This is a genomic window from Spirochaetota bacterium, assembly GCA_026414805.1.
Classification (GTDB): Bacteria; Spirochaetota; UBA4802; order UBA4802; family UB4802; genus UBA4802.
This window is the reverse complement of the sequence record JAOAIH010000004.1, coordinates 1-85,854: the sequence shown is the minus strand read 5'-3', so window position 1 is coordinate 85,854 and position 85,854 is coordinate 1. Positions and strand designations below refer to the sequence as shown.

At 36.1% G+C, this 85,854-nt stretch carries 79 protein-coding genes and 1 pseudogene; 26 read left to right on the top strand and 54 right to left on the bottom strand.

Annotated elements, in window-relative coordinates; translation table 11 throughout:
* From N3F66_01905 to N3F66_01895, 3 genes are all read left to right on the top strand, one after another.
* On the top strand, positions 1–795 hold a 795-nt coding region (locus N3F66_01905; GenBank protein MCX8122903.1), incomplete at its 5' end, for a sodium:proton antiporter.
* A 75-nt stretch (positions 796–870) separates the two neighbouring features.
* Positions 871–1,455 (top strand): hypothetical protein, encoded by a 585-nt coding sequence (locus N3F66_01900; protein ID MCX8122902.1) that lies wholly within the window; start codon positions 871–873, stop codon positions 1,453–1,455.
* Between the two features lie 98 nt (positions 1,456–1,553).
* Positions 1,554–2,510: a hypothetical protein gene (locus N3F66_01895; protein MCX8122901.1), complete on the top strand. Its 957-nt coding sequence runs from the start codon at positions 1,554–1,556 to the stop codon at positions 2,508–2,510.
* Positions 2,511–2,541: 31 nt separating this feature from the next.
* On the opposite strand, the gene N3F66_01890 is transcribed toward N3F66_01895, so the two are convergent.
* Positions 2,542–3,096, bottom strand: a complete 555-nt coding sequence (locus N3F66_01890; GenBank protein MCX8122900.1) for a class I SAM-dependent methyltransferase — start codon at positions 3,094–3,096, stop codon at positions 2,542–2,544.
* Between the two features lie 228 nt (positions 3,097–3,324).
* On the opposite strand from N3F66_01890, the gene N3F66_01885 reads away from it, so the two are divergent.
* From N3F66_01885 to N3F66_01870, 4 genes are all read left to right on the top strand, one after another.
* Positions 3,325–4,059 (top strand): RluA family pseudouridine synthase, encoded by a 735-nt coding sequence (locus tag N3F66_01885; protein ID MCX8122899.1) that lies wholly within the window; start codon positions 3,325–3,327, stop codon positions 4,057–4,059.
* A 21-nt stretch (positions 4,060–4,080) separates the two neighbouring features.
* Entirely contained in the window at positions 4,081–4,902 is an 822-nt protein-coding gene (locus N3F66_01880; protein MCX8122898.1) for a DUF1848 domain-containing protein, read from the top strand.
* Between the two features lie 61 nt (positions 4,903–4,963).
* Positions 4,964–5,902 carry an aminodeoxychorismate synthase component I gene (locus N3F66_01875; GenBank protein ID MCX8122897.1) on the top strand — a complete coding sequence of 313 codons (939 nt, stop codon included), beginning with the start codon at positions 4,964–4,966 and terminating at the stop codon, positions 5,900–5,902.
* Positions 5,886–6,503 carry an aminotransferase class IV gene (locus N3F66_01870; protein ID MCX8122896.1) on the top strand — a complete coding sequence of 206 codons (618 nt, stop codon included), beginning with the start codon at positions 5,886–5,888 and terminating at the stop codon, positions 6,501–6,503. Before N3F66_01875 ends, N3F66_01870 begins: the two co-directional genes overlap by 17 nt.
* Before the next feature lie 13 nt (positions 6,504–6,516).
* Here the strand turns inward: N3F66_01870 and N3F66_01865 are convergent, their stop codons facing one another.
* From N3F66_01865 to N3F66_01850, 4 genes are all read right to left on the bottom strand, one after another.
* On the bottom strand, positions 6,517–7,047 hold the full coding sequence (locus N3F66_01865; protein MCX8122895.1) for a DcrB-related protein: 531 nt from the start codon (positions 7,045–7,047) through the stop codon (positions 6,517–6,519).
* Between the two features lie 87 nt (positions 7,048–7,134).
* Positions 7,135–8,502, bottom strand: coding sequence for a glycoside-pentoside-hexuronide (GPH):cation symporter (locus tag N3F66_01860; protein ID MCX8122894.1), 1,368 nt, complete (start codon positions 8,500–8,502; stop codon positions 7,135–7,137).
* A gap of 89 nt (positions 8,503–8,591) precedes the next feature.
* Entirely contained in the window at positions 8,592–9,383 is a 792-nt protein-coding gene (gene arsM, locus N3F66_01855; GenBank protein ID MCX8122893.1) for an arsenite methyltransferase, read from the bottom strand.
* 278 nt (positions 9,384–9,661) lie between these two features.
* Entirely contained in the window at positions 9,662–9,913 is a 252-nt protein-coding gene (locus N3F66_01850) for an HgcAB-associated protein (GenBank protein ID MCX8122892.1), read from the bottom strand.
* A 175-nt stretch (positions 9,914–10,088) separates the two neighbouring features.
* Here N3F66_01850 and N3F66_01845 point away from each other — a divergent pair, with 175 nt between their 5' ends.
* The 6 genes from N3F66_01845 (at position 10,089) to N3F66_01820 (ending at position 18,146) form a co-directional block, all read left to right on the top strand.
* Positions 10,089–11,414 carry an outer membrane protein transport protein gene (locus N3F66_01845; protein MCX8122891.1) on the top strand — a complete coding sequence of 442 codons (1,326 nt, stop codon included), beginning with the start codon at positions 10,089–10,091 and terminating at the stop codon, positions 11,412–11,414.
* 69 nt (positions 11,415–11,483) lie between these two features.
* Positions 11,484–11,801, top strand: a complete 318-nt coding sequence (locus N3F66_01840) for a hypothetical protein (GenBank protein MCX8122890.1) — start codon at positions 11,484–11,486, stop codon at positions 11,799–11,801.
* Between the two features lie 13 nt (positions 11,802–11,814).
* Positions 11,815–13,902 carry a ribonuclease R gene (rnr, locus tag N3F66_01835; protein MCX8122889.1) on the top strand — a complete coding sequence of 696 codons (2,088 nt, stop codon included), beginning with the start codon at positions 11,815–11,817 and terminating at the stop codon, positions 13,900–13,902.
* Positions 13,903–13,914: 12 nt separating this feature from the next.
* On the top strand, positions 13,915–15,378 hold the full coding sequence (locus N3F66_01830) for a leucyl aminopeptidase (GenBank protein MCX8122888.1): 1,464 nt from the start codon (positions 13,915–13,917) through the stop codon (positions 15,376–15,378).
* An 18-nt stretch (positions 15,379–15,396) separates the two neighbouring features.
* Positions 15,397–15,870, top strand: coding sequence for a ferritin family protein (locus N3F66_01825; GenBank protein ID MCX8122887.1), 474 nt, complete (start codon positions 15,397–15,399; stop codon positions 15,868–15,870).
* Positions 15,871–16,253: 383 nt separating this feature from the next.
* Complete coding sequence (locus tag N3F66_01820) at positions 16,254–18,146, top strand: propionyl-CoA synthetase (GenBank protein MCX8122886.1); 1,893 nt, start codon at positions 16,254–16,256, stop codon at positions 18,144–18,146.
* Positions 18,147–18,200: 54 nt separating this feature from the next.
* On the opposite strand, the gene N3F66_01815 is transcribed toward N3F66_01820, so the two are convergent.
* The 7 genes from N3F66_01815 to serC form a co-directional block, all read right to left on the bottom strand.
* On the bottom strand, positions 18,201–19,547 hold the full coding sequence (locus N3F66_01815; protein MCX8122885.1) for a butyryl-CoA:acetate CoA-transferase: 1,347 nt from the start codon (positions 19,545–19,547) through the stop codon (positions 18,201–18,203).
* A 347-nt stretch (positions 19,548–19,894) separates the two neighbouring features.
* On the bottom strand, positions 19,895–20,851 hold the full coding sequence (locus N3F66_01810; GenBank protein MCX8122884.1) for a DUF4340 domain-containing protein: 957 nt from the start codon (positions 20,849–20,851) through the stop codon (positions 19,895–19,897).
* A gap of 27 nt (positions 20,852–20,878) precedes the next feature.
* The gene (locus N3F66_01805) at positions 20,879–23,026 is read right to left on the bottom strand and encodes a GldG family protein (GenBank protein MCX8122883.1); all 2,148 of its coding nucleotides are present in this window, start codon (positions 23,024–23,026) and stop codon (positions 20,879–20,881) included.
* A 2-nt stretch (positions 23,027–23,028) separates the two neighbouring features.
* Entirely contained in the window at positions 23,029–23,754 is a 726-nt protein-coding gene (locus N3F66_01800) for an ABC transporter permease subunit (protein MCX8122882.1), read from the bottom strand.
* A gap of 20 nt (positions 23,755–23,774) precedes the next feature.
* Positions 23,775–24,701 carry an ATP-binding cassette domain-containing protein gene (locus N3F66_01795; GenBank protein ID MCX8122881.1) on the bottom strand — a complete coding sequence of 309 codons (927 nt, stop codon included), beginning with the start codon at positions 24,699–24,701 and terminating at the stop codon, positions 23,775–23,777.
* 304 nt (positions 24,702–25,005) lie between these two features.
* Entirely contained in the window at positions 25,006–25,368 is a 363-nt protein-coding gene (locus tag N3F66_01790) for a phosphomannose isomerase type II C-terminal cupin domain (GenBank protein ID MCX8122880.1), read from the bottom strand.
* A gap of 5 nt (positions 25,369–25,373) precedes the next feature.
* Positions 25,374–26,459, bottom strand: coding sequence for a 3-phosphoserine/phosphohydroxythreonine transaminase (serC, locus tag N3F66_01785; protein MCX8122879.1), 1,086 nt, complete (start codon positions 26,457–26,459; stop codon positions 25,374–25,376).
* 105 nt (positions 26,460–26,564) lie between these two features.
* Here serC and rsmI point away from each other — a divergent pair, with 105 nt between their 5' ends.
* From rsmI to larC, 6 genes are all read left to right on the top strand, one after another.
* Positions 26,565–27,245, top strand: a complete 681-nt coding sequence (gene rsmI / locus N3F66_01780) for a 16S rRNA (cytidine(1402)-2'-O)-methyltransferase (protein ID MCX8122878.1) — start codon at positions 26,565–26,567, stop codon at positions 27,243–27,245.
* A gap of 59 nt (positions 27,246–27,304) precedes the next feature.
* A complete protein-coding gene (locus N3F66_01775) occupies positions 27,305–28,513 on the top strand; it encodes an ATP-binding protein (GenBank protein MCX8122877.1) in 1,209 nt (402 codons plus the stop codon).
* Between the two features lie 263 nt (positions 28,514–28,776).
* Positions 28,777–29,070 (top strand): flagellar biosynthesis anti-sigma factor FlgM, encoded by a 294-nt coding sequence (gene flgM, locus N3F66_01770; protein MCX8122876.1) that lies wholly within the window; start codon positions 28,777–28,779, stop codon positions 29,068–29,070.
* Positions 29,071–29,094: 24 nt separating this feature from the next.
* Positions 29,095–30,321 (top strand): iron-containing alcohol dehydrogenase, encoded by a 1,227-nt coding sequence (locus N3F66_01765; GenBank protein ID MCX8122875.1) that lies wholly within the window; start codon positions 29,095–29,097, stop codon positions 30,319–30,321.
* A gap of 3 nt (positions 30,322–30,324) precedes the next feature.
* Positions 30,325–31,074: a nickel pincer cofactor biosynthesis protein LarB gene (gene larB, locus N3F66_01760; GenBank protein ID MCX8122874.1), complete on the top strand. Its 750-nt coding sequence runs from the start codon at positions 30,325–30,327 to the stop codon at positions 31,072–31,074.
* A 9-nt stretch (positions 31,075–31,083) separates the two neighbouring features.
* Complete coding sequence (larC, locus tag N3F66_01755; protein MCX8122873.1) at positions 31,084–32,247, top strand: nickel pincer cofactor biosynthesis protein LarC; 1,164 nt, start codon at positions 31,084–31,086, stop codon at positions 32,245–32,247.
* Here the strand turns inward: larC and N3F66_01750 are convergent.
* The 4 genes from N3F66_01750 to N3F66_01735 all read right to left on the bottom strand — a co-directional run bounded on the left by N3F66_01750 (position 32,242) and on the right by N3F66_01735 (position 33,875).
* Complete coding sequence (locus N3F66_01750) at positions 32,242–32,706, bottom strand: chemotaxis protein CheW (GenBank protein MCX8122872.1); 465 nt, start codon at positions 32,704–32,706, stop codon at positions 32,242–32,244. The genes larC and N3F66_01750 overlap by 6 nt on opposite strands.
* 139 nt (positions 32,707–32,845) lie before the next feature.
* Positions 32,846–33,082: a hypothetical protein gene (locus N3F66_01745; protein ID MCX8122871.1), complete on the bottom strand. Its 237-nt coding sequence runs from the start codon at positions 33,080–33,082 to the stop codon at positions 32,846–32,848.
* An 11-nt stretch (positions 33,083–33,093) separates the two neighbouring features.
* Positions 33,094–33,306 (bottom strand): LapA family protein, encoded by a 213-nt coding sequence (locus tag N3F66_01740; GenBank protein MCX8122870.1) that lies wholly within the window; start codon positions 33,304–33,306, stop codon positions 33,094–33,096.
* A 92-nt stretch (positions 33,307–33,398) separates the two neighbouring features.
* Positions 33,399–33,875, bottom strand: coding sequence for a hypothetical protein (locus N3F66_01735; GenBank protein MCX8122869.1), 477 nt, complete (start codon positions 33,873–33,875; stop codon positions 33,399–33,401).
* 168 nt (positions 33,876–34,043) lie between these two features.
* On the opposite strand from N3F66_01735, the gene N3F66_01730 reads away from it, so the two are divergent.
* Together N3F66_01730 and N3F66_01725 are read left to right on the top strand one after the other, a co-directional pair.
* The gene (locus N3F66_01730; GenBank protein ID MCX8122868.1) at positions 34,044–36,698 is read left to right on the top strand and encodes a glycosyltransferase; all 2,655 of its coding nucleotides are present in this window, start codon (positions 34,044–34,046) and stop codon (positions 36,696–36,698) included.
* Complete coding sequence (locus tag N3F66_01725; GenBank protein ID MCX8122867.1) at positions 36,676–38,304, top strand: alpha-glucosidase; 1,629 nt, start codon at positions 36,676–36,678, stop codon at positions 38,302–38,304. Before N3F66_01730 ends, N3F66_01725 begins: the two co-directional genes overlap by 23 nt.
* A gap of 1 nt (position 38,305) precedes the next feature.
* On the opposite strand, the gene N3F66_01720 is transcribed toward N3F66_01725, so the two are convergent.
* Positions 38,306–39,076, bottom strand: coding sequence for an MBL fold metallo-hydrolase (locus N3F66_01720; protein MCX8122866.1), 771 nt, complete (start codon positions 39,074–39,076; stop codon positions 38,306–38,308).
* Between the two features lie 222 nt (positions 39,077–39,298).
* Here N3F66_01720 and N3F66_01715 point away from each other — a divergent pair, with 222 nt between their 5' ends.
* A complete protein-coding gene (locus N3F66_01715; GenBank protein ID MCX8122865.1) occupies positions 39,299–40,654 on the top strand; it encodes an adenylate/guanylate cyclase domain-containing protein in 1,356 nt (451 codons plus the stop codon).
* A gap of 4 nt (positions 40,655–40,658) precedes the next feature.
* On the opposite strand, the gene N3F66_01710 is transcribed toward N3F66_01715, so the two are convergent.
* Positions 40,659–41,843 carry a SpoIIE family protein phosphatase gene (locus N3F66_01710; protein MCX8122864.1) on the bottom strand — a complete coding sequence of 395 codons (1,185 nt, stop codon included), beginning with the start codon at positions 41,841–41,843 and terminating at the stop codon, positions 40,659–40,661.
* 390 nt (positions 41,844–42,233) lie between these two features.
* Here N3F66_01710 and N3F66_01705 point away from each other — a divergent pair, with 390 nt between their 5' ends.
* Positions 42,234–42,713 carry a hypothetical protein gene (locus N3F66_01705; GenBank protein ID MCX8122863.1) on the top strand — a complete coding sequence of 160 codons (480 nt, stop codon included), beginning with the start codon at positions 42,234–42,236 and terminating at the stop codon, positions 42,711–42,713.
* Here the strand turns inward: N3F66_01705 and N3F66_01700 are convergent.
* The 6 genes from N3F66_01700 to N3F66_01675 all read right to left on the bottom strand — a co-directional run bounded on the left by N3F66_01700 (position 42,708) and on the right by N3F66_01675 (position 56,668).
* Positions 42,708–42,872, bottom strand: coding sequence for a hypothetical protein (locus N3F66_01700; protein ID MCX8122862.1), 165 nt, complete (start codon positions 42,870–42,872; stop codon positions 42,708–42,710). The two genes, N3F66_01705 and N3F66_01700, sit on opposite strands and share 6 nt — an antisense overlap.
* 54 nt (positions 42,873–42,926) lie before the next feature.
* Positions 42,927–49,649: a PAS domain S-box protein gene (locus N3F66_01695; GenBank protein MCX8122861.1), complete on the bottom strand. Its 6,723-nt coding sequence runs from the start codon at positions 49,647–49,649 to the stop codon at positions 42,927–42,929.
* An 80-nt stretch (positions 49,650–49,729) separates the two neighbouring features.
* Positions 49,730–51,409: a metallophosphoesterase gene (locus N3F66_01690; GenBank protein ID MCX8122860.1), complete on the bottom strand. Its 1,680-nt coding sequence runs from the start codon at positions 51,407–51,409 to the stop codon at positions 49,730–49,732.
* The gene (gene lnt, locus N3F66_01685; protein ID MCX8122859.1) at positions 51,409–53,004 is read right to left on the bottom strand and encodes an apolipoprotein N-acyltransferase; all 1,596 of its coding nucleotides are present in this window, start codon (positions 53,002–53,004) and stop codon (positions 51,409–51,411) included. Before lnt ends, N3F66_01690 begins: the two co-directional genes overlap by 1 nt.
* Positions 53,004–54,995 carry an NAD-dependent DNA ligase LigA gene (gene ligA, locus N3F66_01680; protein MCX8122858.1) on the bottom strand — a complete coding sequence of 664 codons (1,992 nt, stop codon included), beginning with the start codon at positions 54,993–54,995 and terminating at the stop codon, positions 53,004–53,006. The genes lnt and ligA overlap by 1 nt, the downstream gene beginning before the upstream one ends.
* 221 nt (positions 54,996–55,216) lie before the next feature.
* Positions 55,217–56,668 carry a WG repeat-containing protein gene (locus N3F66_01675; protein ID MCX8122857.1) on the bottom strand — a complete coding sequence of 484 codons (1,452 nt, stop codon included), beginning with the start codon at positions 56,666–56,668 and terminating at the stop codon, positions 55,217–55,219.
* Positions 56,669–57,105: 437 nt separating this feature from the next.
* On the opposite strand from N3F66_01675, the gene N3F66_01670 reads away from it, so the two are divergent.
* The 3 genes from N3F66_01670 to N3F66_01660 all read left to right on the top strand — a co-directional run bounded on the left by N3F66_01670 (position 57,106) and on the right by N3F66_01660 (position 59,211).
* On the top strand, positions 57,106–57,408 hold the full coding sequence (locus tag N3F66_01670; GenBank protein ID MCX8122856.1) for a hypothetical protein: 303 nt from the start codon (positions 57,106–57,108) through the stop codon (positions 57,406–57,408).
* Between the two features lie 67 nt (positions 57,409–57,475).
* Positions 57,476–58,096, top strand: coding sequence for a hypothetical protein (locus N3F66_01665; protein ID MCX8122855.1), 621 nt, complete (start codon positions 57,476–57,478; stop codon positions 58,094–58,096).
* Between the two features lie 155 nt (positions 58,097–58,251).
* A complete protein-coding gene (locus N3F66_01660; GenBank protein ID MCX8122854.1) occupies positions 58,252–59,211 on the top strand; it encodes a phosphatase PAP2 family protein in 960 nt (319 codons plus the stop codon).
* A gap of 5 nt (positions 59,212–59,216) precedes the next feature.
* On the opposite strand, the gene N3F66_01655 is transcribed toward N3F66_01660, so the two are convergent.
* The 30 genes and pseudogenes from N3F66_01655 to N3F66_01510 all read right to left on the bottom strand — a co-directional run.
* Complete coding sequence (locus N3F66_01655; protein ID MCX8122853.1) at positions 59,217–59,945, bottom strand: hypothetical protein; 729 nt, start codon at positions 59,943–59,945, stop codon at positions 59,217–59,219.
* A 265-nt stretch (positions 59,946–60,210) separates the two neighbouring features.
* Entirely contained in the window at positions 60,211–61,095 is an 885-nt protein-coding gene (locus N3F66_01650; protein ID MCX8122852.1) for an SPFH domain-containing protein, read from the bottom strand.
* A 3-nt stretch (positions 61,096–61,098) separates the two neighbouring features.
* Positions 61,099–61,329 carry an RNA chaperone Hfq gene (gene hfq / locus N3F66_01645; protein ID MCX8122851.1) on the bottom strand — a complete coding sequence of 77 codons (231 nt, stop codon included), beginning with the start codon at positions 61,327–61,329 and terminating at the stop codon, positions 61,099–61,101.
* Between the two features lie 184 nt (positions 61,330–61,513).
* Positions 61,514–62,422, bottom strand: a complete 909-nt coding sequence (gene miaA, locus N3F66_01640; protein ID MCX8122850.1) for a tRNA (adenosine(37)-N6)-dimethylallyltransferase MiaA — start codon at positions 62,420–62,422, stop codon at positions 61,514–61,516.
* A 97-nt stretch (positions 62,423–62,519) separates the two neighbouring features.
* On the bottom strand, positions 62,520–62,723 hold the full coding sequence (locus tag N3F66_01635; protein MCX8122849.1) for a hypothetical protein: 204 nt from the start codon (positions 62,721–62,723) through the stop codon (positions 62,520–62,522).
* Complete coding sequence (gmk, locus tag N3F66_01630) at positions 62,704–63,321, bottom strand: guanylate kinase (protein ID MCX8122848.1); 618 nt, start codon at positions 63,319–63,321, stop codon at positions 62,704–62,706. Before gmk ends, N3F66_01635 begins: the two co-directional genes overlap by 20 nt.
* Positions 63,322–63,323: 2 nt before the next feature.
* Positions 63,324–63,575, bottom strand: a complete 252-nt coding sequence (locus tag N3F66_01625; protein MCX8122847.1) for a DUF370 domain-containing protein — start codon at positions 63,573–63,575, stop codon at positions 63,324–63,326.
* Between the two features lie 21 nt (positions 63,576–63,596).
* On the bottom strand, positions 63,597–64,463 hold the full coding sequence (locus N3F66_01620; protein MCX8122846.1) for a YicC family protein: 867 nt from the start codon (positions 64,461–64,463) through the stop codon (positions 63,597–63,599).
* Positions 64,464–64,477: 14 nt separating this feature from the next.
* Complete coding sequence (locus tag N3F66_01615) at positions 64,478–64,957, bottom strand: chemotaxis protein CheD (GenBank protein ID MCX8122845.1); 480 nt, start codon at positions 64,955–64,957, stop codon at positions 64,478–64,480.
* On the bottom strand, positions 64,947–65,807 hold the full coding sequence (locus N3F66_01610) for a protein-glutamate O-methyltransferase CheR (GenBank protein MCX8122844.1): 861 nt from the start codon (positions 65,805–65,807) through the stop codon (positions 64,947–64,949). The genes N3F66_01615 and N3F66_01610 overlap by 11 nt, the downstream gene beginning before the upstream one ends.
* A 37-nt stretch (positions 65,808–65,844) precedes the next feature.
* Entirely contained in the window at positions 65,845–66,687 is an 843-nt protein-coding gene (locus tag N3F66_01605; protein ID MCX8122843.1) for a hypothetical protein, read from the bottom strand.
* A 17-nt stretch (positions 66,688–66,704) separates the two neighbouring features.
* Entirely contained in the window at positions 66,705–67,016 is a 312-nt protein-coding gene (locus N3F66_01600) for a hypothetical protein (protein MCX8122842.1), read from the bottom strand.
* A gap of 24 nt (positions 67,017–67,040) precedes the next feature.
* Positions 67,041–69,017 carry a FapA family protein gene (locus tag N3F66_01595; GenBank protein ID MCX8122841.1) on the bottom strand — a complete coding sequence of 659 codons (1,977 nt, stop codon included), beginning with the start codon at positions 69,015–69,017 and terminating at the stop codon, positions 67,041–67,043.
* Positions 69,018–69,075: 58 nt separating this feature from the next.
* Positions 69,076–69,876: an RNA polymerase sigma factor WhiG gene (whiG, locus tag N3F66_01590; protein MCX8122840.1), complete on the bottom strand. Its 801-nt coding sequence runs from the start codon at positions 69,874–69,876 to the stop codon at positions 69,076–69,078.
* A gap of 18 nt (positions 69,877–69,894) precedes the next feature.
* The gene (locus N3F66_01585) at positions 69,895–70,443 is read right to left on the bottom strand and encodes a hypothetical protein (GenBank protein ID MCX8122839.1); all 549 of its coding nucleotides are present in this window, start codon (positions 70,441–70,443) and stop codon (positions 69,895–69,897) included.
* Between the two features lie 112 nt (positions 70,444–70,555).
* Complete coding sequence (locus tag N3F66_01580) at positions 70,556–71,434, bottom strand: MinD/ParA family protein (protein ID MCX8122838.1); 879 nt, start codon at positions 71,432–71,434, stop codon at positions 70,556–70,558.
* Between the two features lie 11 nt (positions 71,435–71,445).
* On the bottom strand, positions 71,446–72,753 hold the full coding sequence (gene flhF, locus N3F66_01575; GenBank protein MCX8122837.1) for a flagellar biosynthesis protein FlhF: 1,308 nt from the start codon (positions 72,751–72,753) through the stop codon (positions 71,446–71,448).
* A gap of 27 nt (positions 72,754–72,780) precedes the next feature.
* Positions 72,781–74,863, bottom strand: a pseudogene (gene flhA, locus N3F66_01570) (flagellar biosynthesis protein FlhA).
* A gap of 17 nt (positions 74,864–74,880) precedes the next feature.
* Positions 74,881–76,038 (bottom strand): flagellar biosynthesis protein FlhB, encoded by a 1,158-nt coding sequence (flhB, locus tag N3F66_01565; GenBank protein ID MCX8122836.1) that lies wholly within the window; start codon positions 76,036–76,038, stop codon positions 74,881–74,883.
* Positions 76,035–76,814: a flagellar biosynthetic protein FliR gene (gene fliR, locus N3F66_01560; GenBank protein MCX8122835.1), complete on the bottom strand. Its 780-nt coding sequence runs from the start codon at positions 76,812–76,814 to the stop codon at positions 76,035–76,037. The genes flhB and fliR overlap by 4 nt, the downstream gene beginning before the upstream one ends.
* Positions 76,814–77,086: a flagellar biosynthesis protein FliQ gene (fliQ, locus tag N3F66_01555; protein ID MCX8122834.1), complete on the bottom strand. Its 273-nt coding sequence runs from the start codon at positions 77,084–77,086 to the stop codon at positions 76,814–76,816. The genes fliR and fliQ overlap by 1 nt, the downstream gene beginning before the upstream one ends.
* 9 nt (positions 77,087–77,095) lie before the next feature.
* On the bottom strand, positions 77,096–77,890 hold the full coding sequence (gene fliP / locus N3F66_01550) for a flagellar type III secretion system pore protein FliP (GenBank protein MCX8122833.1): 795 nt from the start codon (positions 77,888–77,890) through the stop codon (positions 77,096–77,098).
* A 6-nt stretch (positions 77,891–77,896) separates the two neighbouring features.
* Complete coding sequence (locus N3F66_01545; protein MCX8122832.1) at positions 77,897–78,652, bottom strand: flagellar biosynthetic protein FliO; 756 nt, start codon at positions 78,650–78,652, stop codon at positions 77,897–77,899.
* 74 nt (positions 78,653–78,726) lie between these two features.
* Positions 78,727–79,779, bottom strand: a complete 1,053-nt coding sequence (gene fliN, locus N3F66_01540) for a flagellar motor switch protein FliN (GenBank protein MCX8122831.1) — start codon at positions 79,777–79,779, stop codon at positions 78,727–78,729.
* 81 nt (positions 79,780–79,860) lie between these two features.
* Positions 79,861–80,397 carry a flagellar basal body-associated FliL family protein gene (locus tag N3F66_01535; GenBank protein MCX8122830.1) on the bottom strand — a complete coding sequence of 179 codons (537 nt, stop codon included), beginning with the start codon at positions 80,395–80,397 and terminating at the stop codon, positions 79,861–79,863.
* A 209-nt stretch (positions 80,398–80,606) separates the two neighbouring features.
* Complete coding sequence (locus N3F66_01530) at positions 80,607–81,386, bottom strand: OmpA family protein (GenBank protein ID MCX8122829.1); 780 nt, start codon at positions 81,384–81,386, stop codon at positions 80,607–80,609.
* A complete protein-coding gene (locus N3F66_01525; protein MCX8122828.1) occupies positions 81,386–82,165 on the bottom strand; it encodes a motility protein A in 780 nt (259 codons plus the stop codon). The genes N3F66_01530 and N3F66_01525 overlap by 1 nt, the downstream gene beginning before the upstream one ends.
* A gap of 87 nt (positions 82,166–82,252) precedes the next feature.
* Positions 82,253–82,441 carry a flagellar FlbD family protein gene (locus N3F66_01520; GenBank protein ID MCX8122827.1) on the bottom strand — a complete coding sequence of 63 codons (189 nt, stop codon included), beginning with the start codon at positions 82,439–82,441 and terminating at the stop codon, positions 82,253–82,255.
* Positions 82,438–83,349, bottom strand: a complete 912-nt coding sequence (locus N3F66_01515) for a DUF115 domain-containing protein (protein MCX8122826.1) — start codon at positions 83,347–83,349, stop codon at positions 82,438–82,440. The genes N3F66_01520 and N3F66_01515 overlap by 4 nt, the downstream gene beginning before the upstream one ends.
* A 64-nt stretch (positions 83,350–83,413) precedes the next feature.
* The coding region (locus N3F66_01510) for a hypothetical protein (protein ID MCX8122825.1) at positions 83,414–85,854 on the bottom strand (2,441 nt) is incomplete at its 5' end.

Below are 85,854 nucleotides of genomic sequence, written 5' to 3'. Positions count from 1 at the left end.
GTATGGGGTTTTGCAGTATCAATGCTTTTAGTACTTTACTTAGCCTTAGATACTTATTTCTACAGGAAAGAAGATAAATCCAAAGAAGAGTATGGCGAAAAACAGGCTCTTAAGATTGAAGGATGGCATAATTTTATCTTCTTAGCTGGTGTAGTTGGCGGCGTTTTATTCAGCGGCCTGGTGAAGATGGGTGAAGTAAATATTTTGGGGGTACATCAGTCAATAGAAAACCTCATCAGGGATGCCGTACTTGTTATTATGGGTCTATTGTCACTCAAAACCACCACTCAGCAAATACGAAAAGACAACGAATTTTCATGGTTTCCTATTCAGGAGGTTGCATACCTGTTTGCAGGCATTTTTATGACCATCATACCTGCTCTTGCAATTTTAAAAGCTGGTGAACATGGTGCATTAGCATTTTTAATTAATGCAGTCAAACAACCAGCTCATTATTTCTGGGCCACAGGTTCTCTATCAAGCTTTCTTGATAATGCTCCTACCTATTTAACCTTCTTTAATACGGCTTTGGGAAGCTTTTATGCAGGTATGCCTGAGATTGAAGCTGTCCACAGACTAATTGCCGAAAATAACATCTATCTTGAAGCAATTGCAGCAGGTGCAGTGTTCATGGGCGCAAACACCTATATTGGCAATGCTCCTAACTTCATGGTAAAATCCATTGCTGAAGAAGCAGGTGTAAAAATGCCAAGCTTTTTTGGCTACATGTTTAAATATTCAATTCCCATACTTGTTCCAATTTTTATACTTGTAACATACATATTTTTTGTGTAACATACTATCAGAGGATAAGGGCAGCCACTCTTGCCCTTATCCCCTCCTAATATTTTAATAAAAGGAGGTGATAGTATGGCCAAAACATTTTACGAGGTGGTATTGGAAGGTAATTATAACTTTGTGTATGGCATGCTTGAAGGATATAAACTTGCTACGGGCAAAAGTTTTATTTACTATCTGAGCAAAAAGGTAAACGTAAAAGCAATTACATTTACTGAAGTAATAAAAGAATTGCTAACCTTAACAACAAGGTTGCAGCATATTATCATTGAATCTAAATCATGGAAAAAATTTGAAGCTGCCGTGAAAAAGCAGCAAGAAGGATCAATCATCAATAAAAGGTACATCAAATCGGTTAAAAAAATAGAGAGCGCATCGTTTGAATTTACCTTTGAATGCTATGCCAAAAAGTATGGCGATGAGATTAAGAATTTATTAAAATCGTTACCTAAAACAGTTACTCTTGTTGACTATATACCCAAAGAAGAAGTACACAAAGATGTGAAGGGCACTGTAATGTATGCACCTGATCATGAATATATATTCAAAGGCAAAGGGAGACTTGTTGGTGATATTGAAACAATCATTGCACTCAACAAAACATTTGATGAACATCCACTGATAGATGTATCACCAATATACTTACAGCTGAAATAGCATTCTAAACTGTATTTAGTATTGGTTCCTTACACACCGATATTAAATACAGTTATACTCAATAATATTTTACATTCTTAATGGACTGAAAAAAAACTATGAAAAAACCAATAGTAATTGTTGTAATGTGTATATTATGTTTTGCTTCTGTTGTTATGTATTCAAAATATAGGATTTCTTCATTTGAGCCACAGTATATAGGTTTTCTTACTGTTGAAAACAGTACCATTATTAAACAATTGGAAGTAATTCTGCAAAAAACAAATATAGCGGGCATACGAGGGGATAAGGAATTACCTAAATGCCTTGAAGAACAGGTAAAATCCCTTCAGCAATTATCATTTATTGCTATTGCAGATAATGAATTCAGGGTTCTTATTGCAGCAAAAAAAGACAAAGTTATCAATCAAAAAGTTTTTGATGCTATAATTACTGATATTTCCCAAAAGAAGTTATTGCCAACTACAACTTTTCCGCAAATTACACGGTATTATAACAATACAAAATACTATTTTTTTGTGTATACTTCTTCACCGTATACGATCTTTACAGCATATAGTTATATATTACCAAAAAATCTCATAATTAAGTTAGCACTTGAAAATCTTCTGATAGTTATAGTATTTATCATACTTTCAGTTGCAATAATAATCACTCAACAAAAGAAAGCCACCGAACCTATTACTCAAAAAACAGAAAAAACGGTAGCAAAACCACAAATGCAAAATCCTATTGAAAGTTTATGTCAGCAATATGCAATTATTTCAGTAACTATCGCACAGCAAAATAAAAAGGGTTTAATAAATACTATTTATAGCTATCCTGATAAAAAACAAAAACTTTATCTGCAGCAGGAAATTATCAACGAGCTTGCCGGTGGAGCACATATTCTTGTAGAAAAAAATACTGTTCTGCTTTTTTATAATGACACCACTCAGTTATTTTTTAGACTTGTAAGAAAAGATGCCTTCAAAGGGAAAATTATAAAGGATATTATTGCATTTATTGACACTAATGCACAATTATTCCAAAAATTCCTTAAACTAAAGAAATAGGCTCTTTAATAATTTTTTGATATAAAGGCAATTATTTCATCTTTGCTACAACGGCGTAGTGATATTGTCCGGCAGGAAAAATATTTATAATTTTAAATCCACACTGGTATAGTGTTGCTGTAGTCTGATCAACGGATAATTTGACATCCATGGATGGACCGGGGATACCTTCGCGTTTATAAAAATCAATAATTACCAAAAATCCATCTTTTTGCAAAGATTTTACTATGTTATGCATTGTAATATCAATTTCATGATTATATACCAGACCATGCAATACATTTACCATAATGATTGCATCAGTCTTGAAAGGAATATCTTTTGTAATATCACCAACTACTGGTTTTAGATTGTTGTAATTATTATCCCTGGCAAAATCAGATAATGTAGTGATTGATTCCTCATTATAATCTAGAGCATATATTGTTGAATCAGGAAACTGTTTTGAAAGAGCAACTGAAAAATAACCATCACCACATCCAGCATCAAGAATATGCATCCCATTTACAAGCGGTAGCTTTGCAATGACTTCTTCTGCATTGATATATGCACTGCTTGATTTTCCTTTATGTTCATGTTTTTGCATTAAGTGTTCCTTATTTATAATAGTATTTAATTATGTCGTTGTGAAGAAAAGAATTGACTAAAAGAATATTAGATATATAAAATTTAGATTCTTCGCTACGCTCAGAATGACATTGGTAACTATTTTCATTAGTTTTGAGCAGACGCATCCAGCCATTAAAAATATTGCATTTCAATAGTTAGTGCTACTATAGTGTGTAAATCATACTTTTAATATATCACCATTATCATGAAAATCTATAGAAATATACCTATAATATACGAAGACAATCATATTATTGTGGTTGAAAAACCTTATGGGCTATTATGTCAAAAGGATTACACTAATTCTGAATCATTGCTGGAAATTATTAAGGAATACATCAAAATAACATATAATAAACCGGGTAATGTTTTTTTAGGTCTAGTTCACAGGCTTGATAAGCAGGTTGCAGGGCTTATTGTTTATGCAAAAACATCAAAGGCTGCTTCACGTGTATCAGCTCAATTCAGGAGCCATGATGTAATCAAGTTATATTGTGCTGCAGTCAAAACTCCTACTTCCACTGATAACAATTGGCACACAGTGTATGACAGGCTTATTAGAGTACACGATAAAACGCTTGTTAATAACAATGAAAACAGTGGTATGCATGCTTCGTTAAAATATAAGCGTATTCATACCCAACAAGAATATTCGCTTGTACTCATACAACTGTATACGGGCAAAAAGCATCAGATACGTTCACAGCTGTCTAACCTAAAAATGCCAATACTCAATGATACAAAATATGGAGGTGAAAGAATAACTAATGAATCTGCCATTGCCCTTCACGCTATCTATTTACAATTTAGTCATCCTGTTACAAAAGAAACCATGACATTTTATTCTTCTCCTCAAAAGATTTTTTTATCTGTGTTTAAAAAAGTTGATATTGACAGTGTAATTAAAGAAGCTTTAATTCATGAAGGCTACTTAGTATAATTAATACCGGCGATAGTTACTATGATAATAAGTGCAAGCCGACGAACTGATATCCCTGCATTTTATTCACAGTGGTTTATCAATTGCTTACAAAAAGGCACATGTACGGTAAAAAATCCATTTAATCCCGCACAGAGTAAAGAAGTCTTGCTTTTGCCTGAGGATGTAGATATCATTGTATTCTGGACTCGATTCCCAGCACCATTACTAAACCATTTAGATGAATTAGACCGTATGAATTATGAATATATGTTCCTCTATACAATTACCGGTTATCCCAGATGGCTTGAACCTAATGCCCCTAAGCTAACAGACACAATACATATATTTACAACATTAAGTAGAAGGATTGGCACTCATAAGATGGTGTGGCGGTATGACCCAATAATTTTTTCCAAGGACCTTGATTTTGATTTTCACCTGCACAATTTTGAAAACATTGCAAAACAGTTATCCGGTTTCACTCAAAGAGCAATTATAAGCATAATGGAACCATATAAAAAAGTTCAACGCAGGTTTGCTCTGCATAAAGAATATGCAATACTATTTAATCCTTTTGATATTTTTAACAATGATGACTTATACACATTTTTTTCATCATTGGGTGCTATTGCTGCCAAATACGATATGCACATACAAACCTGCTGCAGCGATATATCGCGCTTTGGTATTCCTAATGGAGCCTGTATTGATGCACAGCTCATACAGCAAATTATAAAAACAGATAAAATGTTTGCAAAGGATTTGCATCAGCGCCCACACTGCCTTTGTGCAAAAAGTATTGACATTGGAACATATAACACCTGTAAGTTTGGATGTGTATACTGCTATGCAAATAGATGATGCACTTGTAACAAAATTACAATACGATAGTTATATAATTGACCCTGCTGCCCTTGAGCCTATGAATTATTACGGCAAGCGCTGCATTCCATTTCTTTTTGTTATTGATTACCTTGGCCAACGACCGTTTATTTGTCCAATACACAGTGTACCTGATACAATACTATTCTCCTTTAATGAATACACAAATACATCACAAAAAACACTAACTTCTTCAAAACTTTACTTTGAAAGATTTCCTGTACCATTCAACGAATATTTACATGCATTCAATTGTGTACAGCAACACCTTAAAGAAGGCAACTCCTATTTAGCTAATCTCACATTTCCCACTCCAATTATTACAAATTATTCGCTCTACGAACTATTTATTCACAGCAATGCACCATACAAATTGTTATTTAATGACGAATTTGTTGTCTTTTCGCCCGAGGCATTTGTAACTATCGCTCAAGGTACTATCTATACATTTCCAATGAAAGGAACTATTGATGCACATATACCTAATGCCAAAAATATTTTACTCAATGATCACAAGGAATTTGCTGAACATATCACGGTAGTTGATTTACTCAGAAATGATTTAGCAAAAGTATCATATAATGTTACTGTTGAAAAATTCAGATATTGCAGCACCGTAAAGACACATACAAAAGAATTGATACAAACAAGTTCAAAAATAAAGGGAACTCTTTTTGCCAATTACCATCAACACCTTGGTGATATCTTTGCAACACTGTTGCCCGCAGGTTCGGTAACCGGTGCACCCAAGAAAAAAACAGTTGAAATCCTAAAGGAAGCTGAAATATACCAAAGAGGATATTATACGGGGGTTTTTGGTTATTTTGACGGCACAAACGTATTGAGTGCAGTTATGATACGGTTTATTGAACAAAATTCTGGGTTGGTGTATAAAAGTGGTGGCGGTATAACTGTTTACAGCAATCCAGTTCAAGAATACAATGAAATGGTTGAAAAAGTCTATGTCCCTGTTAATTGAATCGCTATGCTGCGTTGATGGTGAAATAAAAAATATTCACTATCACACTGTCCGAATGAATAAAAGCCGATACGATTTATTTGGCTGCAATGATACACTGACTATCAGCGATTACATTACTGTACCTGATTATGCAACGCAAGGTATCTGGAAAATACGGGTGTATTACAATGCAACAGTAAAAAAAATTGAATATGAATTGTATAAAAGAAAATCTATATCCACAGTAACAATTATAGTAGACGATACTATAGATTACCCCTATAAATATGCAGATAGATCACGGATAACGCAGCTATTTGAACAACGTGGAAATGCCGACGATATTTTAATTATAAAAAGGGGGTTAGTTACCGATAGCTCTTCAGCAAATGTAGCCCTGTATGATGGCAGCATGTGGTTTACCCCAAAAACGCCGCTTCTTGCAGGCACAAAACGCGCCAAACTCATTGATGAAGGAAAAATCAAAGAAGCATACATCACAGTCAATGATATATCTGCATTTACACATATAAGCTTGATAAATGCTTTTTTAGATCTTGGAGATATTATTATTCCTGTTTCTTCAATAAATAATTTATGCACAATACATTCAAAATAATGTGATGTTTACATTATTTCTTTTCAAAACGAAAAGACCTCACTATCTTTAAAAATGATTCTTCATAACGGCCAAATGAATGCGGCAGTGCTGTACAGGTTATTACATATGCTTTACTGTTATTGAGGCAATAATACTGTAACACCTTCAATTTGAGACCACTCATTGAGTATGTAAAACCTAAAATCATGGCAGGTTTTTTAGCAAGCCAGGTAGTATTTTTATACAATAGCTTGTAATCTTTTGAATAATTTTTAAGATTTTTTTGCGATAGCTCAAAATATTGTTCCAGTGTTACATTGTCTGTCATATTTTCTACAGTTATGGCAACATTTTCCCTGAAATCATCCTTGCTCCCTTCTTCAGGGCTTAACGCAATCACCACTGCACCCATTTCCTTTTGCTGGATTTCCCAATATTTTGGAAAAACGATCGAAAAACCATATTCATCATTATAATACCTTCCCTTTTCTTTACGGGCACAACCCGATAACAGTACTATATTTAATACAATTACTGATATCAATATTGCTGAATATCTCATACAATTTCCTCTCATTTATTGAATTTCACCACTGTCACTTTGATTTTGACCGGCAATATGCTTTTGGCCATTCTGGCCTTAATTAATTTATATGGAACCTGTTTTTCGTTGCTCCAGTGCTCTTTTTATTTCATCAAACCCCTCCCTAGTAATAGGAAGAATTGAAACAAAATACACTGAAACCAAAAAACATATACCCGGTGCAAACGCCATCATATAGCGAATAGCGTGAATTGCAGATTGTGGCTGCGCTGCTATACTGTTTTCAATGTAGCCAAAATAACCCAGTATTGCTGATGCAACCGCAATTGCTGACGCTGATGCCACTTTATACAAAAAAGTAGTAATGCCATAAAAAGCTCCTTCCCGACGTACGCCGTTTTTGTATTCATCATATTCAATGACATCAGGAATCATGGAAAATGGAATAATCTGTGATGCTGAAATGCCTACTCCTGCCAGCACACCAATTGCTATTACAAACCAAAGACTCCCTACCGGAGCTATCAGGCATAACAATAGCGATAGCGTAAAATACACTGCAGCAACTATATATGCCCTGCGTTTATCTAATTTATCTGAAACATAAATCCACAGTGGAGCTGACATCACCGCAATAATAAGCGGAATGCCCATTACAACGAATGTCATATCTTCAGAAATTAAAATGACATCTTTTAAAAAGAATATAAATAATGCTTGTATAAGGTCAAACCCAATCATATTGAATAAAAACATTCCCAGCAGTATCCTGAATTCCCGTAAACTCAATACAGCTTTAAATGTCTTGAAAAGCCCTTCATGGAGTAACGCTTGTGACTTGACACGTTCCTTTGTTCCCACAAAGGTGATGAAAATTAAAATAATGATAATGATACCAAAAACAACACCCATAACAGGATAGCTTGTAGTATACTGTTCTTTGCCTTTGAAGACAACATCAACAATTACAGATACTCCAACAGCAGCAACAAGATTGCCAACAAATGAAAGTGACATACGATACCCGGATATACTTGTACGTTCGTCATAGTTTTGCGATAGCTCCGGCATCAGGGCATTATAGGGAACAGCCACCACTGTGAACGCAGTATTAAACAGGATTGCTATTGCAGTATAATATCCAAACATCATAAGATGGTTAAATGAAGGTACCAGCCAGATTAGCATAAACATTATTCCAAACGGAATGCAGCCAAACAAAAAATAGACCCTTCGCCTTCCATATTTGGATACAGTACGGTCAGATATCATTCCCATAAGCGGGTCGGTTATTGCATCCCATGCACGGGCTAAAAAGAAAATAATTCCAGCCCACTGTGGAGGTAATCCTGCAACATTAACCAAAAAGAACAAAAAATAAAAGCCGATAGTAGTATAGGCAATATTAATTGCTAGATCCCCAAGGCCATATGCTATTTTTTCAATAGTAGGGACTACATATCCTTCTTTCATTGGCGTGCCACCTTATATGTATATATTTAGTCAATAAATTGGTATTTAATTAAGCTTATAGTTAAAAATCAAGGAAATTTATTATTTTTCTATTTCCATGCAATTATACTTATACTTTTCACAACATCTTTATACTTTGCATAATCTGTATTAGATACGTTATGACTACACAATTCTTCATTTTCAAATATAGTGCTATAACTATATTCTTTTACAATTTCAACATGAGTAAATCCAGCTTTATACAGTAATGAAATATACTCCTCTTTTTGGATTGCACCTGCAATGCAGCTTACATACGCATCAATTGAATTTTTTATTTGATTAGGAAGCGTACCTTCCAGCACTATATCTGATACTACAAGCCTTCCATGATTCTTTAATACTCTGTATGCTTCATTAAATACTTTTTCTTTGTCCGGAGCCAAATTTATAACACAATTGGATAGTATTACATCAATCGAATCATTTTCAACTGGCAGGTCTTCTATATCACCTAAAATAAATTCAACATTGGTAATATTTAATTTTTGTGCATTCTCTTTAGCAAGTGCAATCATTTCCGGTGTCATATCAATTCCAATAACTTTCCCTGTTGAACCAACTTTTCGTGATGCTAGAAAACAATCAATACCCGCACCACTGCCAAGATCAAGCACCACCTCACCTTCTTTAAGAGTAGCTATTGCATTTGGATTGCCGCATCCCAACCCCAAATTAGCTGAATCAAGTTCAGCTAATTCATTTTCACTATAGCCAATTTTTGTTGCTACGTCAGCTGGGGTACAGCAACTACTCCCTGAACAACAGGAAGTTTTTAGTAATGCTATACTGCCATAATTTTGTTTTACTATCTTTTTAATTTTTTCATTTGATTCCATAGTATTTTTCCTAAAAAATGATGATAACACATTTTGAAAATATAAACTTAGTTTGCCATTTCAAATGTATTGCAAATATCATACTAAATCAGCTATCAATGCCATTGTGAATAATAATCATGTATTATTCTGAATAATAAGCATATGTCATTCTGAGCAAAGCGAAGAATCTCAAACCTAAAAATAGATTCTTCATCACCGTATGCTTTATCATCTCATCCAAGACTATTTTCTTCGCATTTACGTATTAGAGCGGTAACCAAACAGTTTGACACATATTATTTTCGCACTCCACTTACTACAGGAGCTATCTGCTCAACTATAACTGAATTTAAAGAATCGGCTTTAATTAAGGCGATGCAACACAACGAAGCATCGTTCATCAACGATGCCACAATAAATTTATCTCCTGCTTTGACCCCAAATTTATCTCGCAATTCTTTCGGCAATACTACCTGTCCACGTTCATCAACAGTCACTATCGCCTCAATTGAACATGTGGATGAAGTGCAACATTCTGATGTATTCATATGATTACTCTTGTTTTTCTGATATTTCTGCATTTACTGATTATTCTGATAATAATTTTTTCATACTTATTTTGTCAAGATATTTTTATATTTTATACTTTTTCTCTTTTTATATACCCCGTTTGGGATTATATTGTAAAAAAATAAATACATCCAAATATTCTGGAGGTTTGCAATGTTACAAAAAATTACTGCTACATTGGTAGTGATTTTTATATATTCCAATGGCTTCTGTTTTCTTGAAAACTACAACAATTACCAGCATTTAATTGGCGAAAGAGCAGCCGGGCTTGGTGGTGCATATTGTGCATTAGCTAATGACGGAGCTGCGTTATGGTATAACCCTGCAGGTTTAGCCAACATTATTGATAGTAAATTAAATCTTTCGGTTAATACGTATAGCTACTTAACACGCAACTCACCACAATACTGGCAAATTGAAGAGCAAGCAGGCAAATATCAAAGCCTAGACTTGAAAGAAACTGATATTTCAGTTATTCCTACAAGCGTTGCATATGCACGCAGAGTTAATTGGATAGGCAATGATGTTATTGCATACGGATTGTTTGTTCCAATGCAGGATGCAATTCAGGCTACTATAGCAGGGAGAGCAACTGGTAGTGTCATGAATGTTGATCTTAATGCTACGTATAGAATCAACACGAAAGCATACTATGGCATAGCAGGATATGGTTTAAAAATCAGCAATAATCTCAATGCAGGATTAACAGCAGCATTAGGGTATTTTCAAGGCAAAGGTGGGGCAAATATTTCTGCATATCTTGACCCCGGTGGAACTAATCAAAGTGAAATTGCAATGATTATTGATAATGAGCTAACTGCAATGACTTCATTTGGTGGTGTTGGTATGCAATATTTGTTGACTCCCCATCATCATCTTGGTGCATACTACCGTTCGCCTGTATACAGAGTATACGCATCAAGAAAAGAAAAGATGACAACTCAACAGGTTGGCCCCATCTTTCCTTCCAACAGTTCTGAAAGTACAACAGTAGAAGATAATTTTCGCTTTAAGATAGTTCCTGCATATATCTCACTGGGTTATGGATACACACGTGAAGGTAAATGGTCATTTACATGTGAAGGGATCATGCACTATACAAATCCAGATTATCCAAAAAAAGTCTTAAATGGCAAAGTTGGTTTGGAAATATATATACATGATGATGTAATAGTAAGAACCGGCTTTTTTACTGACTTCAGCCAAAAAAATACAGTAACACAGACTTCCGAAAATGATGAAAAAAATGACTACTATGGAGCAACATTAAGCTTTTCGTTTGGCAATGATTTAAATCCCTTACAAAACGATACAATAAAAGCAAAAAGCATGTGGACAACCATTGGAGTATCGTATCAGTTGGGGATAGGCGATATTCGTGGTTTTAGATTCTATACGGTTTCTTCTGGCTCTGACCCCATAGTACACCACTATACACACCGTATAAGCATTTACATTGGAGAATCAATTGCATTTTAAAAGATATTGACTTTATTTTAATATTTATTTATATTTAAACTTTATTATCTTTAATATCCGAGGGTAAACATGGGATTTCTTAAAGATGCTGGCGAATCATTGCTCAATTTCAGCGAACGATTTTTAGATAAAACCGAAGAACTGGCTCAAATAGCACGAATTACAATGGAGATAAAAAAGTTGGAACATTCCATTAAAGAGATATATTTAAATACAGGCAAGTATGTGTATGACTCAGTGTCAAGTGGCAAACTTTTATCTAACACAGATGAGTTTATTTCCGGAGCTGTCGCCACCATTAATGATTATAAAGCAAAAATACAGGAAAAACAAAACGAAATTAAAAAAATTAAAGAACTTTATGAATCCAAACATAATCGATATTAAAGCTTAACATACCATGTCTAAAACATCATCGCGTATTTTACAAACAATTGAAAAACAAAAAGGTTATTTTACACCTCAGGATATTGTAGCCACAGTATTGCTCACAAAGACAAAAAGTAAAAAACCAAAAAAAAGCAAAACCACACAACGAGAAACTCAGAAAACTGCCAACCGTGTACAAAACACTATTGCCACTCTTTTCCACTATGGTTTTCTGACAAAGCAAAAGGGTAAATTTAAAATTGCTCAGCCTTTTACTTTTACTGGCACTTTTATTCATAATAAAAAAGGCCACGGTGTGGTATATATAAATGACGATATTGAAGTGCACATTTTCCGTGAAGATGTAAACCATGCACGCAATAAGGACCAAGTGAAAGTACAGCTAACTGATATACGGCATGGCACATTGTTTGGCAGGGTTACCGAAATTGTATCTCCAAATAAACAGATGTTTTTTGCACGCTGCATTAAACCTAATGGGAAATTCAGCATTTTGCAGCTTCTTGATGTTCCTGGCAATATCCAGGTCATCACAAAAGAAAATATAAAACCAAAAAGTTTGGCGATAGTTACTGTTAAAAATTCTTTTATACAGAATTATCAAGAATGCAGCATTAATACAATCATCCACCACGAGGAACAATACGATATTCAGCGCATTGTAAGCAAGCACTCGCTGCCTGGTGTACACCCTGAATATAAACATCTTGAAAAGATTGAAGAATATGTTAAGCCACATGAACATAAAAACCGTAAGGATTACCGAAAGCTTGTAACAGTAACCATAGATGGTGAAACAGCTAAAGATTTTGACGATGCTATTTCGCTTGAGTATAAAAATGGCATTTATACACTTTATGTCCATATCGCTGATGTATCTGCATATGTGTACAAAGATGATGCCATTGATAAGGAAGCTTACAACCGCGGTACCAGCTATTATCTTGGCAATGCTGTTATACCAATGCTCCCTGAAAAGTTATCTAATGACCTGTGCTCACTGAAAGCAGGTGTTGATAGGTTAACACTTTCGGTTATGATGCAGTTTGATGTGCATGGTAACTATCGCACACATTCAATACACCGTGCTATAATAAACGTTAATGAGCGGTTAACCTACACCCAGGCCCAAGAAATATTGAATTCAAAAAAACGAGGCAAAATCAAAACAATGCTTTCTCATGCCAGGGATCTGGCATTTAAGCTTAAAGCTAAACGCTTATCCAATGGCAGGGTTGATTTAAACCTTGCAGATGCAGAGATGATATTTGACAACAACGCTTCAATTGCTGATATTGCCTTTGCTACTCGCCTTGAAAGTCACATGATAATTGAAGAATTCATGCTCAGTGCCAACGAAATTGTATCTCGTGTCTTGCGCCAACATGATATACCAGCACTGCATCGCGTTCACGAGCCAATTGCCGAAGAAAAATTTATAGCATTGCAAAACTTCCTTAAAACATTAGGCATTACTCTAAAAGAAGAAGAAAATCTTGGACTTGCTCTGCAAAGGGTAATTGATTCAGTGGCACAAAAAGAATATCAGCAGGTTGTAAATTTCATAGTGTTAAAATCATTGATGCAGGCATACTATGGCCCCACTCCGCTTGGGCATTTTGGACTGGGATTTAAAGATTACACGCACTTTACCTCGCCCATACGTCGTTATCCTGATCTTATAGTACACCGCTGTATAAAATCATTAATTGACAACACTCCGCCACCCTACTTGCCTGAGGAATTGGCCGCAATAGGCGAGCAATCATCAAAACTTGAACGTGTGGCTCAATCAGCTGAACGTGACCTCTTGAAACTCAAAGGGTGCAGACTGCTTGAGGATAAGGTTGGCCAGGAATTTGAAGGCATTATAAGCGGAGTAACACGATTTGGATTTTATGTAAGTTTGCTTGACAAACCAATAGAAGGTATGGTTCCGTTGAAATTCCTTACCGATGATTATTACCTTGTCAATGAAGATGAATACACGGTAATAGGCAAACGTCTGGGACGCCGTTTCAGGCTTGGTGACATTATTAAAGTCAGGTTAAAAAGTGTTGACACTGACCTTATGCGCATAGATTTTGATGTAGTATAAACAGGTGTAGCTATGTTCACTTTACAGGCAAAAAAGTTTGATGTTGTACTACCATCTGCAACTGTTGCATTACTTTGTACCCAAGAACAGATTGCCAACAATACGTTTATTCCTCAACAGCTGTCTGATGTTTTTTCATTCATCAACACAAAAAACTTTAAAGCAAAACAGGGCACCTATTTTTTTGCAGCGTTGAAAGATAAGCCTTCAATTCTTCTTGTTGGGCTGGGTAGCCATAAAGATGTGACACAAGAAACTTTGCGCAACGCAGCAAGTGTTATAGTTGGTGCATGCCAGGACAAATCAGTTTTGGAAGTTCATGTTGTTGTTCCTGATAATATAAATATAAAAGATAGTGGCCGATGCATTGCCGAAGGATTATATCTTTCAAACTATGCATTTAATCGCTATAAAACTAAAAAAGATGAAATAAACCCATTATTAGAAAAGGCTATATTACTGTGTGATAATCCCGCACAGCTGTTGCCAATTCTTAAAGAAGTAGAGATTGTATGCCACAACACTTTACTGTGCCGTGATTTAGTTAACGAAACCACTGAAAATGCTAATCCAGTAACTATCGCCAAAATTGCAAAAACAATTGCCACACAATCAAAGATAAAATGTACAGTGTTCAATAAAAAAGATATAGAAAAAATGAAAATGGGACTGCTGTTAGCTGTCAGCCAGGGCAGCAAATACCCACCATATTTAATAGTTATGCACTATAGGGGAGCACCAAAAAAAGATGCGATAGCTATTGCAGGTAAAGGTATAACCTTTGATACAGGCGGTATTAACTTAAAGCCTTCAGGACATATTGAGACAATGCGCACCGATATGGCTGGCGCAGCTTCGTGCATTTATGCAATTAATGCAATTGCCCAGATGAAGCTACCAGTGAATGTGTATGCAGTAATACCACTTGCTGAAAATATGATTTCGCATACTGCATATAAACCAGGTGATGTGTTTACCGCGTACAACGGCAAAACCGTTGAGATTGGCAACACGGACGCTGAAGGGCGCCTTATACTGGCTGATGCATTATCCTTTATTGAAAGAAAATTAAAACCTAAAGCTATTGTTGATATTGCAACGCTCACGGGAGCTTGTATTGTTAGTTTTGGGGAGATAGTAGCTGCGTATCTGACAAATGATGAAAATTTATCTCAAGTACTCACCAAAGCGTCAGACATTACAGGTGAAAAAATATGGCGCATGCCATTATATCCCGAATACAATGAAGAAATCAAATCCGACATTGCTGATATCATTAATGTCCCACCTGTTAGAAACGCAGGCACAATTATTGGAGCGATATTCCTAAAAAATTTTGTTGAAAATACACCTTGGGCTCATATTGATATAGCTGGCACAGCGTGGTATTCAAAAAAGCGTGGCTATAATCCAAAAAATGCCACAGGATTTGGGGTAAGATTATTATATGAATTTGTAAAAAACTATTCTTCATAAAAAGAAAGGAGACTATCCATGTATTCAACAAAAGAATTAATTGATATAGCAATTGGCATTGAAGAAACAGGGTTTTATTTTTATTCTACTTTTAAAAATAAATTTAAAGATGAGTCGTTTAAACAGATTTTTCAATTTCTTGCAGATGAAGAGTTGCGACATAAAGATGCGTTTTCTGGGATGCTTAAGGAATTAAAAGATACTCAGGGCTTGTTTACTGAAGAGTACTATTCATATCTTAAAGCTATTGGAACAACTAGAGTATTTTCAAACAAAGATGATATTGACAAAATCGCACCCACACTCCAGCAACCACTTGATATAATCAAGATAGCAATGGATGCCGAACGGGATTCAATTGTGTGGTATTCGGAATTGAAGGAAATATACCACAATGATGCTAAGTCAAAAGACATTCTTGAGCGGCTAATCAATGAAGAACGTAAGCACGTACTAACATTGCTGGATTTGAAAGAGAAACTGAGCTTGTAAATATTGATTTAAAAAAATATCCTTTTTTAATCTGGACAAGGTTTATTATTTAATGTCCATTATTTTAAACTCGGTACAACGGTACATGCTGCTATTAGTCAGTGTCATACCAGCATTTCATTTTTCAGCACACTTTAAATGCCTTATAGTATTACAATTTTTGTAATACTACATATATTTATCATTGACAAATATATTCCCCCGAATATTTTGGTCAAGGACCAACATATCAAGTAAGCAATTTTTTTATACTGTTATAATAAATTCTAAAAACTTTTGATTCTTCACAATATCAATATCAATATGCAATGAGCTATTGTACATACATTGTAACAAAATTATATATAAAATTTTAAATCCATAGAAAGGGGGATTGGAAGTCTATGAGCTTGTATCAAAAAATTTATGATGAGTCTATTAATAATCCTGAAAAATTTTGGAGTGAAGCGGCAAAAGCAATCAACTGGTATAAACCATATACCAAAGTGCTGGATGATTCCAGAAAACCATTTTATCGATGGTTTGTAGGTGGACAGCTTAATACCTGCTATAACGCTATTGACCGTCATGTAGAAAGTGGCAGAGGCAATCAGGTTGCTTTAATCTATGATAGCCCTGTTACAGGTACTATCGCACAATTTACGTATAAGGAAATGCTCGATATGGTTTCAACTTTTGCAGGTGCATTGCAAAAGTATGGCATACAAAAAGGCGATAGAGTTATTATTTATATGCCTATGATTCCCGAAGCGCCAGTTGCGATGCTGGCATGTGCACGCATTGGAGCAATTCATTCCGTTGTGTTTGGTGGATTTGCACCCAATGAGCTTGCAATACGTATTGATGATGCCAAACCAAAACTAATTGTGTCGGCTTCTTGTGGTATTGAAGGAAAAAAAGTTATAGACTACAAGCCACTGCTTGACAAAGCTATAGAAATAGCAAATCATAAACCCCAGCATTGCATTATTTACCAAAGGCCCCAGGTAAAGGCTTCACTTATACCAGGACGAGACATAGATTGGAATGAAGCAATACGTGGTGTAAAACCTGCTGAATGTGTACCAGTTGAAGCAACTGATCCATTATATATTCTTTATACATCTGGTACTACTGGCATTCCTAAAGGAGTTGTACGTGACAATGGAGGCCACGCAGTAGCGTTGCACTGGAGCATGAAAAATATTTATGGTATTGAACCAGGTGATGTGTGGTGGGCTGCTTCGGATGTTGGCTGGGTAGTTGGACACTCATATATAGTGTACGGTCCACTTATTTACGGTGCCACAACAATCCTGTATGAGGGCAAACCAGTTGGCACACCGGATGCTGGCGCTTTCTGGCGTGTTATTTCTCAGCACAAGGCTAAAGCATTATTCACTGCACCTACAGCTTTTAGGGCAATAAAAAAAGAAGATTCTGGTGGTGAGTTCTTTAAAAAATACGATCTTTCACAATTTAAATATTTGTTCCTTGCTGGTGAACGACTGGATCCCGATACTTATTACTGGGCTTCAAATCTATTGCAAAAACCTGTCATTGACCACTGGTGGCAAACTGAAACTGGATGGCCTGTAGCAGCAAACTGTGTGGGCATTGAACTGTTGCCTATTAAAGCTGGTTCCCCAACAAAACCTGTTCCTGGCTATCAGGTACATATTATCAATGATGAAGGCAAACAGGTTCCAAATGGAACCGAAGGTATTGTGGTCATTAAACTACCCCTCCCACCCGGAACACTCCCAACACTGTGGCAAAATGATGAAAAGTTCAGGGAATCGTACCTGGATATATATGAAGGGTATTACTTTACCGGAGATGGTGGTTATTATGATGAGGATGGCTACCTGTACATAATGGGCAGAATTGACGATGTCATTAATGTAGCAGGCCACAGACTTTCAACTGGCGCCATGGAAGAAGTAATTGCAAAACACCCCGATGTTGCAGAATGCGCAGTTATTGGTGTTGAAGATAGTTTTAAGGGGCAGTTACCTGTAGGATTTGTAGTCTTAAAAGAAGGCAGTTCAAAGAGCCATGAACAGATCCAAAGTGAACTAGCGCAGATGGTTCGTGATCAGATTGGTGCAGTTGCATGCTATAAAACTACTCTTATTGTTAATAGATTGCCAAAAACTCGATCGGGAAAAATTTTACGTGGCACAATGCGCAAAATAGCAGATAAAAAGCCATATTCTGTACCATCTACTATTGATGATCCGGCTATACTGGATGAAATAAAAGATGCGTTGTCAAAAATAACTGTGAGTGGATAGACGACAATAGAAAATAGAAAATAAAAACGCCGGTTTGATCCCGGCGTTTTTATTTTATTCAATCTTATTTGTCTTAGTCCATATATTCATTTCATCAGCTTTTTTTATCAATTCATCTCTGAAATCTGGATGGGCTATACTAATCAGGGCTTCTGCTCGCTCCCAGGTGGATTTCCCTTTAAGCTGTACCGCACCATATTCTGTAACAACATATTGTACAATAGAACGAGGAACCGTTACAATCGATCCTGGGGGCAATGTTGGAACAATCCGAGAAACAAGATTACCATTTTTATCGGTATAAGTAGAAGATAAACAGATGAATCCTTTACCACCATGTGAACCAAAAGCACCAAATATAAAATCCAATTGGCCACCCGTTCCCGATTTATGAGCAATTCCTGCAGATTCTGAGCACACCTGACTGAATAAATCAACAGCAATGGCATTATTCACAGCAACAACTTTGTCATTAAGAGCTATAATCCTTGGATCATTAATATAGTTCACGGGATACGATGCACAGGTTGGATTATGATGGAGAAAGTCATATAGCTTATTGGTACCCATGGCAAATGTATAGCTCATTTTGTATTTATCAATATTTTTCCTTGCTCCTGTTACCCTCCCTGCATGATACAAATCAACATAAGAATCCACAAGCATTTCAGTATGCACACCCAAATCCTTAAGATCACTTTCGGCTATCATCTTACCAACAACGTTTGGTAGGCCACCAATTCCTAACTGCAGGCATGATCCGTCTTCAATTTGCTCAAGTAAATGTTTTGCTATACGCTTATCGATATCAGTTGGTTCAAGAGCTGGTATCTGCGGCAACGGCAAGTTTTTGCCTTCTACAATGTAATCAACGCGCGATATATGAATGGACTCCTGATTGCCACCCAAACAATACGGTACATTTTCATTTACTTCCACTATTATCTTTTTAGCCTTTGTTACCACTGCTGATGTAACAGAATTAGCCAGCCCATAATTAAAATACCCTCTGGGATCCATGGGCCCAACTGTTAAAAATGCTACATCAAAATCAAGATATTTCCTTATAACTCTTGGCCCCTGATGATAGGTTATTGGAATATAATTACAAAGATGCTGATCATATAATCTTCTAGAGATTGTTCCAAAATGAAAGTCATTGAGAATGAAATGCTTTCTTTCAGGATCAACTTCAACTATTTTTGGAACGCGCATATAGCATACACTGCGAACATCTACGTTACGCAATTCATTCACGCGTTTAGATAGTGCTTCATCAATAGCCTCTGGGAACAAAACAAATTCACCATAAAATATCCTATCACCCGATTTTACCATTGCTGCAGCTTGTTCTGCAGTTATTTTCTTTTTCTGGTATTCCCATTTTTCAATATCACCCATTGCTTTTCTCCTTATCTTAGCATGAGTATACAAACTTATACTTTGTAGTTACTTAATTCACTGCACAAATTTTTTTGATAAAATAAAATGTCATTATTACATCAACAAATCTTATATTCTATTGATAATGTAAATACAACATACATAATTTGTATTGAATATAGCATATACAAATTTTTATTTCTAATTTTTATATTAATCTTTATAAATATTGTTGGCATACTAATTGTGGTATACCATCTGGCAGGTTTATAATACCAGTAGAGCCACCGTACATGGTAGCTCAACTGGTATTGATGATATAACCTTATTTCCGTTTTTCTTTTAAAAATACTCTATGCTACAGATTATTTCTTTAAATCCTGAAGAGTCTTAAATACTCTCTTAGCTCTCCACTCATCCAAAGTAAAAACATATTTTGTTTTTGAGCTGGTACAAAGATATCTATTGTTTTCAAATTCTTTGTGAATAACAAGAGTGATTTCTTCAGATTTTTTTGTGTTATCATCTTGTTTTACTGTAACGCTAACTGAAGCAATCTTGCCGGTTAAACTTTTTGCATCAATTTCAGGAAATGAATACGCTTTCAGAGGGTCAAACGTATAAAGAATTTCCTTTACCTTGTCATTATCTAATTTTACATTTGGATATTCTTTACATGTCCATTGCTCTTCCTTTTCAATCTGGCCTTGCTTGTCTTTATCCTGACCAGATGATTCTTTTTTCTTTTCCACTATAGTCTTTTGCAATGTTAGCGTTGCATTTTTGTACCATAGCTTTACCAATTCAATTTTTGCAATATCAATCTGCACTATATCCTTGTTGCGCAAATCGTCTACGGTTTTGTTGAAGTATGAATCCAATGTATCTTCTGCTAAATATACTTTAGGGTCGCCCTCAAAACGAACATAAGTATGGCGATAGGTACTCCCTTTTTTGCCGATATAGAAATCACGTACAGTCTGACCATTGCTTTTTGCCTGCACATGTATTGCATGTGCACTATCAAGTTCAAAGCGCTCATAATGCGGTTTATCGCTTACCAGATCAGTTACCTTTAGATCTTTTATCTTGTTTTCCATATTAGCAATAACATTCTTATCACCTTCAAATTCATTTACTTTCCAACTATCACCATCTTTTTTGATAATGATTATGCTTTCCCCTTTTTTAAGCACTAGCTCTGTTATTGGATCCTTAATAGCAGGAAGTTTCTTTATAGTTTTAGTAGTCAAAGTATTGAAAACCAAATATCCTGCCAATAAAACTATCACCACAATACTGATAATAATGTTTTTCTTCATTTGCATTGCAACACCTCTTTTGTGTTATTATACCTTACTGGAAAATTGTTCTTCAATGCGCCTGCGGCGAATTTTTTTGCGCCACATATACAGAACACCGGCCAGAATAACTAAAAGAGGCAGTCCAGCAATATTTATGCCCTTGATAATACTTTTTGCCGTATCAGACGTTTCTTTGAGTGGATTAAACGATAGGCCCTTGCTGCGCATCTGCGGAATGGCATAGTTACCCTGCATGTAATCTATCACATTATGCATAAACACTGCATTGGGTGATTTTCCCTCTTCATCGATAATATTACGGCCTGTAATTTCTGATGTACCTGCTACAAATAGCTTAACCGGTTTTACACTCTGCTTCAAAGCTGCCTGTTCAATATAATCTTTTGTTTTTGCTTTTTCTTTAACATCTATTTTGGGTTGTCTGTCAGCAAAGTAGCTTTTAATATTTCCCTGCACCAAAACAGCTAAATTATATTGTTTGAGTGCTGAATCCTGTGGAGGATTGGCACCCCATGGCATAAAGCTAATATTGCCCTGTTGAAGCCAACTATAGGGTGATGATTTTACAATATATTTGGCAGAAGCTTTATTTTCTTTTAACAACTGTTCATCAACCGTAATGGACGAAGCTTTTAAAAATACTATCTTCTTTAAATATTTAGTTATCTCGCTATCCTTTGCCAGACCATCTTCCGAAATCATTGGAGCAAAATATATCGTCAGCTCGCCCAACCCTCGTTGTTGGGCAATGAAGCACTGCTTATCCATCACAATATCCCTGCCTACTGTAATGCCATAATGTGCAAGCATTCCTTCAAGACCGGTAAATACCGGCAAGGCTTGTGGGGGGCGTTGGAACATTTGCATACCTTGCGTCTGCTGTTCCACATATGAGTCCAGCAATATAACAGCACTTCCGCCGTGCATTAAAAACTGATCAATTTTATACAAATCATATTCGCTGTACATAGATCGTGGGCCATTGATTATAATGGTTTGGATGTCATTTGGTATATCATCTTTTGTAATATCAATTGTGACAAGGTCATACATATCAGCAATCATCTTCTTAAACTGCGCTGCACCATTCTGTTCATCATTAATATCACGTTCGCCATGCCCCACTATATACCCAACTTTTGGATTAATGCTAATCAAATTATCTATAGCAGCATTGAGCATATCTTCAAGGCGAGTCAGATCGCCAACTGCATATTGTCCAAAAATTGAGCGTGTAAGAATCTGTACCGTTTCAAATTTATTATTATATTCCACTACGATGCCAACCATGCCTTCACCGGGATCAACAACCTTACCTTCCATAGTAGTAAAGCGTGGCCATATAAGCATGGGCAATCCATACATCTGCGCAAGAGTATTCCCTTGAGGATTTTGAAGTGGATCTATATAGCGGTATTGAATTTTATTGTAGTTTCGTATATTGCATTTTTGTACCTCAGCATATACACGCTCATTTAAATTCTGCATGCCAGGAATGGGGAGGTTACTGCTGGCATACAATGTAACGGTGATAGGTTCTTTCAATTTAAGCAATGAATCAATCTTGCCATTCATCTTTTTTATTAATGTTGTGATACGATACTCCAGTCCCTCTGGTTCAGTGATTGAATCAATTTTTTCTATCAAATCGCCATGGATAATTGCAAGCCCCATATATGCATTTCTGAATTTAACCTGATCGTTTCGTATCTCACGTATCTGTACTGGATAAATCCCAAAGTCCGAAGCAGCATCCTTTTGTTTTTCAACATCTATAAACTCATAGCTGAAATACCTGTTGCCAGCGTTATCGTACTCCACCATCAAATCCTGAAGATACCGATACACTGCATTATATGGAGCAGGAAGGTCCTTATTAAAAAATATTTTAATAGTCAGCGGCTCCTCAAGTGATGACACTACCTCTTTGCTTATAGGCGATAGCGAATATACGCTATTTTTTGTCAGATCCACCCTGAAATACAATGTAAGACCAACTAAATTAATTAACACAACAATCACACCATACAGAAAAAAATGTGAATAGCTTTTATGCATGTGGCTATCGTGAGCCTGGGTTTGCGCCTTTAGCTTTTGTACTGCCTGTATATAGATGGTTGAAATGTTAGCTTTAAGCTTAGCAATTACATCATTAATTTTTCTTTTGTCCATAATTATCTTTTCACCTCCAGCTGATAGATGCTTGCCATTGAGCTTAATACAATTACTGAAGCAAAATATATAATATTGCGAGAATCAACAACACCACGAGCTATATTCTGAAAATGGTAGTCGGCACTGATGTATTCAAATAGTGAAACCAGTTTAGGGGAAATAAAGTATAAAAATTTAGTAATGAGCGATAGCACAATGCAAATAGCAAAGCCTATGATGAATGCAACAATCTGATTTTTTGTCATGGAAGATGCAAACACACCAATTGAAGCATACGCAGCTGCCAGTAACACTGCACCTACATACCCTCCAATAACCGGACCAATATCAAGAGATCCCACAAAGGCTACCGATATAGCATATACCAGAGTGGGCGATATCATTACAGCGGCAAACAAAGTGGCTGCCATAATTTTACCTATAACTACCTGCACAGTTGACAGAGGCAATGTCATAAGCATTTCAAATGAACCAGTGTTGCGTTCCTCAGCAAAAAGCCGCATGGTGACAGCTGGTATTACAAAGGCAAACAATAGAGGAAGCAGTTCAAAATATGCTCTCAGCTCAGCTTGCCCATACAAAAAGAATGTTGAGAAGAATAAAAATCCTGCAATAACCAAAAATACTGAAATAACAATATATCCTATTGGTGTTGAAAAATATCCTGAAAGTTCCTTTTTAGCAATAAGCTTTGCACCTTTCATGATTTCCTTAAATTGTTCCATCCTCATCCTCCTTATACTCATTATACTCCTACAGTAAGTTCGCGGAATACATGCTCCAAGCTTCGGTATTCCCTGTTCATCTCATACAGTGTCCAGCCATTGTCTTTGGCACAATTAAATACAGCCGGGCGCATATCTACATCTGCTCCAGTCAATACTTGAATATGGCACAATTGCCCCTCATCGCGCACATGTTTTACGTCTTTAATACCTGGAATGTTCTTTAACACATTATGGATAGCATCAAATGTGGTACCACCAACAATGCAATTGATACGAATATCTTTTCCCTTTGCACTTTTAAGTTCACTGGTAGAATCGTCAGCTACTATCGCACCCTTATCAATTATTATTACCCTGTTACATGTAGCTTCAACTTCCTGCAATATATGAGTTGACAGTATTACTGTCTTTTCTTTCCCTAATTCTTTTATTAGGTCACGTATCTCAATAATCTGATTTGGATCAAGCCCGTTGGTTGGCTCATCAAGAATAAGTATCTCAGGATCATGTAAAATAGCCTGTGCCAGTCCAACACGCTGTTTATATCCCTTTGACAGCTCACTTATATTTTTATGCATCACTTCAGTAATGCCACACTGTATTGCAACATCTTTAATCCTTTCCTTATCATACACATCCCGTATATCAGCCATAAACTGCAAAAAATCATATACAATCATATCAGGATACAGGGGAGCTGATTCAGGTAGGTACCCTATTCGCTTTTTGACTTCTATTGGGTTTTCGTTAACAAGAAACTCATCGACACTTACTACTCCACTGGTTGGCTGCAAGTATCCTGTCAATATTCGCAAGGTTGTGGTCTTGCCTGCTCCATTTGGGCCAAGCAACCCAGTTATTTCACCCTTCCTGATTGTAAAAGAAATGCCATCAACAGCTTTTACTTCACCGTAATGCTTTACCAGATTCAAAACATTAATCATGTATAGCATCCTCCTGTTAAAATTATATGGTGATTGTCATTGCACACGGTACGATAAACATTCAATTGCAAATTATCTTAAACCTTTAAAAGATAGCAAAATAATCAAGAATCCTGACATTTTAATATGAGATTCTGTAACTCAATAGCTGTGCCACTTAACATGGTACTTTAAAGAAAAGATTTTTTACACACAATTTGCACTATGACAGCATGAACGATTATATAATTATCACGATCTGTTGCAATCATTCCGCCAGTCTTTTAAAAATTATTTGAAAAACAAATAACAAAAATGTTACACGTTATTTTTTAGCTCTGCCAAAGTCATCTTCAATTCGTTCTATATCATCCTCACCAAAGTATTCTCCAAGCTGAACTTCAATATATACAAGATTTTCATCACCGGTATTTTCGACTCTGTGCAATACGTTAAAATCTATATCAACGCTTACTCCCTGTTGTACCTTCACTTCATTCATATCAAGAGTCACTATGCCCTGACCCGACACAAAAAACCAATGCTCTTTGCGCTTTTTATGCCGCTGCAAGCTTAAGCGTTTCTTTGGATATACTGTTATACGTTTTACCTTGTGGGTTTCTGTGTCCGATAGCACTTCATAAAAACCCCATGGTCTGTGTTCTGAATAAATTGCCCTATCATCCATAGCTGTTACCCGTTTTTCTGCATAAAATGATTCATAAATTCAACAAGAGCTACAACGCCCTCCACTGGCATAGCATTGTAGATTGATGCCCTGAGTCCACCCACAGAGCGATGCCCTTTCAATCCACTCAAGCCTTCTTTTTCAGCTTCTTTTACAAATTGTTCTTCCAGCTGTTCGTTGTGTAAACGCCACACTATATTCATTTTGGAACGACTGCTTTTATCCACGGGGCACATGTAATACCCGCCACTTGCATCTATTGCATCATATATGAGTTTTGCCTTCTGGTCACGTAATTTTTCTATTTGTGGCATTCCACCAATTGATTTAACCCACTTTAATGTAAGCGTTGTCATCCACACTGTAAAAGTGGGAGGAGTGTTATACAAAGAGTTTTCTTTTGCATGCAAGTCATAGCGCAAATATGCAGGAAGGTCTTTTCGTGCTTTAGCTAACAGTTCATTTTTCATTATGACTACTGCCATTCCAGCTGGAGCTAAATTTTTCTGTGTACCCGCAAATAGCATAGTTACCTTATCCCACTCAACTGGCCGTGACAGTATATCCGACGACATGTCAACAATTAATGGAATTCCTCCTGTATCAGGCATTGTAGGCCACTGAATGCCATCAATTGTCTCGTTTGAACATATATATACATATTCAGCACCAGTAGTAAAATTCAACTCTTTCTGGGTAGGTATGCGGCGATATCTTTCTACAGCACCATCCCATATAATTCTTGCTTCACCTATACATTTTGCATCTTCAAACGCCTTTTTTACCCACGTTCCTGTAACAACAAAATCTGCTATTCTACCTGGTTGTAGAAATGCCATTGGTATCATTCCAAACTGCAGCGTTGCCCCACCCTGGATAAATAGAACAGTGTAATCATCGGGCACAGCAAGGAGCTCTTTTACAAGAGCTATCGCCTCATTATGAACCTGATCATAAATTTTTCCTCTATGGCTCATTTCAATAAGCGACATTCCAGTATGTTTATAGTCCACAAGCTCCCTGCTTGCTTCTTCCAGCGCACTCAACGGTAAAATTGAAGGCCCGGATGAAAAATTATATATTCGTGCCATGTATCTTTTTCTCCTGAATCATTGTTTAAGTTTATACTTGAAAGAAAAACTATTACTATGGTACTGTGATAAAAAATCAAGCAAATAAATCAAAAAGGTCTATGTATGCCTGGAAAACTATATATTATTGCAACTCCTATTGGCAATCTTGAAGATATTACATTGCGTGCACTGCGTATTCTCAAGAAAGAAACTGATATTGTGTATTGTGAAGACACACGTCAGACAGCAAAGCTTCTTACCCATTATGGGATAAATGTACCACTGCGTTCACTCCATACCCATTCAAGCAATACAAAACTGCACAGCATCATTCAGGAAATACAATCTGGCAAAACAGTTGCATATTGTACTGACTCAGGCACCCCTGGCATATCAGATCCAGGTGGCAAATTGGCAGCACTGGCAAGAGAAAACGATATTCCTGTCATTCCTATACCGGGTCCCTCAGCAGTAACTTGTATTCTTTCAGTGTGTGGATTTCCATCAACCGAATTTTATTTTGCTGGATTTTTAAGCAAGAAAGAAGGCAAGCGCAAAAAACAGTTGCAGGAGCTATCGCACATGAATGCAATAATTGTAGTATATGAATCCCCGTATAGAATTGTTAAATTGTTGCACGCAATTGCTGAAGTAATGCCAAAATCTAAAATTTTCATTGGAAGAGAAATGACAAAACATTTTGAACAATTTATTTACTGTGAAGCAGGTGATGTCGATGCGGTAGCAACACAACTTACCCAAAAGGGAGAATTTGTTGTAGCTTTTTATAACTCAGAGAAATAGACAATTATTTTTTACAAATTTATCTTGACAGTATAAATTTGTAAAATTATATTTTATCTATGAAATATTACCACAGAACATTAGAAAAAACATTATCCCAGTATTTATCAATTTTCCCTGCAGTTGCTGTATGTGGACCACGGCAGTCTGGAAAATCTACTATGTTGAAACAACAATATTCACATACTTATCGTTATGTTACATTTGACGATCCAATTATTCGTGAACGCTTCTTGGTTGATCCTAAAGGTTTTTTTAAGGAATTTAACAATCACATAATTTTTGACGAGGTGCAAAAAGTACCTGATATTTTTAATTATATTAAATTGTGCATAGATGATAATCGTTTTGAATATGGCAATTTTATACTGACTGGATCAAGTCAGTTTACCATGCTGAAAAATATAACAGAATCATTAGCTGGAAGAATAGGACTTTTGACTTTGCTGCCTTTTCAATATTCTGAAATACCTCATCTATTACAAAAACATCAGATTATATATGGAAGCTACCCTGAAAATGTAGTGCGAAAATATCACGGTGTACATGAATGGTACGCTGCATATATTACTAATTATTTAGAACGTGATGTAAGGTCACTTTTTAATATTGGCAATCTAAAAGATTTTCAACGACTTCTATCACTTCTTGCTTCCCAAACTGCGCAGGAACTGAATATGAACCGTTTAGCCAATGACATTGGTGTTACAGTGAAAACCATTAAATCCTGGATATCAGTACTTGAAGCAAGTTATGTACTATTTACTGTCTTGCCATATTATAACAACATAGGCAAACGAATTGTAAAACGGCCAAAAGTATATTTTTATGACACTGGTGTTGTGTGCTATTTAACTGGTATATATACACTTGAACTATTGCAAAAAGGACCATTAGCAGGTACAATTTTTGAAAATTACATCATAGCTGAATTGAATAAAATAATATTACACCATAATGCGCATATTAAAATATTTTACCTTAGAGACAATACTGGAAACGAAATTGATTGTATAATTGAAGATCTACGTAATAAAACCATATATTTACTGGAAATAAAATTAACTTCCACACCTAAACCGCTTTTTGCAGAAAAGATTGCAAAACTAATACAACAATTCAAAAACTATAACCCTCACACTCACATACAAGGTACTGTACTATACCAGGGGAAAGAGGATATTACAATCCACAACGTTCGATTCACACATTATATAAACTTTTTAAAGGAATTTGAAAATTTATGTAGTGACAATAAAAGCCTTTAAATGTCATTCTGAGCAAAGTAAAAAAATCTTAAATCTTTCAATATAAAAAAAGTGGAGTAATTATAAATGGCGATAGTTAGTGGTAATTCAAGCAATCAAATTTTCATAGATTTTTTTAAAATTGTATTGCAATTTACCTACATTACACTATACTATTAATTAGATTTAATTATTGATTATATTTACAACAATTACTAAATAATAAATTAAGATTTGACAAATAGGTGCCGATAGTTACTATAGATTAAAAGAGGGTGATTGCAATGGTTATAGATAAAATAGGTAATATTAAAAATATTGTTGAACCTAAAAATACTAAATCAGTAGGGAAAGCAAAATCTACTGGTAAATCTGACTCGGTTGAAATTTCCAGCGAAGCAAAGAAAGCTGCCGAACAGTCAAAAATTGCCCAGGTTGTCAAACAAACACCCGATATTAGAGCTGAACGAGTACGAGAACTTAAAGAACAGATTGCCAATGGTACTTATGATTTCAATGATGACCGCATTATAGATAAAGTTGCCGAAAAAATTGCAATGCAGCTTTTACGAAAATAGAAACATCCATTAAAGGTTATATTAATGGCCGGCATAATTGACAGAAAGGCGGAATCAGGATTCCGCTTTTTTATGTCTAAAACGTATGGGCAAACCATTGAAGGTATATGGCCTGACCTCTATATTCCAACAGCTGTATATGCACAGCCTGACAGTGTGACGCTGCTTCCCTCAATTATAAAGCTTTTTGGCTCACGGGTACTTTTTATTACCAGTTCCATAGATTTTAACCAGTACAACCATCTTTTTATGCCCATTGCCAGAAACCTGCAAAACAACAATATTCCTTTTATAATTTATGATGAAATTCCTGAAAACAACACTGATTATATTGATACTGCGGTCTATTTTGCCCGAAAAACCCATTGTGATCTTGTTATAGGTTTTGGTGGTATCCATTCAATTAATGCAGCAAAAGCAGTTGCCCTTTTGACATCCAATTATTTTTTTGCACATGAACTTTTCACTTACCCGTATCTTCATGAATCTGTCCCATTTATAAGTATCCCTGTCCACCCTCTCTTTGGATTTGACATAACTCCCTGTACAATACTAACCGATATCCATGACGGCATACATAAAACATTTTTTCACAATTATATTTTTCCAAAAGCAGTCATCCTTGACCCGGGGATGTCCTTTGGTATTGATGAAGAAACAATAGCAAGGTATAGCATAGCAACGCTGGCCATAGCAATAGAATCTGTTATTTCCAAAAACATTAATAATATCACGAACACCCTTTCATTGAGAACCATAGACTTGATTTTCAAAAATTTACCCGCAGCACTTCGCGAAAGTGATAATGAAACCGCCCGCCTCAATATGATGATGGCTTCACTAATGGCCGGAATTGCATTCAGTAGTGCTCAACTTTCTGTATCCCTTGCATTGTCACTGGCACTTTCTTCGTTGACACATATTGATATAGCTTCTTATATGGCTGTTATGTTACCGCATATCATGGAATACAATTTAACATCAACACCTGCTAAATATGTTCAGATGTCAAAAGTCATGGACGAAGATGTACGGGATATTACTGTCATTGAAGCTGCAATTAAAGCTGTGGAAGGTGTAAGAAAACTGGCTCTTGATGTTGACATCCCACAGCGACTGTCGCAATTTGATATAAATAAGGCTATTTTCTCTAAGGTAGCTGAAATTACACTTTCCTACCCATTTATTCAAAATGCACCGCGGGTGCTTAACCGTGATGAAGTTGAAACTATCCTTATTGCTGCATATTAACCTATGAGCCACTCTGCAATTAAAGATTTACTGCATCGCTTTAAAAATGGGCTCATTTCTGAAGAAGATTTTCTACAGGAGCTATCGCACCTTACAATTGAACAATTAGGCCACACCACACTTGACCATCACCGGCAAACCAGGCTTGGCTTCCCTGAAGTTATTTTTTGCCAGAATAAAACTCCAAAACAGGTAGCCGATATTGCACAGTCTATGGTTAAACGTAAGACAAATTTTCTGGGTACACGGGCAACAAAAGAACATTTTACTGCTGTAAAACGATATATTAAAAAAGCACACTACAATGAAGCAGGTAGAGTCATTTCATACTGCATACAAAAACCCCACCATAAACCTCACAAGCTTTTAATCATCACAGCAGGAACATCAGATATTCCCGTAGCTGAAGAAGCAAAAGAAACCGCACGTATAATGGGGCTTAATGTTGAAACTATTTATGATATTGGGGTTGCAGGTATTCATAGAGTTTTCCATAACTGGGAACATATTCATGATGCAACTGTTATAATTGTTATTGCCGGAATGGAAGGCGCACTGCCTAGCGTTATTGGCGGGCTGGTGCCCTGCCCCGTCATTGCTGTGCCCACTTCAGTTGGGTATGGTGCATCATTTGGTGGTATTGCAGCACTTTTAGGTATGCTCAACTCCTGTGCACCAGGGGTAAGTGTGGTCAATATAGATAATGGATTTGGTGCTGTGTACTGTGCATACCGTATTATACGGAATTTGTAGGATAGTATCATGAAAATACTTTATTGCGATATTCAACTGGGAGCATCCGGTGATATGCTTGTGGGCGCACTCATTGATGTTGGGCTACCGGTTGAAGTTATTACTACACAATTACAATCATTACCCATTAAAGGTTTTGAGATAGCTCCTGAAAAAATTGTGCGGCATGGAATTAGCGGCATTCAAGCTGGAATTAAAGCTAAAGTTGATACAACACATAGAAACCTTGAAGCAATTGATGCAATTATTTCATCAACAACATGTTCTGACTTTGTTAAAAACAATGCAATTAAAATATTTGATGCATTAGCCACAGCTGAGGCTGCAGTGCATGGCATACCAAAGGAGAAAGTACATTTTCATGAGGTGGGTGCCATTGATAGTATTGTAGATATACTTTCTTTTTGTATTGGCATTGAATACCTACAAATCGATGTATTGTACTACAGCGCATTTGCATGTGGCACCGGTACTATATCCACACAACACGGAACAATCCCATTACCTGCCCCTGCAACTGTCAAGCTGACAGAAGGGAAACAGGTTATATTCACCGGAAAAGTAGGTGAACTGACAACACCAACTGCTGCTGCTATACTTACAACCTTAGGTAAACAGCAACTACAGTTTGGAGGTATGATTTCTGCAACTGGCATAGGGTTTGGTACACGCGATTATGGTTTCCCAAGTTATACGCGGGTTATGCTTCTAGATGATACAGATAGTCAACACCAACTTTTGTGCGTGCTGGAATGCACCATTGATGATATGAATCCTGAAATTTATCCGTATGTATATGATCTGCTTTTTAGCGAGGGAGCGTTAGATGTATATATGCAACAGGTTATCATGAAAAAAGGGCGACCTGGTGTGGTACTTTCAGTACTTTGCCCTTTTTCAGCTGTAAAACAGTGCACACAGATTATTTTTTCTCAAACGACAACATTGGGAGTCAGGGAATATACTGTTAGTCGCCACTTTTTACCACGGGATATTGCAACGATTACCCTTTACGGTGAACAAATCCGTATTAAGCAAAGTTATCGTTATAATGAGCTATCGCCTAAACCTGAATATGAGGATTGTAAAAAGGTGGCAGCAAAAATCAAAAAACCTTTATACCTTATAATGGAAGAAGCGCTAAAGGAATACTATAAACAGAAAAAATTATAGCTGCTTTAATTCTTCTGAAGAAAATATTTGGTCTATATCAAGAATAATCACAAATTTATTTTCAACTTTCCCTATTCCAATGATAAACCTGCCTGATATGCCTTTTACAATTGGTGGCGGTGGTTCAATGTCTTTTTGCTCCAGTTTAATGACATGACTTACTTGATCTATTGCAAGCCCTATACGCTTGCCTTTAATATCAACAACGATTGCACGTTTGTTTTTTGTGCTTTTTTCAGAAATTCCAAAGCGCACCCCTAAATCAACAATGGGGATAACCTTGCCGCGCAAATCAATGACTCCCATAATATAATCAGCAGATTTTGGCAAGGGTGTTACTGCGGGAAGCTTTAGTATTTCCTGCACCTTCAATATTTCTATTCCATATTCTTCCTTGCCTATATTAAAGCATACGATCTGCATGCTATTTAATGCGGTATCTTTTGTTTGCGTTTTCATTTTGGCATCCTTAATTACAATTTTAGCCTATTTTCTCAATACTATGAATAGCAATGCAAATTTTCAAGTGAAAATTTTTTTATTTTTTGTACGATAGCTCATGGAATACAACTGATTTCAAAATAAACATTTATTTTTGTTATTTAATCAACTTTTCATATGACTGATGCAGCTGGTCAACGGCAATTTTACCTTCATCAATATATCCATTGAGGTTTTTGGGAAGCGAACCATTTTTTATATATATATACCCCGCAAAAATAATAAACATGGCAACAAGTATGGTGATAAGCTTCAAAAGCTGTTTAATAAACATGTATATGAGAATGATAAAACTTATAATTGCAATAATTGTGAGTAATACACCAGTATTCATAATGTCCCTTTTTACAGTTTTGTTATATTTTTTCTTCTTTTACCAGATGTGCCAAACAGGGTGCCAATAATTAAGCCCGCTATAAATACAGTTAACAACATTACGATCAGTGGCAGCGTTATATCCCATACAAATACTGTAAACGATACTGGCTGGGTGTTTTGCAAAATAATTATAAGAAAAAGCAACAATATAAATAAAGTTAATATTTGTCTAACTTTCATATTATTCACATCCAGGATAGTATTTTCAATGGTACAACTATACTGTATACATGTATCACACGTCAAGCAACAATAATTACTACTTTTTAAGTTTATGTGAGGGTATATGATGGTTTTTTTAGTATTTGTGTGAGGATTTTTGTGGGTAACCCCCAGTAGATCTGGTAATATGTAATACCTTCTACCTCACCAATTTCAAAATGATAGTTATTATATAGATAGTTATCGGTTCTATTTTTTTCTAGAACATTTTCCACTAATTCAAGAAGAATAGTTTCAAGACAAAACTCAATCATCTTCGCCACAGACATCTTCCAGATCTTCTTAACATCCATCAAAAATTCATATTCATTAGGAGTTAGCTGTATATGAATCCTTCTCCATACTGCAACATTCTTATCTCTATATTTAACGTTTCTGTTACTTATTATTGATAATTTTTTATTTTCGGTAGCATATTTAACCATCAACACTACTGCTCTTGAATAAGATATTTTATATTTTCTGCAAAGCTCCTTAAGTATTCCATAATTTTGAATTGAAATACACGTTGTGGTTTCAGCATTCATTATGTACCCCGCCATTATTTTTTATAATATAGTAAAATATAGAACACATATATACTTTTAATCAAGCCTTATTTATTACAATTATATACAAACTTTATAAAATCTTTATACCTTAAAGACATCTTGTTATTGATAACTTTATAGTATTTTTACATTAAAAGAGGAAATATGACGTCAAAAGCAACATTTAGCCAACAGATTACTTCACTGCTTAATTCTTTTGTCAATGAACAAAAAAATCGCTACCCTGCCAATGAAATATTAACCATAGACCTGCATTGCCATGACTACAACAGCAATGTACCCGATGAGCAATTAGGTAGAATATTAGGAATACCCGAAACATGGTTGCCAACACAGGAACTCATTTCCACATTAAAAATTCACGGTTGTGACACATTTACTATAACAAATCACAACAATGCACGCTCATGCTACCAGCTTTTAGAAAAAGGAGTAGACGTGCTCGTTGGTGCTGAGTTTAGTTGTACCGTTCCCGATTACAAAGTTGGTATCCATGTTCTTACGTATGGGTTTACGCCCCAACAGGAAATCAAGCTTAATAAATACCGCAATGATATATATAAATTTTTAGATTACACACTAGAGCAGGACCTCCCCACAATATGGGCTCATCCACTCTATCACTACAAATCAAAAGGAATTCCACCTATGGAATTCTTCGATAAAATGGCTCTTCTGTTTGAACGATTTGAAGTCATCAATGGTCAACGCGATAGCTGGCAAAATATGCTGGTGAAACAATGGATCGAGTCATTAACCAAAGATAAATTAGATGAGCTTTCGCAAAAATTTAAAATAAAACCTGATAGGTTTTGTAAAAGACCTTATGACAAGTTTATGTCTGGAGGGTCCGATAGTCACATGGGAATATTTACAGGCCTCACAGGTGTCTATTTGCACATTCCAAATCTTAATGAACGATTAAAAACTGTTAGCCGTTCAATGCTGGCACTTGAAGCAATTAAGCAAGGTGCGATGGCACCTTTTGGTTCTCATAATGATAGCGAAAAGATGGCAATATCATTTATTGATTACTTCTGTCAGATAGCTATGAACATGGAAGATCCTGGCCTTCCTCATATATTACTGCATAAAGGAGATATGCAAGATAAATTAGCTGCTTTAGCCATAACTAACGCTTTTCTTGAATTACGACGGCATAAAACTACACTTAACTTCCTTGAACTCTTCCATCAGTCCTTGATTGGAAAAACATTTTCTAAAACAAAACGGTTTTATGTAAGCAGAGATTATAAAAAGGTCTTTGATATAGCATATAAATTATCCCGTTACACAAAAACAAGAAAAAAAGAAGATATAGAATTCTTTACAGAATCTATATACGGAATATATAAAGAATTACTACAACTACTCATGAAACGTGCTGATAAGCATATCAATGATTTTATTAAAGATGAACGGTTTAAATCAAAAGAATTTGAATCATTCTTTGAAGACATAGAAATCCCTACACATTTTAGAAAATACATTGAACCCAACGAAAAATCTAATGGCAATGGTTTATCAAAAGTCAATCTGCCAAAATTATTTGATGAATTATCATTCCCATTTTTAGGATCAGCAGTGATTGCAGCAGCCTTTTTTACTAGCGCACGTGTAATGTATAAAGCTCGTCCATTGCTGTACGAATTTGCAAAAGTTCATAACACTCTCAAACACCCTGAACGTACGTTGTGGCTCACCGATACATTTACCGACTCAAACGGTGTGGCAATGGTACTACAATCAATGCTCAAAGAAATCCAAAAACGGGATCTACCTATAGATATATTAACTATCAGCAACACACTTCAACCACAGGATCACTTAATCGTTATACAGCCTTTGAAGGAATTTACGCTTCCATTTTATGAACAGCAACCATTACGAATTCCTGATATTTTGGAAATTCACAAAATATTTAAAGAAGGTGAATACAGCAAGATTATTGCCTCAACTGAAGGGCCAATGGGGTTGGCTGCAGTTTGGTTAAAATATGCATATTCAGTGCCTGCGTATTTTTATGTACACACAGACTGGATGATGTTTGCAGAACAAACACTAAAATTAACAGGCGAAAATCTCAATAATTTCCGAAGATTACTTCGTACTTTTTACAAAGGTTTTGATGGATTATTTGTCCTTAACAATGATCACCGCAAATGGCTAACCGGAAAAGATATGGGATTTAATCCCTCACAGGTATTTTTGACTGCACACTGGGTTGAAGAAATTTTTAAACCTTACAAAACAAGTAAAGAAGAAATATTTGGTGTGAGTGCCACAACACCTGTAATACTTTTTGCTGGTAGGCTTTCTGAAGAAAAAGGCGTTATGGATATACCAAAAGTAATGGAGATTGTTAAGCAAAAACATCCTCATGCAAAGGTTGCATTTGCAGGTATTGGGCCAAAAGAACAGGAACTCAAAAAACTTATGCCAGATGCAATCTTTTTAGGTTGGGTTGACCATGAAAAATTGCCAAAGATATACTCGGCTGCTGACATGCTGGTATTACCTTCACGATTTGATACGTTTGGATGTGTTGTACTAGAAGCGCTATCATGCGGGTTGCCCGTACTTGCATATAACACAAAGGGACCAAAAGACATTATAAACAATGGCTTAAATGGTTATCTAGTAAAAAATGAAACCGAAATGGGTCAAAAAATAATAGAGCTTCTGGATAACCCTCTTCTGCTCAATCTATTCAAAAACCAGTCATTATTGCGTGCTCATGAATACAGCCCTGATGCAATCATCAAGCAGTTCATCAATGATCTCAACACAGCGGCATAATGTAAAACAACATGTATGGTGGAAGCATGGGATAATATACCAGATCTATCCCCGCAGCTTCTATGATTCAAATGGCGATGGCATAGGCGATATCCAGGGCATTATCGAAAAATTTGATTACCTTACTAGTCTGGGAATTGATGCTATATGGCTGTCGCCTATATACACTTCTCCAATGTATGATTGTGGATATGATATCAGCGATTACTATGCCATTGATCCTTCATTTGGCACAATGGATGATTTCAAAAATTTACTGGCGATAGCTCATAGTAGCAACATCAAGATCATAATGGACATGGTGTTAAACCACACGTCTCACCTGCATCCGTGGTTTATAGAATCATCTTCATCAAAAGACAATCCAAAGCGCGACTGGTATATATGGCATGATGGCAAAAAAGGAAAACCGCCCAACAACTGGAAATCAGCGTATTTAACATCAGCCTGGGAATGGCACCAACCTACCGGGCAGTACTATCTTCATTCATTTCTCAAAGAGCAACCCGATCTAAACTGGCGAAACCCACAAGTGAAACAGGCAATGTTTGATGTGATGAGGTACTGGCTTGATATGGGAGTAGATGGATTCAGGCTTGATGTGATTAACTATTGCTATAAAGACAAACGTTTCCGTAACAATCCATTTTCATTTAATCCATTCAATGAGCAAATAGAAAAATATAATCGCAACAGGCCGGAAAACTATATACTTGTTCAGGAAATTCGCGAACTGATTGATTCCTATGATGACCGTATGGTTGTTGGTGAAGTATTTTGTTATCCTCCCGGTAATCCTGAACTTTCTGCCAGTTATCTCTTTAATGGTAAAGGATTGAATCTTGCATTTGACTTTTCACTTTTGTATCAGCCATTTGATGCACGAAAAATATATACATGCATTAAACATTGGTACAACGCTATTCCTGAAAACTGTTGGCCATGTAACGTTTTATCAAATCATGACCAACCACGATATGCCGACAAATACAGCAATGACAGTAATGATGCAATTAAACGTCTTTTGGCACTCTTGCTTTTAACATTATGGGGAACACCATTCATATATTACGGCGAAGAGATAGGAATGAAAAATTGTGCCATTCCCCTGCGCAACATTGTTGATCCTGCAGGCAAACGCTTTTGGCCGCTGTATAAAGGTAGGGACTGTGCCCGTACTCCAATGCAATGGTCCGATGAGGCAAATGCTGGTTTCAGCAACGGTTGCAGCTGGTTGCCAATTGACAGTAACTATCGCACAATTAATGTCAAAAATCAAATTAAAGACCGCTATTCACTGCTCTCATTCTTTAAGGATATAATACAACTGCGAAAAAAACATCCAGCACTTACTCATGGAACCTGGGAACCTATCGTTAAGGGTAAGAATGGCATTTTAGCATATATCCGTAAATTTGACAATGAAACTTTATGCATCATATTAAATTTTAATGACACCAACACCTTTTTACACCACCACCACGAAGCACAGTGGAAAGTACTGTATTCAACTCATCGAAGCAAATTTGAACACTTTGCTGATTTACGAATGCAATGCTACCCTTATGAAGCAACCATTTTGAAAAAGATAGGAGATCTAGAATAATTTATACTTTATAGGATATTCCATACTCAGGAATGATAACTGTCATTTCCGGGAAAATTTTTATAACGTTTTCAACAAATCCAGTTGTATCCACATTCGATGATAGTGGTGGGAATGTGTCATCAAAGTGATGTAAAAATATTTTTTGCGGCATGAATTTCTTTATAAACTCAATTGCATAATCATGTATATCCGATCGCCCTTGTAATGGTATCGTGAGCACCGATGGATTATAAGGATACGCAATAGCAGATGAATAGTTTAAACTGCCAAAATGAAGTATGGATTTTTCCCTATACACTATCTCATAGGCAAATACAATACCCGCAGGCATTTTTTTAATCATAGAAGCAATATTTTTAAAATTATCGAAATAGTGCAACACCCTTTTATGAAATAAAGTTTTGACTATAAGAGGAAAGTCAAAACGGATATGCTCACTTCGGTATATTTTAATAATAAATGGTGGTATTGATATCACCTGGCCATGGTCAATAATTCGTATATAGTCAGGCAAAATGCCCTGTCTAAGCAAAACATTAGCTACCTGTATTCCACAGTAAATAACGCACTTGGTCATTTTCCATATTTGAGGGATAGTATAAATGTGGTCAAAATGCCCATGTGTAACAAATATATCCGTTGCATCGGCATAATCGTCTATAGAAGTATACTGTAGCATTGGATTCATTGATATAAAAGGGTCAAAGTACAACGAAGTGTTGCCCAAGGATATTTTAATTGAAGCTGTTCCTAACCACTGTATATCCATACTATTCCCCTGATAGCATATACCTTTATTTATTTCATAACAATTATTCCTTTATGGTCAAGTAAATTAATGCTTCATTTCATTATTACTCCGCTATCCATCAATAATTTTGACATCATCTTCATTATATCTTTATATCATTTTTAATAGGTTTGCAATTATTACTTATGATTACATCATTGCTATAAGTAAATGATGTATCTTCTCAAGGAGAAGCTTCCCATGATTCAAAGGCTAAACTTATTATTTAAAAAACTGCTTCCATCTATTTTGTCCAGTGATATTGAACAATTTTCTATTACCAAAATACCTTACTGGGTTATTGTTGTTGGTTTACTGCTGGTGGTTATGATATCGTTAAGTGGGTTTCTGAATTTATATTACCTTAATAAATCACATAAAGAAATTGAAAAAATTAACGAAATAATAACGTTAACACAAACAATACAAATAGACTTTGGCAATCAATTGGCATTACTACATGCAATGTTACTTGAAAATGATAACGAAGAATATCGTAAATACTTTCACAAATTTTCCTACCAATATACTATTGTACAAAATCAACTTTTTAATCTTAAAATAATGCTCAATGAATATCCTGCAATAAAACAAAATATGGAACATATAGTTCATTATCATAAACAATTTTCCGAATTACTCATTGATGAAATAACACAATATAAAGAGAATAGAATATCAGCACATGATGTGTATTCTATCATCAAAGGCAAAGATCAATTAGCAACAGACTTATTATCAAAGGTATGCAATGATATTAATGAAGTGAGCTATGATAAAATTATCAAAACTAAAAACAGGTATTTTACATTTTCTGTTATTGCAGTAAGTGGCATCAGTGTTGTTTCTTTAATTCTGGTGCTAGTCATATTATATATCGTGAAAGCAGAAAAACAATTTCTTTTATCTATTGGCAGTCAACTATCTTCTTATTTGCCATCTCAATTGGTACAGATGATATTGCGACGGCAAAAGCAGGAAATTATTCCACTTCAAAAACGATTTATTACCGTTTGCTTTACTGATATACAGGGATTTACAAAGCTTACTGATGTAAGTGAAGCGGAGATAGCTGCTGATATACTCAACCAATATTTAACCCAGATGACAACCATTGCACATAAATTTAATGGTACTGTTGATAAGTTTCTGGGAGATGGTATCATGATTATATTTGGTGCTCCCTATTCCATGATACCTTCAATGCAGGTAGATAATGCTCTTAATATGGCTATTGAAATGCAAAAGGTATTTCAAAAATTACAAATTAGCTGGAAAAACCAATTAAAAGATCATTCACTTCACCTACGAATAGGCATACACTGTGGATATGCTACAGTTGGAAGTTTTGGACCATCGGACAGGTTAACATTTACTGCTATAGGAAAAGTAGTAAATATTGCCTCACGATTGGAACAGTTGTGCAGTGAAGATAGTATATTAATTAGTTCAGATGTAAAAAAGCTAGCCCCCTCTATTCAAACAACACGTATGGAATTAGTAACGATCCGTGGAATTGAACAACCAGTTGAGGTATATACTATACAGTATAAATAATACTCTATTCATATCGAATACACAACAGGGTCATATCATCCTGTTGTGGATACCTTCCTTTATAATTTTTTATAGTATCAAATGCTGCATTAATTGTGTTCATAGGATCAAATGTATTATTATCAATAATTAATTTATTTAATCTCTGCACTCCATATTCTTTGCCTTCAATATTTCGCTGCTCAATAATACCATCGGTAAATGCTATGATAGTGTCACCTGGCTCTATTTTTGCTCTACCACCATTAACAGAATGCATTTTTTGAATTCCCAATGGTATATTTATTTCCTTCAAAGACAATTTAAACATATTATTATTCCGTAATAAATATGTCATTGAATGGCCAAAATCATACATATTTAACATCCCGCTATCTTCATCAATCAACATAAAACATGCAGTAACAAAACGTTCACCTTCAAAAGTAGTATAAATAAAATTATTTAACTGTATAAGAAAATATTCTATAGAATTTTTTTCAAAGTCATACGATGATATCATGCCACTTATAAGTGTAGTTATCATTGATGCTGCTATTCCTTTTCCTGAAACATCACACACCGCAATAACATGCTGATTTTTGCTTTTTGACGATAGAACATAATATGAATCTCCGCCAATATCCTGCACCATTTCAGTACGTACTGCAATATGCAAACGCTTGGTTTTTATAATATATTCTTTTTTTATGATTCTACTTATTATTCGTTTTGCCTGATCAATATCAATACGTGTTAATCGAGACAGGAATATCAACATATCTTTTGTTGAAAAAATGCCACTGTAACAGCCGTTATCATCTAACAGAACATAATAATCCTGCACACCTGTGAGTAGATCTCTTTCAATAATCTTTGCACATTCAAACACATGTATGTTATAAGGAAAACTCTGCACCCTCTGTATCATATCAAGCGCTGTTTTGTTATAGTACAATTCTCTGCCAAAACGCCTTCCCAGAATATCAAAAAGATCCTTCCTAACAATTACGCCATGTACTTTCATAGACCTGTCTACAACCGCGCATGCAAAGATGTCTTCATTTTTTGCAAGCGCTTCCGACAGTGCATCAATTTTAGTATCAGAAAAAACATAATACATTGAACTGACAAGCATTCCTGCTGTAAAGCGCATTGGTAAAGGCTCATGTAATCGATATATTATACTTTCAACTGTCGAAACTGGCATAAAAAGTCTCCAGCTGTTTATAAAATAAAAAAGCTATAACAAAATTTTCTTTGTTTGTAAGATGCCAATCAACAGTAAAGTATATATAAAATTATTATGAATATTTTTTTATTTTCTTTTTGAAAGCTTTTCTATACGATAGAAATCAGAGTATACAACAAATACTATTCAAGCATATAAATAACATTTGCAATTTCTTATTATTATTTTAAAGTAGATACGTTCGGAGGAATCTCTTACCAATTAGTTTTGTAGCTACCTTAAAGAGGTGAAATTGCTAATTGTAAAATGTTTTAAGACTATATTTACGGATAGCAAACGAAAGAAAATATTCAAGGGTTTGCCTCAAATGATGAAGGTTAAATTATATCCCGCAAGGAGGTGTAAATAATGAAAAATTTTTTAATTGTCATTGTTACACTGTTAACAGTAGTCATGCCAAATATATCCAACTCATCGCCAAATTGTTTTACTATGTACAAAAGCGCTTTGGGGTTTCAGGTTGAAGTGCCCGCATGGGATATATCTGAAATGATGCAAAGTGATATTCATGAATTTATCTGTGCTTACTCAAAAGACATCTACATTAAAGTTTTCAAATTGAAATCAATACAATCTGATATTCTTGCTGAATTGACATGGAAGATATGGGATATTGACCCAAATGCTCACTTTGTACTACAATCACGAAACGATAACGGTGGTATTCTAGTTGCAACATATAGAAATAAAGTTAGTTCTATTCACCGGATACGTATTATCAACACAGGTGCTACTATCTTTATCATTGAATGCAGCGCACCTGAAAATACCTTTTACAGCTTTGAATCTTTTTTTAATAGAGTTTTTCAGAGTTTTGCCACTTTATAATAACTTTTCAATATCAAGTGGCCATGGCTTTGTTTTATCAATTACCGCCAGTGCATTCATCGACAATGAGCTATCGAACCTTTTGGCAAATTGTGTTGCCTTTAAGCTAACACATGATTTAGGATGACAGTTGCAAATCACTGTCAATACGTATACCATGCTTTTTAAAAATTGCTATTGTTGAAGGTTTAATAAACATTTTTTATAAAATACTTAAAAATACTTTGCCAGCAATGCTTCCAATTCTTCAAGTGTGAACGGTTTGCTAATACCAGCGTTAAATCCATGTTCCTGGGGGTGTACCATTACATAGTCTTCACTATACCCGCTCATGACAAATGCAGGCACTTTGGAATCATATTTTCGTATTTCGGCAATTGCTTCTTTGCCACCCATACCTCCCTTTATTGTCATATCAAAGATTAATGCATCAAATGGCCTTCCTTTTTCTTTTTCCCTTAAAAATATTTCAATTGCATCGTTTCCATTGTCAACAGCTACTCCTTCAAAACCCAGATGTTCTAAAAATTGTAGCATAATCTGTCGCATTGTAGGTTCATCATCAAGAATAAGTATTTTTCCTCCTTTCAGTATCTTCTTTTCTTCTTTCTTTTGTACATCTTGTACTCTACTTTTTGAGGCTGGCAGATAAATATACACCGTTGTTCCTTTTCCTGGTTCTGATTCAACTTCTATTGTTCCATTATGCCGTGTAATAATTGAATAGCTTGTTGCAAGCCCCAAGCCTTGTCCCAAACTTTTTGTAGTAAAGAAAGGATCAAATATTTTAGGCAGTAGGTCTTTAGGAATGCCTACACCCTCGTCAGCAATAGTTATTCTAATGTAATCACCCTCAAGCAATGGATGTTCATTGCCACTAAATGATACATTGTTTGCACTTACAGTTATAGTACCTCCCATTGGCATTGCTTGAACAGCATTGATAACTACATTTTCAATTACCTGTGCAATCTGGTTATAGTCAAAATTAGCATTATTAAGATTTTCATCAAAATAGAATTGCGCTTTAATATTTGAACCACTAATTGCAAACTGTACTGTATCTTCCAATAAAGGTATAATTGACTGCACTTTTTTAACCGGTTGTCCACCTTTTGAAAATGTCAAAAGTTGCCCGGTCAAACCTTTTGCACGCTGGATTGACTTAAGTGCCTGTGATAGCAAATCAGATATATTGGCATCTTTTACATATGCATTAGCAAGTCCAATATACCCAAACACACCCTCCAGAATATTGTTGAAATCATGGGCAATACCTGCAGCCAGAATCCCTAATGATTCTAACCGCTGTGCACGTTGCGATTGCTCAATTAGCTGTAGTTTTTCGGTCATATCTCTAAATACAAGTACAACTCCCAGAATATTTCCAGAAGCATCTTTAATAGGTGCAGCACTATCAGCAATAATACGTCGTGTACCGTCTTTTGCCACCAGGACTGTATGATTAGAAAGCTCATATACTTTTCCTGTTGCTAATACTTTTTCAACCGGGTTTTCTAAAGGTTTGCCCGATAGCTCATGAATAATTGTAAAGATCTCTGTAAGAGGTTTCCCTTCCGCTTCTATCTGGGAATACCCTGTAAGCCGCTGTGCAGCTGCATTTATAATCACCACTTTACCTTGAGTATCTGTTGCTATTACTCCGTCACCAATACTTTGTAGAGTTATCTGTAGTTTTTCCTTTTCTTCATACAGGGCGTCCTCTGCTTTTTTACGGTCGGTTATATCCAACACTGAAACAAGACCAGCAGGTCTACCTCTATATTGCACAGTTGCACTGGTGATATAGACCCATTTAATTTCCCCACCCCTTGTAATAATCCTGAACTCATAACTATCTAATCCATGTTGACCCGCTTGTCGTTTCTTTCCTTTTTCAATAATCATCTGCAAATCATCAGGATGTACAATAGACCAAAAATCCATAGTAACTGCTTCTTCAAAACTGTAACCTGAAATGCGCTCAGCAGCCTTATTAACGTATACAAATTTATCATCCTGATACATCATAATAGCCGTTGGGCTTAAATCAGCTAACGTTCTGAATTTTGCTTCACTTTCAGAAAGAGCCAGTTTTATCTCCAAACGCTCAATTGATTTCCATGCTGCATCCATAAGCAATGTTAATTGCAAAACATCTATTTCAGTATAATCAGTTTCTTTATTGGCAACACCAACAGTGGCAACTATCTCTTTATTTTTAAATACTGGTATACCCAAATACCGGATAATATCCACATGGCCTTCTGGATAGCCTTTCTTTGCTGTATGTGGCTCTTTATAATTATTAATAATAACTGGCCGTGCCTGACGGACCGCTTCAGCCCATATACCGGCATTATGCAGATAATACACTTCTGGCTTCTCTATTATAGTACATTCATACATGACTTCTTTTGACCATGCTTCAACAGAGAATTTCTTTTCTTTGTTATCATAACTCATGATAAAACCAATTTTGCTCCCTGTTAACAGCAAAGCCTGATTCAACACATAATCAATTAATTCACGAGTATCATGTGCATCATATTGCAGTATAGATATTGCAGCTTCCAGACGCTCTTTATTCTTTATCAATAACTCCTCAGCTATTTTGCGCTGAGTAAGGTCATGAACAACAATCATTATTGATACAATCTTATTATCCTTAACAATAGGTGTTGAAGTCACCTGTACAGGTATTAAAACTCCATATTTATTAATCATTTCTGCTTCAAACTGATCTATACCCATAAATCCTTTAAGCCGCTTTGTGTGCCGTTCATAAATTGAACGCCGGTACTTACGTGGAATGAACATGATTATATTTTTACCAATTATCTCTTCACGTGAATATCCAGTAATATTTACTGCAGCCTGATTTACGTATTGAATAACACCATTCATATCATGCAAAGCTATACAATCCTGTGTTGATTCAGCTAAATTACGGTACCGTTCTTCGCTGTCTTTAAGATCTTTTTCAGCTTTTTTTGCTTCTGTAATATCCTCATACGTTCCAAGCACGCCTATAATTTCACCACTTTCATTGCGCAATGGTACTTTGCTGGTACGCAGCCATAATATGTTACCATCAGGCGTATTTTGAGGTTCCTCATAACCCAATTTCGCAATCCCAGTTTCTATTACATCTTTATCATCTTTCCTGTAGAGCTCTGCTTGCTGTTTCCAGGCCATATCAAAATCTGTCTTTCCAACAATTTGAGCAGGGTCATCATACCCAGCATCAACAGCAAATGCCCTGTTGCACCCTAAATATCTCAATTGCCTATCTTTCCAGAATACTCTTACAGGTATAGTATCAAGGACATTATTAATAAACTCTTTTGATTGGCGTAAGGCCTGTTCAGTTTCTTTTAATTTTGTAATATCGGTATGGGTACCATACATCATGAGCGGTTTGCCATCGTTAGTCCACATCACCACTCTGCCTTTATCAAGAATCCATATCCAATTACCATTTTTGTGTTTCATTCTTATTTCGCATTCGTAATACGGCAATTGGCCATTGAAGTGTTTTTCCAGCGTATCATAAGCTTTTTTTAAATCCTCAGGGTGGGTTAATGATTCCCATGTTTGTAATGATATGGGCGATAGCTCCTGTAATGTATACCCAACCATATTTGCCCAGACCTCATTTAAAACAAGCTCACCCGTCTGCACATTCCATTCCCACGTACCAATATTTACAGCTTCAATAATAGTATTTAATCTTTTACTATAAAGAGTCAGCTTTTCTTCTGTTTTTTTTCTTTCATTTATATCACGTACTATTGCCAATACTCTTTCCTTGCCTGCAAGTGTTACTTTTTTAAGTGTTACTTCTACCCAGAATACTTCACCATTTTTCTTTTTTGCCAACCACTCGAAGGTAGGAACTTCGCCTTTTAATGCAAGAGCAACTTTTTCCTGTGCTTCCTCTTCTGTATATGGATAAATATTTGCACTTAAATCACCAATATTGCCCGAAAGCATTTCTTCTTTTGAGGAATATCCATACATTTCCAAAGTTTGCTGGTTACAATCAATGATTCTGGCACCTGTTTCAGTAATTTCATCAATCATAATTGAATCAGTAGTTGAGTCAAATATTTCTCTAAATTTTTGCTCACTCTCCTTGAGTGCCAGTTCATTTTGTTTTTGCTCGGTTATGTCACGGATAGTTTCGATAGCTCCTATTATATTTCCATCTTTATTATACAGTGGTGCAGCCTTGCCCCATAAATATACTTTTTTGCCTCTGAAGTTATCTATGGTAGTTTCTGCAATCAGTACATCCTTTTCTTTTTTGACATATGTATATTTTTTTGCTATTTCACCATCATAATGCAAAGCTAAATCTATTAAAATTGGCCTGCGCACCCCATACAATGGTAATGCATATTCATAATTTCCCTTACCAATCAATTCACTGGCATTTACCCCCAACAACTCTTCCATAGCTTTATTGCAAGCTATAACGATACCATTTTTATCAATCACCAGAGTGGGATCAGGAGTATATGCAATGATATCTTCAAGTAGCTTCTGTTTGTTTACTATTTCAGCTTCGGCTTTTTTTCTTTCAGTTATATCAGTATAAAGAGCAAAAGAACCAACATAATTACCTTTTTCATCTATGATTGCTTTTGCTGAAACTATCGCCCACAATGGGCTGCCATCTTTCTTTTTCCGTCTGCCTTCGTATACCTCATCAATCCCTTTTGCTCGTTTTTTTAACCTTTCTTTTAATTCTGGGATATCTTCATCAAACATAAAATCATAAATAGATTTTCCCATCATCTCTTCTTGTGTATACCCCATCATATCAGCCATTGCTTTATTTACATAGGTAGTAACATCATTTTCAATTTTCCAAATACCCTCCTTTGCAGTTTCCACCAGCATTCGGTACTGTTCTTCACTTCTTCGGAGCATATTTTCTGCTTTTTTACGTTCGGTTATATCACGAACTATCGCCTGAATATACTGTTTGCCACCAAGCTCAAAGGCGTTAAGGCTTACTTCAGCTTCAAAAGGGGTTTTGTCATATCTGCAATGCTGCCATTCAAAAAACTGAGGATACCCTTCAAGAGCTTTATGAATCTTCTCCAGTGCTTTTTCTTTTGATTTTCTTCCATCAGGCTGATATTCTGGGGAAAATTGATATGGAGGCGTACCTATAATCTGTTCCCTGGTGCATCCAAACATTTCCAGCGTTTTATAATTGCAATCAATAAATATTTCTTTATCCATTATAAAGATTGCATCATTTGCACAATTAAAGAGTGTACGGTATTTTGCTTCATTTTCTTTTATCTGGTCTTCAATAATTTTACGTTCTGTTATATCAGTAAGAAAATTTAATGTTGCGGGCTTGCCTTCCCATTCAATCAAAACAACATGTGTTTCAACCCACCGTATTTCCTGATTTTTTGTAATTATCTTAAAATTATACTGTGTTGGAGCCTGTTTACCCTGTATTCTCTGTAGGTACGTATTTAATACCATCTCACGGTCTTCGGGATGTATAAAATCTATAAATGAGCGTGACGCTAATTCTTCTGGTGAATAACCACTTAGCTCTGAAGCACGGTTATTGAACAATTTAATCATGCCATCCTGTATCACCATGATGGTTTCAGTAGCATTTTCAAATAATGCTCTGTATTTTGATTCCCTATCCTTTAACTCTTTTTCTGATTTGATACGCTCAGAAATATCTCTGATAATACTTATAAACGCCTGAGGATTACCTTCATTATCTGGCAAAACTGAAGAATGAACTTCAACCTGAATCTTTTGGCCTTTTTTATTTTTAATTGTATAAACATTCCCTGCTGCATATCCTGTTTTAAGAGTATTTTCCATAGTGGCTATGGCTTTCTTTTTATCGTTTTCATCCAGCAAATCCAGTATATTTGTGACTTCAGTTAACAATTCACCGATAGTCCCAACACCGTATAATTCACGTGCTCTATGATTTGCAGCAAAAATATTGCCTTTAAAATCGTAAATGATAATTACGTCTGGCGAAGTATCAAATAACGCCTTGTACCACTGTTCACTCTTCTTCAATCGGGTTTCTATTTCCTTACGATGAGTAATATCGCGTACTATTGCCAGCAAGAATACTTCTTTGCCAAAGACCAGTCTATTTAGACTTACCTCTGTATAGAATGGGGTGCCATCCAATTTCAAATGTTGCCATTCAAAATGTTGGGGAATGCCTTTTTTTGCTTTTTGAATATAGCGTAGTGCCAATTCTTTTGATTTTTTCCCATTGGGCTGGAATTGCGGGTGAAACTGGTGAGCTGAAGCACCAATAATATCATTGCGTGAGCATTTGAACATCTTCAGAGTAGCGGGATTACAATCAATGCACACATCATCTTTCATAATAAACACAGCATCAGTTGTTGATTCAAAGATGGCTCTAAATTTTTCCTCATTTTCTTTTAAAATTTTCTCCATTAATTTAATAGTCGTTATATCCTCGTGGATGCCTACTAAACCTATAACCTTCCCTGCAGCATCTTTAATAGCATTAGCACGTAAGTACACATCTATTATATTTTTATTTCTATCATACATTTTTACCTGTCCGGTCCATGAGCCTCCGGACATAATTGTTGTGAATACTTCTCTTCCAATTTTTTTATCAACATACAACGTAGAAGGCGGATCATCCCCAATATCTCCAAAAAGCTCACTAAATGCTTTATTCTGATAATAATGCTTCCCCTGAGGCGTGGACATGCCGATAGCGTATGATGAGTTTTCTACCAGTTCTTTGAATATGGTAAGCTCTTCATTTGCCACAAGGTCAAAACGATCCACTTTTTGTGAAATTTTTTTTGTAGGTGGTAATGTCTTCTTTTGTTTTAGATTTCTTGCACTTTTAGACGGCTTACGTGTTTTTTTACGATTATCCATGAATACAACCTTCATTATAAGAAAAGCAGTATAACCTAAAATTACTATAATCGTTTTGGTTGGAAAATACAACTAAAAAACTAAAATTCTTTGTCTTCTTCACTTTGCAGATACTGTAATATTTTTCGGCGGATTGAATCAGGCAGGCGTATCCCAATTGTTTTCAACCGGTTTTCATATTTTTTAAACGAACGTATGTGTTGTGATGTTGTGACAAATATTTTAAAATATGATCTGATGCTCCCCTCCACCTCTTTTCTGAACTCAATATCCTGATTAAGCATATCTTCCAAAGGTGCTATGACGCGGTAGTTAATTGGTCGGCAGATAGAACGATATGCCACAAACCGCTGTAATGTTTCAGATTCATAATTTTTTTCTTTTATACTTCTTTCAACCTCGTTTAAATCAATACAATCAAGTACTTCAAATTTATATTCATCCTGCAATGCATTTCGTATCATTTCTGCTGCATCCTTGCAACAATTGCATGATAAAGGATTATCGGTACATTGCAATCCACATCGCAAATACAGTACTATATCAATATCCGAACTTGGCTGCGACAGTCCCACATTGACCGAGCCCACAACATCCATTGCTATATCTTCTATCATTGGCTCAATCCGCTTAACTATCTCCTCAAGCTTTTCAACGCGTAATTCTGATTCTTCGGTCTGGAACATTCTGAAAAAATTTTTGATTTCCTTGAACAGTTCAATTTCAGGTATGTGCGAGTACTGCTGAATATTCATATCAATATTATGTAATTTCTTTTTTGCATTGAATCGGCCTTCATCAATGATAGTTTCAGCCCACATACCATCTTTCTTTACATATTCAGCCAGATCATACACACGCTCATTATACATTTTTCTGTACAGCACTTGGACTACCTTACCTTCCTCTAATTCTATCTGGTAGAAGAAACCCCCTTCTAGCACATCATGGCGCACAGTGGTGATATCACCAAATGGTGAAGGATTTAAATACAGTGTATGCTCAACCTCCTGTATTCCCCATGAACCATGGATATGGCCAGTTAAGCACAGGATAACAGGGTTGTTGTCACAATACGTCCTCAATGCCGGTGAACCTGTTGGGCCAACCGGGGCAAGCCAGTCCAGCACTCCATGTGCAGGCTGATGCGTTACTATTATAGTGGGGCGCACTGCTTTAAAAAAATTATACATTTCGTTTTTACGGTCATCAATTCCAATGCCGGCTCTGTAAGGTACAACATACTTTTGCGGAATCCCCGCGGTAAACACATCTGCACCACCATATCCTGCTATCACCTGATCTTCCACCAGATACCAGTGCATATGAAGGTCTCGGTCATGAAGCGATGTGTATTTCAAATCCATGTCATAATTGCCAGGCAGTGCAAATATATACGTTTGAGGTTTAAAGCTAAAAATGTTAGCTAGCACTTTATATTTTTGCTGCATTACACGGCGTGCACGTATTGTATATTGCTGAAACTTAGTACCTAACTCCGCAACGTCCTCGGTTATATGCGGCATCTCCAGCAATTCATCAACAAAGTCTTCCACAGTAACATCATCACGGCCCATCTGCTTTCGCATAGTATCAAAATACATCTGCAATTCATAATAGCGAATGGCACTATCCATATTATAAAAAGGTATATCAATCAAATCGCCGGAGATTATATACACATCGGCTATCGTCTCATATAGTAGCTCGCGCACACGTTCAAATGCGCCATGGATATCGGTACAGTAGATTATTCGCATCAGTGTTTCCTTTTTTTGGCAATCAATGTATTACCGATAACTATCGCCCATAACACAATTAAAAATGCAAATGATATATATAAAATACTGTCACCACAACGTCGATATAATGTACTGGTGTTTTTACTTAAATCTATGTCCCCTACACAATATGTTTTTTTCATTAAAGGTACCCATGAAGTCACGCGGCCATACGGGTCAATCAGTGCAGTAAATCCAGAGTTGCCTGCACTCACAAACCATATTCCATTTTCAATGGCTCTGAACACCGAAAAATAAAAGTGTTGCATAGGGCCAATGGGGTTTTCTGTCCACAAAAGGTTTGTGATATTTACGTAAAAGTCAATACCTGTCTTTGCATAGTTGCGGCATAATTTGTGAAAAATATTTTCATAGCATATAAGGGGGGCACATCTGAACGAACCTATGGTAAAAATACGCGGGCTATCACCTGGCACAAAGTTTGAGCCACCAAACGCATCAACTATATCATTCACAAACGGGAACAATTCCCCATACGGGAACCACTCGCCAAATGGCACCAGATGTATTTTGGCATAGGTGTCAACAACCTGCCCTGTAGAATTAATAAGCACCATGCTGTTTTGCGGATAATACCTGTGATGCACTGTATCTTCAATTACTCCAATCTCGCCAGTCAAAAGCGGTACACGGTTACTAGCTGCCAAAGCAAGCACTGCTTCTTCAAAATCATTCAAATTGCCATTGAAGTAGCTGTACGAAATATTTTCAAGCGTAGCAGATTCTGACCACACTACAAGATCAGGATCATGTTGCATTGCTTTATTTGTTAGCTCTCGTAATATATTTAGATACTCATACCTGTTTTTAATCCAGTTTTCCCATGGCGAAAAGCATGACTGCACCATTGCTACTCGCAGGTGCGTATTGTGTCCATCTTTTTGGCCATGAAGCCGTATAAAGCCATACACTGTAGAAGCTGCCACAATGACGCAGCAAAGAGTACAGGCAACAAGTGCATGGCGATAGTTACTGTTATTCATCTTTGCTATTATATACTGGGCAATACTGATATTTGAAAAAATCACAATAAATGTTATGCCAAAAATACCAACAATCGAAGCTATCTGAATGAAATGTATAAATGGATATTGTGTGTAACCCCAAAAATTCCATGGGAATGCCATAGTTCCAATAGTCTGTACCCAATCAAATGCAATCCACACGGATGGATATATTATAACAGTAAGGTGAGGAAAAACACGTGAAAGATATTCAGCAACAAATATCTTTGTAGCAAAGAAAACCGAAATACACGGAACTATCAGTGCAATAATCACAACCTTCCCGTATGGCAGCGCCTGACCAAAATCGCCCATCCAGTAATAGACAACACCAAAACCAAAAAGGCCGGTAATAAATGATGTTATGTATACGTCTTTTAATGGTCTGGATCGCACATACGTAAGTAACGGCACTAGGCTAACCCACGCACACACTGATAGCAACGGCAGATATAGATTCAAATGTGTTAAAAAAGAAAAATAAAACAGAAGTACACTAAGTAAGTAATAATGCCGCCAAATTGTATCCAAAAGTTGATTAATCTTCATTATCCCCTTCCAGCCATCTTCAAAAATTCTTCTTCTGAAAGAATACGCACATTGAGTTTGCGTGCTTTTTCAAGTTTAGAACCGGCTTCCTCTCCAGCAACCACAAAATCAGTTTTGCTGCTCACCGAACCTGAAGCTCTCCCACCTAGTGACTCAATTAGGCGCTCAGCCTCCTGCCTGGTCATGCTTTGCAAAGTTCCAGTAAAAACAACGGTCTTTCCTTTAAATGGATTCTCCTGCGCTTCTTCTACAGCTTCCTCGGTTACGGTTACACCATTTTGCAGCATCTTGTTTATAATCCCCAATGACTCTTCATTATGGAAAAAATCATACACTGACTGGGCAACACCCGGACCTACTTCAGGTATTGTCATGAGTTCTTGCGGCGATAGCTCCTGTAATTTTTCCAATGAACGTACATGACGTGCAATAACCTTTGCTATATGGTCACCAACATTGCGAATGCCCAATGCCCGTAAAAAGTGTGACAGTGGTACCACTCTTCGCTGATTAATTGAATCAAGTATCTTATCCACAATTTTATCGCCCATACGCTCAATCTGCAGAAGGTCATCGCGCTTGAGCGCATAGATGTCAGCAATGGTTTTTATCTTTTTCTGTTCATACAGGCGTTTAAGAAGTTCAGGACCTACATATTCAATATCCATACCATCTTTTGAAACAAAGAAACACAGTGTCTCATACTCTTTTGCAGGGCACTGTGGATTGACACAGCGAATATATATATCTTCTTGCTGCAACAATGATTTACATGCAGGGCACCTATCAGGAGGTACTATCTCTTTACCTTCCTGCCGTTTGTCTTTTAGCACTTCCACCACTTTTGGGATTACATCACCGGCACGAATCACCTTAACGGTATCACCAATCTTAATGTCCAGCCTCTTTACTTCCTGAAAGTTATGGAGCGTTGCGCGCTTCACCAGAACACCACCAATATTAATTGGCTCCAAATTAGCTACTGGTGTTACAAGCCCTGTGCGCCCAACCTGATAATCAACCGATTTGAGCACTGTAATAGCTTCTCGTGCGGGGAACTTCCACGCAATAGCCCACCGTGGAGCTTTGGAAGTGCTCCCCATAGCATCGCGCAAATCAAAGCGGTTAACTTTTACTACCACCCCATCAATATCAAAATCAAGCGTATATCTATGTTCCATCCAATATGTATAAAATTGCTTAACATCCTGTAGCAAACCCACTGTATAATACTGTGGTGACGGCAAACCTAAACTTGCAAACAATTCATACAGCTGGTTTTGTGTCATCGCCATCCCTTCTGGCTCAATCCTTCCAATTCCATACAGCACAATATCAAGCTCCCTCTGTGCAGTGATAACAGGGTCAAGCTGCCTCAGCGATCCTGCAGCAGCATTTCTTGGGTTGGCAAATTCTGGCTCGCCATTATTCCTTCTTAGTTGGTTCAAACGTTCAAACTCACCATGGCGCATTATAACCTCACCTCGCACGCTGATATATTGGGGTACATTGCCATGCAGCCGTGCTGGTACTTTTTTTATGGTTGCAATATTTTCCGAAACATCTTCACCCACTTCACCGTCACCCCGCGTTGAACCCTGCACATATACACCATTCTGGTACACAAGTTCAACTGCAAGCCCATCGTACTTAAGTTCGGCACAATATTCAATGGTACTTGTGCCCAATAATTTGCTACAGCGTTGATGGAATTCATTTAATTCCCCCTCATCCATTGCATTGCTTAAACTTAGCATAGGCGGGGTATGCCGCACTTCTTTAAATGAAGTCTGAATAACGGCACCAACAGTTTTAGTGGGCGAATCCTGCCGCACAATCTCAGGATATTGTTCTTCCAATGCAATAAGCTCTTTCAAAAGCTCATCATAGGTTGCATCATCTACAAGAGGTTTATCCAGCGTATAGTAATAGTAGTTGTATTTTTTTATTAAATCAATTAACTCATTGTATCGTTTTATTATCTGTTCCATATACCACCTGGTTTTGCATAATAATAAAATAGAACAATCTGTATTTTTGTTCAACTTTCATCATAATTTTGTAAATGATTACCAGTCCACATTAACAACAAAATGAAAAAACAATAGTAACATCTACAAAAGCTAAATTTCACTTTTATATATATCTTTCTGCTTTTTCATAATTAAAACATATCTACGATTAAAATGACTCGCACCAATTCAATTATTAATTACATAGCTTTTTGATTATCTTTATCTTTTTCACGATACTTATATACTTTCATCCCCGGTGTAATTTGCTTAATTGATCCTGATATAACTTTACACTTTGCAGTAGTCATCATAGGAAAATGTGCACGTAAAAGTATTAATTTATCGCCACTGAAAATACATAATTTTTCAAACATTCTCACTCTTTCAGCAATATCTTTACCAACTATTAAGATTTCATCACTTTTTACTTCTTTTACATTTCCAACATAAGCCCCCGCTTTTTCTAATGAATTAACTTTTTTTGCCAATGGGAGTGGATTTTTAATAAATCCCCATCCGCTTTTATATTCTTTCCCAATTTTAACCTGAGAAAAAATTGCAGCTGCTCCTTCTACAAAATCACTTGCACCATAACGGTAAATTGTTGGTTGTATAACATATCTTCCAGATTTATCTATATAACCAACATTACCATCTACGATTACACGCGCTATTCCTTCATTAAACTCATAGGCTTCATCAAATTGTGGAGATATTATCCAGTTTCCATTATAGTCAATATATCCTGCTTTTTTTCCATCCTCAGTCACAGGGGCACATCCCTCTTTAAAATTAGATGAATATTTAAACTTAGGTTCAATAACTAAAATACCCTGTTTGTTGACATAACCCCATTTGTCATTTTTCTTTACATTTGCCATTCCCTCAGAGAATCTTAACGTATGCTCATATATTGGATCTACAATAATATCGCCCTGTTTGTTAATAAAACCATATTTATAGTTTCCTTTATCTTTTTTGCTTAAAATTGACGCCATACCTTCTTTAAAGTCCCCTACAAAATACAAATCTTGATCAAACCTGAGTGGGATGACAAATTCGCCTTGTTTATTTATATATCCCATCTTTTTATCTTTCACTACAGCTGCTAATCCTTCAGAAAATTCATACGTTGATGTATAAATTAAAGGTATAACCATTACACCTTCGGAATTGACATATCCAGCTTTTACTCCTTTCCAAACAGGTATCATGCCTTCTCTGCAATAATTTGGAAAATCATATTCAAAAGGAACAATCACTTTGCCTTCTTTATTGATATACCCGTAATAACGTCTATCCTTAGATACAGCAGCTAAACCTTCTGAAAAATCAAACACACCCGTAAACTGCGGTGGGATCTTCACTACACCTTCTTTATCAATAAATCCATATTTATCATCAATCTTAACAAAAGCCATACCATCATGAAAATCGCCCACATCATCATATTGCGGTTCAACAATAACCTTTCCTTCATTATCAATAAAACCCCATTTGCCATTCAACTGTACTGCAGCCATACCTTCAGAAAAATTTCTTACATTTTCAAATTGTGGCAATACTATCCACTGAAGATTTTTTCCTTTTTGAGCAAAACCTAACGAACCACATAGCATGACTATTATAATACATATAAACCTTTTCATGTTATCTGTCCCCCTAATTCTTTTAAAACCTATATGGTCATTTACTTTCCTTGACTTACCGTTAAGATTTTAAATAAATATTTTTGCGTATTAACATGCAGCGTGTGGAAGGATCATGTCAATCAAAATAAGAGAACTTCTAAAAACCAATATCGAGAATGTTCGCTTGTGGGCACATAAATTAAGTAAAAAAATGCTTTTTTTATTTTAAATTATTAAAGGCAAAAGCAGTTTTTGATGTGCCCATAAGAGTTAACTTTATATACTATTTGATATTAAATTTGTATATAATGCTAAACGTTTTATTTTGTTTCATCTATTATAAAAAAGCATTATTCAAAAAATTAATTGCAAAAGCTGCCATAGCATTTATATGTATTCACATACTACACTCCACCTTAATTTTAGGTTTATGAATACCATTACGGAGGTAACTGATGCAATTAAAAAAAGAAACCAAGACAATAACCATAAAAGACCCGTTCCAGCAATTTAAGGAAACACAACGTACCTGCCAAATCCGCTACTGCCCTTTAACCGGACGCAACACACGTGTATTAGGAATGTCATTGAAAGAATTTGCAACCACAGATCGCAGCACAATGATAGAAGAATCAGCCAAAACATGCCCCTTTTGCCCCGGGCTCATTGATGCTCTGACCCCAAAATTTACCTCACCCCTTAAGGAACAGGTATACCTATGGCAATGCACGTTGCTTCCCCAACGCATTTCCCTATGATGAACATAACGCCGTTGTCACCATAACAAGCCAGCACTATGTAGCTATAAACAATTTTAGTTTTGAAATGTTACAGGATGCATTTGAATGTGCATTATTATTTTTATCCGACATTGACCCAGCACAGTATCCCTATCAATCCATAAACTGGAATTATATGCCAGTTGCAGGAAGCTCTTTAATACATCCTCATCTTCAGGTTATAGCGTCATCAACGCCATCCAATTACTATACTGACATACTGTCAAACCTTGAAAAAAACAACAACCTATTTTGGGATTACATAAATCTTGAAAAACAACTCAATGAACGGATTATTATAAGTTTGGGCGATAGTACCTGGTTAGTGGCTTTTGCCCCAAGAGGTCAGTTTGATATTTTGGGAATACTCCACCACTTTGCACCACTACACACATTAAAAGGAAAACTTTACACAGTAATAGAATATTTGATAAAAACTCTTCAGTATCTACACAGTAAAAAAATTGATAATTTTAATATGGCCTTCTATTCTATTGCTAATAATAATATCTTTTATCCACACATACGAATATGTCCACGAGTAACATTTCCACCAAATGCAACAAGCGAAATCAACTATCTCCAAATGTTACATGATGATTCATTTACTCTGCTAATGCCCGAAATCATTGCGGAAGAATATAAAGCTTTTCTTGCTGTCATATAATATTTCTTGACAAATGATTAAAATTAGCACTATAATTGTTTTTACGCATGTAACAAACGCAAAATATTGTCATTTTTAAATATTTTGTATATATTATTTTATAACAATATTGAATACGCTATTATACATATATATATTGGGATAAGAGGCCGGATATGCTGCAGAAGGTATTAACAGAGTATGATTCAAGGATTCACCTTGAAGAGCTTTTGACGTTTGGCATGGCGTTATTCCTGAATCTATTAATTATCATTTTCTCACATATAACATTTGCTCCTGTAATTTTTACCATCAATATTACAATTATGTTGCTTATCGTTGCCACTGTATTTGCTCAGCGATATGCCGCTTCACCATTATTTGCCATATACCGAGACTGGTACATATTGCCACTGCTTGTTGCAATATTTATGGAACACAATAAACTTGTACCACTTATCAATCCGCATGATATTGATACAACCTTAATAAAAATTGATTATGCACTATTTTTTGGAAATCATCCCACTGTATTACTGGAAAAAGCACTACATCCATTTGTCACTGAATTATTACAGATAGTATATGCTAGCTTCTATTTTTTGCCTTTTACATTTTGCCTGCTATTGTATCTGAAAGAAAGAAAAGTTGAATTCCATATAGTTGCATCCACCATAATGCTTGGTTTTTATTTGTCATATATTGGCTATTATATATTCCCGGCCATTGGCCCACGGTTTACTTTAACTCATCTTCAGACACAACCACTTGAAGGGCTTCTGTTATTCAATTTTATCCACCATGGTCTGGCATACTTAGAAGGGGTTACACGTGATTGTTTCCCGAGTGGGCACACATTAGTTTCAATACTTACAGTCCTTCTGGCTATCAAATTCCACAAAAAATTCAGTATTATTGCATCAGTGTGGGCACTACTTCTTATAATTTCTACTGTATATTTACGGTATCACTATGTCATTGATGTTATTGCTGGTTTTCTGGTTGGTCTGGCAACATTCCGATATGGTCCTGTTTTGGCACGGTTGTATATCTTTGGCAGTGCAGAAATTTCAACTCCCGTACTGGATTATATACGCAACTGGTGGGACTGGCTTTCCGAAATCAGAAGGCGATAACAGTATTATAAAATAAAATAACCATAAATATACAATGCTATACCAATAACCAAAAACAGCAACGTCTTAAGTAACAGTGTTTCTTTTTCTCTAATGAAGATATCAACAAATGCAAGCAGTATACCAAATGCTGCTGAAGCAATGCCTGCCTTTACAAAATCAAGAGTTAAAAAATATATACCACCTACACTTACACCACCTATGCCAATATCTACCATATCACGTATTCTAACCTTCCGTTTTGATACTGTGATTGTTTCTTTTTTAACAAATGATGGAACTTCTTCAGGTTTGAAGTAGCGTTTACGAGTTCTTTCAAGTTCTTCCTGTCTTTTTTTCTGACGAGCTGCAATCTCTTCAGCACTTTCACCTATTCCATAATGCTTATTGATAAGTTTTATTACATCTTTATTAGGAATGGTTGATATGAGTTCTGCACGCTTTTCAAATTTTTCCCGTAAACTTACTGGTCGCCCTGAAGTAGCGTTGCGTTCAGCAGTAATGCGCCCTTTATCTATAACCGCATAATAAGGATTTCCGCCTTCTTCGCTATCTTCCAGATACAGCCTTACCCTTTTATCTTTTAAATTATAATCCACACGGATGTAATCACCGTTTTCAGTATTGCAGTAGAAAACCCGTTGATAGCCTCTAATTTCTGATGGCCTTCGTTTCCAGTAGGTCTTCTTTGCCTCAGGGATTATAATTGATTTTGTTTTAATTCTTCTGCGCATTATCCAACCTTATTGTATTTAAAAATAGAAAAGAGATTGACTTCCTTTTCTGCCAATCTCTCCTCTACTTACATTATCGTAATTTCTTCTTGTGACGATTAAGTCTTCTTCGTTTTTTCCGTTTGTGATTAGCAATCTTTCTGCGTTTTCGCTTCCTACCACAGGGCATAGTGTTTCACTCTCCTTATTATAAAAATATGTCACAAAAATACTTTATTTATTATATCTGATTATTAATATACAACGGAATTAATACACCAATCCACTATTTTTTAAAATTATCAAAATCTTTCTTTAAAGATTCTGAGCCACTCTCACTTGCTATATCCCATGGAACATTTTTGTCCGAAGTAACTATCACCCTCACATTATCCGCTAATTTGTCAATATAAATATATTGCAAAATATCCTTGTTTTTTGAAATAATTTGTGACATCTTTTCAAGATAGGCCAAATATTGTTCATTTCGCATCTGTTCTTGCTTGAGCTGATGTTGCAATTCATTACGCTGTATGGCATTCAATTTCTCCTGTGTCAGCAATTCAAGTAAAAATTTTTTACCCTCAGCATATACAGCATAATCTGGCATATAGATGACACCCACAGTAGCATCTTGTATCAGTATGCCTTCTTTGATAAAAGATTCTTTAACATGAGCTATCGCCTGCCCTATTTCCCTGTTGATATTGGCTTGCAATACATTATACTGGTAGTATGGATAAAGATGGAAGGCAATATTATCTTTAATACTGCTAAGTAATCGTAGCTGAATTTGTTGAGGCAGGTACTGTGCATCTGAATACAGTTTGTATAAATCAAGTGATAATTGACCCGGATTAAGCCTGTAAGTAACAGCTACAGGAATCTTAATAGAATAATGTTCACTTTTAATTACTTCTAGTGGAGGAACCGGTATGGTAATGTCCACATGACATGTATTATTCAGTGGGATATAGTGTGCTTTAATGTGAGTAGTTATCCCCTGAGGAACTATATTAACACCTTTGTGCAATTGTCCTAATACCTGACCTTCTTTATCAGTGACAATTGCCACTACACCATCTCCAACAATCACAACTACACGTACAAAAACATAAATAAGGGCAGCAATAATAAACGCTGCAACAACAATTTTTTGTACTTTACCCATGTATTATTCTTCATCTTTATACTGAACTGGCTTTGACGGCATTATCGTTGATATAGCATGTTTATAGATAAGATTTTGCTTTTTGTCAACTTCAACCAAAATTGTAAAGCTATCAAAGCTGATAACCTTCCCCTTGATCGGAACGCCGTTCATAAGATAGATGGTAATTTCCACTTTATCTTTGCGTGCAGCATTAAGAAAAGTGTCCTGTAAATTTTTTGTTTGTTTGCCCATTGTGTACCCTCTTTATTTATTTAATTTTATATATTATTTTATTTTAACAATATTGCACCACAATACACTTACATATCATTGAACATAAATAATATCAATATTTTTTTACAAATTATATCTTAAAATTGATCATTAGTATTATTTATTATTATAATGCTTATGACTCAGTAACTATCGTACTACACTAATTGAATAACCATTGCGTTATTATTTCCCTTATTTTTTTAATATTATTCGGTGATACCCATAAAGGGTTATAGCGCTTAAACCATGTAATTTGCCGTTTTGCATAATGCTTTGTTTCCTGTTTTATTAACTTAATTGCTTCCTCAAGCTCCAACTCATTTTGCAAAACCTTATGTAACTGCAAATAACCAATAGCCTTTTGTGAATTAAACTTTTCCGTATAGCCCATTGCCCTCAAATTTTTAACTTCTTCCACAAATCCATTACTTATCATTTCATCAACCCGGCGTTCAATTCGCAAGTACAATTCATCTCTTTCAACATCCAGCGCTATCATAAGAATTTCTAGATTACTTTTTTTGTGCTCAGACTGTAGAAACTTTGATAGAGGAATACCGGTTGCTCTGAAGACTTCTAAACCACGCAAAATCCTTTGAGTATCATTTGGATGAATACGATGTGCCCACTGTGGATCATGCTGCAACAGTTCAGTATACAAAGCCTCAAGCCCCTTTTGTTGTAATTCCTCGTGTAACTGTTTTTTTATCGTTGCATCTATTTTTGGAAGTTGAGCCAGTCCATATAAGAAAGCCTGAAAATATAGCCCTGTACCCCCAACAAAAAGAGGCAATTTATTGTGTTGTCTCACTTTTTCTAGTGCATTTTCGGCTTCTCTACAAAAATCCCCAGCAGTGAACCAATAATCCGGATTAACAATATCTATACAATAGTGTGTTATCAAAGAACGATAGTACGGGGCAACCTTCCCTGTACCAATGTCCATATACTTATAAACCTGCGCTGAATCTACTGATATTATCTCAAAAACATCATGTGCTATTTCAAGGGATATGCGTGTTTTTCCGGATGCCGTTGGCCCTACAAGAACAACAGCTTTATTATTCAAATCCTTTATCCCAAAATATCATAACCCACTTATACAATAATCAAATACTCATAGGTGTTATACTATTGGAATTATTAAATACTGTTTTTGCAAACTTTTAATCTTTTATTTCTTCTTTAAATTCATATTTAACTATATTATTAAGCATTAAATTTAAAATATTGGGGACAACCTTCCAGTTTTTATCACTTTCAGGATACCCTTCAATGTTACCTAATTTATCAACTACTTTCATGGCAGCACAGGAAAAGACATATCTGTTATCTTCCAATGCAATCAATTTATCTAATGGTATAATCATGTACACCCTCCAATAATCTTTTAACTACTGATTCCATATATTCACGTTTAAGTATAACAGTCTTTAAAATTGCATTGAGTTCATCAAGAGCTTTTTGCAAATCATCATTTACTACAATATAATCATAATTTACATATTCGCGTAATTCAACTAGTGCATTGTTCAATCTAACAGCTATTTGATATTCCGTTTCAGTTGAACGGTGCCGCAAACGTTTTTCTAATTCCTGAATGGATGGTGGAATAATAAATATTGATATAACATTTTGTAATTTATTACGCAAACTGCGTGCACCCTGTACATCTACATCAAAGATAGGTATTTTTGAAAGTGCTTTTATTCTGTCAACTTCTTTTTTTGTTGTACCGTAATAATTATCATGCACCTTGGCCCATTCCAAGAATTCACCCTTATCTACCATTTGCATAAACTCTTCATAACTCACATAATGATAACTTTTACCTTCAGTTTCGTTTGCCCTCTTTGTTCTGGTAGTTGTTGATATTGCAAATTCAAAAATAGGATTTTGAATAAGAAGCCTTTCTATTAATGTTGTTTTCCCTGCACCTGATGGCGCTGAAATAATTATTGAAAACATACCTATTCTTCACTTTGATTTAATCTGTTTGCGATAGTTTCCGGTTGCATTGCCGATAATATTACATGATTGCTATCCATTATAATTATAGCACGCGTTTTTCGTCCATGAGTTGCGTCTATCAGCATGTTATTTTCTTTTGCTTCTTCACGTAAGCGCTTACCTGAAGCAGACATTGGGGTAATGACAGCTATTACTCGTTCAGCTACAACAGCATTGCCAAAGCCAATGTTTATTAGTGTAGTCGATTTCATTGTGTTATAATTCTCCCCAGATTACACAATATTCCTGCATTGTTCCCGAATCTTATCAATATGATTTTTAACTTCAACAACTTTATGCGCTATATAAGCATTGTTTGATTTTGAACCAATTGTATTTATTTCCCTAAACATTTCCTGCGCAAGGAAATCTAGTTGCCTACCTTTTTGCCCCTCAGATAACAGTATATCTTTAAATTTTTGCATATGATCTTTTAGCCGTGACAGCTCTTCATTTATATCCTGCTTATCCGCTAATATTGCTATCTCAGTATAAATCCTGTTATCATCAACTTTGCTGTGCAATAATGATTCCAATGCCTTTTTTAATCTCTTAAACTGGTACTCTACAACTGTATTTGCAAGCTTCTGAATATCATTGCATGCATTTTCAATCACTTTGAGGGATAGTTCTAGATCTTTTTTTATGGACTTACCTTCTTTCTGTCGCATTTTAATTGCTAATTCTATTGATTTTTCCAAAGTATTATAAATATCCTCTTTTGATTTTTTTGAAAGTACTGTCCTTTCTTTATGCACTACACCATCAAGTTGTAATAAAGCATCAATTGAAAAATTAGCTGGTATTTTTAATTTTGCAAGAGAGCTATGTATTTCTTTATAATATTTAAGTAATACATTAGTGTCAATATGAACTGGTCGAGATTCAACCCAATCATAAATATCAATAGTACATTCTACCTTACCTCTTTCAAAACTTTTTTTAAGTAAATTTGTAATAGCATTATCTTCGGATTTCAGTATTTTTGGGATATTTGTATATACTTCAAGGTACTTAGAATTTAAGGTTTTAATTTCAATTGAAAAAGTGAACTGTTCCGTACTTTTTTCAATAAACGAATATCCTGTCATACTTTCCATAATCCACACTCACTCTATATTTCTTTATCCTCACGGCCTAATGACTTAATTTTTAGCTTCCCTGTTTCCAGGAAAAAATCAACCGTTCTACCATAATCACCAAACACATCTTCGCCAATAATCGTTATATGGTATTCATTCAAAACATCCCGCACTTTATGTACATTGTTTATGCCTATTGAACCAATAAAAGAATTTTCAGGCATTTTAAACATTGATGCACCACCTGCAATTTTTGCTACTAAATGCTCGGCATTTGCACCACTTTTGCACAATTCCTCTATCATAAGAGCTATCGCACTATCAGCATATTTCTTTGGATTTGTTGATTTATCATTATTTTCCGGTAGCATAATATGGGCAAGTCCACCAATCTTGTTTTCAGGATCATACAGGCATATTCCCACACATGAACCTAATATTGTACGCAATATATCTGGAGATTTTGAAACTTTATAATCGGCTATTGGAACAGTAATAAGTTTAAAATCCATTTATTTTCTCCTTGGGAACATATACAGGCGAATCCATGATCTTGACATACTGGAAATCATCAGACAATGCATGCAATGTTTCCGAATGGCCAATAAAAAGGTATCCCCATGGATTAAGTACCTTGTAAAAATTTGCAATAAGTTCTTTTTGACGTACCCGGTCAAAATATATCATCACATTACGGCAAAATATTATATCAATATTTTGAGGATAAGGGTTTTTAAACAGATTGAGATATGAAAACGAAACCAACTTTTTTAACTCATCCTTTACCTCATACACTTCAGGATTATCTGGCATTTGTGTAAAGTATTTTTTTAAAATTTCAGGTGGCACCTTTTCAATGCGTCTTCCTGTATATCTGCCTATACGCGCAAACTCAAGGACTGAAGGGGCAATATCAGTAGCAATAATTGAAACATTCCAACCACTTGAAATGACATGTGATTCCATAACACAGATAGCTATTGTATAAGGCTCTTCGCCTGTTGAACATCCTGCACTCCATATCTTCAAAATTTTTTCTTTTTTCTTTTTGATAATTTCTGGTATGCAAAAATCTTTTAAAGCATCAAACTGGCGTTCATTTCTAAAAAAATACGTCTCATTGGTAGATACAACATCCAGTAACTCTTCAATTTCCTTGCTTTTATCCTTAAGATTTGTAATATAATTATAATACTCTGAGAATTCTGAAAGGTTTAATGCCTTTAATCGTTTTCGTAACCTGTTTGATAAAAGTGTAATTTTGGAATCTTTTAAAAAAATCCCACTTTCATCATATATTAACTTAGCAAATTTTTTAAACTCATCCTCTGTTAATCTCTTGATATTTGAAAAATCAATCATACCTCACCAATTTGCAAACAAACAATAGAATAAACCATTATTTTTTCATTGAAAGATTCAAAATAAGCGATATCTCCCCAACCGGAATTCCAGAAATTTTCGATAGTAACTGTAGAGAACAACCCTGGCTATACAATTTTGCAATCATCAAATATTTGTCGTCAGCATTCCGATAAAGTGCCATCAATTCATTTTCATCAAAAGCAGTGCTTATAGCCATATCTGAATTTCCACGAAATTGTTCTTGAGGTTCATCATAATCCAAAATAGCAGTATTGGATAAATCTTCAACATATTGATTAATAGAATTATTTGCTTTTTTAGCAGATTTATTTTCAATATACTGTCGCAATCTATAAAAAATAATTTTCCCTATTTCTGCTAATTGTTCTTTAACAGTAGGAAGTTGTGATTTGTTTTCCTGGAAAGAGCTGTTAGCTTCTTTTTGAAGATATAATAATGTATTATTATTTGATTCTCTAACAGTTTGTTTTTTACTATCATAAGGGGTTTCAAAATTTACTGATTGCATGCTCATTTTATTGGGGTGCAATGCAGAATCGTTATCTTCTATTTTTTGGCTTGATCTCTTTTTGGTTTTTTTGGCACCTGCTATTTTTTCATCATCATTAATGGTTATATCAAGTGTTGGTAATGCATCAGCTTTTTTTAGCAATTCACGGAGGATATTAATTTTATATTCCAGCAAAGATAAATTACGTTCAGCCGTATGATTAAATTCATTGATAAGCTCTTCCATTTCTTTTCGTAACTTCTTTGAGCGGAATTCTGTGGCTGAACGCTCTAATTTAAGCGATATAATAAGATAAAATATAGATGCTATTAAAATATTCACCATTATAAGAATAATAAGCTGCATTGCGCATACTTCCTTTTTTATTTTTTTACATCAATAATTCTTCCAATTTTTGTATCTTCTGGTATTTCAGGCTGCTCCTGTTTTTCCTTCTTTTCTCCTTTTTGAAATTGTTTCCCCTTCTTAAACTGTTTTTCTTCGTTTAAAATTATTGTTCTTTCTGCCTTTTTGTTTTCTTCAACCTTTTCCTTCTGAATATTAGCCTTTTCCTGAGATTCCTTACTTAATATATGTTGCTGTTCAACTGCAGCAGCATTTCTTGCATGCTCTCCTCTAGCCACTTCTATCATCTGGGCTATGTTGGTTTGCAAATCTATTGGTTTGATTGCCATAACTTTCTCCCAGTTAAAACTTTCTTACCTTCTCCTCCTTATCATTAATTTTTGTGCTTCACCCAAATCTGGAGGTTCATACTCAGAAAGTCGTATATCAGCTCCTTCAAGAGAAAACTTCACATAATTGTAAGGATCTTTAACATTAAAACGTTTATCTTTAATATATATTTCTACCCCTGGGAATATGGTCTTTTCAACACATACTTTGCCCTTCTGCTCTAGCATATTAAGATACGCTTTCAATTCTTCCAGCGACAGATTAATTTCATTGAGCCGCTGCTCCAACTTTTGCTTTTGAGCAACAAGTTTGCCTAAAAGCTCTTCCTTATCTTTTGGCAAATGACCTCCAGCATTATTTTTTTGTACAGTAAGTGTTGTTACATCCTTTCTTACTTTATCAAACTCCTCGGAAATAGTTCGCTTGTTTTCCTCCAACTCTGTAAGTTGCTGGAGCACTTTTGGATTCATTCCAACTCTTACAACTGTTTTAGTAAATGAATCAGACCCAACATACTTGGAATTGACCTCCTCTCCAGCTCTAATTAATCCACCAACTATCCTGGCTCGTCTTCCATTGCAAATAATTCTGTTACCTGCATCCACATTGGAATGAACAATACCTTCAGCAACTATCACATCCTTTTCGGCTACTACCGTTGCTGTTTGTATAAATTTAGCTATAATAGAACCACCAGTTGATTCTATCCGTGCTCCTTCCCTACCCATTATACCCTGGCGTATAATAATATCTCCTTCAGCTTCAAGATTTGCTTTTTGTACAGTACCTTTAATCTCAATATTGCCAGCAGCCTTTACGGTAAAATTATCCTGCACACTCCCACTGACAATAACAGAACCCAAAAATACGATATTACCTGTCTCGGTGGAAACATCCCCTTTCACAACATATATAGGCTCAACACTGAGTTTACCATTCTGGTACACTACCTGCCCATTAATTTCTGCAGTTAGCTCTGTGCCATCTTGTGACAATATTGTTCCCTTCCCGTATTTTATCTGAATATCCTTTCCAGAGCGGGCAGGAATGATTCTATTTGTTACCGTTCTTCCCGGCACCCCTTCCTCAGCAGGCACCTTTACTGCCAGCACCTGTCCAACAACAACATTTTCAAGTAAATCAAGATCCTTAAAATCAACTCTTCCTTTTTCATCTTCCTCTAACTGAATTCCACTCTTATCAATTCTTACTTTGTAGTCTATATATGCATCACGTCCATGACGTGGTGGAGTTCCTTCCGCTGCAAGGAGAGGCTGGCTGTAATCCATTTTTTCAAGATATTGGGCAATTCTTTCTTCTTTTATACCTGTTACTACTCCTGCACGTTTCAAAGCTTCAACAACATCATCAACATCCATATGTCGTCCGCAAAATCGTGGTGGAACAAAATGAACAAATGCTTTCATTTCATCATCAGTAATCTCAACAGTCATTGTCCCATCATATTCTGGATTTGGAATCCAATCACCTATTTTTATAGGTTTGCCTGATGGATTGCGCACTTCTTTTTCTATTTTTGACATATCCGCATTTTGGATGCGCAATGCATATATTTTATTTGTAACATCTGACAGGTCTACACGTCTGCCACTTCCTTTTGGTGGAGTTACTGTCAACCATATACCTGTTTTGGTAACTCGTATTTTTGCAGAACCATCAACATTCTTTGGTACATCTTTAATTGTAAGGTCAGCTTCTGGTATGGTATGTAGTTTTTGTTCTATCGCTCTAAAATCTTCTTCCTCTTCTTTTTCAGAGATTATTGGGCGTACCAAAACCCGATACGGCTGTCTTCCAATACCCATGAACCCTGATGTACCCTTTTCCAAAATCTGATAATCAAGCTCTGAAATATCAACACCAAGTTCAGTAGCAGCAAGTTCCAGTGCCTGTTTCACAGAATCAGCTAACACTTCTATTTCATTTTCGGATGACTCATCATCCTGTATTGTTTTCATCAGATCTTTTAATTTCTTCATGATACTAATATCCAGAGATTCATTTTATAATTATCTGGCATATGCCCTTAATTACAATTTATCCAACAATATTTGATTTAATCCTCCCCAATCTTCCTCGTAATCGCATAATAGCTTTAGTATGCAACTGCGATACCCGGCTTTCGGTAACCTCAAGAACTTCTCCAATTTCCTTAAGTGTAAGATCTTCATAATAATACAGAACTATCACCTTTTTTTCTTTATCAGGCAATTTTTTTATTGCATCAACAATATAATCACGAATTTCTTCCTTTTCTATCATAACATCTGGATTCAGCGTATCGGGTGCTTCCAGAGTTTCCAGTATCGATAGCTCATCATTTTCATCGCCCACATACCATATATCATTCAATGATAGCATCGCTGTGCCGCTGAGCTTATTGAGTAATGATTGAAATTCTTCAACAGTGATTCCCAACTCTTTAGCAATCTCCTCGTCTTCAACAGTTCTTCCCAATTTGTTTTCAAGGTCTGCAATAGCCTGCTCAATTTGCTTGGCCTTTTGCCGTATTGAACGAGGTATCCAGTCTATTGAACGCAATTCATCAAAAATTGCACCGCGTATTCGTGTCATTGCGTATGTTTTGAATTTAATACCACGTTCAGGATCAAATTTTGTTATTGCATCAATTAATCCAAATACACCATACGAAACAAGGTCATCAAACTCTATAGAACTTGGCATCCCCATAGCAATTTTTCCAGCAACATACTTTACCAAAGGTGCATATTTAATCACAAAATAGTCTCTTATTGCCTGATCTTGAGTCTTGGCATATCGTTTCCAAAGTTCATCTTCATCAATTGCATCAAATTCCTTAAATTTTTTATTTGCCATACAACCTCGTTATTTAAATTAATCCTTATCACGTTTGAGCATAGTTCGTATAGCTTCTGCCATTATTTTTGGTTCATACTGAATCTTCTTATCGTCCAATACAATGTGCTTTCCCATTTTTTTTGGTTTACTGTCTTTTGTACTTAAATTTGTAAAATCTTTTGCTTCAAGTGGTGTAAAAGCTTCACTATATGTTGTATCTTGAGTTTCCGATGAAACTGTTCCAGCACCATAATCCTGATTAGCAACGCCTCCCTCCTTTATATTACTACTCTCATCAGGCTTAACTGTAATATTTTCCTCCTGGCTGATATTTTTTCTTGAAAACCCAAAAGATTGATTCAATATTTCATACATCTCAGGTACAAGCCGTTTTATTATTAAAAGTGAAGCATACCCAATACCTGCATACAAAATTGTAAAAAAAAGGACTCTGGTAAATACAATGCCAATTTTGTTGCCTACAATAATTCCAAATAGTAGCGAAATTAAAAAAGCTATGATACCAAAAATTATTGCTATCCTTACTTCTAATGAAAGCCCCATTATTTTATCATTTATCAGCATTTTACAACCATAGCCCTTTCACTTAAATATAACAAAATCATCATTACTTAAATAATAGTGCTAAATGTATATTAATTCAAGTAATAATTAACTCCGCCGCTTGTACAAGATATTATAATGTGCCCTCCTCGTTATCAGATTCATAATGTCCAAAAAATCTCCTGAAAAAGCTCAACATTCCAGTACCTTTTTCCATATCAGTTTGAATATTGGCAACCCTGTCAGCTATAATTTCAATGCACGTTGAAGCTTTTGATTTTGGATAGCTTACTATAAACGGCTTTTGATTTCGTATTGATTTTGCCACATACATATCATCAAAAATAAATCCTAAATTATCTACTTTGATATTTAAAAACTGCCCTGCTATATTTATTACTCTCTGAGCTACTTTTTTTGCCTCTGTCACTGTCTGTGCCCTGTTTACCAATAATTTTACTGTTTTTTCAGGATCATTTGCTGCGATTGCTTTTATTGTTCCGTATGCATCCGTTATTGCAGTAGGCTCAGGAGTTGTAACAACTATCACTTCGTCAGCAGCAACTAAAAAACTCAAAACGTTCTGCGAAATACCTGCACCGGTATCAATTATCATATAGTCGTCATCATTAAGTTCCGATAGTGCCTTAATAAAATATTCACGTTGTTTAACATCTAAATTTGCAAGCTGATGAAATCCCGAAGCGCCTGCAATTATCTTTATTCCTTCTGGAACATCAATAATTATCTCCTCTAATTTTTTCTTACCTTTAATAACATGGTAAAGATTGTACTTTGGTATTATCCCCAAAACAACATTTACATTTGCCAGACCAAGGTCAGCATCTAACAGTGTTACAGAATAATTGCGTTTAGCCAGTGCAATGGCAAGGCTCACAGCCACGCTTGTTTTACCCACACCACCTTTACCACTAGTGATGGCTATTGTTTTAGTTCTTCGGGTTGCATTGTTTTCTATTACCAAACGCCGTAAATTTGCAGCCTGATCCAAGGGAATCCTCCTTAGCGCATTGTTGTTTCCAGTATCATATTCACCATCATGTCAGGGTCGGCAATCGCAATGTCATTTGGCACTTCCTGCCCATTGGTGATATACGATATAGGCTTATTATATTTATCGGCTACAGATATAACATTACCAATATATGATGTTTCATCAACCTTGGTAATTATTACACTATCAATGTGAAGTATATCATAAGCTTTGAACACATCAACCAAGTCACTGCGTTTTGTGTTAGCACTGACACACAGAATTTTTATGATTTCACAACTACAATTATCAGCAAAATTTTTGATCTCTGCAATTTTCAGATCATTCCTGTGGCTTCTTCCGGATGTATCCACCATTATAATGTCAGCCTTTTCATTTTCAACTATTTCTTTAAATTCAACTGGTTCAGTAACCACATGAATGGGTATTCTCATTATTTCAGCATACTTTTTAAGCTGCTCAGTAGCAGCTATCCGGTAATTATCAATAGTAATAAACGATACTTTTAACCCCTGACGAAGCGACATAATCGCTCCCAATTTTGCCATAGTAGTTGTTTTGCCTACTCCAGTTGGGCCAACAAACATTAACACTTTCTTTCGCTTACCTCTATCAATTGGTCCGCTTACTACTATCCTGCTTTTAAGTAGTTCGCGCAATGTTTTTTCTATTTTGAATTTATCTTTCATATCTTCGGTACTGACATTACGTCTAACTTCGTCTAAAAGTTTATTACACTCCTCATCTTCCATATCATTTTTACGCAAAATTTCCTTAAACGGTTTAAAATAACTATCCCCACTTTCAAGGCATATATCTGCAGCAGCTCTTTCCTGTTTTGTCTCAATCAGATTTTTTAATAACATTTTTAATTCATTAAATTCCTTTTCAAGTTTCATGTATGAAGTGTCTTTTGCATCTGTATTTGATTCTTCTACTGGTTTAGTAACATTCTTAACCTCACCCTCTCTCTTTGATTGTATTATGCTCTGGTTCAAAAGCTGCTCTAGCCCTGCGTGGGATTTTTTAAGTGGTTCAATATCTGGTTTTTCTATTACCTGTTTTAAAAGCTCGTTGACGTTGTCATTAGCTCCAACTGTAAGATCAATATTCTTCTTTGGTTTCAATTTAGCAGGCTTAACATCGGGTATTGCTGCTGTTAACTCAACAAAATCACGTGCAAACAACCCCGTGTTAAACAGTCCACCCTCTTTTACATTTTTATGGCTTATTGGTATTGCATCATCACCATGTTCCATCTTCAATTTCATCATTGCTTCATTATAGGTGCGTGCTTTAATTTTTACATATCTCATTGTAAAACACCTCGCTTTTTAAAAGTATTATGCTGCCCGCAATAACGCTGTTCCTATAACATTGACTTTGATTTCGGGCACAATTTCATTATATGATAAAACAACCGGGTCAGGAACTTCCCTCTCCAGTAATGTGAACAATACACTACGAATGTGTGGCGATACTAGATATACAGGGGCAAAACCTGCGCTTCGCGCTTTTGAATATGAACTCAATAAACTATCAAGTACTTCCCTGTGCGTGTCAGGATCAAGACTCACAATTCTTCCTTCAACCGGGTCCTCATGAATTGATGAACGAATTATTGTTTCTATCTCAGGATCCACCGTTATCACCGATAGTGTATTATTTTTATCAGCATACTCCCTGCATATCTGGCGCGCCAAGGCAACACGTACGTATTCGGTTAAAAGTCCTATGTCTTTTGTATAATCTGAATAGCTAGCAAGTGTTTCAAGAATAGTAACCATATTGCGGATTGAAACACGTTCACGCAGTAGATTCTGCAATACTTTTTGTATTTCTCCAATACTGAGTTTTTTATCACCAACAAGTTCATTCACAACTGCTGGATAGTCATTCTTAATGGTATCAATAAGCTGTTGAACCTCCTGTCTGCCCAAAATTTCATCTGCATGCCTGCGTATTATCTCTGTCAAATGCGTTGCAATAATGGTTGGGCAATCAACAACTGTATATCCACGTCGTTCAGCTATGTCCCTGTTATCAGGATCAATCCATATTGCCTTAAGATTAAATACTGGCTCGGTAAATTCTACACCTTCAATTTTTTCTTCCACTGTCCCAGGATCCATTGCCATAAGCTTGCCCACCTGCAGGCTGCCATGCCCAACTTCAACACCTTTAATTAATATAGAATAATCCTGTGGTGCAAGTTCCATATTGTCACGTATTCGTATAGGTGGCACAATAAGTCCCATTTCAAGTGCACTGCGTCTGCGTATGTTGGTTATTCGGTCAAGCAATGTACCACCCTGGTCTGGATCTGCTAGTGGTATAAGGCTGTACCCTATTTCAACTTCAAGCGGATCAACCTGAATGAGCGGTATCACAGATTCTGGTTTATGAGTCTTTAATGCAGCTTCTTTCTGTTCAATTTTTGTTTTTTCCATTTGCTCTTCTTCAGTCTGCTTCAACAGATATCCCAATGCTCCAATACCCAAAGCTAGTAAAATTAACGTAATCTTGGGGAAACCAGGAATNATTGCAGACAGTCCTAAAGCAGCAGCTGTTAACATCAACGCACGTGGCTGCGAGCCAAGTTGCACTGATATGTCCTTCCCTAAGCTATCCTCTGATACCGCACGGGTAACGATAATACCAGTTGCTGTTGTAATCAGCAAGGATGGGATCTGAGCAACAAGGCCATCGCCTATCGACAATAATGTATAGGTATGCACTGCTACATCAAAACTTTCACCGCGCATTACCATACCTATTATAAACCCACCTACTATATTCACTATTGTAATGATAATACCAACTTTGACATCCCCCTGTACAAACTTTGATGCACCGTCCATTGCACCATAAAAGTCGGCCTCTTTACGTACCTCACGCCTGCGGCGCAATGCTTCTTCTTCATTGATAATGCCATTGGAAAGGTCAGAATCAATACTCATCAACTTAGCTGGCATTGCATCCAAAGTAAAGCGGGCTGCTACTTCGGCTGTTCGTGTTGCACCTTTGGTGATAACAATAAACTGAACCGCCACCAGGATAACAAACACGATAAATCCAATGACGTAGTTGCCACCAACTACAAACTCGCCAAATGTGCGGATAATCTTACCATCAAATGCTGCACCCTGTAACAGGATTAAACGAGTTGACGACACATTGAGTGCCAGCCTATAAACAGTGGTAATAAGAGACAGGAGCAGGAAATACCGAAAAATCAAAGGAGCGCGGCACATACATTACTACCAGCAATATCAGAATACCAAGCATAATGCTTATTGCCATTAGAAAGTCCAGCAGGAAAGTGGGCAGAGGAATTACCAGCATGGTAACAACTGCAATTACACCAATACCAAGTAGAATATCGCTTTTTTGCATCCAAGAAAGATCGTATGTTTGTTCTGCCATACACTACCCTCTAATAATTATATTGCTGCTTTATAATTTCGCTTTTTATAAACTTCTGCATATATCAATGAAACAGCGTAGAATAAATCTTCAGGGATAATATCTCCCACTTCCACCCGTTTATACAATTCTTGAGCAAGTGGCCTGTTTTCTATAATCAGTATATTATTATCTACTGCAATCTGTCGTATTTTTAATGCCATTGCATCAACACCCTTAGCTATTACCATTGGTGCATACATTGCCTCAGGTTGGTACCTCATAGCTATAGCAAAATGTGTTGGGTTGGTTACCACTACATCCGCTTTGGGTACTTCCCGTATCATGTTGCGCATAATAAGTTCGCGCTGCATCTCTTGCAACCGTGCACGTACATGCGGATCACCAACGGTTTCCTTCCATTCTTCCTTCAACTCCTGCTTGGTCATTTTCAACGACTCTATGTATTCACGTTTCTGAAAGATATAATCAGGGATTGAAAGGATAAGCAGGCATACTGTTGACCATATAATTATCTTTAATGCAATTATTGAGATATTCTGAAATGCCAGGCCAACACTAATATCAGGCGTTTTAATTAACTCTTCAAAATCATTTACAATTACCAGATAACAAACAAAGCCAATAACCACTACCTTGAATACTGATTTGAAAAGGTTCATTGCAACCTGGCGCGAAAAGAACATCTTGCGTGCCATTGTTGCAGGATCAAATTTTATCTTTGAAAGGTCAAACTTGAGCGGATGCGTTGAAATTTGGAATCCAACCTGTGCAATATTTCCTAGCAATGCTGCAATCACTGTGGCAACAAATATTGGCAACAGTATCTTGAAGGATTCAATGCCGGTTGCTATCGCCTCATGAAATAAACTGCGTTCTGTAAGCTGAAAATGTGAAAAACTTGTAAGATAGTAGCGCATCATTCGTATAATTGTTTCAAAGATAAATCCACAAAACACAACTATAGTAATCATAGCAAAGATAACAACAAGAGCCTGAGGCAATTCTTCGGTTTTAGCAACCTGCCCTTTTTCGCGTGCCTCACGCAGCTTTTTCTCGGTAGGCTCCTCGGTCCTGCCTTCATCCTCAGCAGCAAAAAGCTGAAGATTAAATACTATCGCACTTTTGAATTCAAGCAGAAGCACCTCATCGAGTATGTCAGTATACCATTTCATACTGGCCAGTATTTTATTACCTTCACAATAAATTGAAATGTCCTTTCTAAGGAAACATTCATCACCCTGACTATCAATGGCGAAACTAAAATCATCATCCCAAATGCAACAGCTATTTTAAATGGAAAGCCAAGCATCATTATATTCATCTGCGGTGCAGCTTTTGCAAGTATGCCTAAACTTACTGTAACCAAAAATACTGCGGCTATTATTGGTAGTGAAATTTTAAGCGCTATCACAAACATACCGCTGAATGCATGGGCTAAAAATTTTAAAAATGCCTCAACGCTTTCACCTTTAAGCGCAAAGGCGGGAGCTAGTTCATATGACCTGAAAATGGCCTTGATCATAAAGTGATGGCCGTTAATTGCCAGAAATACTAAAAGTCCAATAATATTTTTAAGCTGACCTACAAGCGGTATGGAAACCTGCGCAAGAGGGTCAATTACTTCATTGATGCCAAAGCCTATCTGCACTGCAAAATACTGCCCGGACAATTGAAACGCAGAAAAAATGACGCTAACAAGAAATCCGATGTATAATCCTATTATTATCTCTTGAATAACCATGAGATAATACACTCCCATATTACCAGTGAAAGCTGCATTGCTTATTGACAGAACCGGAAATATTACAAGCGAAACAAAGAATGAAAGTGCCCCCCTCATAAGTAAAGGAATAGCCCCACTTGAAAAAAATGGAGCAATCACCATCATTGCTGTCATGCGCACAAGCACCAGAAAGAATGCCTGAAACTGATATACAAAATATTCCATTATCCGGCACCCAACTTAGATATCATCATAAACAATCCTTTAGTGTATGCTACCAATGTATGAAGTATCCATGCTGCAAAAAGTATCAGTGCAGCAAAGATAGCAATAATCTTTGGAACAAAGGTAAGTGTTTGCTCTTGTATTGATGTTGTTGTTTGAAAAATTGATATAATCAAACCCACAAACATGCCTATCCCCAGTATTGGTGCCGAAACAACCATGGTTACCATCAGTGCTTCACGCAAAAGCTTTATTACTTCAACATCAGTCATAATCTTCTCCTACATAAATGACTTTACCAGCTCATAGGTAAGTAGATTCCATCCATCAACCAACACAAAAAGTACTATTTTAAAAGGCAACGATATCATAATAGGTGGCAGCATAATCATGCCCATTGCCATAAGAGCGCTTGCCACAATCATATCGATAACAATAAAAGGAATAAAGATATATACCCCCATCTCAAATGCACGTTTCAGTTCGCTTATCATAAAGGCAGGTATAAGACAATATGTAGGAATATCATCCTCAGTTTTTGGACGCTCTAATTTTGCAAGTTCAATAAACAGTGCGATGTCTTTCTTGCGCGTTTGTTTCAGCATAAATTTGCGCAATGGTTCCATGCCTCTGTTATAAAATTCTTCGTTGCTGATCTGCCCCTTCAAATAAGGCTGCAATGCTTTATCATTAATCTCAGTAAGTGTAGGCGACATAATGAATATGGTGAGGAAAATTGCAAGTCCCACAATAACCTGTGTAGGTGGCATCTGCTGCAAAGACAGCGCACGGCGAACAAAATCAAGCACAATAACAACCCGAGTAAATGAGGTCATCATCATGATAATAGAAGGTGCCAGCGTTAAAATAGTGAGTAAAAACAGAATCTGCAAACTTAGCGAAACATCTTTAGGTGTTTTTGCTTCTTCAATATCAAATCCAATTTTTGGTATAGGCATTCGCACATTGCCAGCTTTTTGAGCGTATGCAACATCTATACACGCTGCACCAATAACTACAATTGCAACAGTCAAAAGAAGAAATATGATTATATGTTTACCTAAAACTTTTTTCATAACACCTTACACATCATCACCATTTAATTTTTTTAAACGCTGACGGTAAGCCAAAATAACATCATCATGTACCGTCCGCTCCTGGCTATGAAAACGCTGCTGTGGCTTTCCATGTTTCATTTTATCAAGTACCTTCCCCAACTGTGTGGAAAGATATTCCTGGAATCCGCCCTGCTTTGGCGGAGTTGATTTTGAACTAAGCAATCTAATTCTATCGATATCATCTTTGTCTTTTATCTCAGTTATAAGATTTATATTATTATCTGATACACCAAGCACATACACCCTTCCTGCAATATCCACCACCTGTAAAAATTTATTCTGGCCTAACGGTACAACAGACAATATAGTAATAACCTCCTGCCCAATTGCTGTAATTGCAACTTTTTGGGTGATAAATTTAAAAAAGTAGTAAAAACCTGCAATAAGCACACCCATCACAAAAATGGTCTTAAAAATCAGCCATACATACGACTCTTCTTCAACCTGTGGCTCTTCATAATTATACAGATAATCACCTTTCTGTGGTTCATTTTCTTTTTTTTCAGCTTCTTTTGCTACACCTGATTCAGAAGCATTTTCCTGCACTGCATTTTCATTCTTGTTGTCTTGTTTTATGTTGTCTTTTTCACTTTTCACCGCTTTTACAGATTTTGTTTCTTTTGCAAAGAGTATATATTCATATTGGCGATAGCTCATAGTAATGGGACATAATATAAAAATGAGACATAATAAAAAACTCTGGTAAAAAAATTTTTTCATATTACTCCTATGTACACCAATTATTTGTGTCATACACCACCGAATATCTTTGCATAAAATTGAAAACGATTATATTACGACTGCATTTTTGCAATACGTTCAGCCGGGCTTACAATATCAGTTACACGTACGCCAAAATTTTCATCTATAACAACAACCTCACCACGCGCTATAAGTTTGCCATTAACAAGTAAATCAACAGGCTCACCAGCCAGCTTATCAAGCTCAATAATTGAACCCTCACCCAAACCTAATATGTCTTTTACCAGTTGCCGTGTCCTTCCCAACTCTACTGTAAGAGTCATTGGTACATCAAGCAACAGGTTAATATTACCAGTCGGTATTGACTGCAACCCCTCTCCTAAAGGAGGGAACCTCACTGGGCTTATCCCAACCTGCGATGTCCGTGGTTGGGATGGTTCCGGCCTATATTCTGGTTGCGGCATCTGCGGTACATACGAACCACGCGCAATTTCACCTGCAAGTTCAATATTCATCAAGTGATACATCTTGGAGTTAATTAAATTTTGTATTGTGAGATTGTATGTGACCTTTACCACATCAGGAGTTCCAGGAACATCAATATTCCCCTGAACAATTTTTAAATCAGGTGCAGTTGTGTTAACTCCTTTTCCAATTTTATTGCTTAATTGTGTAGCTATTGTAGATAGCATCTGGCTTACAAATTCCTGCAATGTACTCTGATGAGCATCCGTCAGTGTTGCAGGTGGAGCCCCTGTATCGTCACCCATCATCAAAGATGAAATAACACCAGCATCATTCATTGACAGCAAAATTACATTTCTGCCGTTTACACCACCCGAAAAGTTAACTACAACCTGTACATATTGTTTTGGAAAATCTGCACGCACTTGATCAGCGTTTTTAACTTCAACTAGCGCATTTCCTATAATTATATTTTTTCCCAAGTAACCAGACAATGCAGGCATTACACTGCCCATGCTGCTGTTCAAAAAATCAGCTACTGCTTCTCTTTCTACTGGCGATAATGCAGCCTGTGCAGGAGCAAAATCTCCAGCTGGCACCCGTGCTGTGCCCGACAGCATATCATCAGCGCCTTGCAACAGGGCATCTATTTCATCCTGGGACAATGAACCGTCACCCATTGTTTCCTCCAGTGTTATTAATTCTTACGCATAAAATTCAGAACACATTAACTTCATAAATTAATAATACAAAACATTACGCTAATTTACAACAAATTCTCTAAAATATACCTCTTTAATCTTACCTTTTAGCAGCAAAACATTTATATGAGCTTTAATTTCTTCAGCAAGATTAACAGTATCTTCAACCGAATTTAATTCTTCATACGATTTATCACGTAAAAGAATATTAACCACATGCTGCATTTGAGGTGTGCGCTGAACCAGCTCTGCATTCAGTTCAACGTTTTCTTCATACCCTAATGATATTGTTATTTTAGCAAAATGTGGTTCCGGGTCATTGGTAGTGATAGAAAACGATGGCATATCAAAATGAGCCAACGGTGGCGGAGGAGGAGCCAAAACTATATCCTGCTCACGCTGGTAACGCTGTTCCTGTACATATTTGGCAACCAGATATGAAATGCCAATGATGATAAAAATAGACAATATAGCACCCGCTACATACAGTAAAATCTTTATTATCCGGGAAGTCTCAAAGGCACCAGCAGCTTTAGCCTCCTCAGGTTTTTCCTGCTCCTCTATCTCCTCAACATTGACCCGTTCTTCATCACCCATGCGCTATACCTCACCAACAAGTTTTATTTTCATTAAGTATTTAGTATTACATCAATAAAATCTAAACAAACATTGTTGGTTAATTGTTATACTAAATTTATCGACATAATACTATATTAATTAAAAAAGTCAATTAATTTATGATTATGTCACTAAAATGTATCAATTTTTTTCATCATTTTGTTATAAAATCCTTTTATTACTCCATTCTACCGCCATTCTTCATCTGGTAATGGCCTTGCAATTTCTGGTGTTGTTGGCTCAGCAATACCTTTATCTCTTAATATAACTATCTCAACTCTTCGGTTATATGCCCTGCCTTCTGGAGTATTATTATCGTCTATTGGTCTGTACTCACCAAATGCAACTGCGGACATCTGTTTTGGATTAACACCAGTTTCTTCTATGAGATATCTCAACACATTAACCGCCCGTGCTGAAGACAGTTCCCAGTTAGTGGCATATCCTTCTTCCAGACCTCGTGGTGGAACAGGCCTGTTATCGGTATGGCCTTCTATTCTCACATAATTAGGCATCGATTTTATGATTAATGCAACTTTTTTCAATACTGGAATAATATCGTCTTTAAGCTTTGCACTTCCTGCTTCAAAATATGCATCACTTGACAGAGTAATAACGAGCCCCCTTTCATCCTCACGCACTCTTACCTTTTTTGCCTGTATTTCCGGTTTAAACGCTTCAACCGCTCGTTTGAGCATCTTTGCCAGAGCTCTTCCCTGTTCGCTTGAAGGTAGGTTGAGCATATTGAGGCCAATTTCCTCCATTCTGCCTCGAGCAAGTGAATATCCACCCTGCATCATACCAAGGGAGCCTTTAAAAGAAGACAAAACAAGATTAAAATCCTGCCCAATGATTGGTGAAATATCAAACATCATGACAAAGAATGTCAAAAGGAGCGTATTCAAATCCCCCCAGCTGGTAAGCCACGGTGGTGGCGGTGGGAGTTCTAATTTTTTTCTTTTTGCCATTAATCTCCAACCTCACTAGTGATAGCTTCCCTCATCTTTGGATCCAAGAATGAAACAAGTTTATCCTTAACTATTCTTGGATTATCACCGGACTGAATTGATAAAGTCCCTTCTATCATGATAAGCTTCATCAAGATTTCCTGGTTATTAATATAACCAAGTTTTGCCGAAATTGGATATAAAACCAGGTATGCCATGATAGCACCGTAAAATGTAGTAATAAGAGCAGCCGACATACCAGGTCCAATTGCCGATTTGTCTTCTATATTTACCAGCATAAGAACAAGACCCAAAAGCGTTCCAATCATACCAAAAGCCGGAGCATAGGTGGCCCAGTCATCAAAAAGCTTTTTTCCTTCATCATGGCGAGCCATTATATTTTCAAGCTCTGTTTCCATTATACGTCGCACCAATTCAGGGTCAGTACCATCAACTACAAGCTGAATACCTTTGCGTAAAAACTGATCATCAAGTTCATCAAGGTCATCTTCTAAGGCCAGCAAACCCTCACGACGTGCTTTTTCAGAAAAAGATACTAATGTGATTATCAGCTCATTGGGGTTGTATTTTGGCGGAAAAAATGCATGCTTTGCTACTTTCCATATCCCCAATACTTTACTTAATGGATTGGATATGAGCAGTGCACAAAACGAACCACCTACTGTAATAAATACTGACGGTATATCAAAGAAAAGCAACGGATTGCCTTTTGCAAAAATTATTCCCATTATTATATTTGTAAAACCAACTATTAACCCTATAACGGTAGCAAGATCCATAATTTTGCAGCCCTCCTAAAAGGGATTCAATTCATACATGTATTCTTATTAACAATTTTCGGTTAAAATTTTAAAATAATTCAATAATTACTTCTGTGTTAGTACTTTTTTATAATATTCATAGACTTTTGCTAATACCTCATCCTTTGTTTCTTTTACCAGATATTTTTTTTCGTTAATTAGTGTTATGGTTGTATCAGGTTTTGCTTCTATTGTCTCTATATGATTTGCATTCAGAATAAATTCTTCACCATTAATTTTATGCAATGTGATCATTTTTTTCCTCGCTTTTGAATTCTTTTTTCAGGATATATCGTCCCCATAACCTTGCTGATATGCATTTTGACAACCCTGTTTTCGCTACAGCCAGGGATACTGCAATCATATACAGGCACCGAAACCCTGGTAAAAAGGTTTTCCAGCCACTGTTTTGCTGCTAAAAACTGGTGGTCTGTATAATATATCGACTCTCTGCGCTTAACCATGTACATTTTCTTTTTATGAATCATTGCATAATCATTTGAATTGGCTGTTGAATATCTGCAGTAATTGAGCATAAACCTTTCACTTACAACGGTATTCTGTGTGTAATAGATATCCTTGAAAGCCAGGTCATTACCTACCATTGTTAACGAAGCAATAGAACAGCCCAATGCCAGCGATATTGCCTGCGTTGTTACAATACTGGCTGTGGCCACGTACCCTAAATGCTCCCCTGCAAGCTTCCATAATGCATCAAAGGGTTTTTCATATATCATCCAGTTATAAAAGCTGATTTTTCCCTTCCATGTGGAGAGGGTATTAGCACTTACACCGCTAAATGCCAGCAGATGACATGATGAAGTTGGCAAAAAAGCATAATATGAAACAGGCATAATTTCACATGAAATGGAAAAATGTGGTTGTACTCCACCAAGCAGTAACGGTCGGTAAGCCATATCAGTAGCAATAATAACAAGATCTTTTCTGTATTGATATTTTTTTAACACCTTTATGGCTTCACTCAAACTACTACCTGCACCACACACCACAACATGTTTGCCTGATAAAAGCGAAACAACCTTCTGCAACCCTCCCCATTTTTCTATTAATACTTTATTTTTTGCTATATTGCGGTGTATTATTGCATAACGCTCCTGTAATAAACCCTGGTTTAATGCCTGATAAAGGCTTTCAGTATTCATAATGGTTTAAATCCAGAAATATATTTCATATCCAAATAGTTATCGCTTTTTTATAAATCTCACTTTAATGTATCACTCTTTGGATGGTATTGTGCTGCTTTAGAGCACCTTCCATAACTGTCGCTATGCCAAAATAAACCTGCACTTCACCATATTGGCCAAATCCCTTAACTATGCCAGCAAACCCTTCAATATCAGCCCAGTAGGCTGCGGTAAAGCGTATATGCAGCTGTGTTCCAACGCTGTACTTAAAATCATCAAAGGATGTTGAATTAATCCATATATTGCCATACTCCACAAATGGTGTCAACCATATATCCCTGAACATAAGAGGCATCATCTTGTACCCAATATCCCTTTGAAATAATGGAATACGATACTCAACAACACCCACTGCAAGCCTGTTACCATAATATGCATCCTTGGCAAAACCCCTCATGCTGTATGCATCTTCATCATACGGGATGCTCTGGCTTTCCCCTTTGGCATACCGCCCCACATTATACGGATAAAGATAATATGGTGCATTATGTGCATACCCACCACGAAGTATCACTGCCACTACATCATTGCTAAAACCGTTTATAAAATAATACACACCGCCACGTACTTTAGCATACGAAACATCTGAAGCAAGCTTGGCATGGTACATATCAGCATACGCTTCTACAATCATCCCATTTTCTTTGCTTACTGACCAGCTTCCTGTGTATGTAGCATCATGTAAAAAAGCCGCATGGGCTGCAGCAAGCACTGTATCATGTGTAATAATTCCTACATTCCTGTAATATTCATCAATCATTGTTTTTTCATAGGTATAATACAAAACCAGTTGATTGAAGTTATAAAATTTTTGATATGGCAGTGAAATCCCTGTTGCCAGCTTTTTTTCCATGGTTCTTCGCACGTAAGACACTTCGTCCGGCACTTCCCATGGGAATGTATCATCAAGCAAAATGCTTTCATCTGTATATCCAATAAAAACATCAGGATACAATCCTGAATAAATATAATCAAAAGCAAGTGTTACCCTTTTTTGTACAAATGCATAATCAAGCCCCAACGAATAACTATGCCGGTACAACGTATCGTTACCCGACGTATAAAAACCTACATGATTGTCATATTTATCTGTATACAATTCTTCGGTATAGAGATATGGCCACCACCAGGGCGCAAACACAGAATAAAGTGGGTTATAAGATTGTTGTGCTAATTCTTTTTTTTCATTATGTTGTATAGTAAATGGTTGTGGCGATAGCTCCTGTGATTGCCCGGCTTTATAGGGCATCAGTGCAATGTTATATCCATTGGCTTCGTATGAAGAAAATACAATTGTAGTGCCATCAGGGCTTATGTCGGGGAAAAACGCACCGCCCACAACATTGCTTATACGAGATAGTTTCTTGGTAACAAGGTTTATTTCGTACAGATTAAACACGCCATCCCTGTCGGATGAAAAGACAATTCGTTTGCCATCAGGATGAAATGCTGGATGTATATCTACATATGAATCATTAGTCAGAAGTACTACTTCCTGCGTAGCAAGATCATACAGTGCAATGTCGCTAAACCCATTATGCACAATGCTGAACACTGCTTTAGAGCTATCGGGCAAAACCCGTAAATATGAAATTTGCATTGGTGTATTGCGTATAAAATACTTTTGTAATGAAAATGAAGTATCAAGTTGTACCAGAGAATATGTGCCCTTATCATATATAATGGCTATGTACCCATTTTTAACTGGTTCAATGTAGTGAACACGCAAACCCTTTGTTTTTTGGGAATAAGTGGTATTATACACAAATACATCTCTGAACAAATCAAATGATTGATAATATTCTAAATCACTTACAATTATATTATCATTACTAATACAAAGGCTATTAGGCATGTTCACAAATGCCAAACGCGAAAACGTTTTTAACTTACTATCATATTTCATAAGGGATGGCTTTTCTCTATTTGTCATAGAAACAAAAATAATATTATCGTTATCAAATCGAGGAAAACTTGTATAAAAGCCTGTTTTAGTCAATACTGTATAATCCGAAATCCCACGTTTTTTAATTTCCGATATTTTATAATTCATCTCGTTTATTAATTCTTTCTGCCATAAATGCCATAGTTGATACACTTGTGCCCCGTATACATCATTGAAATTTTTTTGCATTAAAAAAGGTATGATATTATCTGCATTTTCTTTAAATATTTCACTGAAATTTTTTTCAGGATAATTACGTATACAGAATTCAACAAAAAGTCCCCCGTATAGATACGGTACCATTCCTGCAGGCCAATCCCGGGGGAAACTACTTGCCTGCGATATGTCCTTAAGGTTTTTTGAATACACTTCCTGCCTTAGAACCATCATGGTATAATTGGCATTAAGCCTACCCCATGGCTTTGCACTGGATTCCTGTAGCACAGGATAGCCCTCAATTGCCCATATCGGCATTAGCAAATTTGGAAAGCATACCCTGCCACATGTATATCGTGAAG

Coding starts and splice junctions, on each gene's coding strand:
- N3F66_01745 (MCX8122871.1), bottom strand. CDS start 33,082: ATGAATACTGGTGTATTACTCACAATTATTGCAATTATAAGTTTTATC.
- N3F66_01660 (MCX8122854.1), top strand. CDS start 58,252: ATGCTGCAGAAGGTATTAACAGAGTATGATTCAAGGATTCACCTTGAA.
- N3F66_01740 (MCX8122870.1), bottom strand. CDS start 33,306: ATGAAAGTTAGACAAATATTAACTTTATTTATATTGTTGCTTTTTCTT.
- N3F66_01865 (MCX8122895.1), bottom strand. CDS start 7,047: ATGAGATATTCAGCAATATTGATATCAGTAATTGTATTAAATATAGTA.
- N3F66_01875 (MCX8122897.1), top strand. CDS start 4,964: ATGAATTATTACGGCAAGCGCTGCATTCCATTTCTTTTTGTTATTGAT.
- N3F66_01725 (MCX8122867.1), top strand. CDS start 36,676: ATGATCTCAACACAGCGGCATAATGTAAAACAACATGTATGGTGGAAG.
- fliQ (MCX8122834.1), bottom strand. CDS start 77,086: ATGACTGATGTTGAAGTAATAAAGCTTTTGCGTGAAGCACTGATGGTA.
- N3F66_01700 (MCX8122862.1), bottom strand. CDS start 42,872: ATGGTATACGTATTGACAGTGATTTGCAACTGTCATCCTAAATCATGT.
- N3F66_01790 (MCX8122880.1), bottom strand. CDS start 25,368: ATGGATGATAGGGCAATTTATTCAGAACACAGACCATGGGGTTTTTAT.
- N3F66_01840 (MCX8122890.1), top strand. CDS start 11,484: ATGGGATTTCTTAAAGATGCTGGCGAATCATTGCTCAATTTCAGCGAA.
- N3F66_01885 (MCX8122899.1), top strand. CDS start 3,325: ATGAAAATCTATAGAAATATACCTATAATATACGAAGACAATCATATT.
- N3F66_01845 (MCX8122891.1), top strand. CDS start 10,089: ATGTTACAAAAAATTACTGCTACATTGGTAGTGATTTTTATATATTCC.
- flgM (MCX8122876.1), top strand. CDS start 28,777: ATGGTTATAGATAAAATAGGTAATATTAAAAATATTGTTGAACCTAAA.
- N3F66_01890 (MCX8122900.1), bottom strand. CDS start 3,096: ATGCAAAAACATGAACATAAAGGAAAATCAAGCAGTGCATATATCAAT.
- rsmI (MCX8122878.1), top strand. CDS start 26,565: ATGCCTGGAAAACTATATATTATTGCAACTCCTATTGGCAATCTTGAA.
- N3F66_01520 (MCX8122827.1), bottom strand. CDS start 82,441: ATGATCACATTGCATAAAATTAATGGTGAAGAATTTATTCTGAATGCA.
- larB (MCX8122874.1), top strand. CDS start 30,325: ATGAGCCACTCTGCAATTAAAGATTTACTGCATCGCTTTAAAAATGGG.
- N3F66_01830 (MCX8122888.1), top strand. CDS start 13,915: ATGTTCACTTTACAGGCAAAAAAGTTTGATGTTGTACTACCATCTGCA.
- fliP (MCX8122833.1), bottom strand. CDS start 77,890: ATGAAAAAAGTTTTAGGTAAACATATAATCATATTTCTTCTTTTGACT.
- N3F66_01825 (MCX8122887.1), top strand. CDS start 15,397: ATGTATTCAACAAAAGAATTAATTGATATAGCAATTGGCATTGAAGAA.
- arsM (MCX8122893.1), bottom strand. CDS start 9,383: ATGGAATCAAATGAAAAAATTAAAAAGATAGTAAAACAAAATTATGGC.
- rnr (MCX8122889.1), top strand. CDS start 11,815: ATGTCTAAAACATCATCGCGTATTTTACAAACAATTGAAAAACAAAAA.
- N3F66_01705 (MCX8122863.1), top strand. CDS start 42,234: ATGAAAAATTTTTTAATTGTCATTGTTACACTGTTAACAGTAGTCATG.
- N3F66_01525 (MCX8122828.1), bottom strand. CDS start 82,165: ATGGATCTTGCTACCGTTATAGGGTTAATAGTTGGTTTTACAAATATA.
- N3F66_01695 (MCX8122861.1), bottom strand. CDS start 49,649: ATGGATAATCGTAAAAAAACACGTAAGCCGTCTAAAAGTGCAAGAAAT.
- N3F66_01810 (MCX8122884.1), bottom strand. CDS start 20,851: ATGAAGAAAAACATTATTATCAGTATTGTGGTGATAGTTTTATTGGCA.
- lnt (MCX8122859.1), bottom strand. CDS start 53,004: ATGAAGATTAATCAACTTTTGGATACAATTTGGCGGCATTATTACTTA.
- N3F66_01860 (MCX8122894.1), bottom strand. CDS start 8,502: ATGAAAGAAGGATATGTAGTCCCTACTATTGAAAAAATAGCATATGGC.
- N3F66_01605 (MCX8122843.1), bottom strand. CDS start 66,687: ATGCAGCTTATTATTCTTATAATGGTGAATATTTTAATAGCATCTATA.
- N3F66_01735 (MCX8122869.1), bottom strand. CDS start 33,875: ATGAATGCTGAAACCACAACGTGTATTTCAATTCAAAATTATGGAATA.
- larC (MCX8122873.1), top strand. CDS start 31,084: ATGAAAATACTTTATTGCGATATTCAACTGGGAGCATCCGGTGATATG.
- N3F66_01795 (MCX8122881.1), bottom strand. CDS start 24,701: ATGATTAATGTTTTGAATCTGGTAAAGCATTACGGTGAAGTAAAAGCT.
- N3F66_01870 (MCX8122896.1), top strand. CDS start 5,886: ATGTCCCTGTTAATTGAATCGCTATGCTGCGTTGATGGTGAAATAAAA.
- N3F66_01595 (MCX8122841.1), bottom strand. CDS start 69,017: ATGAAGAAATTAAAAGATCTGATGAAAACAATACAGGATGATGAGTCA.
- N3F66_01800 (MCX8122882.1), bottom strand. CDS start 23,754: ATGGAACAATTTAAGGAAATCATGAAAGGTGCAAAGCTTATTGCTAAA.
- N3F66_01900 (MCX8122902.1), top strand. CDS start 871: ATGGCCAAAACATTTTACGAGGTGGTATTGGAAGGTAATTATAACTTT.
- N3F66_01775 (MCX8122877.1), top strand. CDS start 27,305: ATGAAATATTACCACAGAACATTAGAAAAAACATTATCCCAGTATTTA.
- N3F66_01610 (MCX8122844.1), bottom strand. CDS start 65,807: ATGATTGATTTTTCAAATATCAAGAGATTAACAGAGGATGAGTTTAAA.
- N3F66_01530 (MCX8122829.1), bottom strand. CDS start 81,386: ATGGCAAAAAGAAAAAAATTAGAACTCCCACCGCCACCACCGTGGCTT.
- N3F66_01545 (MCX8122832.1), bottom strand. CDS start 78,652: ATGAAAAAATTTTTTTACCAGAGTTTTTTATTATGTCTCATTTTTATA.
- N3F66_01615 (MCX8122845.1), bottom strand. CDS start 64,957: ATGGATTTTAAACTTATTACTGTTCCAATAGCCGATTATAAAGTTTCA.
- fliR (MCX8122835.1), bottom strand. CDS start 76,814: ATGGAATATTTTGTATATCAGTTTCAGGCATTCTTTCTGGTGCTTGTG.
- N3F66_01720 (MCX8122866.1), bottom strand. CDS start 39,076: ATGGATATACAGTGGTTAGGAACAGCTTCAATTAAAATATCCTTGGGC.
- flhB (MCX8122836.1), bottom strand. CDS start 76,038: ATGAAATGGTATACTGACATACTCGATGAGGTGCTTCTGCTTGAATTC.
- N3F66_01820 (MCX8122886.1), top strand. CDS start 16,254: ATGAGCTTGTATCAAAAAATTTATGATGAGTCTATTAATAATCCTGAA.
- N3F66_01635 (MCX8122849.1), bottom strand. CDS start 62,723: ATGATTATACCATTAGATAAATTGATTGCATTGGAAGATAACAGATAT.
- N3F66_01895 (MCX8122901.1), top strand. CDS start 1,554: ATGAAAAAACCAATAGTAATTGTTGTAATGTGTATATTATGTTTTGCT.
- N3F66_01670 (MCX8122856.1), top strand. CDS start 57,106: ATGCAATTAAAAAAAGAAACCAAGACAATAACCATAAAAGACCCGTTC.
- N3F66_01625 (MCX8122847.1), bottom strand. CDS start 63,575: ATGAAATCGACTACACTAATAAACATTGGCTTTGGCAATGCTGTTGTA.
- hfq (MCX8122851.1), bottom strand. CDS start 61,329: ATGGGCAAACAAACAAAAAATTTACAGGACACTTTTCTTAATGCTGCA.
- N3F66_01715 (MCX8122865.1), top strand. CDS start 39,299: ATGATTCAAAGGCTAAACTTATTATTTAAAAAACTGCTTCCATCTATT.
- serC (MCX8122879.1), bottom strand. CDS start 26,459: ATGGCACGAATATATAATTTTTCATCCGGGCCTTCAATTTTACCGTTG.
- N3F66_01665 (MCX8122855.1), top strand. CDS start 57,476: ATGTTACAGGATGCATTTGAATGTGCATTATTATTTTTATCCGACATT.
- N3F66_01690 (MCX8122860.1), bottom strand. CDS start 51,409: ATGCGAATAATCTACTGTACCGATATCCATGGCGCATTTGAACGTGTG.
- ligA (MCX8122858.1), bottom strand. CDS start 54,995: ATGGAACAGATAATAAAACGATACAATGAGTTAATTGATTTAATAAAA.
- N3F66_01805 (MCX8122883.1), bottom strand. CDS start 23,026: ATGGACAAAAGAAAAATTAATGATGTAATTGCTAAGCTTAAAGCTAAC.
- N3F66_01600 (MCX8122842.1), bottom strand. CDS start 67,016: ATGGCAATCAAACCAATAGATTTGCAAACCAACATAGCCCAGATGATA.
- N3F66_01710 (MCX8122864.1), bottom strand. CDS start 41,843: ATGCCAGTTTCGACAGTTGAAAGTATAATATATCGATTACATGAGCCT.
- fliN (MCX8122831.1), bottom strand. CDS start 79,779: ATGGGTGACGGTTCATTGTCCCAGGATGAAATAGATGCCCTGTTGCAA.
- N3F66_01850 (MCX8122892.1), bottom strand. CDS start 9,913: ATGAATACATCAGAATGTTGCACTTCATCCACATGTTCAATTGAGGCG.
- N3F66_01620 (MCX8122846.1), bottom strand. CDS start 64,463: ATGGAAAGTATGACAGGATATTCGTTTATTGAAAAAAGTACGGAACAG.
- N3F66_01880 (MCX8122898.1), top strand. CDS start 4,081: ATGATAATAAGTGCAAGCCGACGAACTGATATCCCTGCATTTTATTCA.
- N3F66_01515 (MCX8122826.1), bottom strand. CDS start 83,349: ATGAATACTGAAAGCCTTTATCAGGCATTAAACCAGGGTTTATTACAG.
- N3F66_01675 (MCX8122857.1), bottom strand. CDS start 56,668: ATGAAAAGGTTTATATGTATTATAATAGTCATGCTATGTGGTTCGTTA.
- gmk (MCX8122848.1), bottom strand. CDS start 63,321: ATGTTTTCAATAATTATTTCAGCGCCATCAGGTGCAGGGAAAACAACA.
- N3F66_01730 (MCX8122868.1), top strand. CDS start 34,044: ATGACGTCAAAAGCAACATTTAGCCAACAGATTACTTCACTGCTTAAT.
- N3F66_01585 (MCX8122839.1), bottom strand. CDS start 70,443: ATGCTGATAAATGATAAAATAATGGGGCTTTCATTAGAAGTAAGGATA.
- N3F66_01765 (MCX8122875.1), top strand. CDS start 29,095: ATGGCCGGCATAATTGACAGAAAGGCGGAATCAGGATTCCGCTTTTTT.
- N3F66_01655 (MCX8122853.1), bottom strand. CDS start 59,945: ATGCGCAGAAGAATTAAAACAAAATCAATTATAATCCCTGAGGCAAAG.
- N3F66_01815 (MCX8122885.1), bottom strand. CDS start 19,547: ATGGGTGATATTGAAAAATGGGAATACCAGAAAAAGAAAATAACTGCA.
- N3F66_01650 (MCX8122852.1), bottom strand. CDS start 61,095: ATGGGTAAAGTACAAAAAATTGTTGTTGCAGCGTTTATTATTGCTGCC.
- N3F66_01750 (MCX8122872.1), bottom strand. CDS start 32,706: ATGAAAACGCAAACAAAAGATACCGCATTAAATAGCATGCAGATCGTA.
- N3F66_01535 (MCX8122830.1), bottom strand. CDS start 80,397: ATGGGTGATGAAGAACGGGTCAATGTTGAGGAGATAGAGGAGCAGGAA.
- flhF (MCX8122837.1), bottom strand. CDS start 72,753: ATGAGATATGTAAAAATTAAAGCACGCACCTATAATGAAGCAATGATG.
- whiG (MCX8122840.1), bottom strand. CDS start 69,876: ATGGCAAATAAAAAATTTAAGGAATTTGATGCAATTGATGAAGATGAA.